A 115,343-nucleotide genomic window follows, 5' to 3' on the forward strand; every position below is an offset into this window, starting at 1 on the left:
GCAACAATATCGCCAATGTCAACACGGTAGGCTTTAAAGGCGGACGCGTCATGTTCAAAGATATTTTGAGCCAGACGGTATCCGGCGTAACGGCACCTGTGGACGGCAAGGGCGGCGTGAACGCGAAGCAAATCGGTCTAGGCGTAACGGTTGCCGCAATCGATACGATACATACGCCAGGAAGTGCAATGACGACGAATAAACCGACGGACTTGCGCATTGACGGCGACGGATTTTTCGCAGTGAAGGCCAGCGAGGACCAAGAGGTGCCGTATTTGACGAGAGCGGGCAACTTCACGCTTGATGCGGCAAGACAACTAGTGAATGCGGACGGTCTTCATGTACTGAGCACGGACGGCGAGCCGATCGTACTCGATGAGGAAGTAACGGCATTTTCGATCGCCCAGGACGGCGAAATCATCTCGGTTCGAGCGGACGGAACATCCGAAGCGACGGGCGTCAAAATTGGCGTTGTTAAAGTAACAAACCCTGACGGATTAGAGAAAATCGGCGGCAACTTGTACCGCAACACGCCAAACGCATCTGCCGATGATTTGGAAATCGTAGAAGCGAATAATGCGGAAGCAGGCACAGGAGCAATCATCTCCGGGCAGCTTGAAATGTCGAACGTCGATCTGACGAACGAATTTACGGAAATGATCGTTGCACAGCGCGGCTTCCAAGCCAACTCGCGGATCATTACGACATCCGATGAAGTGCTTCAAGAAGTTGTAAACCTGAAGCGATAAGAGGTAATTAACCGCGGGGAAGGTTGACCCTTCCCCGGGTTTTCGGGAGGTAACCTATGATTCGTGTAACGCGTTTGAACGGCGTTTCGTTTTACTTGAACGCCTTGTTGATCGAGATGATCGAAGAAACGCCAGATACGTTGATAACATTGACAACCGGCAACAAACTTCATGTGCTTGAGAAATCTTCAGATGTAGTAAGCCTAGTGCAGGACTACTTGAAAACGATTGGGGTCAATGTGGCTACGATAAAAAGTCAGGTTACAGAGGAGTCGTAACGATGAAGAAAATGCTGCCATGGCTAATTATGATTCTTACGGCGATAACTTTAATCGCAGTAGCTGCAATCATATTGTGGAATTACTTAAACAAGGACAACGACACGGCCGACGCTCACGATAAAGCGAAAGAAAGCGTCAAATCCGTTGAAGTTAAAAAGTTGACGGCCGACGAACTCGTCGAGGTCACCTCGGAATTAAAGGAATTGCGCACGAATTTATCCGATCGCGATTCAATCGTTATTTTGAATCTGGCTTTCCAGCTCGACGACAAAAAAACGAAGGAACAATTCGATAAAATTATCGATATTGAAGTGAAGCCGATCATTATCAGCGTTTTGTCGGACACGAATCCGGACCAAATATCCAGCGCCAAAGGCAAAGACGAGCTTTGCGCGAAGCTGCTCAATTTGATCAATCCGGTTTTGACAGAAGGCAAAATCAATAAAATTAAGCTTACGAACTTCATTATTGCATCGACCTAGATTGACAGATTAGACTCACTTTGCCGAGGGGGTGAATGGATTGGTTGATGTTTTGTCGCAAAATGAGATCGACGCTCTGCTTGCAGCCTTATCTTCCGGAGAAATGGATGCCGAGGAGCTAAAGAAGGAAGAGACCCAAAAGAAAGTCAGAGCTTACGACTTCAAAAGAGCGATGCGATTTTCAAAGGATCACCTTCGTAGCTTGACCCGTATCCATGAAAACTTCGCGCGGTATTTGACGACGTATTTCTCAGCTCAGCTACGCACATTCGTACAAATTAACGTCGTTGATGTCGAGCAGCTCCCGTACGACGAGTTTATTCGCTCGATCCCGAAGATGACGATTTTGAACATTTTTGAAGCGGAGCCTCTGGAAGGCAGGATGGTGCTCGAAGTACACCCGAACGTTGCCTATGCCATGCTTGACCGGCTTCTGGGAGGAAACGGTTCGGTACCTTCGAAAATTACGGCTTTGACGGAAATCGAAACGATCGTGATGGAACGCATATTCAGTCGGGCTTTCGACAGCTTGCAGGAAGCTTGGAAGACGGTCATCGACCTTTCACCTAGGCTGGAAGCTTTGGAAACGAATCCGCAATTTATGCAAATCGTTTCGCCGAACGAAACCATCGCTTTAATTTCGCTGAGTACGAAGATTGGCGACACGACCGGCATGATCAACTTGTGTATTCCTCATATCGTCATTGAGCCGATCATGTCGAAGCTGTCTGCGCATCACTGGTTTGTCTCGCAGAAAAAATCTCGGGCGCCTGAAGAAGTTGAGACATTGCAAAATCGCGTCAGCAAAGCGAAGCTGCCGATTGTCGCGGAACTTGGGAAATCGCAAATTTCGGTTCATGAATTTCTGAACCTAACCCCGGGCGATGTCATCATGCTTCATAACCCGATCAAAGAAGGCTTGAAGGTCATGGTTGGCGATCGTTTCAAATATGTCGCAACCCCAGGTATGATGAAGGACCGGCTGGCTATTCAAATTACGGAGATCGTCGACGAAGGAGTAGAGGAACATGACGAGTAAAGATTATTTGTCGCAGGAAGAGATCGATGCGCTGCTTCGTCAGTCTTCGGATGACAGTTCCGCGCATTCGGTGGAAACGATCGAAGATGTGTTGTCCGAGCTTGAGCAAGACGCGCTCGGCGAAATCGGGAACATTACGTTTGGCAGCGCAGCAACCGCACTGTCGACTTTGCTGGGCAAAAAGGTAGACATCACGACACCTAAAGTTTCGGTCATCACCCGCGATAAGCTGGAGGATGAATTCCCTAAGCCTCATGTAGCCGTACACGTCACTTATGTCGACGGTTTCCAAGGCATCAACTCGCTGGTCATCAAAACCCGGGACGCTCAAGTCATTGCGGACTTGATGCTGGGTGGAGACGGAACGAACCTGTTCAGCGAAGAGCTTAACGAAATACATATCAGCGCAGTACAAGAAGCGATGAACCAGATGATGGGTTCATCGGCGACTTCGATGTCCACCATATTCAACCGGTTTGTGAACATCTCTCCGCCGGGCATCGATATTCTGAATATGGCAAGCGGCGAAGGGGTTAACAATCTTCCGCCGGACGATGTTTTCATTAAAGTGTCCTTCCGGCTGACGATCGGAGATTTGATCGACTCCACGATCATGCAATTGCTTCCCGTATCGTTCGCTCGCGAAATGGTTTCGTCGCTGATGGGAGGCGCCTCGTCCGAACCGGCGCCCGCGCCGACACCGGCTCCAGCTCCAGCGCCCGCACCGGCACCGGCACCGGCCGCGTATCATGCACCGGCGCCAACGCCGCAGCCTGCGCCGCCACAACCGGCGTACGAACAGCACTACGCGCCGCATTCGCAGCCGATGCACCAAATGCCGCCGCAGCCTGCAGCTTATGGCGGGGTTCCTAACCGGAACATCAATGTTCAACCGGCGCAATTCTCCGGTTTTCCTACCGGAACTTACGCTCATTCGGACGAAACCAATCTCAATCTATTATTGGACATTCCTTTGAAAGTCACGGTAGAATTAGGGAGAACGCAAAAACAGATTAAAGACATCTTAGAGCTTTCCCAAGGTTCCATTATCGAGTTGGACAAACTCGCCGGCGAACCTGTCGATATTCTCGTCAACAACAAGCTTGTCGCTAAAGGCGAGGTCGTTGTTATCGACGAGAACTTCGGGGTACGCGTGACCGACATTGTCAGTCAATGGGATCGCATTCAAAAACTACAATAGAACCAATTAGGAGGACTGTTCAATCATGGCCAATCGCATTTTAATCGTAGACGACGCAGCATTTATGAGAATGATGATCCGCGACATTCTGACCAAGAACGGATACGAGGTTGTTGGAGAAGCACCAGACGGAGCGCAAGCGATCGAAAAGTATAAAGAGTTCCGCCCGGATCTGATCACGATGGATATCACAATGCCGGAAATGGACGGGATTACCGCCTTGAAGGAAATCAAAAAAATCGACGGCAACGCCAAAGTTATTATGTGTTCCGCAATGGGGCAGCAAGCGATGGTTATCGACGCAATTCAAGCGGGCGCCAAAGATTTCATCGTGAAGCCGTTCCAAGCCGATCGAGTCATCGAAGCAATCAAAAAAACGCTCGGTTAAGGGCCGATGCGATTCATCGAAAAACTGAAGGAAGGGCGATCCATCTTGTCTCGACTAGCTGCAAGGAAAGCTTCTGATCGATGCCCTTTCGATGAAGATACATACGTGTCTAAGCGGTTGCTTTTCTTGCGGGATAAGGAAGCCGGGACTCCAAAGCGCATACTTTCTTATCTCGACAAAATATCGCTGCTGACACTTCCAGTCTGGTTGGGTAGCACGTTATGGAGTCAATCCGTATTTGCCGATTTTCCAAGTACGGACGGCAAAACTTCCGATAATCCGTACGGCTCGGACGGAGCTCCCGACACGCTCGGGAACGTAGGAAATATCGTATGGGTCATCGTTGTCTTATTTATCATCGTTGTTCTGATTATTATTCTAATCAAGTTTTTAAGCCAGCGCAGCAGAGGCGGGCTCATGAACCGCTCCATTCGCACGATGGGCGGGGTCATGCTGGGACAGAACAAGTCGCTGCAAATGATCGAAGTCGGGAGTTCCATTTATTTGGTCGGGGTAGGGGATCAAGTAACCTTGGTTGATAAAATCGACGACCCCGATGAAGTGGCCCGCATCATGGTTTCCTTTCAAGCTGAGCAAACGGCGCGCAACACTTCGGTGTCTGCCTGGATTCAGAACATAGTCGGAAGCTTTCGCAAATCGAAGCAACCAACTTCCGATGATTCGGAACAATTGACCGCTTCTTTTCACGAAGTATTTCAACAGAAAATGAACCAGATGCCAAATCGGAAGCAGATGGTGGAAAATTTGCTTCGTGACGACGAAAATCATACAGATCGGTCGATGGACAAATGAACAAAAAATTGTGGGTCAGCTTTTTGGCTGTACAGTTGCTCGTCATGGTATTCGCTTCCGTTGCATTTGCCGCTGATCCGATTCCGAACATAGATATTAAAATCGGCGATTCGGACGGAGCCGGCGGCGGCTCGAGCGCATTATCCATATTATTGCTCATCACCGTATTGAGCATCGCGCCGGCCATACTCATATTGATGACAAGCTTTACGCGTATCGTGATCGTGCTCGGGTTCGTTCGCACGTCGCTCGGAACCCAGCAAATGCCGCCCAACCAAATCTTGATTGGACTCGCCTTGTTTATGACCTTGTTCGTCATGTCTCCGACACTCGGGGAGATCAACAAAGTCGCGCTGCAGCCATATCTGGCGAAGCAAATAACGCAGACTGAAGCGCTGGATAAAGCCGCCGTTCCGATCAAGAAATTTATGGCATCCCATACGCGGGAGAAAGATTTGTTGTTGTTTCTCAAATATACGAAGGCTGAAAAGCCGAAGAACTACGAGGACATACCGCTCACGGTTCTTGTGCCGGCCTTTGCGATTAGTGAACTAAAAACGGCATTCCAGATGGGCTTCATGATCTTTATTCCTTTTCTCGTCATCGACATGGTCGTGTCCAGTACATTGATGGCGATGGGGATGATGATGCTCCCGCCGGTTATGATTTCGCTGCCATTCAAAATATTGCTATTTATTTTGGTGGATGGCTGGTATTTGGTTGTCAAGTCATTGCTGCTCAGCTTCAGCACCTGAGCAAGTATGATTCAGAAGTAGGTGTGGAAGATGAATGCCGATTTTATAATCGGACTTGCCGGTCAAGCGGTATATATCGTTTTAAAAGCAAGCGCGCCGATGTTAGTGCTTGGGCTGGTCGTTGGGCTGATCGTCAGCATCTTCCAGGCGACAACGCAAATCCAAGAACAGACGCTGGCGTTTGTTCCGAAAATTGTCGCCGTGCTGCTTGCTCTGCTCCTATTCGGTCCGTGGATTTTAACGACGCTTGTTGACTTTACATACAATTTATTAAACAACTTGTACAAGTATATCGGATAGGTTGTGAGCAAGTGCAAGGTTTACTGCAATATCTCCCTATTTTTTTGCTGATTTTTTGTCGAATCACATCGTTTTTTGTTGTTGCTCCAATCTTTTCGACAAGAGGGGTACCTGCGCAGTTCAAGATCGGGATCGCGTTTTTCATATCGATCATCATTTTTCTTACATACGGCATCAAACAGCAGTCGGTCAACATCGACGGATTTTATGTTTTATCGATCCTTCGCGAAGTATTGGCTGGACTATTGATCGGGTTTCTAGCTTATTTGTTCTTTACGATTGTCCAGACGGCAGGCTCGTTCGTCGATATGCAGCTCGGTTTCGGCATCGCCAACGTCATCGATCCGATGACCGGCGCTTCAAGTCCGATCTTGAGCAATTTCAAGTTTATGGTTGCGATCCTCCTGTTCCTTGCGATGAACGGGCATCATTTTCTGATTTCAGCCATTATTCAAAGCTATGATTGGGTGCCGCTGTCCAACGAATTATTTACCCGTTTTTATGAAGGCAACATCACCGAATTTCTGGTCCGTACGTTTTCCGACACGTTTGCGCTAGCTTTCCAGATGTCTGCACCGCTAATCGTAGCGATGTTTTTAACCGATGTAGGTCTTGGATTTCTGGCTCGGACGGTGCCGCAATTCAACATTTTCGTAGTGGGCGTTCCGCTCAAAATATTAGTCGGCTTCATGATCTTGATACTGATCATTCCGGGATTTTACGCATTGTTCCAGCAGCTGTTCGCTCATATGTTTGATTCGATTCACCAGTTGCTGCAAATGATTAAGCAGTCCAAACCGAGTGCATAGCGAGACGTAAGGGAGGTTCCCCTGGTGCAACAGCTTCGCTTGCCGTTAGATTTGCAGTTGTTCTCACAGGAAAAGACGGAATCCGCAACACCGCGCAAACGGCAGGAAACGCGCAAAAAAGGCCAAGTGGCCAAAAGCATGGAGCTGCCCGGCGCTTTTATTCTATTATTCGCGTTTATCAGCTTTGCGATGTTCAGCGGTTTTTATAAAGACCGGATCATGAACTTATTCCGAGAAACGTTCTATCAGCATTTAAACACACAGATTACGATTGAAAACGTTAATTCGATGTTTGGAACGCTAGTCGTTCAAGGACTTGTTTTATTGGCGCCCATATTTCTAATTACGGTTTTCGTTGCAATTATGGGCAACTTTATGCAAATCGGCTTCCTGTTGACGGGAGAACCGTTAAAGATAAAGCTGGAGAAGCTGAATCCGATCAGCGGGGCCAAAAATATTTTATCGCTTCGCTCGCTTGTCCAGTTTGCGAAGTCGTTATTGAAGCTGATCGTAATCGGAGTTGTCGTTTACTTAACGCTCATGGGCGAGAAGGAAAAAATCATCGCTCTGGATCACGTGCCGCTTCAGCAAATTTTCTCGTTTGCGGGAAGCCTGACGTTGTCGCTTGGCCTCAAAATCGGAGCGATTCTAGTCGTATTGGCCGTATTCGATTACGCCTATCAACGGTATGAATACGAGAAGAGCATCCGCATGTCGAAGCAGGACATTAAAGACGAATATAAGAAAACCGAAGGGGACCCGCTGATCAAAAGCAAAATCCGCGAGAAGCAACGCCGCATGGCGCTGCAGCGGATGATGCAGGAAGTTCCGAAAGCGGACGTTGTCATTACGAACCCGACGCATTACGCTATCGCCGTTCAATATGTCGCTTCTGAAATGGAAGCCCCCAAAATCATTGCCAAAGGGCAAGATTACATTGCGCTCAAAATTAAAGATATCGCCAAAGAACATGGCGTCGTAACGATGGAAAACAGGCCGCTCGCCAGAGCCTTGTACGATCGCGTCGACATCGGTCAAACGATTCCGGCAGATATGTTCCAAGCCGTGGCTGAAGTGCTGGCTTACGTATATAAACTGAAAGGCAAGGCGAAAAAGTAGCCGAAGGGAGGACGACACAACATGAAGGTGAAAGACTTATTCATATTACTCGGTATTATCGGCATCGTGCTGATGATGGTCGTTCCGATTCCGACAGGTCTGCTCGACGTCCTCTTGATTATTAATATTTCGGCGGCGCTCATGGTTTTGTTGATCGCCATGAATACGCAGGATGCGCTGCAATTTTCGATATTTCCGTCACTCTTGCTTATTACGACATTGTTTCGGCTGGCCCTGAACGTATCGACGACGAGGAATATTTTGGCCAAAGCAAAAGCGGGCCATGTCGTTCAAACGTTCGGCGACTTTGTCGCCGGAGGCGAAATTGCCGTAGGCTTTGTCGTCTTCCTCATTCTGGTTGTCGTCCAGTTTATCGTCATCACGAAAGGCTCCGAACGCGTTGCCGAGGTCGCCGCAAGATTTACGCTCGATGCGATGCCGGGCAAGCAGATGAGTATCGACGCCGATTTGAACGCCGGATTAATCAACGAACAGCAAGCGAGGGAACGTCGCGCGAAGATCGAGAAGGAATCCGACTTCTACGGAGCGATGGACGGTGCGAGCAAGTTCGTGAAAGGGGATGCCATCGCCGGCATCATCATTCTGATCATCAACCTGTTAGGCGGTTTTATCATCGGGATGACGATCCACGGCATGAACTTCAAGCAATCCTTGTCAACTTATTCGGTACTTACGATCGGTGACGGATTGGTCAGCCAAATTCCGGCCTTGCTCATTTCGACCGCCGCCGGTCTCATCGTTACCCGTGCCGCGTCGGAAGGCAATTTGGCCCACGATTTGACGTCTCAATTATTCACGCATCCGAAGCTATTGTATATTGTAGCCGGAACGATCTCCGTACTCGGCATTTTTACGCCGATCGGCATGATTTCGACAATTCCGTTAGCCGGCCTTCTTTGTTTCGCAGCTTATCGGATGCAGAAAAATCTCGATAAGAAGCAAATTGAAGTCGTACAAAGAGAAGAGGAGCAGCAGATCGAGGAAGTGCGAAGCCCGGAGAGCGTCATCAGCTTGCTGCAAGTCGATCCGATCGAATTCGAATTTGGCTACGGATTGATTCCGTTAGCGGATGCTCAGCAAGGCGGGGATCTGCTTGACCGGATCATCATGATCCGCAGGCAATGCGCGCTGGAGCTCGGACTTGTCGTTCCGGTTATCCGAATTCGCGACAATATTCAACTAAAACCGAACGAATACGTCATTAAAATTAAAGGAAACACGGTAGCCCACGGTGAATTATTACTCAATCATTACTTGGCGATGAGTCCGGGCTACGACGACGATTCCGTTACGGGTATCGAAACGACGGAGCCGGCCTTCGGCCTTCCGGCATTATGGATCGACGAATCGACCAAGGAACGTGCAGAGCTTGCCGGTTACACGGTAGTGGATCCGCCGTCCGTTGTTGCAACCCACTTGACCGAGGTCATCAAGCGGCACGCGCATGAAATCGTCGGCCGGCAAGAGACGAAAGCGTTGGTCGACAACGTTAAGGAAACGTACCCTGCGCTTGTGGATGAACTCATTCCTTCCATTTTGTCGCTTGGCGACATTCAGAAGGTACTCACGAAGCTGCTCAAGGAAAAGGTTTCGATTCGCGATATGGTAACCATATTCGAGACATTGGCGGACTACGGAACTTATACGAAAGATCCGGATATATTGGCCGAATACGTCAGACAGGCGTTATCCAGGCAAATTACGCAGCAATATGCGCCGGCAGGCGACTCGCTCAAGGTTATTACAGTGGGGCCGATGCTGGAGAAGAAAATTGCCGAATCGGTCCAACAATCCGAACAAGGCAGTTATGTAGCTCTGGATCCTCCGTCAACTCAGGTGTTATACCAGAAAGTGAACGAGCAAGTAAACCGGGTCATCCAAACCGGACAACAACCGATCATCCTTACTTCGCCTACGATTCGAATGTATTTAAGACAGATATTGGAGCGCACCATGAACGAAATACCGATTTTATCGTATAGCGAGCTTGAACCGAATGTTGAAATTCAGAGCGTAGGGGTGGTGAACATATGAGAGTGAAGCGATACGTTGTCGATTCGATGCCGGATGCGCTTCAGCAAATTCGCAGCGAACTTGGCAAGGACGCCGTAATTCTAAATACGAAGGAAGTGCGTCTTGGCGGATTTCTCGGTCTGTTCAGCAAGAAGAAGATCGAAGTGATCGCCGCTACGGATGCGGCAAATGCTCCTAGTTCGAAACGGACGCCGGAAGCAACGCCGATGGCGGCAACCTACGGTTCAGCGGTTAACAAAATGACGATGACGATTCCGGCGGCTTCCTCGAAGCCGCTTGCTGCCCCGGCCGAACCTGCCGTAGCCGTTGCCGAACCGCCGGCCGCATATGCGCCTAAATCGGATCAGCACGCAGTGAACAATTTTGCGGCTGCCATTGCAGCCGCTTCATCCAGAGAAAAGTTCGTAGCGGAATCGCCGCCGGTCAAGCCAGGGCAAGCCGATGCAACGAGACGCGAAGACATCATGGAAGAAATTCGCCAGGTCAAAGAAATGATGCGGAAGCTTTCTCTACAACAATTGCCGCAATCGACGAAACCGGAATCGCTGAGGCGATATGAAGAACGATTGCTCGGGCAAGAAGTATCTCCTGAGATCGTTCAACAGCTCGTATACGGAGAAGAACAAGAATCGGCTTCGCACGACCCGGATATGTCCGTTCAAGATGCCGAAAATCTGGTCCGCGATCGACTGATGTCGTTTTTTGCTGAACGAACGTCGGCAAGCATTCGGAATGATACGCGCATTGTTCATATCGTAGGACCGACAGGTGTCGGCAAAACGACCACGATTGCCAAACTTGCTGCAGAGCAAGTATTAAAATACCAGCGTAAAGTCGGTTTTATTACATCGGATACGTACCGCATTGCCGCGGTAGAACAATTGCGAACGTACGCCAACATTTTAAATGTACCGGTGGAGGTCGTTTTTTCGCCGTTAGAGCTTACGAAAGCGTACAAGCAATTGGAGGACCGCGATATTATTTTTATGGACACGGCCGGCCGAAACTTCCGCAACGAGATGTATGTATCGGAGCTGAACAGCCTGCTGGCGTCTAGCGGTCCAAGCGAGACGTATCTTGTTCTGAGCCTGACGATGAAGTACCGCGACATGAAGGCCATCGCCGATAACTTTAACAAGTTTAAACTGGATAAAGTGTTGTTCACCAAAATGGACGAAACGGATTCGTACGGCTCCATCGTCAATCTGCTTCACGAATACCCGTTACAGCTCTCGTACGTAACAAACGGTCAGAATGTACCCGACGACATCTCACTCGCGAATACCGACAAAATCGTCGACCTGCTGATGGAGGATTCGCTCGATGACTGATCAGGCACAAGCGCTAAGAAACCTGGTGAAATCGCAGCATGAGACAAGTGCCAAATCAACGAAAATCATTACGGTTACAAGCGGCAAGGGGGGCGTCGGCAAGTCGAATTTCACTTTGAATTTCGCGTTGACGCTGCAGTCGAAAGGATATAGCGTGTTGATCTTCGATGCGGATATCGGGCTTGCCAATATCGACGTGTTGATGGGGGTTTCCTCCAAGTACAGCTTGTACCATTTGCTCAAGCGGGAAAAAACGATATGGGAAATTATCGGCACCGGCCCCCGCAACGTTAAATTTATTGCCGGCGGTTCAGGCTTCAACGATTTGCTTCGATTGACGGATGACGAGTTGGATTATTTCGCATCGCAGGTTGAAGAATTGAACGGGCATGTCGACTTTATTTTATTCGACACGGGTGCCGGGTTATCGAAGGAGACGCTCAAGTTTATCGTCGCGGCTCAGGAAACGATCGTTGTCACGACGCCGGAGCCAACGGCGATTACGGATGCTTATGCCATCATCAAAATGGTAAACTCGATGAACTACAATGTCGACTTCAAGCTCGTCGTCAATCGTGTCGCCGACATCCGAGAAGGCAGGCAAACCGCCGAAAAGATCAGTTTGGTCGCCAAGCAATTTTTGAATTTGGACATCCCGTCTTTAGGATATGTGCCTGATGACGGCAATGTAATGAAAGCCGTCAAGAAACAAGTGCCGTTTTCGCTTGCGTTTCCGAACAGCCCGGCTGTGAAGGGTATTGAAGATATCGCGTCGCGCTTTATTTCCAGGCAAGTCCCGGCCGATCATCAGCAAGGCGGGATAAAAGGATTTTTCAACAAGATGAAGAAGCTGATCCAATAATCCATTGCGTGAGGAACGTGAAGTTGAAAGGAGCGATGACCATGCCGGCGTACAAAGTGCTTGTAGTGGACGATTCCGCATTCATGCGCAAGATGATCAGCGACATGATTTCCGAGGTTCCGCAATTTCAAGTTATCGCAACCGCCAAAAACGGCAAGGACGCCGTCGAGAAAGTGAAAGAACTTAATCCGGACGTCGTCACGATGGATGTAGAAATGCCCGAAATGAACGGTCTGCAAGCCGTTAAAGCAATCATGGAGGATCATCCCGTTCCGATCATCATGTTGAGCAGTTTGACTGAAGCCGGTGCCAAAGAAACGATAATGGCATTGGAGTTCGGAGCGATCGATTTTATCAGGAAACCTTCGGGGTCCATCTCCCTTGATGTATATAAAGTAAGCTCCTTATTAGCGGAAAAGCTGAAGGTCGCCGTTGGTACGAAGGTACGCAAGATCGAAGCGGCGCCATCGCGTCCGCTGTTTAGACCGGCGCAACCTGCAATGAGACCGCCGGGACAAGTCGCTAAACCGGAAATGCCGAAAGCGCCGGATTCACCGGAACGATCATCTTCCGCTTCGCACAAGTTTACCCAGATCGTCGCGATCGGCACGTCAACGGGAGGACCCAGAGCGTTGCAGCAAGTATTAAGCGGAATACCGGAACGATTCCCGGCACCAATCCTGATCGTTCAGCACATGCCTCCGAATTTCACCAAATCGCTCGCTCATCGGCTGGATACGTTATCACCGATACACGTTGTCGAAGCGGAGGATGGTATGGTCGTCCACAGCGGCACGGCGTACATCGCGCCGGGAGGATATCATATGAGTCTGTTGCATGAGTCAACCGGCAGCTATCGGATTCGATTGTCCAAAGACGAACCGAGAAACGGACACCGCCCTTCTGTAGAAGTATTATTCGAGTCGTTGCTGCCGTTTAAGGAATTAACCCGGCACGTCGTGATCATGACCGGCATGGGCAGTGACGGAGCGCGTGCGATGCAGACACTGAAGGCGGCCGGAGTGGAATCTACCATTGCCGAGTCTGAAGAAACATGTGTCGTATACGGCATGCCCCGTGCCGCCGTTGAGTTGAACTGCGTGAAATATGTTCTGCCGTTGCCAGAAATTTCGGAAAAACTCATTCACTTAGTGGAGACCTAGGAGGTGTTCGATTTGGAAATGAATCAATATTTATCGATGTTTATTGATGAATCGAATGATCATTTGCAGTCATTAAACGAGAACTTGCTTCAGCTTGAAAGCTCGCCTGAGGATTTGTCGATCGTTCAGAACATATTTCGTTCAGCGCATACGCTGAAAGGGATGTCGGCGACGATGGGCTTCGAGGATTTGGCCAAACTGACGCACGAGATGGAGAACGTACTGGATTTGGTTCGCAATTCGAAACTGAAAATGGACAGCTTTATTTTCGATACGTTGTTCAAAGGTTTGGACGCACTCGAGCATATGGTTCAAGACATTGTCCAAGGCGGCACCGGACAGGCAGACGTATCTCATATCGTCGCGTCTCTCGTCAAAATCGTCATGCCGGAATACGTAATGGGCAATTCGGCGCCGGCTGCCGCGAAACCGGATGTTCCGTCCGCAGGCACCTCTACCGCAAACGGTACCGATTTGGATGCGTTTCAGCTATCCATTCTGCAGCAGTCGATCGAGACCGGATTCCGCCCATTTTACATCGAAGTGTCGATTGCGGAAAACTGCCTGCTGAAAGCCGCGCGAGCGTACATGGTATTCAACGCGTTGGAACAGAACGGGGAGATCGTCAAATCCAACCCGTCCGTCCAAGACATCGAGCAAGAAAAGTTCGACAGCAAATTTTCGATCTATTACATTTCCAAATCGGAACAACCCTACATACATAAAATTGTTTCGGATATTTCCGAAATCGAATCGGTACAAATCACTGCTTTTGACGAAGCGACATTAGACGAACTAACACGTTCTCGGGCCGAAACGGCGGCCGCTGCAACTGCTGCGGTGAATAGCGCTCCAGAGCAGAAAGCCGCTTCGGCGGCGCAGGCCGGGCGTCCTGCATCCGGCCAGCAAAACGCGGCGCCGGTGGCGAATCGAACAATCCGTGTCGATATCGAGCGATTGGATGCGCTTATGAACCTATTCAGCGAGATGCTGATCGACCGGGTCCGATTGGAGCAACTCGCGAGTGAAATTCGTCGCAACGAGCTCACGGAGACGGTGGAGCATATGGCGAGAGTGAGCACCGACCTGCAGAACATCGTGCTGAAGCTGCGGATGGTACCGGTAGACACCGTATTCAACCGTTTCCCGCGAATGGTTCGCGACTTGGCTAAATCGATGGACAAAAAAGTCGATCTCATCATAACCGGCGCGGAAACCGAGCTTGACCGGACAGTCATTGACGAAATCGGCGACCCGCTCGTCCACTTGCTGCGCAACTCCGCGGATCATGGCGTCGAGCCTGTCGAGGATCGTATCAAAGCCGGCAAGTCCGAGATAGGAACGATTCATCTGCGAGCGTTCCATAGCGGAAACCACGTATTTATCGAGATCGAGGACGACGGCAGAGGCATTAACCGCGACAAAGTGCTGCAAATCGCTTTGAAGAACGGAGTCATTACTCAAGAACAAAGCAAAAAAATGTCCGATGACGAGATCAATCACTTGTTGTTCGCACCGGGCTTTAGTACGGCCGACAAAATTTCCGACATTTCCGGTCGGGGCGTCGGGCTGGACGTCGTCAAAACGAAAATCGCTTCTTTGGGCGGTCATGTCAATGTCGAGTCCACATGGGGATCGGGCACGAAGTTTTCGGTTCAATTGCCGCTTACGTTATCGATCATTTCGGCGATGCTGATTAAGCTCGGCAACGAAAAATACGCGATACCGTTATCTTCGATCGTCGAGACGGCAATCATTACGAAGGATCAAGTTCGCACGATTCATGGCAATAAAATGTTCGAATACCGCAACTCGGTCATTCCGTTATTATCGTTAGCCAATGTGTTCGAATCGCCGGATTACAGCGAAAGTGAAGAATCGGAGACTGAAATCGTGGTCATTCGCAAGGGCGACAAAATGGCTGCGCTTATGGTCGAGGAATTTATCGGGCAAAGCGAAATCGTCCTGAAAACGTTGGGCAAATACTTGACGAATCTTTACGCGATTTCCGGCGCTACGATATTAGGCGACGGGCAGGTTGCATTGATTATCGATCCGAATGCACTTATTAAATAATAGAAACTAAGCGAATGCTTACGAAGCAAGTTTTGTTGCGAAGCAAAGTCCAAGAAGTATGTACTCCACAAAACTTTTAGGAGGAATCATCATGGGTCAAGAATTAAAAGTGATCGTATTTACGTTAGGGCATGAAGAATACGGGATCGAGGTCGACAAGGTCCAAACGATCGAACGGATGTCGCCGATTACCCGCGTTCCTAAAACACCGGCTTTCGTCAAGGGTGTAATCAACCTCCGCGGAGTCGTGGTGCCAATCATCGACCTGCGCGGCCGTTTCGGTCTTCCGGAAAGCGATTATACGGAAAATACACGGATCATCAATGTCGCGGTCAAAGATTTGGAGGTCGGTTTCATCGTTGATTCGGCGAACGACGTTATCGATATCGATAGCGATACGATCGAGAACCCTCCGGAAGTCGTTGGCGGCATCAAAGCGAAATATTTGCGCGGCGTAGCCAAAGTGTCCGATCAGCGCTTGCTGATCATGCTGAACTTGGATGAAGTATTGAATAAAAGCGAAATTATCCAACTGGAAAGCGTTGAGGGTTAAGGCGTGGACTTGTTCAAACATGCGCCTGAATTTAAGCTAGACGTTCTGAAGGAAGTCGGCAATATTGGCGCCGGAAATGCCGCCACCGCATTGTCGACTCTCCTGGACAAGCCTGTCGATATGGAAGTCCCCACCGTCAGCATCGTGCCGTTCGATGAAATCGCGGAACGGGTTGGAGGTTCCGAAGAGGTCGTTATCGCGATCTTTTTGCGAGTGGAGGGGGAGGCTCCGGGCAATATGTTTTTCCTGCTTACTCAAGAATCGGCCAAGCGGTTATTAAAAAACTTAGCCGGTATCGAGGTGGAGGACGAGAACGTTTACTCGGAGATGGAGTTGTCCGCACTTTCCGAGATCGGCAATATTTTAGCCGGCTCCTACTTGTCTTCTTTGGCAGATTTCACGAAATTGAACATGACGCCGACCGTTCCGTCGCTAGCCATCGATATGGCCGGAGCCATATTAGCATACGGACTGCTGCAATACGGAACGATGGGGGACGATGCGCTCTTGATCGATACGCGGTTTTTAGAGGATAAGGATGAAATGAAGGGACACTTTTTCCTCATCCCGGATCCGGACTCTTTTGCAAAAATATTCGGCGCATTGGGAGTACCACTCGAATGATCCAAGACAATGTCATCAAGATCGGCATGGCGGATTTGAACGTTGCTTCCGGCACGGGATTATTGAGGACGACGGGTCTCGGTTCCTGTGTTGGCGTAACGATTTACGATCCGAAAACGAAGGTCGGAGGGATGGCTCACATTATGCTTCCTTCCTCGGAAATTGCCAAAGAAGGCCAACTGAACGTCGCCAAATATGCCGATACCGCTGTGCCTGAACTCATCAAAAGAATGACGATGCTAGGCGCACTCGTTTCGAGGATGGAGGCGAAGTTAGCCGGAGGCGCGCAAATGTTCGCATTCTCGACGAATTCGGATACAATGCGCATCGGTCCACGCAACGTTGAGTCCAGCATCGCCATGCTGAAGCAATTTTCAATTCCGATTAAAGCAGAAGATACGGGAAGCAACTATGGAAGAACGATCGAATTTGATTGCGCCACCGGAATCCTGCACATCCGCAGCGTCCAGCAAGGCGTGAAGGAGATATAAGCAATGATAGGGACGATGCGTTGGAATTTGACCATCGGCTTAGCCGGAACGATATTTACGTTTTTGTTTTCCGTTGGCAACAATCCGCTCGAGACGACGCTGCTGCGCTCGTTTTACACGTTTTTGATCCTGTTCGTCATCGGATTCGCCATTCGTTTTTTGCTTGGAGCCGTAGGCGTCAACAGCTTGCAGTCCCGGCACGTCGCCGAGGAACAATACATCGGATCGAGGTTCGACATGACGACACCTGAAGAATCCGATTCATTGCAGCATGCGATCAAAGAAAACATACATACGAACAACGAAAAAGAACAATTCGCACCGCTGCAGCCGCCGAGACTTGTTACGAAAAAAGAGATGCCGGCGGAAGAAATGGCCCAAGCGATCCGCCAATTAAGCGAACAATAAGCGGGTTTCTTAATACGAAGTGGCTTTCTAACGAAAGCCTAGTGAATGCTTACGAAGTGGCTTTCTAACGAAAGCCTTTAGGAGGGCGTATCCATGATCGAGCAAAAAACTTCACATCTGACCAATATGGACGTCTGGAAAGAGTGGAAGGAGAACGGCCACATCGAAGCGAAAAAGACATTGATCGAAAATTATTTGCCGCTTGTCGATTATGTCTCTAATCGTCTTGCCATCGGCTTGCCGAAAAATGTCGCCAAGGAAGATTTGGCAAGCTACGGTACGATGGGATTGATCGACGCGATCGAGAAGTTCGACTATCAACGCGGCTTGCAGTTTGAAACGTACGCTTCGTGGCGCATCCGCGGTGCGATCATCGACGGTCTCCGGCAGGGGGATTGGGTTCCTCGCTCCGTGCGGGAGAAAGCCAAAAAAATCGAGGAAGCCTATCAAAAGCTGGAACAGCAGCACTTGCGCTCGGTGACCGATGCGGAAATGAGCGCTTATTTGAATGTCTCGGAACGCGAGTTTCAGCAAATGCTTCAAGACATCGCGGTGACGACGATCTGCTCGCTCGAGGACCCGATCCGCGAGGAAGAATCGGAGACCCGGCTGTCGCTGCTCATTGATGAGAAGGCGAAAAATCCGGAATATAAAGTCAACGAATTTTATTTGCGCGAATCGCTTGTGAAAGCTATTGATAAATTAACCGACAAAGAACGTACGGTCGTTTCTTTGTTTTATTTCGAAGACTTGTCGCTAAGCGAAATTGCAGAAGTGATGTCGCTATCTCCATCGCGAATCTCGCAGCTGCATTCCAAGGCGATTTTGAGATTAAGAGGCTCGCTGGTTAAATACAAAAACCAATTGATGCAGCATTAGTGCCGAATCAGCAATAAGAAAGGGGAAACGAACATGAGTGAGTCATATCCGTTAGATCATTATATTACCATCTCATGCTCGGACGACAAATTAAACGCCTACTTATCGTTTTCCGATGTGGACGAACGGTTTTCATGCACGATGCAGCAGCTAGAGGATTTGCTTCAAAGCCATGTGATCAAGTTCGGCGTTCAATATGACGTTCTATCGAAAATTGCTGCGAATCCGCAGATTTATTTTACAACCAAGACGCTTATTGCTACAGGAGAATCGCCTACAGACGGCGCTGACGGATATATCAAATTGCTCTACGATCTCGACGACCAAGACAAAAAGCCTGCCGAGCTTGAAGACGGCAAGGTCGATTATAGAGAAGTCACTCAGTTAAAAAACGTGCGTAAAGGACAGCGTATCGCCGAAAGGGTTCCGGCTAAGGAAGGCAAACCGGGACGGGCGGTTACAGGCGAACCGCTGTACGGGAAATCGGGGAAGGAAGCCCGTTTCAAAATCGGCAAAAACGTCGTTGTCGATCCGGAGCAAACGTCCATGTATGCTTCGATCGACGGGTTGATCACAAAAACCGACCGCGACAAAATCAATGTATTCCCGATCTATGAAGTAAACGGCGATGTGGATTACAATATAGGTAATATTGACTTCGTCGGTACCGTTGTCATTCGCGGCAACGTGCTGACCGGCTTCAAAATCCGGGCATCCGGAGATGTTCGGGTTATCGGCGGAATCGAGGGCGCCGACATCGAGGCGGAAGGCTCGGTCGAAGTATCCGGCGGCATAATCGCTCACAATAAAGGCTCCATCAAAGCCGGCAAAAACGTGAAATGTTCTTTCATGCAGGAGGCCAATGTAACCGCGGGTGAAGATGTGCTGGTAGCCCAAAGCATCATGCATTCGCAAGTCCGTGCAGGACGAAACGTCTTTTGCAACGGACCCAAAGGTTTGATCGTGGGAGGAACGATACAAGCCGGGGAGAAGGTAACGGCGAGAACGATCGGAAACACCATGTCGACCGTAACCGTGCTGGAGGTAGGCGTCTTGCCTGAGCTGCGTAATGAACTGACTCAACTTCGCGTTCAATTGAAGAGCAATATCGAAAGTTTGGAGAAAACGGAAAAGGCATTGGGGTTGTTAGACCAAATGGCCTCTGCGGGTCAGTTGGCACAGGATAAGATTGCGCTTCGCATGAAACTTAGCTTAACGAAAAGGCAAACGGCGGAAGAACAATCCGAGCTTCGCGACCGTATTTTTGCCATTGAAAAAACGCTTGAGGATACGTCAAAGGCTAAGATCGAGGTCATTTCCATGATTTACGGCGGTGTCAAAATCGTCATCGGACGCTATACTCGCTTCATTAAAGATAGTTCGCAGCGAGTCACCTTCCGATTCCATGACGGTGATATCGTCGTTGTTTCCAATGTATAATGTCCTGAGCGTTAGTTCGAATCGTTGTACATACGATACCGTGACGGAGGCGAGCGAATGAGCCTGAAATCAATCGAGATGCAAATTGCGATTCCGCGCACGGCCGAGGCGGGAATGGTGCAAAACCAGCTTCTGCACAAGCCGGTTGCGGATCAGACGAATTTGGCGGAGCAAGCCTCCAAAATGACGGAGGAAATGCGCCATAAAAACGGAAAAGTCGATGAAACGACAGGCTTAAACATTCGGGAAAAGCAGCAGCGGGATCAGCCCAGGAAACCGAATAAGCGTTACGGCAAAAATAACAATCAGGCGAAAGAGGAAGAAGCGGAGCGCGTGGAGCATCCGTATAAAGGGCATCATATCGACTTGTCTTTGTAACCGGATCAACTAATTTATAACGAACAGGTGATAGCTTTGGAATTGGCACCTTGGCATTACATCGTCATATTGGGCTTGTTTGTAATCGTATTTGCTTTGATCCGGACAAAATCGGAGCCGAAACAAGGACAAACACTGAATATGAAAGAAATCGAAGAAACGATCGAACATTTTATGGCCGAGCTGGAAGCGGAGAACAAAGAACTGCTGAAGCTGGTTGCCGATTCGAAACAGGATAGCGAGCATAAAACCTCGAGCCTGCTTCGGAAAATCGACGATTTGGAACGAAAGCATGCGGAGCTTCAGCGGGCTTTGGATGATCATAGTCAACTATTCAAACAAAGATTGGACCAGGAACGCAACGAACGGGAGCAATGGCAATTGCGTATGAATGGTTCTGCCGCAACGGTCGCGGCAGCGGCTGAAGTTCACGCGGAAGCCTTGACCGAAGTAGTTATGGAAGAACCTCCGATTGCGATGAATATGAAAGCTCGCTATCATGAGCTTTTTGCTTTATACGAGCAAGGCAAAGGCATCGACTACATCGCCAAAAAAATCGGGATGAACCGAGGAGAAGTCCAGCTCATTATCGAACTTGGCCGGCAGGAGGAGCAGCTTCGTGTTTAACAACAGACGTTTTCTCATCGGTCTTGGCGCCGGAATGGTCGCAGGAGCCGTGCTGCTGCAGCTGATGCTTATCGGTGAGCGTCGTGTCGGCGATCCTGCACAAGCGGTTCCGCTTTCAAAAGACAATATATCCGAAAGAGCCGAGGAACTCGGCTTCAAAGTATATGCCTCGGACGAAGTGCTGTACTCGAAGAAGGAATACGACGAGCTGGCGAAGCAGAAGGAACAGCTTGCAAGCGAGCTGGAAGCCATGAAAAAAACAAAGGCTGAATCGACTGTGCAATCGCAACAATCGCCTCCGGCGGAAGCGGAATCTACAAAGCGGCCCGCAGCGACTCAAGAAACGACAACACCCGAAAAAGCAACGCTCGTGATCAAACCCGGCATGAACGCCGGAAGTACGGCAAAAGCTTTGAAAGAGCTCGGCATTATCGATAATGCCGATACCTTCTACAATCGTATTCGAGCACTTAAGAAACAAAAATTCATTCGGACAGGTACTTATGAATTCGCATTGTCGACGCCGATCGACGATATCATTCGGACGATCACGACTCGTCCCGCTTCTTAACATCCCTCCCACGCGATCGAAGTCGCCGGAGGGTTTTTGTTTTTGCTGCAATCGCTTAAACCGCACGAAAAGTCGAAAATTCGCCGTGTCGCAGTTGCATATGCTCCTTCAGTTATGGTATAGTAATTGACGGTGTTAAAAACACACGGGGTTCAATTCGAAGGACGGTGCTTTTGGTCGCCAAAAGTTTTCTTCGGAAATGCGAACCGCGGAGGATACCAAACAAACCACATTGAGGAGGTGCGTGAAGATGGCAGTGATCTCCATGAAACAGCTTCTTGAAGCTGGGGTTCACTTCGGGCATCAAACCCGTCGTTGGAATCCAAAGATGGATCGATATATCTTCACCGAAAGAAACGGAATTTACATTATTGACTTGCAAAAAACGGTTAAAAAAGTTGAGGAAGCTTACAACTTTGTCCGTTCGGTAGCTGAAGAGGGCGGCACGATGCTGTTCGTCGGCACGAAGAAACAAGCGCAAGATTCTGTGAAAGAAGAAGCAGAACGTTGCGGCATGTACTACATCAACCAAAGATGGCTCGGCGGTACGCTGACTAACTTCCAAACGATTCAAAAACGGATCGACCGCTTGCACAAGCTGGAGCGCATGGAAGCAGACGGAACATTCGCCGTTCTTCCGAAGAAAGAAGTTATTTTGCTCCGCAAAGAGCAAGAGCGTCTTGAGAAATTCCTCGGCGGCATCAAGAACATGAAACAACTGCCTAGCGCATTGTTCATCATTGATCCTCGCAAAGAGCGCATTGCAGTTGCGGAAGCACGCAAATTGGGTATTCCAATCGTAGGTATCGTTGATACGAACTGCGATCCGGACGAAATCGATTACGTGATCCCTGGTAACGACGATGCAATCCGTGCCGTTAAATTGCTGACTTCGAAAATCGCCGACGCGGTTATCGAATCGCAACAAGGCGAGCAAACAACGGCTTAATTCGATACGAAACGGAAGAAAGGGTAGTGAAGGTGCTAAACCTTTTGCTGCCCTTTTCTTGAATCTATTTCCGTACGTCTATGCGGCGGATATTATTATGAAAATGACGGGGGTAATTGTACATGGCAGCAGTAAGTGCAGCATTGGTGAAAGAACTTCGTGAAAAAACGGGAGCAGGATTGCTCGATTGCAAAAAAGCGCTGGAAGAAGCTAACGGCGATTTGACGAAAGCTTCCGAGCTTCTGCGTGAAAAAGGTCTGGCCGCTGCGGCTAACAAAGCAGGCCGTATCGCTACGGAAGGCGTTGTTGAATCGTATATCCACGCCGGCGGACGTATCGGCGTTCTTGTTGAAATCAACTGCGAAACCGACTTCGTCGCAAAAACAGATCAATTCCGTGATTTTGCACGCGATATCGCAATGCAAATTGCGGCAGCAAATCCAAAATTCGTTCGTCGCGAAGAAGTTCCTCAAGAAGAGCTGGACAAAGAGCGCGAAATCTTGAAAGCTCAAGCGCTGAACGAAGGAAAACCTGCGCACATCGTTGAAAAAATGGTTGACGGCCGCATCGGCAAATATTATGAAGAGTTCTGCTTGATGGAGCAAGCTTTCATCAAAGACCCGGACAAAACGATTTCGACGCTGCTCAAAGAAAAAGTATCGACGATCGGCGAAAACATTTCGATCCGCCGTTTCGCGCGTTTTGAACTTGGCGAAGGCCTTGAGAAAAAACAAGACAACTTCGTAGAAGAAGTTATGTCCCAAGCGAAACTGTAAACCGATAGTTTCAAAAGCGAAATATGTATAGCAAGATCAGAGATGGAACACGAAGTGTTCCTTCTTTTGTAAACAATGGACAATGCTCGTGAATTGATATGCCGTAAACGGCATGTTCGGGAATGGAGGAAACAAAGTTGGAGCGACCGGTTTTTAAACGGATCGTCTTGAAAGTAAGCGGAGAGTCGTTATCGGGACAAAACGGTTACGGAATCGACGCGGAGACGATTTCTTCAATCGCCGAACAGGTGAAGGAAGTTGTGGAACTGAATGTGGAGGTTGCGATCGTATGCGGCGGCGGCAATATCTGGCGGGGAATCGCCGGCAGCGCCAAAGGCATCGACCGGGCAACGGCCGATTATATGGGGATGCTTGCGACTGTAATGAATTCCTTGGCGCTGCAAGATGCGCTGGAGCAGATCGGCGTACCGACGCGGGTTCAAACCTCGATTGCCATGCAGCAAATTGCCGAGCCGTACATTCGCCGGCGGGCGATTCGCCATCTGGAGAAAGGCAGAGTCGTTATTTTTGCCGCGGGAACGGGCAATCCTTTCTTCTCCACCGATACGACGGCGGCACTTCGCGCAGCGGAGATCGAAGCCGAAGTTATTTTGATGGCGAAGAACAAAGTCGACGGCGTATATTCTGCCGATCCGTTCAAAGATGCGTCTGCGGAAAAGTTCGAGCAACTGACTTATATGGAAGTGCTGAACCGCAACCTTGGCGTCATGGACTCGACAGCATCGTCACTTTGTATGGACAATAACATTCCGCTGATCGTTTTTGCGATTACGGAGCAAGGCAATATCAAGCGCGTCGTGCTGGGCGAAAAAATCGGTACGATCGTAAAAGGGAGTGTTGATTAATGCCACAATCGATCAAAAAAAATGCGGAAGAACGGATGGAAAAAGCAATCGCTGCATTAAAGCGCGATTTGGCCACTCAACGTGCCGGGCGAGCAACGCCGGCGCTGCTTGATCGGGTGCAGGTGGAATATTACGGTTCGATGACGCCGGTCAGCCAAATGGCAGGCATTACGACGCCGGATTCCCGTACTTTGATTATTCAGCCTTGGGACAAAACCGTTATGGGCGCCATCGAAAAAGCGATCCTGAAATCGGATCTTGGCATTACCCCGTCGAACGACGGAACGGTCATTCGAATCGTTATCCCACCGCTGACGGAAGAGCGCCGGGTGGAGCTCGTCAAAGCAACGAAAAAATACGGTGAAGAAGCCAAAGTGGCGATCCGCAACATTCGCCGCGATGCAAACGACGAGATCAAGAAGCTGGAGAAAAGCACGATTTCCGAAGATGAGTCCCGTCGCCATCAGGACGACATCCAAAAGACGACAGACAAGTTCACGGCAGAAGTCGACAAAGTGCTCGCCGCCAAAGAAAAGGAAATACTGGAAGTATAAGTTGTATGGCAACCCCTCCGAAGCGGTGGGGTTTATGTCATTGTTGCAATCGGTTATTGGGGGATATGGGATGATTGAACGATTCCAAAGATGGCTGGGCAACTACAACAAACCGCAACCCGAACCGGATTTAGCCGCTGACAAAATTCCGGAGCATGTCGCCATCATTATGGACGGCAACGGCCGATGGGCCAAAAGCCGCGGGTTGCCGCGGGTTGCAGGTCACCATTCCGGAATGAAAGCGGTGAAGCGCGTTACGATCGCGGCAGATCGTATCGGCGTGAAATATTTGACGTTATATGCTTTCTCCACTGAAAATTGGAAACGGCCGAAAGATGAGGTCGATTTCCTCATGAAGCTGCCGCAAGAGTTTTTAGCCATCGAACTTGATGAATTAATCGAAAAAAACGTTCAAGTCCGGATGATGGGATACCGGGAGGAGCTTCCCGACCATACGATCCGCGCTTTGGAAGAGGCTGAACGAAAAACGAAATCGAATACGGGACTCGTCCTGAATTTTGCTTTGAATTACGGCGGCCGTAAAGAATTGGTTGAAGCGGCAATCCAGATCGGCAAACTGGTGGAGTCCGGCAAGCTGCGAAGCTCGGACATCTCGCCGGAATGGGTGGAAAAGCAGTTGTTGTCGCATTCGATACCCGATCCGGACTTGCTCATCCGCACAAGCGGCGAAATGCGCATTAGCAATTTTATGCTATGGCAATTGGCGTATAGCGAGTTGTGGTTCACCGATATCTATTGGCCGGAGTTTACCGAGGAACATTTCTATGAAGCAATTCTAGAGTATCAGAGAAGAGCACGCAGGTACGGAGGATTGTAGCTTGCAACGGAGGTGGCGGACGTTTGAAGCAGCGCATCATTACTGGCGCATTGGCCGGAGCGGTGTTTTTGGCCTTTTTACTGCTTGGCGGGGCTTGGTTCAATACGCTTGTTCTGCTACTGGCGGTTATCGGATATTACGAATTTGTCCGCATGAACGGATTCAAAGCGCTACAAATATGGTCTATCGCCGGCTTTATCGGGATCGTTTATGTGGTATTCCCGCATAATCTGCTCCCGTTTAGCCTTCATTTTTCCGGAACCGAAGCGATATGGCTATTGACGCTTGTCCTTCTGGCCGCTACCGTATGGACAAAAAACAAAGAGACGATCGATCGGGTAGCCTTGCTGCTCATCGGCGTTGTATACATAGGCATTGGATTTCGTTATATGCAGCTAACGATGGACATGCAGCATGGCTTGTTTTGGACGCTGCTTGTGTTATGTTGTATCGTAGTCACCGACTCCGGCGCTTATTTCACGGGACGTGCGATTGGTAAAAGGCCGTTATGGCCTGCCATCAGTCCGAAGAAAACAGTGGAAGGCACCGTCGGCGGGCTCGTCATTTCCGTTATCGTTGCCGTCATTTTCGCGTTATCGGCGCCATCGCTGCTGTCGATCCCGAATGCGATCGGCATTGGCGTGGCAGCGGCGATATTCGGGCAGCTCGGCGATTTGATCGAATCCGCTTATAAACGGTTTCGCGGCGTGAAAGATTCGGGCACCATTCTCCCGGGACATGGCGGCGTATTGGATCGATGCGACAGCTGGCTGATCGTGTTTCCGATCGTTCATATACTCGGCATGCTGCCGCATTAAGATGCCGCTTACTTTGTCACATTGATTGAAGTTGAGGTGGAATAACGCTTGAAGAAGATCTCGATATTGGGATCGACGGGTTCCATCGGTACGCAAACGTTGGACGTCATATCTCAGCTCCCGGACATGTTCCGGGTAGAAGCATTAGCGGCAGGCAATAATGCCGCTTTAATTATAGAACAAGCCAATCGTTTTCGACCTGATCTTGTATCGGTGGGGAGCAAAGCCGTGGCGGATCAAATTCGGTCAAGCTTGCCTTCTGGCACGAAGCTGTTATACGGCGATGAAGGAATGCTCGAAGCGGCTGCGGGCAATGATGCGGATATGGTCGTTACCGCAATGGTCGGCAGCGTGGGGTTAAAACCGACTTTGGCCGCAATCGAGGCCGGGAAGCAGATTGGTCTCGCTAACAAAGAAACGTTAGTGACCGCAGGCCATCTGGTTACAGCCTTGGCGGAAAAACGCGGCGTATCGCTTCTGCCGATCGACAGCGAGCATTCGGCGATATTTCAATGCTTGCAAGGAGAGTCGTATCAGGATATACGTAAGATCACATTGACCGCTTCCGGCGGCTCCTTTCGCGATCGAACGCGAGACGAGTTGCATGGCGTGACTGTAGAGCAAGCGCTTCGTCATCCGAATTGGTCGATGGGCGCCAAAATCACGATCGACTCCGCGACGATGGTCAATAAGGGGCTTGAAGTGATCGAGGCGCATTGGCTGTTCAAGCTGCCGTATGATCAAATCGAGGTGCTTCTTCATCCGGAAAGCATCATCCATTCGTTCGTTGAGTTCAACGACTATAGCATAATCGCACAGATGGGCAATCCTGACATGCGGGTGCCGATTCAATACGCTCTAACCTATCCCGGGCGCCGTCCCACGCCTACCAAGCCGCTGCAGCTTGCGGAAATCGGCAAGCTGACTTTCCGGACCATGGATTTCGAGCGATATCCGTGTGTAAGAATGGCATTCGAATGCGGCCGCATCGGGGGTACGGCAACAACGGTGTTCAACGCGGCGAATGAAGTGGCCGTCGCTCGTTTTCTGAATGGCGAAATCGGATTTTTGCATATCGAGCAGTTGATCGAACGAGCTCTTGAAAAGCATACGGTAATCGCTAATCCCGATTTGGAAACGATACGGGAAGTAGATGCTTGGGCAAGGGCGGAAGCTAGCAAGTGAAAGTAAAGCCGACTATGGACTGATTGAAGGGAAACGGAAATCCGCAACGGATTGCGGGCCCGTTTCTTCTTAGCATTTTTTAGAAAATTTGCGTCTCTTGTGCTGCGGCAATGAATAATGTTAATCTAAGGACATACTACGGTATGCATGGCAGAACGAATAACCTTAAACCTTGCCAACGCTAACGATGAGAGGATGGGGTACGTTGACTCCACAGGTTTTGTTCTTAACGGTGCTCGTGTTTTTCGTGCTGGTGACAATCCACGAATGGGGACATTTTTATTTTGCCAAACGGGCCGGCATTTTGGTACGCGAATTCGCCATCGGCTTCGGACCGAAGCTGTTTTCGTATAAAAAAGGAGAAACTCGCTATACGCTCAGACTGCTGCCTTTAGGCGGATATGTCCGAATGGCGGGCGAAGATCCGGAAATTGTACAAATTCAGCAGGGTCAAACGATCGCCCTACAATTGAAGCAAGAGCAAGTCACTCATTTTTTTCTCGACCGTTTGGACGAACGTTCGGACATCGTCCGCGGCGAGGTTGTGAAAATCGATCTTGAAAAGGATCTCTTCGTTGAGCTCGATGTTGAAGGCGACAAAGTTTCTTACCCGATTCATCCGCAGGCGATGATGGTCTCTAAAGGGAGAGAAACGCAAATTGCGCCGATCGACCGTCAATTCGGAAGCAAGACAGTAGGACAGCGCGCGCTTGCGATTTTTGCGGGACCGCTCATGAACTTTTTTTTGGCGTTTGTGTTATTCGGACTCGTTGTCACGATGTCCGGCGTTACCGTGGATAATCCAACGTTCGTAAAAATCGGCAAAGTGTCTGAAGGAATGCCTGCCGACAAAGCGGGACTACAAACCGACGACATCATTCAGACGGTGAATGGCGTTCAAATTGGCGCCGATCGCGAGAAATTGATCGACCTGATCGCCCAATCGCCGGAGAAGAAGATGACCTGGGTCGTATTGCGCAACAATGAACCGGTCACGCTGGACATGACGCCGGAGAAAAAAGAAGGAATCGGCAAGGTCGGCATCGAAATTTTATTACCGACACGTTCCGCTTCGTTCACGGAAACGATCAAGTTCGCTTGGAACTCGATGACGGACACGACTTCAAAAATTTTAATCGGATTTAAGAAGCTCGTAACCGGAGATTTTCGTCTTGACGATTTGGGCGGTCCTGTACGTACGTTCGAAGTGACGGGGCAATTCGCCAAGGCGGGAATTACCCAGCTGACCTATTGGGCTGGCATTCTCAGTTTATACCTCGGCATATTCAACTTGCTGCCGTTCCCTGCGTTGGACGGAAGCCGGCTCGTGTTTCTCGGTTTTGAAGCGGTACGCGGCAAGCCGGTGGATCCGAACCGGGAAAGCATGGTGCATTTCATCGGATTTGCGATGCTGATGCTGCTGATGTTGGCCGTGACGTACAACGATATTTTGCGATTGTTTAAAAGTTAATGGTTTGAAGTTCATCGGCCTCCTTCGGGAGGCCTGATTTCAGGGCTTTTAGGAGGATCACATGTCAAAAGAATCAAAAGACAAACAATTCGTTACCGAAATTACGCCGCAGAGCGAAGACTTCTCGCGCTGGTACATCGATGTCATTAAAAAAGCGGAGCTGATGGATTATTCGCCGGTTCGCGGCTGCATCGTGTTCCGTCCGGAAGGCTACGAGCTGTGGGAAAATTGCCAACGGGAGCTGGATGCAAGATTCAAGGAAACCGGACACCGCAATGCTTATTTCCCGTTATTCATTCCGGAAAGCTTCTTCCAGAAGGAAAAAGAACACGTCGAAGGCTTTAATCCGGAGCTGCCATGGGTAACCGAAGCGGCCGGAGAGAAGCTGGAAGAGCGGCTTGCGATTCGTCCGACGTCCGAAACGATGATCGGCCATATGTACGCCAAATGGATTCATTCCTACCGCGATTTGCCGGTACTGATCAATCAATGGGCCAACGTCGTGCGTTGGGAGAAACGGACGCTGCCGTTCCTGCGGACAAGCGAATTCCTGTGGCAGGAAGGACACACCGCGCACGAAACAGAAGAAGAAGCTAGACAAGAAACGATGCAAATGCTTGAGATTTATCGGGACTTTGTCGAAAACTTCTTGGCCATTCCGGTTATCGTCGGACAAAAAACGCCGTCCGAAAAATTCGCAGGCGCCGTCGATACATATTCGATCGAAGCGATGATGAAAGACGGCCGCGCGGTACAAGCCGGTACGTCGCATTACTTGGGCACGAACTTTGCGGTTGCGTTCGATATTAAGTTTCTTGACCGCGAAAACCAGCAGCAATTTTGCCATACGACGTCGTGGGGCGTCAGCACCCGGCTCATCGGCGCACTCATCATGGTGCACGGCGACGACCGCGGACTTGCTTTGCCGCCGAAGGTCGCTCCGACGCAGGTCATCATGATTCCGATCGGCCCGCCAAAAACACGCGAGCAAGTCGTAGGACGAACGGATGAACTGTTTGCCGAGCTGAAAAAAGCCGGAATCCGCGTTCGCGTCGACGATCGCGCGGACGTGAGCCCGGGCTGGAAGTTCAACGAATACGAAATGCGCGGCGTGCCGCTTCGTTTCGAGCTTGGACCACGCGATATGGAGAATGGACAAGCCGTTCTTGTTTCCCGGATTTCCGGCGAAAAGCGCGTTGTCAAACAAGAAAATCTCGTTGCCGAAGTGCAGCAAATGCTAGACGAGATTCAGCAAGACATGTTTAATCGTGCGCAGCAATTCCGGGAAAGCAACTTCTCGAGCGTCGACACCCTTGACGAGATGAAGACACTTATGGAAGAGCGACGCGGCTTCACGTTAGCCGGCTGGTGCGGTTCCGCAGCCTGCGAGAAGCAGGTGAAGGAAGAAACCGGCGCGACGAGCCGCAACATTCCTTTTGCTCCGGCAGAAGAGAAGAAAACCTGTCTCGTGTGCGGTGAACAGGCGCAGCACACCGTCGTATTTGCACGAGCATACTAAAAACTAGCAAAAGGGCTGCCGATTACGAAATAGAGGCAACCCTTTTGCGCACACCAGGGGGAAAAGATGAGCAATCTTGCCGAAAAAAGAAGCCGCTTCGAGCTGCTGATGAAGCAGGCGGAGCTGCCTTACGACATGATCGATCAGTTTTTCTCGGACGGTTATATCGATAAAGTAGAGTGCAGCCGGACGAACCGAGAGTGGACCTTTCATCTTCATAAAAAACAAATCGTGCCCGCAGCCGCCTACCGGACATTTTGCAAATTAATTCAGCAAAAATTCGCGCACATCGCTTCGATCGATTTCATTCTGCATTATGACAACGAAGTGGCTCATGCCGCCATTGCGGAGCAGTACTGGGGTTTGTTCATCGAGTGGATCCAACAGCATGCGGCATCCGTCAACGGCTGGATGGCGAAAGCCAAGATGGAGCCGGACGGTCAGCTGATCAGCGTGACGCTGATGGATACGACCGGACTTGAGCTCGCCAAGAAAAAAGGGATCGATCAGGCGATCGTACGATTTTATGAGCAATATTTCAACCGGACCTTCCGGGTCAAGATGCAAGTCGGCGAATCAAACACCGAGGAATACGAGCGCTTCGTGCAGAAGATCGAGGAAGAGGAACGGAATGTCGTTCAGCAGCTGATGACCGCGATCGATAAGGAAGCGGAGTCGACCTTCGGACCGCCGGATCAGGAGCTGAAGCTGTCGATCGGCTACGATATCAAAGACCAGCCGGTGCCGTTGCAGGAAATCGTGGACGAGGAGAAAAAAGTAACCGTCCAAGGTACCGTATTCGGCCTTGAGGTCAAGGAGCTGCGTAACGGCAATACGTTGTACCAGTTTAATATTACGGACTTTTCCGATTCCTTAATGATGAAAGTGTTCGCACGTAACAAAGAAGACGTCAAAGTGTTAAACTTGCTCGCCAACGGCAAATGGATCAAAGCGCGCGGCCGCGTCGAATACGACCGGTTTATGACCATACCCGAGCTCGTCATGATTCCGTCGGACTTAAACGAAGTCGGCGCTCCGCCTGATCGAAAGGACGATGCGGAAGAGAAGCGCGTCGAGTTTCATCTGCATACTACGATGAGCACGATGGACGCCATCACTTCGGTAGACACTTATATTAAAACCGCTGCGAAGTGGGGCCATAAGGCGATCGCCATTTCGGACCACAGCAACGTGCAATGTTATCCGGAGGCGGCCAAAGCCGGGAAAAAACACGGCATTAAAGTCATTTATGGCGTCGAAGCAAACGTTGTGGACGATGCGGTGCCGATCGTGCTGAATCCGATTGAGCTCGACTTAAAAACAGCGACTTATATCGTATTTGACATCGAGACGACGGGTCTATCCGTCACGAGCAATAAAATTATCGAAATCGCCGCGGTCAAAATGACGGAAGGCAAAGAAATCGACCGCTATGCCAAGTTCGTCAATCCGCACGAGAAAATTCCGTACAATATTCAACAGCTGACGAACATTACGGACGAGATGGTCAAGGATGCGCCGGAGCTTGATGAAGTCATGCGAGGTTTCCTCGATTTTATCGGTGACGCCGTTCTGGTCGCGCACAACGCGAAGTTCGACAACGGTTTTATCCAAGCCGCATGCCGCCAGCTTGGACTGCCGCCGGTAACGAACCCGGTGCTGGATACGCTGGAATTGGCGAGATTGCTGCATCCGGCGATGAAGAACCATCGACTTAATACGCTTTGCGACAAATATAAGGTCAGTTTGGAGAATCATCACCGCGCGATCGACGACTCCATTGCGCTCGGCGGCGTTTTGTTCGGCTTATTGAACGATGCGGGCCAACGCGAGATTACGGACCTGAACCGGCTTAACGATTTTGTCGGTAAAGATTTAAGCAATACCCGTCCGTTCCACTGCAACATCTATGCTCTGAACGGAATCGGCAAGAAGAACTTATATAAACTTATAACGATGTCGCATACGGAATATTTCAAGAGGGTAGCCTGCATCCCGCGCAGCAAGCTTGTGGCAATGCGCGAAGGTCTGCTGGTCGTATCGGGTTGCGAAAAAGGCGAGCTATTCGAAACCGTACTGAACAAATCGCTCGAAGAGGCCGAGCAGGTGGCCGATTTTTACGACGTGCTGGAGATCCAGCCGATCGGATTGTACATGCATCTGGTCGACAAAGGGCTTGTCGGAAGCAAAGAGCAAATCGAGCTTGCGCTTAAACGAATATGCGATATCGGGTATAAGCAGAACAAACCGGTTATCGCAACGGGCAACGTGCATTATTTGCATCCGCGGGAGAAGCTGTTCCGCGATATTACGATTCACGGCATTACAGGCTTCAGTCCGCTGAAGGATATGAAGAAGCCGGACGTTCATTTCAGGACGACGAACGAAATGCTGGAGGAGTTCGCCTTTTTAGGCGAGGAGAAGGCGCGCGAGGTCGTCATCACGAATACGAACGAGCTGGCGGATCGGTTCGAGGAGATTGAGCTGTTCCCTTCGAAGGGCGGTCCGTCCGACAACGGCTTGTTCACGCCGATTTTCGAAGGCGCGGACGACGAAATCCGGAACAAGTGCTACGATACGGCCAAGCGGTTGTACGGCGAGCCGATTCCCGACCTTATTGTCAAAAGGCTTGAGAAGGAGCTTGTCCCGATCATCAAATACGGTTTTGCGGCGAACTATCTCATTTCCGAGCGATTGGTCAAAAAATCGAATGAAGACGGCTATCTTGTCGGTTCCCGGGGTTCCGTCGGATCCTCCATCGTCGCGACGTTCCTTGGCATCTCCGAGGTTAACCCTTTGCCGCCGCATTATATTTGCCGCAATCCGGAATGCAAGCACAGCGAATGGTTTACCGACGGCAGCGTCATGAGCGGCTTCGACCTGAAGGACAAAGATTGCCCGAACTGCGGTCAACCGCTGAAGGGCGAAGGGCAGGATATTCCGTTCGAAACGTTCCTTGGCTTTAAGGGCGACAAGGTTCCCGATATCGACTTGAACTTCTCGGGCGATTATCAGCCGATTGCCCATAACTATACGAAAGTATTGTTCGGCGATAAGGCCGTGTTCCGCGCGGGAACGATCGGTACGGTCGCCGAAAAAACCGCCTTCGGCTTCGCCAAAAAGTACGAAGAGGAGCACGGCAAAAAATGGCGAGGTGCCGAGCTGAACCGTCTGGCCAGCGGCTGTACGGGTGTCAAGCGGAGCACCGGCCAGCATCCCGGCGGCATCGTCGTCGTGCCGGACTATATCGAGGTCGAGGAGGTCACGCCGGTGCAGTTTCCGGCGGACGACGTGAATGCCGAGTGGAAAACGACCCACTTCGATTATCACGCCTTCGAGAACAATTTGCTGAAGCTCGATATTCTAGGACACGACGATCCGACGATGATGCGGATGCTGCAGGATTTGACCGGAATCGATCCGACGTCCATCCCGATGAACGACGAGAAGGTCATGAGCATTTTCAGCTCAACGGAAGCGCTTGGCGTATCTCCCGAGCAAATTCGGTCCCAGGTCGCGACGTACGGCGTCCCGGAGATGGGAACGAAGTTCGTGCGGCAGATGCTTGTCGAGTGTCAGCCGAAGTCGTTTGCGGATTTGCTGCAAATTTCGGGGCTCTCGCACGGCACCGGCGTTTGGCTCGGCAACGCGCAGGAATTGATTCGCAACAATACTTGCACGATCAAGACGGTAATCGGTTGTCGTGACGAGATTATGTTGTTTCTTATTTATAAAGCGGGAATGGAAGCGGGCCTCGCCTTTAAGATCACGGAAAGCGTGCGGAAAGGCAAAGGACTGACGCAGGAATGGATCGAAGAAATGAAAAACTGCAAGGTTCCCGCCTGGTACATCGATTCTTGCCTGAAGATCCAGTACATGTTCCCGAAGGCGCACGCCGCCGCTTACGTCATCTCTGCTGTTCGGACCGCATACTTCAAGGTATATTATCCGATCCAATACTACGCGACTTATTTTACGGTTCGCGCCGAGGATTTTGACATTGAATTATGCTGCCAAGGCTATGACGCCATTCAGAAGAAGATTATCGAAATCGAGGAGAAGGGCTTCCAGGCGACGACCAAGGAGAAGAGCATGCTGTCCATCTTGGAAATGGCGCTGGAAATGACGGCGCGCGGTCTATCGTTCAAGAACATCGATTTGTACCGTTCGGATGCGACGAAATTCATCGTGGACGGCGATTCGCTCATCCCGCCTTTTTCCGCCCTGCAGGGCATCGGCGAAAACGCCGCCCGCAACATTGCGGCATCTAGGAAAGACGGTGATTTCTTGTCGGTGGAAGATTTTCAATCGCGGTCAAAGGCGAGCAAGACGATCATCGAGCTGCTGACGGGCTTGGGAGTTTTCCGCGGATTACCGGAATCCAACCAGTTGTCGCTATTTTGATATAGAGGACTCATCGTCATATCGTATTTCAACGGGAAGCGAAACGACGGTCGGACACGAATGCGGATTATCTTTGATAAGGATTTATCACTTGTCAGGTAATATTGTGTTATGCTATAATTTTTCTGGCAATAATGATGATACATTCGCTAACGAAGAGTGGGGCAACCCACTCTTTACATTTTAATATGCGACAACTCAGGGAGGTTCAAGCATTTGAGTTCAACCAAAATCAAGGCCATCGTCGAAGAGATGGTGGAGCCGTTTTTAACGGCCAACGGGTTCGAACTGGTGGACATCGAATATGTGAAGGAAGGCAGCAATTGGTTCCTTCGCGTGTTCTTGGACAAGGAAGGCGGCATCGACATCGAGGACTGCGGCCGGGTCAGCGAGTTTCTAAGCGAGAAGCTGGACGAGAAGGATCCGATTTCCGAAGCATATTTTCTCGAAGTATCGTCTCCAGGCGCAGAGCGCCCTTTGAAGAAGCTTGACGATTTTCACAAGGCTGTCGACAAGCATGTATTCGTCACGACTTATGAGCCGGTCGACGGTTTCAAGGAATTCGAAGGCAAGCTGCTGAGCTTTGACGGAGAACAACTTGTCATCGAAGCAGGCAAGAAGAAATTCACGGTACCGTACAACAAAGTGGCTGGCGCTAGGCTCGCCATCGTATTGTAACGATAGATTGTTTCTAATTATGAAAGGGGGAACTCCTGGCAATGAGCATGGATTTTATCGAGGCGTTGTCGGAAATCGAAAGAGAAAAAGGAATTAGCAAGGACGTATTGCTGGAAGCGATCGAAGCGGCGCTCATCTCAAGCTACAAAAGAAACTTCAACACGGCGCAAAACGTACGTGTCGATATCAATCGGATGACCGGAGTCATTAAAGTATATGCCCGCAAAACGGTAGTCGAAGAGGTGCTGGACCCGCGTCTCGAAATTTCGGTGTCCGCCGCGCGTGAAATCAACCCGAACTTCCAATTGGGCGACATTTCGGAAATCGAAGTGACGCCGCGGGATTTCGGGCGGATTGCCGCTCAAACGGCGAAGCAGGTCGTCACGCAGCGCATTCGCGAAGCGGAACGCGGCCTGATCTATAACGCGTTTATCGAGAAGGAAGAAGACATTGTTACCGGCATCGTGCAGCGCCAGGATCAACGCAACGTATATATCGATCTGGGCAAAGTCGAAGCGGTGCTTCCTTTGAACGAATTGATGCCGACGGAGCGTTTCCAGCACGGGGACCGTGTCAAAGCCTACATTACGAAGGTGGAGAACACGACGAAGGGGCCGCAAATTATTTTGTCGCGTACGCATCCCGGGTTGCTGAAGCGGTTGTTCGAGCTGGAAGTTCCGGAAATTTTCGACGGCGTCGTAGAAATTCGCTCCGTTGCGCGGGAAGCGGGCTATCGCTCGAAAATCGCAGTGTATTCCCGCAACCCGGACGTCGATCCCGTCGGATCGTGCGTAGGTCCGAAAGGAACTCGCGTGCAAACGATCGTGGGCGAGCTGAAAGGCGAAAAAATCGACATCGTCCGCTGGTCCGAGAATGTGCCGGATTACGTTGCCAATGCGCTAAGTCCTTCGAAGGTGCTTGAAGTTAACGTATATGAGCAAGAGAAAGTGGCGCGAGTGATCGTGCCGGACTATCAGCTGTCGCTGGCGATCGGCATCAAAGGGCAAAACGCGCGTCTGGCCGCCAAGCTTACTAGCTGGAAAATCGATATCAAAAGCGAAACGCAAGCCGAGCAGGAATTCGGCAGACCGCGCACTTCGTCCGAAGAGATGCATCAGGATTCCATTTCGATTTGATATCGTAAAAGCAACGGTGCGGGGGGATTCCATTGAAACCAAGAAAAATACCTTTGCGCAAATGCGTCGCTTGCCAAGAAATGATGGCGAAAAAAGAGCTTATCCGCGTCGTGCGCACGCCGCAAGACGAAATTCTAATAGACCTCACGGGAAAAAAAGCGGGGCGCGGAGCCTATTTGTGCGGAAAAAGATCGTGCTTTAAGCTGGTGAAAAAAAATAAAGCGCTGGACCGCGCGTTGAAATCGCAGGTAAGCGCCGAAATTTACGACCGGCTGGAACAAGATTTTATCCGTGTCGAGGACGAATTTATTGCAAGCAAAGCTGTGGTGACGGACGATGACGAATAACACACGCGTTTTGTCGCATTTGGGCATGGCTAGACGGGCCGGCAAGCTTGTGGCCGGAGATGAAAGCGTCATGGCTTCGATTCGATCGGGCGAGGCGAAGCTAGTCATTGTCGCCGCGGATGCGGCGGATAACGCGAGAAAAAAATATCGCGACAAATGCGATTATTACAAGGTCGACGTTTACGAACAGTTTACCCGGGCGGAGCTCGGCGCGAGCATCGGACAGGAGGGACGAGTTGTTCTGTCGGTGACCGATGCCGGTTTTGCGCGCATGATTCGCGAGGCGATATGCAAACCTACGGAGGTGGAATAATATTGACCAACAAACAACTGCGCGTTTACGAATATGCCAAATCTTTAAATATGAGCAGTAAAGAAATTATTACGATCTTAAAACGGCTGAATATTCCCGTTAACAATCATATGAGCGTTATGGAAAATGATACGGTGAGTCGTGTCGAAGGTTTTTTTAGGGACATCAAAGCGAATGCGGCCGCCAAGCGCGCGGCGGAAACGGGCTCGAACCAAACTGCACGCACGTCAGGCCAGCAGGCTGTGAAGCCGCAACCGAACCCGCAACAAGGCAATCAACAATCGACCCTTAAACAATCGGATCGACCGCAACAACAAAAACAGCCAGAAAAGCAGGTGCCTATGAATCAGCAGAGAACGTCTGCTCCGAACCGACCTCAAGGACAAGGGAACAACCCGACGGGCGGCGGACAGCATAACGGAAACCAACAACGGAGAGACCAAGTACAACAAGGGAACGGCGGCACGGAGCAATCTTCACGTCCGCAGAACGAGCAAGGACAGCAATCGGAGCAACAGAACGTGTCGGCTCAGCAAGGACAGCAAGGGCAAGCGTCATACCAGCAGCGCCCGTATAATAACCAGAACCAACAGCAACGCCCTCAAAACCGCAATTATCAAGGCGGAGGCCAAGGCGGAAGACCGCAAGGTGGCCAAGGGGGAAGACCGGATCAAAGAACGGGCATGGGTCAAGGCGGAAGACCGCAAGGCGCAGGCCAAGGCGGAAGACCGCAAGGCGCAGGTCAAGGTGGAAGACCGCAAGGCGCAGGCCAAGGCGGAAGACCGCAAGGCGGGGGCCAAGGTGGAAGACCGGATCAGCGCGGCAACGACACAAGAAACCCGAATCGCCCGAGCGGCGGCGGCAATTTTGGCGGCGGGCAAGGCGCGAACCGTCCAAGTGGCGGCGGTGCTGGCGGCGGTCGTCCCGGAGGTCAGAACCGCGGTTTCGAACCGCGCGGCTCATTCGCTCCGAAACCGCCTGAAGATGCTACGAATTCAGGCGGCAATCGCTTCGCGAAGAAACCGAACCGTCCGAATCAAGGTCAGAACAAACGTTTTGAAGATAAACCAAACGGCTTCAAATCTGGACCGTCTTTCAATAAAGGCAAAAACAACAAGGGCCGTCATCAAGCGCAGCCAGAGAAAAAGGAAAAAATCGACAATACACCGAAGAAAATCATTGTACGCGGTACGATGACGGTTGGCGAATTGGCGAAGCTGCTTCATAAGGATGCGTCGGAAGTTATCAAAAAACTGATTTTCCTAGGCATTCTTGCAACAATTAACCAAGAAATAGATCTGGATGCCATCCAATTAATCGCAACGGAATTTAATGTTGAGGTTGAACTGAAAATTCCGGTTGAAGAAGATCGTTTCGAAACGTTCGAAGAGAAGGACGAGGATGAGGATCTTCTGGAACGTCCGCCTGTCGTCACCATCATGGGTCACGTCGATCATGGTAAAACGACGCTGCTTGACGCCATCCGCCATACGAACGTAACGCTTGGCGAAGCCGGCGGCATTACGCAGCATATCGGCGCATACCAAGTTGAAGTCAAAGGCAAAAAAATTACGTTCTTGGATACGCCTGGTCACGAAGCGTTCACGTCGATGCGTGCACGCGGCGCCCAAGTTACCGATATAACGATTCTTGTCGTAGCGGCGGACGACGGCGTCATGCCGCAAACGGTTGAGGCGATCAACCATGCGAAAGCAGCCGGCGTGCCGATTATCGTGGCCGTGAACAAAATCGATAAGCCGGACGCCAATCCGGAGCGCATCAAGCAAGAGTTGACCGAGTATGAGCTTGTTCCCGAAGAATGGGGCGGCGAGACGATTTTCGTCAACCTTTCCGCGAAACAACGCATGGGCCTCGAAGAACTGCTTGAAATGATTCTGCTCGTTGCCGAAGTGAACGACTTCAAAGCGAATCCGAACAAACGGGCTCGCGGTACGGTTATCGAAGCCGAGCTGGATAAAGGTAAAGGTCCTGTTGCTCGCGTACTCGTGCAGCACGGAACGCTTAAAGTCGGCGATGCGTTTGTAGCCGGCGTATGCTTCGGCCGCGTTCGGGCCATGGTAAATGATAAGGGTCGCCGCTTGAAAGAAGCCGGACCTTCGACGCCGGTCGAGATTACCGGTTTGACCGAAGTACCGCTTGCCGGCGATCCGTTCATCGTGTTCGAGGACGAGCGCAAAGCACGCGACATCGCGGAGAAACGGGCGATCACGCTCCGTCAAAGCGAAATGGGTGCCAATACGCGCGTGACGCTGGACGATCTCTATAAGCATATCAAGGACGGCGAAATCAAGGACTTGAACGTCATCATCAAAGGGGACGTGCAAGGGTCCGTCGAAGCGCTCAAAGGCTCGCTCGCGAAAATCGAAGTGGAAGGCGTTCGCGTCAAAATCCTTCACAGCGGCGCCGGTGCGATTACCGAGTCCGATATTACGCTCGCTTCCGCATCCAATGCGATCGTCATCGGCTTTAACGTACGTCCGGAGCCTATGGCCAAAGCTGCAGCCGATCAGGAGAAAGTCGACATTCGTCTGCACCGCGTCATCTACAGCGCGATCGAAGAAATCGAAGCCGCGATGAAAGGCATGCTCGATCCGGTGTACAAGGAAAATGTCATCGGCCACGCCGAAGTGCGCAATCTGTTCAAAGTGAGCAAGGTCGGCACGATTGCAGGTTGTATGGTAACTTCCGGCAAAGTGTCCCGCAATGCGGAAGCCCGCGTTATTCGCAGCGGAATCGTTGTGCACGAAGGGAAAATCGATTCCCTCAAACGATTCAAGGACGACGCGAAGGAAGTATCGCAAGGCTACGAGTGCGGGATCACGTTAGATCGCTTCAATGACCTCAAAGAAGGCGACGTTATCGAAGCGTTTGTGATGGAAACAGTAGAGAGGTGACCTAAAGCATGGCCAAAATTCGTGTGGGTAGAATGGGCGAACAAATCAAGAAAGAGATGAGCCTACTCATCCAGACCGAGCTGAAAGACCCTCGAATCGGCTTCGTTACCGTAACCGGTGTTGAAGTGACAAGCGATTTGTCGCAGGCGAAAATATATTTGAGCGTTCTGGGCACCGATCAGCAGAAGGAAGAAACGCTGCACGCATTGGCAAGAAGCAAAGGCTTCTTGCGTAGCGAGCTCGGCAAACGGATTCGGATGCGGCATACGCCGGAACTTCTGTTCAAATTCGATACGTCGATCGAATACGGCAGCCGTATCGAGAAATTGCTTGAACAAGTCAATGGCGGAGAAGCGCAAATATGAGCGCCGCCATGGATGCCGCTTATGCCGAACAGCTAAGCGCGGCAAAACGATTCATCGAACAAAACGACGATTTCCTCGTCGTGGCTCACGTTCAGCCTGACGGCGATGCGATCAGCTCGACCGCAGCCGTAGGCTGGATGCTGGAGCGATTGAATAAGAAGTATGTCATGATCAACGAGGGCAGCGTTCCGCTCAAGTTCCGCTATATGTGGGGCAGCGAGCGGATCGCGGATCTCGGAAGCGATCGGCCGAACAGGACATTCAAGCATGCCATTAGCGTTGATTGCGCCGATTTCGCCCGCATTGGCGCGGTTCGGGAGCTGTTTGAAGAAGACGTTCAACTGCTTAATATCGATCACCATCCGACGAACGACGGATTTGGCGCCGTGAACGTATTGAAGACGGACGCAGCGGCAACCGTCGAGATTTTGACCGATTTGATGGATATGCTGGATCTGCCATGGGAATCCGAGTTTGCGACGTTGATTTACAGCGGATTGTTGACCGATACGGGCGGATTTCGCTACTCCAATACGTCGCCCAAGGTGATGAATATCGCATCGCGGCTGCTGCAGTACGGAGCGGAAGGTCCGAAGCTGGCCGAGCATCTGCTCGAGAAAGTTTCCATGGCGCACATCAGACTGCTTCAGCGGGCTTTATCTCGGCTATCCTTTTCCAAGGATAATCAGATCGGTTGGCTTTATGTCGTTTCCGAGGACTACGCGGAAACCGGGGCGACCAAAGAGGAGACTGAAGGGCTGGTCAATTACGCACGGAATATTGAAGGCGTAGAAGTCGGCATATTATTCCGGGAGACGGGACCCGATACGGTGAAGGTGAGCATGCGTTCCAACAGTCGGACGAACGTGGCGGCAATCGCGCAATCGTTCGGCGGCGGAGGGCATATCCGGGCCGCGGGCTGTACCATTCGCGGTTCGATAAACGAGGCAATAGAACAAATCGTTAAGGCAGTTGAACTTGCATTATGACAAATTCCGAAACGCCGGACCTTTATAACGGCATTCTTCCGGTGCTTAAGCCGGTTCAATTTACTTCGCACGACGTAGTTGCCAAAGTACGCCGCATCCTGAGAACGAAGCGAATCGGCCATACCGGTACGCTCGATCCTCAGGTGACGGGCGTGCTGCCTTTATGTATCGGCAAAGCGACCCGATTGGTCGAGTATATTCAAGATTTGCCGAAGGAATACGAAGCGGTTGTTCGCTTCGGGGTTTCCACCGATACGGAAGACTTGACCGGCGAAGTGATCGAGTCCTTGGATCGCGTCGAATTGACAGGGCATCAAATCGAACAAGCCATTGTTTCGTTCATTGGCGAAATCGATCAAGTCCCGCCGATGTATTCGGCCGTGAAAGTCGACGGCAAACGGTTGTACGAATTGGCCCGCGAGGGACAGGTCGTCGAGCGTAAATCAAGGAAGGTTACCGTTCATCAAATCGATATCATGCAGATCGACACAAGCTTGCCTCATCCTGAAGTTCGTTTTCGCGTCCGCTGCTCCAAAGGCACCTATATCCGTACCTTATGCGTAGATATCGGCCGCAAGCTGGGGGTTCCGGCTGCTATGGCGGAGTTGACGCGTACGGCTACAGGATTTATCACGCTTGATCGCTGCTTGACCTTCGAGGAGATTGAACGGTTACATAATGAGGGGATATTATCGGACAGCATGATCGCGCCCGATGAAGCGATCGCCCACATCCCGTCTGCCGAGGTTGCGCCGGCGAAAGTAGCGGCGGCATACCAAGGGCAGAAGATCAGCAGCGGGATGCTAAGTCCGAAACCTGCTTCGGCAGGCCCTTTGCGGTTGTACGCACCGGCTCCGGATTCACGGTTTATCGGCATTTTTACCGTCGATGACGGTCTAAGATTCATTAAGCCAGCCAAAGTATTCACATAGCATGAAGAATTGCAGGTGTCATACGTAATGGAAACGATTCGTATATCGTATCCGCTTCAGCCCGAAGCGATCACCCACGTAACCGGACCGCAAGTGATGGCAATCGGCGAATTTGACGGCATTCATCTTGGCCATCAAGATGTCATTCGCCGGGCGATGGAGATTGCCCGTTCGAAGGGTCTGCCGGCTGCGCTCATGACGTTCCATCCACATCCGCGGGAAGTGCTCGGCAAGGAGCAATATTCTCAATATATAACGCCTTTATCGGAAAAATTGAGCTTATTGGAGAAGATCGGCGTCGATCGGGTATATGTCGTGACGTTTGACGAGGCTTTCTCCCAGGTTCGCCCCGATCAATTCGTTCATCAAGTGTTGAACGAGCTTCGTATCGATTCGGTCGTCGTTGGCTTTGACTTCAAGTTCGGCTACCGCGGTGAAGGCACAGCCGAAACGCTGAGAGAGCTCGGGGGACGCGAGCTTCATGTGGAAATCGTTCCTCCGTTCCATCAGGACGGCGAGAAGGTAAGCAGCACCCTTGTACGGGAGCAGCTCGAATCCGGCGGAATCGAAAAAACGAGCCAGCTGCTCGGGCGCAATTATTCGGTTTGCGGTACGGTTGTTCGCGGGGACGGCCGCGGGCGAACGATCGGTTTTCCGACGGCCAACATCGAGCTAAGCGAGCCGTTTATCGTTCCGAGAACCGGCGTTTACGCCGTGGAAGTGATGGTTCGCCAAAAGCGGTATTATGGCGTCATGAACATTGGCTTTAAGCCGACCTTCCAGACGGGGGAACATGCCGTGACTTTAGAAGTTCACATCTTTGATTTTGACGAAATGATTTATGGCGAACCGATTTCCGTCCGATTCAACGCTTATTTGCGTCCCGAGCGAAAATTCGGCTCCAAAGACGAATTGGTCGATCAAATTCATCGGGATGCGGAGCAAGCCAAGTCACTGTTATCGGCGGTTCGTCATCAAGATTAGATTGTTAAGCGCGGCATTTACTTTGCAATTCCGTTTGTGTTATACTAGTACACGTTAATCGAGATCGATATCGATGAACAACAACCTTAGCTCGGATACACGATCTCACCGACGGTTTCGGGGCTAACGGGGATAACAATCGAAGGAGGTGAATAGGATGGCATTAACTCAAGAACGCAAAAATCAGCTGATTCAGGAGCACAAGACTCACGAGTCCGACACAGGATCTCCTGAAGTGCAGATCGCTATCCTAACGGAAAACATTTCGAACTTGACCAGCCACTTGAAAGAGCACAAGAAGGATCATCATTCCCGCCGTGGTCTTTTGAAAATGGTCGGCCAACGCCGTAAACTGTTAGCGTATTTGAAAAACAAAGACGTTAACCGTTACAGCGCTTTGATCGAAAAACTCGGAATCCGCAGATAAAACTGCCAGCCTTAAGCAACCCACGTTGTTCATCGGTGACGGCTTTTGCCGCCCGGTGGACCGCCAGGTTGCTTTTTGCAATGCCAAGAGGAGGTAAATAATGGAAAAGCGTATCGAAATGAGTTTAGGCAATCGCCCCCTCGTGCTGGAAACGGGACGACTGGCGAAGCAGGCTAACGCAGCTGTAACCGTTCGTTATGGCGATACCGTCGTATTATGTACGGTAACGGCATCGAGCCAGCCGAAGGATTTAGACTTTTTCCCATTAACGGTCAACTACGAAGAACGTTTGTACGCCGTCGGCAAAATTCCCGGAGGTTTTATTAAGCGGGAAGGCCGTCCAAGCGAAAAAGCGATTCTAGCCAGCCGTTTGACGGACCGTCCGATTCGTCCGCTATTCCCGGAAGGCTTCCGCAATGACGTGCAAATCGTCAATCTTGTGATGAGCGTGGATCAGGATTGTTCCCCGGAAATCGCGGCAATGATCGGAACGTCCGCGGCGCTTAGCATTTCCGACGTTCCGTTCAACGGACCGATCGGCGGCGTTATCGTAGGCCGGATTGACGGACAATTCATCATTAACCCGACGCCGGAGCAAACGGAAAAAAGCGATATTTACCTTGTCGTAGCCGGAACGAAAGACGCGATCATGATGGTAGAGGCCGAAGCCAACGAAGTGCCTGAAGACATCATGCTTGAAGCGATCATGTTCGGCCATGAAGAAATCAAGAACATCGTCGCCGTCATCGAGCAGCTTACTCAGCTGGCCGGCAAACCGAAGATGGAAGTGAAGCTGCATGCCGTGGACGAAACGGTAAACCGCGAAGTTCGCGATTACGCGCAAGCGCGGCTCGTCGAAGCGGTGAAAATTTCCGAGAAGCATGCAAGACAAGATGCGATTGACGAAATCAATGCGGAAGCGGAGCAATATTTTGCGGAACGCTACATAGAAACTCCGGAATTGATCAAAGACGTCAAGGAAGTTTTGTACGATATCGTCAAAGAAGAAGTGCGCCGATTGATTACGCATGACAAAGTACGTCCGGATGGACGAGCTCTTACCGAGATCCGTCCGATCGAATGCGACGTCGCTTTGCTGCCTCGTACACACGGATCCGGATTGTTCACCCGCGGTCAAACGCAAGCGCTTAGCATTTGTACTTTGGGTGCGCTTGGCGATGTGCAAATCCTCGACGGCATCGACCTTGAGGAAACGAAACGATTCATGCACCATTACAACTTCCCGCCGTTCAGCGTGGGCGAGGCAAGACCGCTTCGTGCGCCGGGCCGCAGGGAGATCGGGCATGGAGCACTGGGCGAACGCGCGTTGTCGAAAGTCATTCCGCCGGAAGCGGATTTCCCTTATACGATCCGCCTTGTTTCCGAGGTATTGGAATCGAACGGATCGACTTCCCAAGCAAGCATTTGCGCAAGCACGCTGGCTATGATGGACGCAGGCGTTCCGATCAAGGCGCCGGTTGCCGGCATTGCAATGGGCTTGATCAAGGACGAGGACCATGTATCGATCCTGACCGACATTCAAGGGATGGAAGACCACCTGGGCGATATGGACTTTAAAGTAGCCGGAACAGCTGCAGGTGTTACCGCGATACAAATGGATATCAAGATCGACGGCATCGACCGGAGCATCTTGAACGATGCGTTAACGCAAGCCCGCGAAGGACGGATGTTCATTCTCGGCAAAATGATGGACCGTATGAAAGAACCGCGCAGCTCGTTGTCGCCATACGCTCCGAAAATTTTGACGATGCAGATCAATCCGGACAAAATCCGCGATGTCATCGGTGCCGGCGGTAAAATCATCAACAAGATTATTGAAGAAACCGGCGTAAAAATCGATATCGAGCAAGACGGCCGCGTGTTTATCGCTTCCTCGAACGAGAAGATGAACGAGAAAGCAAAACAAATTATCGAAGGGATCGTGCGCGAAGTCGTTGTCGGCGAAATCTACGTCGGAACGATCAAGCGGATCGAGAAATTCGGAGCGTTCACGGAAATTTTGCCGGGCAAAGAAGGGCTGATCCACATTTCGCAGCTTTCCACCGAGCGTGTCGCCAAAGTAGAAGATGTCGTCTCCATCGGCGATTCGGTTACGGTCAAAGTAACGGAGATCGATCAACAGGGCCGCATCAACTTATCCCGCAAAGCAACCTTAACCGCACCGCAAGCAGAAAAAGCGGAAAAATAATCATGCCTCACACAAAGAGCCAGAATCGTTCTGTCTCTTTTTTATTTGCTCTCCTGCATAATGCGTGCCGGCTTGTCATACATTTAGGACAAATCGATGGTGAGGGAGAGTCGGCATGAATCGGACGAAGGTTGCCTGGATTATCGTTTTTTTTGTGTTGGCGTTCGGGACGACCGCTTTATCGAACGACATCAACGCTTTTATTCGACAGGCCAAACAGATGAACGATCCATGGCATGCTTTGGCCGTTACTGCGAGTGCCGGGTTCTCAAGCGATGACGGATTGATGGACCGCATTCAGCGGGAGGCGGAGCTGAGGCGCGTGGCGCCGGTCGATGCCCGAATCGATCGGGTATGGAAGGCGATTCCCGGTTACAACGGCCTGGAGGTCGATATCGAACAAACGTATAGGCTGAACCAACTGACACCGCCCGATCAACCGCTTCATCTCGTCTATCGCGAGGTGGCCCCGAAGATTTCGCTGAACGATCTAGGCGCACAGCCGATTTATCGAGGCAATCCGAACAAACCGATGGTTTCTTTGATGATCAACGTTGCATGGGGCAATGAGTACATACAACCGATTCTTAACATTTTGAAAAAAGAACAGGTGAAGGCGACCTTCTTCCTGGATGGCAGCTGGCTGAAAAAAAACGTAGAGGTGGCGAAGCTTATCCAACAGGACGGGCATGAGATGTCCAACCATGCCTACTCCCACCCGAATATGAGCGAGCTCAACCGCAGCCAGGCAACGGATCAAATCATGAAAACCCAAACGCTGCTGACGAAGCATCTTGGCGTCGACAACCGCCTATTTGCGCCGCCTTCGGGCGATTTTAACGATCAAACGGTCAAAATTGCATATGAATATAATATGAAGACGATATTGTGGACGATCGATACGGTGGATTGGAAAAAGCCGAGTCCCGAATGGATCATTCGCAAAATCTCGCAGCGGCTTGAGCCCGGTTCCTTAATTTTGATGCACCCGACGTCTTCTTCAAGCGAAGCGTTAAGCGGCATCATCCAAGAGGTGAAACGGCGCGGCTTCGTGCTTGGTACCGTCAGTCAGCTCATTTCGCCGGACCGCGTGCCGGGCGATTTTAACCTGAAGCGGACGGTGCAATAAGGCTGTCGCGAAGTTGAGCGGCGGCGCTTTTATATGTTATAGTGAGATCATTATGCTCACGATGCCAGTTTTGCCCACAGCAAAACTTAGCCCTTAGGAGGACCCCACTTGATCAAAACAAAACTGCAAAACGGTTTGCGCGTCGTCATGGAGCAAATCCCGACCTCCCGATCCGTCGCGATCGGCATATGGGTAAAGACGGGATCGCGCAACGAAGACGAGCTCAATAACGGAATATCCCATTTTATCGAACATATGTTGTTTAAAGGGACGACAAGGTACAGCGCCAAAGAGATCGCCGAAATATTCGACGGCCTCGGCGGCAATGTCAACGCGTTTACCTCGAAGGAATACACTTGCTATTATGCAAAAGTGCTGGATCAGCATTTGCCGATCGCGATCGACGTATTGTCCGACATGTTCTTCCACTCCACGTTCCTCGCTGAGGAACTGAGCAAGGAGAAAAACGTCATCCTCGAGGAAATCTCGATGTACGAGGATACGCCGGACGACATGGTGCACGATCTCATTTCCAAGGCGGCATATAACGACCATCCGCTCGCTTATTCGATTCTCGGCACGGAAAAGCAGTTATCCCAGATGACCGCGGATCATTTGCGCCAATACATGAATGATAAGTATCATTTGAATAATACGGTGATCAGCATCGCCGGAAATGTCGACGACACGGTCGTGGAGCTCTTGGAGCGACATTTTGGGCATTTTGCCGTGCAAGGTGGAGAATCGTCCACGCAACCGCCTGCATTCGCGGGAGGAATGCTGTTCCATCAGAAGAAGACGGAGCAAAATCACATTTGCATGTCGTTTCCAGGCATCGCGATGACCGACAAACGCATTTATGCGATGGTGCTGCTCAACAATACGCTCGGCGGGGGCATGAGTTCGCGGCTGTTCCAGGAAATACGGGAGAAGCGCGGACTTGCCTATTCGGTATATTCCTATCATTCGTCGCACGCGGACAGCGGCATGTTTACGGTTTATGCAGGAACGGCGCCGAAACAAACGAAAGAAGTGCTGGAAGTCACCTTGGACGTGCTGAGTCAGATGATCGCGAACGGCATGACGGAATCGGAATTGACCAAAGGAAAAGAGCAGCTGAAGGGCAGCTTGATCTTAAGCCTGGAAAGCACGAGCAGCCGCATGAACCGTCTTGGCAAAAACGAGCTGATGCTCGGCAGGCATTACACGCTCGACGAGCTGCTGGAGCAGATCGACTCCGTATCGATGAAGGATGTCGAGTCGCTGATCGGAGAAATGTTCAGCAAGCCGTTTGCTCTGGCCATGGTTGGCGGCACGGATCAACCGATTCAAGGATTCAGGAGGGATTGGCTTGTTTCAAGTTCAAATTAAACGATTGCCCGGCAATGAAGATATTTCATTGCCGGTTCGAATGTCCGAATTAGCGAGCGGTTTCGATTTGCACGCAGCGCTTCCGGAACCGTTGACGCTTCAGCCGGGGGAGAGGGCGCTTATTCCGACCGGGTTTGCGCTCGCTATGCCTGGCGGACTGGAAGCGCAAATCCGTCCGCGAAGCGGCCTTGCCTACAAGCATGGCATTACATGCTTGAACACGCCGGGAACGATCGATGCCGATTACCGCGGCGAAGTCAAAGTATTGCTCATCAATCTTGGCCAGCAGCCGTTTACGATTGAGCGGCACGAGCGCATCGCGCAGATGGTATTCCAAACCGTGCCGCAAACGCAGCTTATCGAAGTGGACGAGCTGTCCGAAACGGTGCGCGGATCCGGCGGTTTTGGCCATACGGGCGTATAGTATATTTTTCTACTCGAACACTCTCATCCTGAGGGTGTTTTTTGTTTTCCTTTTGTTTTCCGCAACGAATCGTAGGCTCTTTACGTTCAACCTTAAGCATCATAGAAAAGCATGCACGGCAGTTGGCTAGGCGTTCGTTTCGTCACCCATCTTTGGGCTACCGCATACACTGCTGTATAGGTAGCGTCATTGAAAGGAGTGAAGTAGGCTGATGCTGACAGGAGTCCAGGTTATTTTTGTCGGCGGAGACGCCCGGCAGCTGGAAGTAATCCAAACCTTGTCCGGACTGGATGCATCCGTGACGTTGATCGGATTCGATAATCTGCAAAATCAATACAGCGGCGTAACCCGCTCCCGGATGACGCCGGAAATGCTGGAAAAGGCGAACGCCCTTATTTTGCCGGTTGTCGGAACGGACGACGCGGGGAATATCGAGGCGATTTTCGCATCGGAGGACTTGCGTTTGACCGACGAATACATGAGTCATCTTCCGAAGCATGCCAAAGTGTATACAGGCATGGCGAAGCCATACTTGAAGATGCTGTGTGCGCAGCAGGGAATTCAACTCGTCGAATTGTTCGACAGAGACGACGTGGCGATATACAATTCCATACCGACCGCTGAAGGAGCCCTCATGATGGCGATTCAGAACACGGATATAACCCTTCACGGCTCATGCTGCATGGTACTCGGCATGGGCAGGACGGGGTTCACGCTGGCTCGGGTATTGCAGGGGTTAGGTGCGAAAGTGAAGATGGGCGTCCGCCGCGAGGAGCACTTCGCACGCGCTTGGGAGATGGGTTTTGAGCCTTTCTACACCAAGGATCTATTGCATCAAGTTACCAATATTGACTTGCTTTTTAATACAATACCGACTATGATAGTCACAGCGCAGATTATTGCGAATATGCCCAATCGAGCAGTCATCATTGACCTTGCTTCGAAGCCCGGAGGAACCGATTTCCGGTTTGCCGAGAAGCGCGGAATCAAAGCGATGCTTGCCCCCGGATTGCCTGGTATTGTCGCTCCGAAGTCAGCTGGACGGATCATAGCCAAATGTATTAGCCAGTTGCTGTTGGATGACCATGACAATCGGGGGAATGTATAATGGATTGGCACGGAATAACGGTCGGATACGCACTGTCAGGCTCACACTGCACCTTGCCGGAAGTCATGCCGCAGATCAAGCGGTTCGTCGATGCCGGGGCTCGAGTGATTCCGATCGTATCGAATACGATCATGACAACGGACACACGCTTCGGGACGTCGGAGCATTGGCAGAAGGAGATCAAGGAGATTACCGGCAACGAGATCATCTCCACGATTGTCGACGCTGAGCCGCTTGGCCCGTCGAAGCTGCTCGATGTTTTGCTGATCGCCCCTTGTACGGGCAATACGACAAGCCGACTGGCGAACGCGATGACGGATAGTCCCGTATTGATGGCAGCCAAAGCGCAAATGCGCAATCAGAGGCCGCTTGTATTGGCCATTTCCACGAATGACGGCTTAGGCTTGAATGCTGCGAACATTGCCAAGCTGCTTGTCGCCAAGAACATTTATTTCGTTCCGTTCGGCCAAGACGCACCGTTGCAAAAGCCGAATTCGCTCGTCGCCCGAATGGATCTGGCGATGGAAGCCTGTGAAGCCGCGCTGCAGGGGAAACAGCTGCAGCCGATGGTCATCGAACGATTTAATTACCGTTAAACAACAATATCGGGGGAGTTGCGATGCGAATTTTGGTTCAAAAATTCGGAGGCACTTCCCTATCGACTGTACATGCCAGAGATCACGTCATCCGTCACATCGAACGCGAATTGCAGCAGGGATACAAACTTGTCGTCGTCGTATCAGCGATGGGGAGAAAAGGCGAACCGTACGCCACGGATACGCTGCTGGACTGGATTTCCTCTAATGGAAACCATTTGCCCGCACGGGAACGCGATATGTTATTATGCTGCGGAGAAATCATTTCCGCGGCAACGTTGTGCAGCTTGCTGAACGAACGATCAATACCGTCCGCCGTACTGACGGGAGCGCAAGCCGGCATTGTGACCGACGAACAATACGGCAATGCACGGATTGTTGCCGTTCACCCAAATGAGATCATTGAACGGCTTGAACAAGATCAGGTTGTTATCGTAACCGGATTTCAAGGCCAAACGCCGGACGGCGACATGACGACACTCGGCCGCGGTGGCAGCGATACGTCGGCTACCGCATTAGGCGCTGCCTTAAAAGCCGAGATGGTGGACATTTATACAGACGTAAACGGCATATTGACGGCCGATCCTCGCATTGTTGAGGACGCCAAGCCGATCCACACGATCGGTTATGCGGAAATATGCAATATGGCTCATCACGGAGCCAAAGTCATTCACCCAAGAGCTGTCGAAATCGCGATGCAGGACCATATTCCGATTCGCGTACGATCGACTTTTTCCGAAGGAGAAGGCACGCTGGTTACGAGAACGGACAGCATATCCGCTTTCGCAAGCGGCATACGCGACCGATACGTTACCGGCATCACGCATGTGGCTAACGTAACGCAGATTAAGGTTGAGTCGTTTGAGGCTCAATTCGATCTGCAGCTGAAAGTTTTCAAAGCGATGGCCCAACATGGGATCAGCGTCGATTTTATTAATGTGAAACCGTCCGGCGCCGTTTATACCGTATTCGATCATGAAGCGGAACGTGCCGTTGACATATTAAGACGTATCGGATTTGAGCCGGAAATATTGCCGAACTGCGCAAAAGTATCCGTCATCGGCGGAGGCATGAACGGGGTTCCGGGCATTATGGCCCAAATTGTTGAAGCATTGACCGAAAAGGATATTCAAATCCTGCAATCGGCCGATTCGAATACAACGATTTGGGTGCTTGTCAACAGCAGGGATGCAGCGGATGCATTACGTGCTTTGCACGCCAAATTCGAGCTTCATATGTAGAACTTACAGGATGTTAAGATTTTCGAAGGAGGATGTTTTGTGGATTTTGGAAGAGTCATTACAGCCATGGTCACCCCATTCGATCGACAAGGACAAATCGATTGGCAGCAAACGGGTAAATTGATCGATTATTTAATTGAAGAACAACGAAGCGACAGCCTCGTGATTTGCGGAACAACCGGCGAATCGCCGACGTTAACCGAGGATGAGAAGCTGAAGCTGTTTGCGTTCTCCGTCAGCCAAGCGAAAGGACGCTGCAAAATTATCGCCGGTACAGGCAGCAATGACACGTCCCACACGATACATCTGACCAAAGAAGCGGAAAAGCTTGGCGTAGACGGCATATTGCTTGTGGCGCCATACTACAATAAACCGAGTCAAGAAGGGCTGTACCAGCATTTTAAAGCGGTTGCCGAACAAACGGCGTTGCCGGTCATGCTGTATAATATCCCCGCCCGTACGGGCATCAATATTTCGGCCGAAACAACGATTCGTTTATCGCATATTCGCAATGTCGTAGCAACCAAAGATTGCTCGACGCTGGATCAAATGACCCTGATCATATCTGGAGCGGCAGAAGGCTTCAAGGTATACAGCGGGGACGACTCGATGGTGCTGCCCGTTCTTGCCATTGGCGGTTACGGTATCGTGAGCGTGGCGTCGCATGTCATCGGCAAGCCGATGCGCGAGCTGGTTGAGTCGTATTTGAACGGCAACGTTGCCGAAGCGGCGAGATTGCATTCGAAGCTATATCCGATTTTCCAAGGGCTGTTCAACTGTCCGCATCCCGTGCCCAATCCAGTAGCGGTGAAATACGCGCTCGGCTTGCACGGCATGGACGTGGGCGGTGTCAGACTTCCATTGGTAACGGCCACGGAAGCCGAAGCGGATTTCATTAAACGTTTGTTCGCCGTTTAAGATAGCCCTCCTTGTAAAACCGGTGCCGTAACTAGCATCGGTTTTATTTTTTGAGGAGAAGCTAAGGGCAGGATGGTCGACTTGTGTTTTATGTTTTGCATCATGTATAATGAAGTCAAGTGACTGGGTGCGGATTGTTATTTCCAAATATGGCGAATATTCGCAGCAATGTACGTTACACTACCATTTAGGAGGTTTATTTCTTGTCGAAAAAAAACAACAACATCGATAAGCTCATCATTTTCGCTCTCGGCGGAGTCGGCGAAATTGGTAAGAACATGTATGTCATCCAATACGGGAATGATATCGTCGTCGTCGATTCGGGTTTAAAATTCCCTGAGGAAGATATGCTCGGCATCGATATCGTCATCCCTGATATTTCGTACTTAACGGAAAACCGCGATAAAGTGAGAGCGATTTTATTAACGCATGGTCACGAAGATCACATCGGCGGTTTGCCTTATGTGTTGAAGCAGCTTAATGTTCCGGTTTACGGAACGAGACTGACGCTTGGACTCGTGGAGAGCAAGCTGAAAGAAGCCGGGTTGCTCGGCGAAACGAAGCGAATCTTGATCAATGCCGACTCGGAAATTCAACTCGGCACGATTCGCGCCACATTTTTCAAGACGAACCACAGTATTCCGGATTCCGTCGGCGTATCCCTTGAAACGCCGGAAGGCGTCGTCGTCCATACCGGCGACTTCAAATTCGATCACACCCCGGTTAACGAACAATACGCAGACTTGCAGCGCATTGCCGAAATCGGCAAAAAAGGCGTTTTGGCCTTATTATCGGATAGTACGAACGCAGAACGTCCCGGCTATACGCCTTCGGAGAAAAATGTCGGCGTTGAGCTTGAAGATATTTTCCGCCGCGCGCAGCAGCGCGTTGTCGTCGCTACGTTCGCATCGAACGTACACCGGATCCAGCAGGTCATCGACGCGGCTCAATCGACTCGCCGCAAATTAACGGTTATTGGCCGAAGCATGGTAAACGTTGTCACAATCGCCGCCGAATACGGCTACTTGAACATTCCGGACGGCATGCTCATCGAGCCGGAGGAAGTGAACAAGCTTCCTGCAGACCGCGTAGCGATCTTGTCGACAGGCAGCCAAGGCGAGCCGATGTCCGCATTGACGCGGATGGCGCGCTCCACGCACCGCAAAGTCGATATATTGCCGGGCGATACGGTCATTATCGCGGCAACGCCGATTCCGGGCAACGAGAAGTATGTCGGCCGCACGGTAGACGAGCTTTTCCGGCTTGGCGCACACGTCATATACGGACCGGGTTCCGTATCCGGCGTACACGTATCCGGTCACGGCAGCCAAGAAGAATTGAAGCTGATGCTTAACCTAATTCGTCCGAAATATTTTATTCCGATTCACGGCGAATACCGGATGCTGAGACATCACGGAAACTTGGGCGAAGCGATTGGTATCGAACGCGATAATATTTTCATTCTCGACAATGGCGACACGGTCGAGATTCAAGGCGGGGTTGCCCGCCGCGGTTCCAAAGTAACCTCCGGCAACATTCTCATCGACGGGCTTGGCGTCGGCGACGTCGGCAACATCGTCCTTCGCGACCGCAAGCTTTTGTCGCAGGACGGCATTCTGGTCGTCGTCGTAACGTTAAGCAAGCAAGAGGGTAACATTTTGTCCGGTCCGGACATCATTTCCCGCGGCTTTGTCTACGTTCGCGAATCGGAAGGACTGCTGGATGAAGCGAACAAAATCGTGACCAACACATTAACGAAGCTGATGAGCGAAAATGTGAACGAATGGGCTTCGCTAAAAACACATGTCAAAGATGCGCTCGGCCGTTTCTTATACGAACAAACGCGCCGCCGTCCGATGATTTTGCCGATTATTATGGAAGTTTAATTCATTCCGCCAGCCCAGCCTCCCGAGATATCGGGGGGCTTTTTAATTTGTTTAAGACTTTTTGCGGAGACCTACGTGCATAAAATGGTTTTGGCTAACCATACTAGGGAAAGTTGTCTTATCTCAGGAGGTAGCCAATGACAAACAATTATATCGATTTCATGCTGACGAATAAGCAAGAGCAGCCGGAAGCGCCAACAGTTCAACCGGACGACGGGAAAAAATCGAACCCGACGCTCGAGAACATTCAGCAGCTCGGCCAAACCGCAACGCCTACCGGCGAATCGAACATTTATTGCATGACGATTATCGGCCAGGTGGAAGGACATATCGTCTTGCCGCCGCAGAACAAAACGACGAAATACGAGCATATCATTCCCCAGCTGGTCGCGGCGGAACAAAGTCCTAAAATCGAAGGTATTCTCGTCATTCTGAATACGGTCGGGGGCGACGTAGAGGCGGGACTCGCCATTGCGGAAATCATTTCGTCGATGTCGAAGCCGACGGTTACGCTCGTTCTCGGTGGTGGGCACAGCATTGGCGTTCCGATTGCGGTTTCTTCCGATTTTTCGATCATTGCGGAAACGGCGACGATGACGATCCATCCGATTCGTCTGAACGGGCTCGTGATCGGCGTGCCGCAAACGTTCGAATATCTCGACAAGATGCAGGACAGGGTGCTGCGCTTCATAACGTCCCACTCCAATATCGGAGAGGAGAAGCTAAAGGAACTCATGTTCAAGACAGGCGAGCTGACGAGGGATATCGGGACGACGGTCATTGGCGCCGATGCGGTGAAATACGGTCTAATCGACGCCATAGGCGGGATCGGGCTGGCGATCCAGGAGCTGAATCGAAGAATCGATGTGTACCGTTCGACACGCAATGGAGGTATCGTGCAATGACCTTGTATACGGCAGTGCCGATCGAAGTCGTTATGGCCGGATTCGACGCCCAGCGCCCGGCCGCCGCGACGATGGAAATCGAGGTCGGAGGCGTCGTGATGGAAGTGGAGCCTGTAGATGCGCGGTCCGCAAGGATTGTTCGTTTGCTGCGCTGCGAATTAAGCGATTACTTGAATAATGACTATATGCCGGGACAATTGGTTCGGTTTGCGCCATTTCTCGACAAGGACAACCCGTAGGAACCTCGGACAGAGTATGGTATAATGTTGTACCGGGGGTGAATCGTTTGGCAAAAAAAAGAAAAAAACGCGCTTCGTTCGGAGCTTTGAAATACGAAGTGTACGGCATATTGATCATCACGCTGTCCGTGATTGCGATTTCGGGAGAAGCGGCTGTCGGACGAGCACTTTCCAAGCTGTTCGGGTTCATGCTGGGCAAGTTTTATTTTGTCATCCCGCTAATGTTCATCTATATCGGCTTGTATGTCATGGTGAAACGAATGTGGCCCAAAGCATGGTCGGTGCGAAAGAGCGGTCTTGCCGTCATCGTACTGGCATTAACGACATTAAGCGTCGTATCTTCCGTAGATGCGAAATTTGCCGCCCTGGAGACGTATTCTTCCAGCGATATATTAAGACAGGTCGGTATAGATTTGAAAGCGGAGCTGCTGACAACGAACAAAGGCGTTGCCGACGGCTCGCTGATGAAGAAGGACATTAGCGGCGGGTATGCGGGAGCGATCGGCTATTCGATCCTGTATTTCCTGTTCGGCTATACGGGCGCCAAGCTGATGGTCATTGTCATGTTCTTTATCGGATTTATGCTCATCACCGGGCTATCCTATGTTGACATGACCCGGATTGTGAAAAATCGCCTTGCCGTCACGGTAAAGCTCATCCGTGAACGACGTCGCAAATCGATGCCTCAACGCAGCGTGCCCGCCGCGCGCGGCGCTAAAGCCGGGAAGCCTGTTCTGGTTGCGGCGAACATGGCGGACGATGATGAAATGGACGAAGAAAATTACAAGCCGGAGCCGGCCAAACCGAGAAAAATGCCCATTTTTATGCAGCTTCTGCAAGGAAAGCCCGAAGCAGAGCGCGAGCTGGATGAAGCGGATGCGGTTGAAGCGNACGAAGAAAATTACAAGCCGGAGCCGGCCAAACCGAGAAAAATGCCCATTTTTATGCAGCTTCTGCAAGGAAAGCCCGAAGCAGAGCGCGAGCTGGATGAAGCGGATGCGGTTGAAGCGCTTGTCGGCATGGACGAGCCGCAACAGCCTCGCGGCAAACGCAAACAACGCGTTGTCGAAGAGGATGCGGAGCAGGTTGACGATAACGCCGGCATCCGGGTGGCCATCCGGGGCGGAGCCGACAAAAGCAATGCCGACGTGGATGCCATGCCGGCTGCAATCCCGGCGATCAGCACGAATCCTACATACGCTCAGCATGATTCGAATGAATATGAATCAGACGATGGATTTGAAGAAGGAGACGGCTTCTACGATCGAGGTCCGGAAATTCCGGTCATTCGGGATTTTCACGAGCAAATTCGTTCCGACGTGGAAGTCGACGATACGTTGCCTCCGTTTGACGTCGAAGCCGGGTCTCCGGATGCAGAAGAGACGATTCACGATCCGGCCGATACGGGGTTAGCGGAGATGGGCGAGGGCGAAGGGGAAGGCAACGTTGTCGTTGCCCCGCCGAAACCAAAGCCGAAGCCTTACCAGCTGCCTTCACTGCAGCTGCTCAACAAACCGTCCGGCAGCGGATCCGGCGGCGATCAATCGGATTTCCGCAGCATTGCCCGCAAGCTGGAAGCGACGCTGGAGAGCTTCGGCGTCCGAGCCAAAGTGCTGGAGGTCGTTCGCGGGCCTTCCGTCACCCGTTACGAAGTGCAGCCGGATATCGGCGTGAAGGTCAGCCGGATCGTCAGCTTGACGGACGATATCGCGTTGGCGCTTGCCGCCAAAGATATTCGGATGGAAGCGCCGATCCCAGGCAAGTCGGCAATCGGCATCGAGGTGCCGAACTCCGAGGTATCCATCGTGACGCTTCGCGAAGTGATGGAAACGAGCGCATTCCAAGATGCGCCATCCCGTTTGTCGATCGCTTTCGGGCGTGATATTTCCGGTCAGCCGATCGTCGGCAATTTGGCGCGCATGCCGCATATGCTCGTTGCCGGAGCGACGGGTTCCGGTAAATCCGTTTGTATTAACGGGATCATTACAAGCATTCTATACAAAGCAAAGCCGGACGAAGTGAAGTTTCTGATGATCGATCCGAAGATGGTCGAGCTTAACGTATACAACGGCATTCCGCATTTGCTGGCGCCGGTCGTTACCGATCCGAAGCGCGCATCGCTTGCGCTGAAAAAAATCGTCGTTGAGATGGAGAAGCGTTACGAATTGTTCTCGAAATCCGGCACGCGGAATATCGAGGGCTACAATACGCTCATGGCTTCGAATCCGGAAGCCGTATTGCCGTATATCGTCATCATCGTCGACGAGTTGGCCGACCTGATGATGGTCGCTGCCGGAGACGTCGAGGATGCGATTTGCCGTTTGGCCCAGATGGCCCGGGCCGCGGGCATCCATTTGATTATCGCTACGCAAAGGCCGTCCGTAGATGTCATTACCGGCGTGATCAAAGCGAACATTCCTTCCCGCGTCGCGTTCGGCGTTTCGTCTCAGGTCGACTCGCGTACGATTCTCGATATGGTCGGCGCAGAGAAGTTGCTTGGCCGCGGCGATATGCTGTTCCTGCCGATGGGCGCATCCAAGCCGGTCCGCGTGCAAGGCGCGTTTTTGTCGGACCAGGAGGTCGAGGCCGTCGTGCAATTCGCCCGCGATCAAGAGAAAGCGGAGTACAATGAGGAACTCGTTCCGGAGGTAGAAGAGACGGAATCGAGCGAAGACGAATATGTCGATGAATTGTATGATCAAGCGGTACAAATCGTACTGGAGGCGAAACAAGCTTCCGTATCGCTGCTTCAGCGCAGAATGCGGATCGGGTATACGCGCGCGGCCCGTTTGATTGATTCCATGGAGGCCAAAGGCGTTGTCGGTCCGTACGAAGGAAGCAAGCCGCGCGAAGTGCTTGTATCCGCCGATCAATATTACCAGAACCGCATCAGCTCATAATGGCCGGATAAGTCCGGTCTTAGCAAAAAGAACCCTACCTTTGACCTTTGAAGTAGGGTTCTTTTTCATGCATTGCATCAACGCATCGGCCTCTATGGCACCGAGTCATTCATCCGCTTATCGCTACTTTTTGATCGAGGGTGGTATAAAGCCGTTTCCGGTTTCTCATAATAACGGTGACAACTGGATGAAACTTAGGCAAAGAAAGGTAGAGCAGCGATGAAAAAACGACTGATTTGGGTTACGGCAAGTATCGTTTGTTTGTTGTTTGGCGCTTATCAGCTGAAGCATTCTCTGGAAAGCGAAGCCACGTTCAGCAAAGCGATCATCAAATACGGAGCATCCGGTCAAGACGTATACGAACTGCAAGGGCGGCTCAAATTTCTCGGTTATTACGACGGCGCGATCGACGGACAGTTCGGAGATGCCACTTTGGAATCCGTCAAATGGTTCCAATGGAAATTCGGCATGACAGCCGACGGAGTTGTTGGCGGCAAAACAAAGGTTATGCTGTGGGAAGCGACGAAGTCGTGGAAGCCCGGAGGGGAGACAGCTCCCTCGAAGGCGCCTGCGAAGCAGCCGGCTACGGACGGCGGCAACAAATCCAACCTAACGTCCTCGAACCATATGGGGTTGTCGGAGAACGACCTGAAGATCATGGCAAACGCCGTATACGGCGAATCGCGCGGCGAGCCTTATGAAGGGCAAGTAGCCGTGGCGGCGGTTATTTTGAACCGGGTCAAGTCGCCTAACTTTCCGAACACGGTATCCGGCGTTATTTTCCAGCCGGGGGCGTTCACGGCTGTAGCGGACGGCCAAATCTGGCTGGAGCCGAACGATACGGCGCGCCGAGCTGTGCGGGATGCGCTGAACGGCTGGGATCCAAGCGGCGGCTGCGAATATTATTTCAACCCGGAAACGGCGACATCCAAATGGATTTGGACGCGCCCGCAGGTGAAAACGATCGGCAGACATATTTTCTGCAGGTAACCGAGATCAGAAGCAACTCCAAGTTGCTTCTGATCTTTATTATGGTATAGAATGAAGGCGAATGGAATAGATTGACTAACGAAGTTCATATGGAAGGGGATCCTATCTTTGAATAAAGCCGCTTTTGAACGGAGCACCTGGAACGATATCCGCATACACGTGCTTCCGACGGACCGCTTCAAAACATTTGCCATTTCGCTATATGTCGGACTTCCTTTAGCTGAAGAAACCGTCACTCCGGTCGCTTTGACGCCGTTTGTATTGCGCCGCGGAACGGAAACCTATCCGGAGACGATCCAATTCCGCGAACGTCTTGACGATTTGTACGGAGCCGGCTTCGGCTTCGACATTTATAAGCGCGGCGATTACCAAATCGTCCAATTTCGGATGGACATAATCAACGACAAATTTGTGCAATCGAATGAATCGTTGCTCAAACAATCATTTGCTTTTCTCGGCGATGCATTGACGAAACCTGCTCTGGAGAATGGACGCTTCCGTCAAAAATATGTAGCCTCCGAAAAAGAAACGCTCAAGAAAAAGCTCGAATCGATCGTCAACGACAAGATCAAATACGCAGCCGAGCGCTGCATCGAAGAGATGTGCAAAAACGAACCGTACCGGCTTCACCCGCTCGGTAAAATCAATGACCTTGAAGCGATCGACGCCGAAACTCTATATGATACATACCAGAATTGGATTCGCTCTGCGCCGATCGATTTGTATGTCGTCGGGGCAACGACGCTCGAAGAAGTGATGAGCTTGGTTGAATCCAGCTTTGCGTTTCGCCGCAGCGGCGTGGGTGGTTATTCACAGAAATCGTCGCATCCGCAAGTATCCGAGGTCAATACCGTCATCGATCGGATGGATGTCAGCCAAGGCAAGCTGAATATGGGGCTGCGTACGTCAGCGACATATTCGACGCCATCGTACCCTGCGGCACTGATGTATAACGGCATTCTTGGCGGCTATCCGCATTCCAAGATGTTCATTAACGTGCGGGAGAAAGCGAGTCTTGCGTATTACGCCGCCTCGCGGCTCGATGGACATAAGGGCATTCTCACGATCCAATCCGGCATTGAAATCGGCAACTATGAGAAAGCGGTCAACATTATTCGCGAGCAGCTTGAAGCGATGAAAGCGGGAGAGATCAGCGAACTGGAGATGTCGCAAACACGGGCGATGATCGGCAACCAGCTGCGTGAAATCGGCGATTCCGCGTTTGAGATGATCGGCTATGACTTCAACAGCGTGCTGTCCGGCAAAACCCGCACGACGGCGGAGCTTATCACCGCGGTCGAAGCGGTGACGGTCGACGAAATCAAAGCGATCGCGGACGGCGTACAGCTTGATACGATATATTTCTTGAGAGACCGGAAAGGGGAGTAAACGATGCGGACGATCGAATACAGAGAGCTGCAAGAGACGCTATATTACGAAAAAATGCCGAACGGCTTGGACGTTTTCATTCTCCCGAAGGAAGGCTTTCAGAAAACTTATGCAACCTTCTCCACCCGATACGGGTCGGTGGACAACCACTTCCATGTCGAAGGCGAAAGCGAAGACGTTCAAGTGCCGGACGGCATCGCGCATTTTCTCGAGCACAAGATGTTCGAGGAACCAACCGGCGACATCTTCGCGACATTCGCATCGAACGGCGCGTCGGCAAACGCTTTTACGAGCTTTGACCGGACGGTATATTTGTTCTCGGCGACGGAGCACATTTCGGACAACGTGAAGACGTTGATCGATTTTGTTCAAAATCCGTACTTTACGGACGAGAACGTGGAGAAGGAAAAAGGGATCATCGGCCAAGAAATCAAGATGTATCAGGATAACGCCGACTGGCGCTCCTACTTCGGCCTGATCGAAGCGATGTATCATGTCAATCCGGTTCATATCGACATTGCCGGAACGATTGATTCGATTGCTCAAATTACGAAGGAAACGTTATATACGTGCTACCATACCTTTTATCATCCGAGCAATATGATTTTGTTCGTGGTGGGGGGCGTCAATGCCGAAGAGCTGATGGAGCTCGTCCGCAATAATCAAGCGGCCAAAACGTTCCCGTCCCAGGGCGAAATCCGGCGTATTTTCGAAGCGGAGCCGAAGGAAATAAAAACGCCGAAGAAGGTTACGGTGCTGCCGGTCTCCTTGCCCAAATGCCTGTTTGGCTTTAAGGAGGGCGCTCCTTACGCCGAACCGGATGCCATTCTTCGCCGTGAGCTGACGACCAAGCTGGTCATGGACGTATTGTTCAGCCCGAGCTCCCCGATCTATCAGAAGCTGTATGACGAGAACATCATTTCCGATTCGTTCAGCCATGAGTACAATTGCGGCCCGGACGTATCCTTCTCGGTGATCGGCGGCGATACGAAGGATCCTGATTTGCTCGTAAGCCGCATCCGCGAAGAAGTGAATCGCGTCCTCGAAACGGGACTTAGCGAAACGGCGTTCGAACGGAGCCGGAAGAAAAAAATCGGCGGTTTTCTGCGCATGATGAATTCCTCGGAAGCGATTGCCAACGAATTTACGAAATATAAGTTCGACGGAAACGATTTGTTCGACATATTGCCCGTATACGAGTCGATTACGCTAGATGAAGCGAATGCGCGGATGCGCGAGCATTTCGATTGGAATCAACTGGCAATCTCCATCGTCAAGAGCGAGCAGCCATGAAGGCGTTGTCCGAGATGACGGTGCTCGTAACCGGAGCGAGCCGCGGCATTGGTTCAGCCATTGCCGAGCGGTTCGCTTCGGTGGGCATGAACGTTGTCATTCATTATTTGCAATCGCATGAGTCGGCCAACGAAGTCGCCCGAAGATGCCTGAGGGCGGGAGCCTCCAATGTATTGACCGTAACCGCGGATCTCCGTTCGAAGGAGCAGCTTTTGCGAATGCAAGAGAAAATGGAGAAGCACGGCTTTTACCCCGATATCGTCGTAAACAATGCCGGAATCGCGCATTACGGTCTTCTATCCGACGTGACGGAAGAGGAATGGGACGATGTGATGTCCGTCAATTTGAAGGGCATGTTTTTGTGCACGCAGCAGTTCATGCCCTATATGATTGCTCAGAAATACGGCCGAATCATCAATGTCTCCTCGGTTTGGGGCATATCGGGCGCTTCGTGTGAAGTCGTGTATTCTACGGCCAAGGGCGGCATGAATGCTTTTACGAAAGCGTTGGCCAAGGAACTCGCGCCTTCCGGCGTTACTGTGAATGCCGTCGCGCCGGGGGCTGTCGATACGGTGATGCTGAATCATTTGGACGCCGCTGAAAAAAGCGCTTTAGAACAGGAAATCCCCGCAGGACGATTGGCCCAGCCCGATGAAATTGCCTCATTGGTTTATTTTATCGCATTGCCGGAGTCGGGTTATATTACGGGACAAATCATCAGTCCGAACGGCGGATGGCTGACCTGATTTTTTGTTGCCGGGACAAGCTCACTTTGCAACTTTTTGACAGACTTGCTCGTTGAATAATACAGAGAGTAAATGCAGATATTATAACTGTTGATTCCAACTCACTGAAGGAGGATTTCGATGTCAACAGTTCTTTCGTCATATGATCAGTGGAAAAAATTCCTAGCAGATCGCGTGGATCAAGCGAAAAAATTAGGAATGAGCGAAGACACCATTTCCAATCTCGCTTACGAAATCGGCGAATTTCTGGATCAGAAGGTCGATCCGAAAAACGTCGAACAGCGCGCCCTCAAAGATCTCTGGGATGCGGGCGACGAGCAAGAGAAGAAATCGCTCGCCAAGCTGATGGTCAAACATGTCGATAACATGAAATAAACATTCGCGAAGGCCTCCGCTTGGGGGCTTTTTCGGCGGCTAGACGATAAATTTTGGGAATCATAGGGCCTTGGCAGGATATTGACGAAAATTGTAGAATAGTTCATGACAAGGTTAAACGGTTTTCGCCGGTTTCATCGTCGCGATCGTTTATCCGAAAAGCTATGTTATCGCAATTGAGGTGCGCAGATGGAGTATAAGCAATGGTACATGGAGTACAGAATACATAAGAACAGGCCGGGATTGCTGGGCGATATCGCTTCGATGCTCGGGATGATGGAAGTGAACATCCTGACGATTAACGGGGTTGAGGATAAAACGCGCGGCATGCTGCTGCAAACCGACGATGACGAAAAAATCGAATTGTTGGGCAAAATGTTAAAGAAAGTCGATAACATTACCGTAACCGCGCTCCGCACGCCGAAGCTTGTCGATATTTTGGCGGTGCGGCACGGTCGCTATATCGAAAGGGACTCCGACGATCGGAAGACGTTCCGTTTCACGCGCGATGAATTGGGGCTGCTTGTCGATTTTTTGGGGGAGATTTTCAAGAAGGAAGGCAATCAAGTCATCGGCTTGCGCGGCATGCCGCGAGTCGGCAAAACGGAATCGATCATTGCCGGAAGCGTGTGCTCCAACAAACGATGGGCGTTCGTTTCGTCGACGCTGCTCCGCCAGACGGTCCGCAGCCAATTGTCCGAGGATGAGATGAACCCGAACAACATCTTTATTATCGACGGAATCGTAAGCACGATACGTTCCAATGAAAAGCATCACAGCTTATTGCAGGAAATTATGGCGATGCCTTCCACGAAGGTAATCGAGCATCCCGATATTTTCATACGCGAATCCGAATACGACTACAGCCATTTTGATTATATAATCGAGCTTCGCAATACGCCTGAAGAGGTTATTACTTATGAATCCTTTATGGCCAATTACGATAATTTCTGATCATTGAATCCATTCAAAAACTATAGGAGGTGATGGTGTGTCGGATCTTGGACAGCTGCTTAAGAAGGCGCGGACCGAGCGGGGTATTTCGTTGGACGATATCCAAGAGTCTACAAAAATTCGCAAACGGTATTTGGAAGCCATCGAAGAAGGAAATTACAAAGCGTTGCCGGGCAATTTTTACGTGCGTGCTTTCATTAAAAGCTATGCCGAGACGGTTGGACTGGACCCGGATGAAGTGTTGCGCTTGTACCGGAACTTCATTCCCGAGACTCAAGTCGAACAAACGGCGGAGCCCGTTATTCGCAAGCGGAGAAGCACCCATCAATCCGAGCGTACGAGCAGATGGGCATCTTCGGTGGTTATGTGGGCGTTTCCGATTCTGATTGTTGCGGTTGTCTACATTTATTACGTGTATTCCTCCAAGCCGGACAGCGATCCTAAATTGAGCGATCCAACCAACATTACCGATAAAGCCGGAACGGTCGATGAAACGAAAAAGCCCGAACAGCCGACGACACCCGCGAACACCGGCGGAACCGAGTCCAATAACGGCGGCGGAACCGAGACGAACGGCGGCCAAGGCGGAACATCAACGACTCCTCCGCCTACAACGGATCCTGTACAGCAACCGAATGTGCCGGCAACGATCGCTTTTGTTAAAAAAGAAGGCAGAGTGGACCATTATACCGTAACCGGCAAAACCAAAATGAAGGTCGAGATGACGATCGGCGACGCCGTTACGTGGACGGAAGTTCGGAAGAATAGCAGCAAAGGCGAAAAGCTGCAATCCGGCAGTCTGGAAGCGGGCAAAACGGAAACGTTCGAAGCGGATTACCCGTTATATTTCAATGTCGGCAAAGCAAATAAAGTGCAAATCACCGTCGACGGGCAACCGGTCGACCTCGGCGGCGGAAGCGGCTCGAAACGGATCCTTCTGGAATGGGTCCCACAACCGTAATAGAAATGTCATGAAGGCACCTCCCTTTTGCATGCCAATCGGGGCTGCCTTTTCTTCATGAATGAATCTTGTTATAATTTTGATGAAATATGTGGAAAGGGCGTGTAGAAGTGAGTTCAGAATGTTCATTTGATATTGTTTCCAAGGTAGATATGCAAGAGTTAAGCAATGCCATCAACCAAGCCGAAAAAGAAATCGACACCCGATTTGATTTCAAGAACAGCAAAAGCAGCATTAAGCTGGAAAAAGAAGAGCTGGTTCTCATTTCCGACGATGAATTCAAGCTGCAAAACGTCGTTGATATCATGCAATCGAAAATGGCCAAACGCGGTATCTCCCTCAAAAATCTCGAGTTTTCCAAAGTCGAGCCGGCTTCCACCGGTACGGTTCGGCAGAAAGTCAAGCTGAAGCAAGGAATCGACCAGGAGAACGCCAAAAAAATCAATATCCTGATTCGGGATTCCAAGCTGAAAGTGAAAAGCCAAATTCAAGGCGACACCATCCGTGTGACAGGCAAAAGCAGAGACGATCTGCAAAGCGTCATCCAATTGCTTCGCAAGGCGGATTTGCCGCTGGAGCTGCAGTTTACGAACATGAAGTCATAGTTTTGCCGAGTCGCCCTGCGCTGCTTTTCGCCGCTGCGCGGCCGGAATTTGCATTTTGACACCTATGCAGCCTTATATTATACTTGTTGAGATAGGTTTACGGATTTTAATTGGAGGATTGCATCAATGTCAGAAAAGATTAAAGTCGTAACGCTTGGCTGTGAGAAAAACCTGGTCGACTCGGAGATTATGTCCGGTCTGGTTCATGAACGCGGTTATTCGTTAGTTGACGATAAAGAAGACGCAACCGTCATCATCGTGAATACATGCGGATTCATCGATGCGGCGAAAGAAGAGTCCGTCAATACGATTTTGGAAATGGCCGAGCTCAAAACGACAGGCAACCTGAAGGCCCTCATCGTTTCCGGATGTTTAACGCAGCGCTACAAAGAAGAGCTTATGAAAGAAATGCCGGAAATCGACGGCATTGTCGGCACGGGAGATTTTCTGAAAATCAACGATATTGTCGATGAAGCGCTTCGCGGCAAAAAACCGGTGATGGTCGGCAATCCGGTGTTTAACTATGAGCAGGTGCTGCCTCGAAAACTATCAACGCCGCGCTACACGGCTTACGTGAAAATCGCGGAAGGCTGCGATAATGCTTGTACGTTCTGCAGCATTCCGATCATGCGCGGAAAATTCCGCAGCCGTTCGATCGAATCGATTGTCGGCGAAGCGGAGCTTCTGGCTGCCCAAGGCGTTAAAGAAATCAGTCTTATTGCACAGGATTCGACAAATTACGGCACGGATTTGTACGACGGGTTCAGGCTGCCTGAGCTGCTGAATCGTGTCAGCGAAGTGCCGGGCATCGCTTGGGTGCGCCTGCATTACGCTTATCCGGGATTTTTCAGCGACGAGTTGATCGACGTCATCGCGAACAATCCGAAGATTTGCAAATATATTGATATGCCATTGCAGCATAGTGAAGATTCGATTCTGAAGCGGATGCGCCGTCCGGGCAGACAGAGGGATTCTCGCGAACTGATTGCGAAGATCCGTGAACGGATTCCCGGCGTTTCGGTTCGAACCTCCATCATCGTCGGCTTCCCTGGGGAGACCGAGGAAGATTTCAACCGCTTGTGCGATTTTATCCGCGAGATGAAATTCGATAAATTAGGCGTTTTCACGTATTCGAACGAAGAGGATACGCCAGCCACTCGCTTGCCGGATCATATCCCGGATGAAGTAAAGGAGTGGCGTGCCAACACGCTAATGGAAATTCAGCGCGAAGTTTCGAACGAAATCGGCGGAAAACGGATCGGCGAAGTGCTGGACGTGCTCGTGGAGCGTTATGACGGCCGCAACGACGTATATATCGGACGTTCGCAATACGATGCACCGGAAATCGACGGCGAAGTATTCATTTCGGGTACGAAGCCGGTGATCGGAGAAATCCATAAGGTCCGGATAACCCATTCTTTAGAGTATGATTTGTCCGGGGAGGGTGTAAGATGAACCTGGCCAATCGCATCACGCTGGCGAGAATTTTTCTAGTGCCCGTTATTATGTTTTTCTTGCTCGTGAATTTAGATTTTCCACCTTTGAAAATCGGCGAGTATAGCATTACGTACAATCAGATTATCGCGACTTTGATTTTTATCGTCGCCGCCAGTACCGATGGATTGGACGGGTATATCGCCCGTAAGCGAAAAATCGTGACGAACTTAGGGAAGCTGCTCGATCCGCTCGCGGACAAGCTGCTCGTTGCCTCTGTGCTTATTTCTCTTGTGGATATGGGGAAGCTGAATCCCTTGATCGCGATCGTAATTATTAGCCGTGAATTCGCGGTGAACGGCTTGCGCCAGGTTGCGCTGCTGGAAGGTGCGGTTATTGCAGCCAGCAAGTGGGGAAAATGGAAAACAGCCATTCAGATTATTGCCATCATCGCGTTGTTGTTGAACAATTTCCCTTTTACGTTCATCGGTTTTCGCTTCGACCAGCTGGCAAGCTGGGTTGCCGCAGTGATCACCTTGTATTCCGGCATTGATTATTTCCTGAAAAACAAAAACGTCATTCCGATATCTTAAACAATAGGGCCTCCTATTGTTTTCTTTTTCTTGCCAGAATAGAAGTATAAGTTTTCCGCAGATAACGCAGTAGGTGGAGGAGTGTTTCGATATGAAAGCGGAGATCATTGCCGTAGGCACGGAGCTGCTGCTCGGGCAGATTGTCAATACGAACGCCCAATATTTATCGCAGGAGTGCGCGGCGATCGGGATAGACGTTTATTTTCAAACCGTCGTCGGCGACAACGCTTCCCGGATTCGCGAAGCGATCGAGACGGCAAGAAAACGGGCGGACCTGATTATTTTTACCGGCGGACTCGGGCCTACTCTCGATGATTTGACGAAGGACGTGCTGGCGGATTACCTTGGGCGTTTGTTGTACCTCCATGAGCCTTCGATGGCGAAGATCAATGAGATATTCCTGTCCCGAGGTGCCGCGTTGATCGAAAGCAATAAAAGACAAGCGAACATGATCGAAGGCAGCGACCCGCTTGGCAATGATACGGGGTTAGCCGTTGGCAATGCCTTGACCGCCGATGGCACGCATTACATATTGCTCCCTGGGCCGCCGAAGGAAATGAAGCCGATGTTCGACAATTACGCGAAGCGTTGGCTGCGCGGCGTCATGACCGATGAAGTGCCGCTATATTCGAAAATGCTCAAGTTTGCAGGTATCGGCGAATCCGGATTGGAGAACAATCTGATCGATTTGATCGAGCAGCAGAGCGACCCGACGATCGCCCCTTACGCCAAAGAAGGCGAAGTGGCCATTCGCCTGTCCTCGAAAGCGGACAACGAAGCGGAGGCAATGCGCAAAATCGCCGTGGTCGAAGCCGAAATCCGCAGCCGTGTCGGCGATCATTTGTATGCCGACCGCGATACGGGAATCGAAACGATAATCGTTGAGCAATTGAGCGAGCGGGGGATGATGCTGGGGGCGGCGGAAAGCTGTACGGGCGGGCTGTTGTCCGAGATGGTCACTTCCGTGCCGGGCAGCTCTCAAGCATTCGCCGGAAGCATCGTATGTTATACGAATGCCGTCAAGCATGAGCAATTGGGCGTTCCGACGGAACTGCTCGAAGGGGAAGGCGCGCCGGGGGCGGTAAGCCCGGAAACGGCAATGGTATTGGCGGAACAAGTATTGGAGCGGCTTGCCTGCGATATCGCCGTGTCGATCACAGGGGTTGCAGGACCGGCTCCTTCGGAGAACAAGCCCGTAGGACTTGTTTATATCGGCTTAGCGCAGCGCGGCAAGCAGACCCATGTCACTACTATGCAGACGTCGGGAAATCGCGGTACGGTACGTTTACGTGCGGCTAGACACGCGTTGTACCAAGTGTGGAGACAGCTTAAATAATCCGCTTGCCTATTTTCTGGATGAAGCGTATAATTAGTACCAGTTAACGGAAGAACCGTAGCAAAGGATAACTTTGTTGCGGTTTTTTGTCAAATATAAGAAAGCATTAGTTCCATCCTTTATACTTGGCTTATATCACAATGGTAAACGAAGAGCCGTCGCACGGAGCTAGCCGTTTATCCTTGGTCGGCATTAAAAAAACGAATGTATGTTCGAAAAAATGCTTGGCAAACGTTCCAAAACAAGTTATCATATAAATATAACGAGAGAAGGAAGTGAGTTTTTTGACAGATCGTCGCGCAGCACTTGAAAATGCATTACGACAAATCGAAAAACAATTCGGCAAAGGCTCCATCATGAAATTGGGCGAATCTACACATATGCAAGTCGAAATCGTTTCTAGCGGCTCGCTGGCGTTGGACATCGCGCTCGGAATCGGAGGATTGCCACGCGGCCGCGTTATCGAAGTATACGGTCCGGAATCGTCCGGTAAAACAACGGTATCTCTGCACGCGATCGCCGAAGTGCAGAAAATCGGCGGACAAGCTGCCTTTATCGACGCCGAGCACGCATTGGACCCATCCTATGCTAGCAAGCTGGGCGTTAATATTGACGAGTTGCTCTTGTCGCAGCCGGATACGGGCGAGCAAGCGCTGGAAATCGCGGAAGCACTCGTACGCAGCGGCGCTGTTGACATCATCGTCATCGACTCCGTAGCCGCGCTCGTTCCGAAAGCGGAGATCGAAGGCGAGATGGGTGACTCGCACGTCGGTTTGCAAGCACGACTTATGTCGCAGGCGCTGCGCAAGCTGTCCGGTGCGATCAGCAAGTCCAAGACGATCGCGATTTTTATCAACCAGCTCCGCGAGAAGGTCGGCGTTATGTTCGGCAATCCGGAGACAACTCCGGGCGGTCGTGCGTTGAAGTTCTACTCCAGCGTACGTCTGGACGTTCGCCGCGTAGAATCGATCAAGCAGGGCAACGATGTTGTGGGTAACCGCACTCGGATCAAAATCGTGAAGAACAAAGTAGCGCCTCCGTTCAAACAAGCGGACGTTGATATTATGTACGGCGAAGGCATTTCGAGAGAAGGCAGCATCGTCGACATCGGTACGGAGATGGATATCATCAACAAGAGCGGCGCATGGTATTCCTTCGAAGGCGAGCGCTTAGGTCAAGGCCGTGAGAATGCGAAGCAATTCTTGAAGGAAAATGCGGAAATTGCAGGCGCGATCGATCGCAAAATTCGGGAGTCCAGCAATTTGACGACGGTTATCTCTAATTCGGAGCCGGACGAGGACGAAGAAGACGAGGAATTGGCATTATCTTTGGAATAGCAAGCACGGGAGGCACCTTTCATTGAAAGGTGTCTTCGTTTGCTTATTACATAGCGAGAGGGTTCGTGCTTACGAACTGAGCGGAAAGGAAACGCGGGGGTTCTCGGTCAGAATAAGGTTCATGTGGAGCGATGGTCAAGGCCTGGGTAGATTTCGGACGCAGATGTAGGGCAACGGTGAATCCGAGATCTAGTGGAAGGGCGCAAATCCGATTAGATCCGGCACGCCGAATAGTGGAAGGGTACAAATCTGAGTAGATCCGGCACGCCGAATGTAAGTGGAAGGGTACAATTCTGAGTAGATCCATGATCTCAACAAATGTGCATTGCGGATAGGTTGATTGATGGAATAAATGCAATAATACAGTTGAATCGTTCCATATCTCATATAAATGATAAAATACCTGCGAAAATACAGTCTTTTTAACTTATCGGTTGTTAAATTGATAAAAAGTATAAAAATAGATGCACAATCGCAGGTAATTGTTCTGAGGCTGTTCGCAACTCGGAAATAGATGCACTATCGCATCTATTTCTTTATAGCAACAGGGTGAGGGAAAGCAATAACGGATTCACACAGGGAAAATAGGCTTTCTAACAAAAGCCATGCCATGCTTGCGAAGCGAGTTTTGCTCCGCAAAACTTAGCTAATGCTTACGATGCAAGTTTTGCTTCGCAAAACTTTCAGGAGGTTCTCACAATGCCCAAACAACAACCGGAGCTTCTGCGCATTACGTCTGTCGAACGTCAGCAGAAGAGGAAGGACCGGTATAACATATTTGTAAATGAGGAATATGCTTTTTCGGTACATGCGGATATTATGATCAAATTCCGTTTGGTGAAAGATACGGAAATTGAAGCGGCTGAGATCGAACGAATCGTTCATGCGGAGGAACGCCATCATGCCTATATGCAGGCCTTGCGCTATTTGCAGTTCAGGCCGCAATCGGTCAAGGAGCTTCGCCGCAAGCTGAAGGATAAGGGCTATGCTAAGCCGATTATCGATTCGGTTATTCAGCAACTGGCGGAGCTGCGATATGTCGATGACGAACTGTATGCGAAGCAGCTCAGCGAACAGCGTATCCTTTCGCAGAAGAAAGGGCGGATGTGGGTTCGCCGGGAACTTGCGCAAAAAGGGATATCCGGAGAGCACATCGAGGAGGCGATGAGCGCAATCGATGAAGAAGCGGAATACGACAGCGCCTATAGTTTGGGACTCAAAAGGTGGAACGGGATGAAGTCGAACGCCTCGGACCGCAAGCAGAAGTTATCCGCATTTTTGCTGCGCCGCGGTTTCCCGCAGGGGATTGTTCGCCGCGCTCTGCGGCAAATCGAAGCCGACGGCGACCCGTGCGAGCGGCCTGAGAACGAGTACGAAGACTATCTCGAGGAGGACTAAAGCGAGGACCGCAAATTTGGCGTAAAATGTATTCGCTTGACAACATTATTTTACAAAAGCTAAAATAATCATGTGCCAATCTATTTTCCGCAAGGAAAACGATTCGCTTTTATTCATTTCGCCGATTATTTACTCTCTTCTTCACAAGCAGTAGCGATGAGAGCGGCACACCTAGCGTGTGCAAACCTATGATAAGAAACCCGCTATGTTTCTTATCCTGAATGAACAATGTAACAAGGATTGAAAACCGAAAATATCCCAAGCTGAGCCTTGGTTAGCGAGGAGGTGAACACCCATGATGGAAATCATCATCTGGATTGCGATCGTTCTCGTTGTTGGCGCAATTTCCTTTGGGATTGGTTATTTTATTCGCAAGTCTCTTGCTGAGGCTAAAATTTCTAGCGCCGAGCAAGCCGCGGAAAATATTGTCGATAATGCAAAAAAAGAAGCGGAGGCGCTTAAGAAAGAGACGGTTCTGGAAGCGAAGGACGAAGTGCATAAGCTACGGGCCGAAGCTGAAAAAGACATTCGTGAAAGACGGAATGAAATTCAACGTCTGGAAAGACGATTGTTGCAAAAAGAGGAATCGCTGGATAAAAAATTAGACTCTTTAGAGCGGAAGGAAGAACAAGTCGCCAACAAGGAGAAACGGATCGAGGAAACGCAAGCGCAAATCGACCAGATTTACAAAAATCAGGTTACGGAGCTGGAACGTATTTCGAATTTGACGATGGAAGATGCGAGAAACATCATTCTAACCAACGTCGAACAGGAAGTACGCCACGAAACAGCGCAGATGATCAAGGAAATCGAGACGCAGGCGAAGGAAGAAGCCGACAAGAAAGCGCGCGAGGTCATTACGCTCGCGATTCAGCGTTGCGCTGCCGATCACGTTGCCGAAACGACGGTATCGGTCGTCACCTTGCCGAACGAAGAGATGAAGGGACGCATTATCGGCCGCGAAGGACGCAACATTCGCGCGCTGGAGACGCTGACCGGAATCGATTTGATCATCGACGATACGCCGGAAGCGGTTATTTTGTCCGGTTTCGATCCAATTCGCCGCGAGATCGCTCGCACATCGCTTGAGAAGCTCGTCGCCGACGGACGTATCCATCCGGCACGAATCGAGGAGATGGTCGAGAAATCCCGCAAGGAAGTGGATGAGCGAATTCGCGAATACGGCGAGCAAGCGACTTTCGAAGTTGGCGTACACGGATTGCATCCGGATCTGATCAAGATTCTCGGCCGATTGAAATTCCGGACAAGCTATGGACAAAACGTGCTGAAGCACTCGATGGAAGTAGCCTATTTGACCGGGCTGATGGCCGGAGAGCTTGGAGAAGACGTAACGCTGGCCAAACGCGCAGGACTTCTGCACGATATCGGCAAAGCGCTTGATCACGAAGTAGAAGGCTCGCACGTTGAAATCGGCGTCGAGCTGGCGAAGAAATACAAGGAGCACCCAGTCGTCATTAACAGTATCGCGTCTCACCACGGCGATTGCGAAGCGACTTCGGTCATTGCCATGCTCGTCGGTGCGGCGGACGCATTGTCGGCAGCAAGACCGGGTGCCCGTCGCGAGACGCTCGAGACGTATATTAAACGTCTGGAGAAGCTCGAAGAAATTTCCGAATCGTTTGACGGTGTCGAGAAATCGTATGCGATCCAGGCAGGACGTGAAGTCCGTGTCATGGTGCAGCCGGAGAAAATCGACGACACCGAAGCATTCCGACTCGCCCGCGATATTACGAAGAAGATCGAAGGCGAGCTCGATTACCCGGGTCACATTAAAGTTACCGTCATTCGTGAAACAAGAGCAGTTGAATATGCGAAATAATAAATGGGGAAAAGTGGCTGGATTGTCAGCCACTTTTCCACGTATTTAAGGAGGAGAACCCGATTAAAGTTTTATTTATCGGTGATATCGTCGGCAATGTAGGACGCAAGGCGCTTAAGCAAACTTTACCTTACTTGAAGCAAAAATATTCCCCGCACATCATTATCGCTAACGGTGAAAACGCCGCAGGCGGGCGCGGCATCACTTCCGCGATCGTCCGCGATTTTATTGAACTCGGCGTACACGGCATTACGATGGGAAACCATACGTGGGACAACAAAGACATCTTCGATTGGATCGACGACGAGGATCGGATCGTCCGCCCGGCCAATTTCCCGGACGGAACGCCGGGACGCGGCTCTGCCGTCATCAAGGCGAACGGCAAGGAACTCGTCATCGTCAACCTGCAAGGACGAACATTCCTTCCTTCGCTCGATTGTCCGTTTCGGATGGCGGATCAATTGATGGACCAATACAAGAAAAAGCACAAATTTATTTTCGTCGATTTCCACGCCGAAGCGACTTCGGAGAAAATCGCCATGGGATGGCACTTGGACGGTAGGGCATCGGTTGTCGTAGGAACGCATACGCACGTGCAAACGAACGATGAGACCGTGCTGCCGGGAGGTACAGCCTATATTACCGACGTAGGCATGGTGGGCTCACGAGAAGGCGTGCTCGGTATGGAGCGGGCTTCCGTTCTGCAAAAGTTCAAGACGCAGCTGCCTGTCCGATTTACGGTCGACGAAGGCAAGTGGCATCTTCACGGCGTTGTGATTGAACTGGATGATCAGACCGGGCTTGCGCAAAGCATCCAAAAAATTAGGATCTACGAAGAAGACACGATTTTTCACTGAAAATTATAAAAATTCTTGCAATTAAGAAAGTTGCCTCGAAATGATGAAGGAATTTTTTCAGTTTCCTAGAATACTATTTAATACTGGAACCAATCCATCATTCCCGAGGAGGTACTTTTCATGGAAGTATTAAAAGTTTCAGCAAAATCCAATCCAAACTCAGTTGCCGGAGCATTGGCCGGCGTGTTAAGAGAACGTGGTGGGGCGGAGCTTCAAGCCATCGGTGCGGGCGCATTGAATCAAGCGATCAAAGCGGTTGCGATTGCAAGAGGATTTGTGGCGCCAAGCGGGGTGGATTTAATTTGCATACCGGCATTTACGGATATCGTCATCGATGGGGAAGATCGGACCGCGATCAAACTAATCGTTGAACCAAGATAATGCGATTACCTTATGGGAATGAGAGTCAAAACCTGTTTATCAGTAGACAGGTTTTTTTGTTTTGGTTTGAAACGACATGACGAGGGGAATGATGTAACAATGAGAATCATTGACGGACATTGCGATGTGCTGAGCAAAATGCTGGAACAACCGCGGGTTCATTTTCAAGACGATGAGCGGCTCGATGTCACTTTAAACCGGCTTATGCAAGGCGGAATCGCGCTGCAATGTTTCGCCGTGTATTTATCCGAATCGCTGGGCGTGCCCAAATTTTCGCATATCCTGCAATGCGTCGACTTGCTGCATGAACGCATATTGTCGCACGAGCAGATGACCTTCGTCCGAACGAGCGCCGATTTGGTGAACGTAGCCGCATCCGGGGGCAAACGAATCGGGGCGATGCTGACGCTGGAAGGCGCGGACGGACTCGAAGGCGATTTGATGCATTTGCGCATATTATATCAGCTTGGACTGCGGATGATCGGGCTGACGTGGAATTACGGGAATTGGGCGGCCGACGGGGTCATGGAGCCGCGCAAAGGCGGACTCACCCGGAAGGGCGAAAAGCTCGTGAACGAATGTAACCGTCTCGGCATCATCATCGATATTTCGCATTTGGCGGAAAGAGGCTTCTGGGACGTTGCCGAAAAATCGACCAAGCCTTTTGTCGCGTCCCATTCCAACTGTTCCGCGGTATGCCCGCATCCGCGAAATTTGAACGACGAGCAAATCAAACATCTGATCGCCACCGGCGGCATTATGGGCGTTACTTTCGTCCCGTGGTTCGTCAAATCGGCCCCCTCCGTAACGATACGGGATTTGCTGGCCCATATCGATCACATTTGTGCATTGGGCGGTCAGGATCATATTGCATTCGGCTCGGATTTCGACGGCATCGACAAGTGGGTCGAGGGCTTGGAGCATCCCGGACAATACGCGCAATTCGCCGAAACGTTAAGCAAATACTATAACGACGAATTGGCCGAGAGCTTTCTGTTCGGCAATTGGTATAAATATTTAGTAAAGAATCTCCCGGGTGAGGGCCAATCTTAACAATCGATCTCGCAACGATATGGATTCCATCTCAAAGAACTATCTTTGATTTTGCTGAAATCCCTTGCATTTTGTCCGTAAGAGTCATAAAATTTGTTTGACCAGTGAAAAATTTTATTTATTGCTTTGTTAATTTTTTGTGGACTAGAATCACAACCAGTGATAATCAAAAGGAGTGGACTTTCTTGATTAGTCAATTGTCGTGGAAGATCGGGGGACAACAAGGCGAGGGTGTCGAAAGTACGGACCGTATTTTCTCCACAGCATTAAACCGTCTTGGCTACTATTTGTATGGTTACCGTCATTTCTCCTCGCGGATTAAAGGGGGCCATACGAACAATAAAATTCGGATCAGCACAAAGCCAATTCGAGCGATTTCCGACGATTTGGATATTTTGGTTGCCTTTGACCAAGAGTCGATCGATCTGAATGCTCACGAGCTGCGTGAGGGTGGCGTTATCGTCGCCGATGCGAAGTTTAGTCCGGTTGTTCCAGAAGGTGTCAAAGCAAGATTGTTCGCCGTACCGATTACGGCGATTGCCGAAGAGCTTGGTACATCCTTGATGAAGAACATGGTTGCTTCGGGCGCTTCTTGGGCGCTTCTCGGCTTGCCGATCGAAGTGTTCAACAAAGCCGTGGAAGAAGAATTCGGCCGCAAAGGACCGGCTATCGTTGAGAAAAATATCGAAGCCGTAGCCAGAGGAGCCAAGTTCGTTCTGGATGAAGCGGGCGGACCGATCAGCGCACTCGCGCTTGAACCTGCCGACGGCAAGCAGAAACTGTTCATGATCGGCAACGAAGCGATCGCGCTGGGCGCACTCGCAGCAGGATGCCGTTTCATGCCGGCGTATCCGATTACTCCGGCTTCGGAAATTATGGAATATCTCATTAAGAAATTGCCTAAGTTCGGCGGAACCGTCATCCAGACGGAAGACGAAATCGCAGCCGTAACGATGGCGATCGGCGCCAACTACGGCGGCGTTCGCGCAATGACGGCTTCTGCGGGCCCTGGTCTTTCGCTGATGATGGAAGCGATCGGACTGGCAGGCATGACTGAAACGCCTGTCGTTATCGTTAATACGATGCGCGGAGGCCCAAGCACGGGCTTGCCTACCAAGCAAGAGCAAAGCGACTTGAATGCGATGATTTACGGTACGCACGGCGAAATTCCGAAAGTCGTCATTCAACCAAGCACAATCGAAGAATGCTTCTACGATACGATCGAAGCATTTAATATATCCGAGAAATACCAAGTTCCGGTAATCGTCCTCGCCGACTTGCAGCTGGCGCTTGGCAAGCAATCTTGCGAAACGCTCGATTACAGCAAAATCGTCATCGAACGCGGCAACCTGGTCAGCGAAGCGGCTCCGGTGGAAGACGGCAAGCTGTTCAAACGTTACGAGTTCACGGGAGACGGCGTTTCGCCGCGTGTTCTGCCGGGCGTCAAAAACGGTATCCACCATGTTACCGGCGTAGAGCACGACCAAGAAGGACGTCCTTCGGAAAGCGCGACTAACCGTAAGAAAATGATGGATAAACGTTTGCACAAGCTGGACAATATTCAATTCACGAACCCGATCAAAGTCGATGCGCCTCATGAAACGCCGGATATGCTCATTATCGGGATGGGTTCGATCGGCGGTACGGTAGACGAGGCAAGAGCTCGCCTGACTGCCGACGGCATTTCGACCAACCATGCGACGGTGCGTCTCATTCATCCGTTCCCGGCGAAAGAGCTTGCTCCTTATATCGAGAAAGCGAAAAAAGTCGTTGTTATCGAGAACAACGCAACCGGCCAATTGGCTGACCAAATCAAGCTGAACATCGGATTTGCCGACAAAATCAGCACCGTATTGAAATATGACGGGACTCCGTTCCATCCTGCCGAAATTCATAACGAATGCAAGGGGTTGAACTAAGATGGCTACATTTAAAGACTTTCGTAACAACATTAAGCCAAACTGGTGTCCGGGCTGCGGAGACTTCTCCGTACAAGCGGCAATCCAAAGAGCGGCTGCCAATATCGGCCTCGAGCCGGAAGGCTTAGGCGTCGTATCCGGTATCGGCTGCTCCGGCCGGATATCGGGTTACATTAACGCATACGGCTTCCACGGGATCCATGGACGCTCGCTGCCAATCGCACAAGGCCTCAAGATGGCTAACCGCGAGCTGACGGTTATCGCTTCCGGCGGTGACGGCGACGGCTTCGCAATCGGCATGGGCCACACGGTCCACGCGATTCGCCGCAACATCGACATGACGTACATCGTCATGGACAACCAAATTTACGGCTTGACCAAAGGGCAAACTTCGCCGCGAAGCGCAGAAGGCTTCAAAACGAAAAGTACGCCGGAAGGTTCGATCGAGTCGACGCTGTCGCCGCTCGAAATCGCTTTGGCAGCTGGCGCAACGTTCGTCGCGCAATCGTTCTCGAGCGATCTGAAGCAGCTGACGTTCCTGATCGAGGAAGCGATGAAGCATAAAGGCTTCGCATTCCTGAACGTATTCAGCCCATGCGTAACGTTCAACAAAATCAATACGTACGACTGGTTCAAGGAGCACATCGTGAACTTGGATCAATTCCCTGAATATGATCCGTCGAACCGCGTCATGGCCATGACGAAGCTGATGGAAACGAACTCCATGGTAACAGGCCTGATTTATCAAGACAAATCGAAAAAAAGCTACGAAGATCTCGTGCCGGGCTTCAAGCCGGAAGCACTCGCAAAACAAGATCTGCAATTGTCCGAAGCGGACTTTGCCAAGCTCGTATCGGAATTCAAATAAGAAAAGCATAAGAACCGTATAATGCAAGGGGAGGCATATGGGGGATTACCGCCATATGCCTTTTCCTATAATATTAGAAATCAGCGAAGCTGAACTTTTCTAATATTTCATTTCTTTGTGGATAAGACTTCGAATACAAGCTTTTCTAATAATATCAACAGGCTATTTATACATAACCAATCAGTGTGTCAGAAGGGTGGATTTTATGAAAAACGTTCCTGTCGGCGTATCGGCGAGACATATTCACTTATCTCAAGAGCATATCGAAATATTATTCGGGAAAGGTTATTCGCTAACCGAGCTGAAACCGTTATCGCAGCCGGGACAATTCGCGGCGAACGAAACCGTTCGAGTGGAAGGCGCGAAGGGGTCGTTTGACAAAGTACGCATTCTGGGTCCGGCTAGAGGCAAGACGCAGCTGGAAATCTCGCGTACGGATGCTTTTCAGCTCGGTATAGCGGCGCCGGTACGAGAATCCGGCAATATAGCAGGAACGCCGGGAATTCGCATCATCGGGCCTGCGGGCGAAGTAACGACCGAGGAAGGCGTGATCGTTGCGGCAAGACATATTCATTTTCATACCTCGGATGCGGCAAAATGGGGCATCACCGACAAGCAGCTGCTTCGCGTTCGCGTAAACGGTGAAAGAGCGATCGTATTCGAAAATGTGATTGCCCGCATTTCCGATCAGTTTGCGCTGGACATGCATATTGACACGGACGAAGCCAACGCGGCCGGGGTAAAAACCGGAGATACTGCCGAAATTATCGATTGAAGGCAGCATATATTTTTTGAAAATCACCGTGCAAAGATGCTATAATGGTGTGATGATAGATTCCACCGATGTACGAACAGAAAGGAAGGGGTACGGTGAAGAAAGAACTAAACGTCATCACATCGAATAAACAATCTCAAAAAGATTACTCCATATATTTTCAGCCGCCTTCGTTAAAAGAGGCAAAAGCTCGGGGCAAGGAGGATATCCTTGTCGATTACAGCTTCTCCATACCGGAGGAAATGCAGCAATTCGGCCAAGGCAAACATTATTTGATCCGCACGTACGGCTGCCAGATGAACGAACACGATTCGGAAACGATGAAGGGCATGCTGGAGCAAATGGGCTATACGGCAACCGAAGACAAGCAGCAAGCCGATATTATTCTGCTGAATACATGCGCGATTCGGGAAAATGCCGAGGATAAAGTATTCGGCGAATTGGGCCATCTGAAGCATTTAAAGATCGAGAAGCCCGGTCTGCTTCTTGGCGTTTGCGGATGCATGTCGCAAGAAGAGTCGGTCGTTAACCGGATTTTGAATAAGCACGGCTTTGTCGATTTGATATTTGGCACGCACAACATTCATCGCCTGCCGAATCTGATCAAAGAAGCTCATTTCAGCAAAGAAATGGTTGTTGAAGTTTGGTCCAAGGAAGGCGACATTATCGAGAACCTGCCGAAGAAGCGCGAAGGATTGAAGGCATGGGTCAACATTATGTACGGCTGCGACAAATTCTGCACGTATTGCATCGTGCCTTACACGCGCGGCAAGGAACGCAGCCGCCGACCGGAAGATGTCATTGCCGAAGTACGCGAGCTCGCACGTCAAGGCTTCAAGGAAATAACGCTGCTTGGGCAAAACGTCAATGCGTACGGCAAAGATTTCGAGGATTTGAACTATACGTTCGGCGACCTTATGGACGATATCCACAAAATCGATATTCCGCGGGTTCGCTTTACGACTTCCCATCCACGCGATTTTGACGACCGGTTAATCGAGGTGCTTGCCAAGGGCGGCAACTTGGTCGAACATATCCATTTGCCCGTCCAATCGGGGAACACCGACATTTTGAAGCTGATGAGCCGCAAATATTCGCGTGAACATTACTTGGAATTGGTTCGCAAGATCAAAGCGGCGATCCCGGATGTCGTGCTCACGACCGATATAATCGTTGGATTCCCGGGCGAGACGGATGAACAGTTCGAGGACACACTTTCGCTCGTTCGCGAAGTCGGCTACGATTCGGCATACACGTTCATCTATTCGCCGCGCGAAGGTACACCGGCCGCTTCGATGGCCGACAATGTGCCGGCCGAAGTCAAGCGTGCACGGCTGCAGCGGCTCAACGATGTCGTCAACGAATACAGCCGGTCGAGCAATGAGAAGCTCCACGGCCAGATCATCGAAGTGCTCGTCGAAGGCGAGAGCAAGAACAACCCGGATGTGCTGGCAGGACGTTCTCGGACAAACAAACTGGTGCATTTTACAGGCTCCAAAGATTTGATCGGCCAAATCATTCAAGTGAAGGTTGTCGAGGCTCTAACATGGCATATTCGCGGCGAGGTAGTAGCCGAACGCGCGATTGTATAACAAGCAAGGTTTACACTTTAGACGACGGAAGGGACGTGTTGTTCTTGTCACACCATCATCATGACCACGATCACGAGCATGAGACGATCTATAGATCCCAAGATTTGATCGTGAGCAAAGATATTATGGCCAAAGCGAAAGAGCTGGCCGAGCTGATTTCCAATTCGGAGGAAGTTCAGCAATATAAGCAAGCCGAAGTCAAAATCAAAAACCACGATCACGTACAAGAGATGATTCGCTCGATCAAGAAGAAGCAAAAAGAAATCGTCGCCTTCAAATCGTTCCAAAATCCGAACATGGTGGAAAAGATCGAAAACGAAATCGATCAGCTGCAGGATGAGCTGGACGGCATTCCGGTCGTTGCGGAATTCCAGCAAACACAAGCCGATATCAATCAGCTGCTTCAGTTGATCGTTTCGGTCATTCGTGAAACCGTTTCGGAGAAAATCAACGTGGAATCCGGAACGGTAGCGTCACCTTCCAATTGCAGCGAGTAAATACGCTGAACCTACTAGGATAGGGCACCTTATTGTCAAATCGACAAGAAGGTGCTCTTTTTGCTAATCATTTGCTTTTCTTTTTCGAGACCGGATCGGGTGCGTTACGGCGATTGATCAATTCGGACACCGTTAGGAAAGTAAAGCCGCGCCGCTTCAGCTCCGGCAAAATTTGCTTGAGCGCATCGATCGTTTGCGAGCCGCCCATCACATGATCGTGGAACAAAACAATTTCACCGCCGCCCGCATTGTTCAAAACTTTATTGACGATTTTTTTAACGCCGGGCCTGCGCCAATCTTGCGTATCTTGATCCCAGGACCACATGATGATCAGATAGCCTTGCTTCTTCGCGAGCTCCACCATTTTCTCATTATAATATCCTCCCGGGGGCCGGAAGTAATGGGTATCCAAACCGGTAGCTTTGAATATTTCGTCATGTGCCCGTGACAATTCGGAGGAAAAAGTACGCATGGTCATTTTGCGGTTGAAATAAGGGTGGTTATAAGTGTGGTTGGCGACTTCATGACCTTCGCTGACTTCGCGTTTGACGATATCCGGATAAGCGGCCGCCCGTTTGCCGATTACAAAAAACGTCGCGTGAACTCCGTATTGCTTGAGTAAATCAAGTAGCTGAGGCGTCTCGATTTTGTCCGGTCCGTCGTCGAACGTTAAGGCAATCACTTTTTCCTTTGTAGGAACTTCCCATACAATATCTCCTCGTTTTTCGTAATACGCTCGTCCTTTGGCAGGGATCCCGAGGGAAGAACCTAACATCGTGATGGCAATGCCCAGATGGACGGGCCAGAGTAATTTAAACATGGGGTCACCTCGTAATTGGATAAATCACCAGAGTACATTCGTTTATTTTTGTAGTCCATCGATAGAAGTTTTTCTTAATATGAAAAAAAATGTGGCAGGATATACAAAACTGTTGTGGAATTCCATTGGTGAAAACAAATCTCTTCCAATTGGGTGAACAGTTAATGAAGCAGAGAGCATTGATGAGGAAATGGATGGTTAGCCTTTCAGCCCTTCGGAGGCGGATGAAATCTCATAACATGAGACTGGAACAAAAGCTTCGCTCTTCCCAAGAAATATTGGATTCCTTCATGAAGTTTTCATCGGACGGCATTGTGATCGTGGATTTGGAGGGCAAAGTGATAAAGGCCAATCCGGCTTTTGAGCAATTGCACGGATGGTCGCTTGAAGAATTGAAGGAGTTAACGCTGCCATGGATTCCCGAACATCGGATGGATCAGATGCTGGAGATTTTCCAAACGGTCATCTCGGGCGACCCGGTCAAAGGAATCGAAACCGTTCGATTGCACAAGAGCGGAGAAATGTTCATTACAAGCGTGTCGGTATCACCTGTTAAAGATCAAGATGGACGCGTCATTGCAATCGTGTCCGTAGAACGCGATATAACAAATTTAAAAAGCGTGGAAGACCAGCTTCGGCTTGCCCAGCAGGAAATGGAACAGCTGCTTCGCGAGCAGCAAGGCATGACATTCAAGTTTAAGAAAGTAAAGGATAAATACATCCATACGATGGCGGACGGCGAGCTTCTTTACCGGATGGGCAACGTTCCGGAAGAAATTGTCGGCAAGGAATTATACGATTTTTTTTCGTGCCAAACGATGATACGGAAAAAACTATCTTATTACGAACGAGCTTGGAACGGCGAAGAGCATGTAACCTACGAAGGGTCGAGAAACGGCATCACTTACCTGGCATCGCTGCGCCCAGTAAAAAGATGCGGTAAAGTCGTCGAGGTCATCGCTTCTTGTGTCGATATAACGGAAAGAAAACGAACGGAGGAGCTTCTGCGCAAATCGGAAAAGCTATCCGTCGTCGGCCAGCTCGCGGCCGGCGTTGCACACGAAATTCGCAATCCGTTGACCTCGCTGCGCGGGTTTACGCAGCTGCTGAGAGCAAAAAACGAAGAGCATGGAACTTTTTTTGACATCATGCTGACAGAGCTGGATCGGATCAATTATATCGTCAACGAATTTATGGTTGTGGCTAAACCGCAAATGATTTATTTCGAGGACAAGGATATCGGACTCATTCTGCGAAGCGTCATGATGCTGCTGGATACGCAAGCGATTATGCATAATGTACAGATTGTGTTCGAGGTGGAAGCGGATTTGCCGCTTGTACGTTGTGACGAGAATCAGTTGAAGCAAGTATTTATCAATGTGCTGAAAAACGCGATCGAAGCAATGCCAAACGGCGGTGAAATCAAGCTGGAAGCATGCATGGATGTGTCAGGGGCGATACGCATATGTTTTATCGATCAGGGGAAAGGTATTGCGGAGGAGCACATCCCTAAACTGGGAGAGCCGTTTTATACGACGAAGGAAACCGGGACGGGATTAGGTTTAATGGTCAGCTATAAGATTATTGAAGCCCACCGGGGCGTCATGAATATTACAAGCGAATTAAATCGAGGGACAACGGTCGTAATTTTGCTCCCTGTAGAGCCGAGTTACAGCATATAAAATATGTTTGTTATTTTTTGATAACTATATTATTCTAATAATGATTCTAAATACAATGCGGGAGGTATCAGGGTATGTATGATATTGCAATTATCGGTGCGGGGCCGGCCGGAGCAAGCGCTGCATTATTTGCTGCGAAAGCAGGGAAAAAAACGTTGATCGTCGACAGTGACCAAAGCATGACGAAACGGGCATGGATCGAAAATTTCTACGGCGTGAATGAAATTACAGGACCTGATATGATAAACATCGGGAAGGAGCAAGCCGTTAAATTCGGTGCGAAAATCGCTACGGGCAAAGCGTTGAATGTCGTGTCCAACGAAGGCGGCGCAACCCGATTCCGTATTGAATTGGAAAATGAATATTTTGAAGCGGAGCACGTCATTTTGGCGACGGGCGCATTGGTCGATCTTGCTGACAAAATCGGCGTGAAAACCAAACCGGGCACCGAACCGCGGATCAAAACGGTCGTAGATGCCGATGCGAGCGGCAAAACAAACATCGAAGGCATTTGGGCTGCGGGAACCGTGGCGGGAGTGAGCGTTCATGCCATCATAACGGCCGGGGACGGCGCGAAAGTAGCGATTAACGTCTTGAGTGAAATTAACGGCGAACGTTATGTGGATCATGACGTATTGAAGTCCTAGTTCTTTTTGTAAAAATCATTACAGTCAGAACCTTAATTCCATGGTTTCGTGGATTTAAGGTTTTTTGTTATGATATCAGAAAGTATAAATTTTCAGCGGAGCTGAACCTTTCTGATATTATAAGAAAAGCTTCATATAAGACACGAATGTATCTTCATCGAAAGACTTCGATCAGAAGCTTTTCTTAACGATAAAGAAAGTTTAAGTTCGCTAAAGCATTAAGCGAAGAGAACTTTCTTTACCAAGAATAAACTTCCGCTAAAACGCGGTCGCTCATCCTTGAATGACTTCGATAGAAGTTTTTCTTATGATGCGAACGAAGCGGGACGAACGATAATAGACGATATCTTCCCGGCAGTAAAAGAGATGACGGAATAGCTTGTCCGCGATATAATGATACGGAGTTGAACAAGATCTGATATCGCAGAGAGGAGTTACAGCATGAATTCAGAAAACCGATGGTTAAGAAACGTTCGCTTGGAATGTGGATATGCGTATGATGACGAAGGCGTTATTGCTTCAACGGTATCCGAGCTGTATCATATTCGAATCGAAAACGGAGCGATAGCGGAGCTTGTTGCTGCGAACACGGAGTCCGCCGATTCCGTTCCGGTTGGAGAACATACTTACGATGCGGCAGGGGCGCTTCTGCTTCCGCCTTTTCAAGAAATGCATATTCATATTGACAAGACGTATTACAGCGATCGATGGAGAGCGGTAAAACAGGCGAAGTCGATATTTGACCGATTCAAAGAAGAAGAGCGTCTGCTGCCCGAGCTTCTGCCGAAGGCGCAGGAACGGGCGGAGAACATGCTGGCTACGCTGCTAGCAGCGGGTACGACACATGTTCGGACTCATTGCAATATCGATCAGGTTGTCAAATTGAACAACCTGGAGGCAATACTGCGCGCATTCGAAACGTTCGCAGGTAAAATCACGTATGAAATCGTCGCTTTCCCGCAGCACGGCTTGCTTCGTTCGAACGCGGCCGGTTTGGTTCGGGAGGCATTGCAGCATGGAGCGGCTCTCGTTGGAGGCGTAGATCCGCAGACGGTGGACGGTGATATCGAAACATCGCTGCAGACGATGATGGAGCTTGCCGTGGAAGCCAATGCGAACATCGACCTCCATTTGCATGAAGGAGGGGCAACAGGCCTTGCGACCATCCGCAGATTGGCGGAGCTGGCCGAGGAAGCGGGCTGGCAAGGCCGCGTGACGCTGAGCCATGCATTCGCATTGGGGCAAATCGCGGGAACCGAAGCGGACGAAATGGCGGCACGCCTTGCGTCATTAGGCATTTCGATAGCGACGACGGTACCCTTCCATTCGGCGCCGCCCGTTCCGATGCTGCGTCAGCACGGCGTGCACGTCATGCTCGGCACGGACAGCATCAACGATCACTGGTCGCCGTTCGGCAACGGCGATCAGCTGGAGAAGGCGGGCCGCTTAGCGGAACGGTTCGGTTGGGTGGACGAGCGCTCGCTAGGGCAGGCGCTTCGCCACATCACCGGCGGCGTAACGGCGTTGTCCGAAAACGGCGACCGGCTGTGGCCGAACGTCGGCGACGATGCGAGCGGCGTGCTCGTGGAAGCAAGCTGCTCCGCCGAAGCGGTGGCACGCCGGGCGAAACGCAAAGCGGTTGTTGTGCGCGGCAGCGTGGTGTAGCTCAAGGACAGGCTCCAGGCGAAGGGAGCCTGGAGTTTGAGTGCATCGCATGCCTCGTGTGTTCTAAGGTTTGCATAGATAGAGAATGTTTCACTTTAATACGCGTTGTCAGAATAGGCTTGCATGTGCACGCAGTTTGCTGCATGCAAGCCTTTTTGCGATTCGATCATAAAATTAGACAGGGAAGGGAAAGTTCATTAACTGGAAAATATGCAGTTAATTTCTGGGGATAGATTGATTTTCGTAATAATAACTGGATTTTATGATGTTAATTTTTGCTGGGAAGTGGAAAACTGATATTTTTGCTGGAATTATATACATGAAATACAGTTGTTTCTCTCGACTTCATCGATCGACGAAAATTAAGTGCATCTTTTCCCGTTATTTATGTGATGCCCGGACCTCACACCGGACACGAACGTGACGTGTACCTGCACCTTCTCCCCGTATCCGAACCGAACCCCGAACCCCGAACCCCGAACCCCGAACCTCGAACTCCGAACCCCGAACCCCGAATCCCGAACCCCGAACCTCGAACTCCGAACCCCGAACCCCGAATCCCGAACCCCGAACCTCGAACTCCGAACCCCGAACCCCGAATCCCGAACCCCGAACCTCGAACTCCGAACCCCGAACCCCGAATCCCGAACCCCGAACCTCGAACTCCGAACCCCGAACCCCGAATCCCGAACCCCGAACCTCGAACTCCGAACCCCGAACCCCGAATCCCGAACCCCGAACCTCGAACCCCGAACCCCGAACCCCAAACCCGAACCCCGAACCCCGAACCCTAACCCGAATCGGCCCCACGAACCTTGTACCTGAATTCAAAACCACGAAAGGTAATTTTCAGTACCACAACCGAGCCATTCATCTTATTTGTCAAAATTTTTCAAGTGCTATTCTGCACTCAGCCTCAACATCATCGGTTCGAACAGCATACGGCATGACAAGCGGCCCGTATATCAAGTAAAATGATAATCACGATGTTGAAACAGAGGAGTTGCGATGATTTGCTGCCGATTGATCATATATTGCCACAACTGAAAGAAACGCTCCGCGGCCATGTAAATGCAGTGCTTGTTGCGGCACCGGGCGCGGGGAAAACGACGCGCGTGCCCCTTGCGCTGCTCAGCGAGCCATGGCTGGCCGGTCGGCGCATTTTGATGCTGGAGCCGCGGCGGCTTGCGGCGCGTTCAGCCGCCAAATTTATGGCGGCACAGCTTGGCGAGACGGTAGGCGAGACCGTCGGGTATCGCGTTCGGATGGAAACGAAGGTCGGACCCAAAACACGGATCGAGGTCATCACCGAAGGGGTATTGACCCGGATGCTGCAAGCCGACCCTGCGTTGGAAGGCGTAGGCGCGGTTTTGTTCGACGAATTCCACGAGAGGAGCTTGCATGCCGACCTCGGATTGGCACTGGCGCTGCAATCGCAGGCACTGCTGCGTGAAGATCTGCGCTTGCTGGTCATGTCGGCGACGCTGGAGGCCGAGCCGGTCGCGGCATTGCTCGGAAGCGCGCCGGTTCTCGCGAGTGAAGGACGGGCCTATCCCGTCGAAACGCGATATGCGGATCGCCGAATCGAGGGCAGGATCGATGGGGCAGTCGCCGCTGCGGTAATGGAGGCGCTCGCGAACGACGAAGGCGACCTGCTCGTTTTCCTGCCGGGCGCCGGCGAAATACGAGCCGTGGAAGCGCGGCTGGCTGCGCAGGTGCCGACCCGGTTCCGGCAAGTGCGGATTGCTCCGCTATACGGCGCGATGCCGCAAGAAGCGCAAGACAGGGCGATTGCGCCGTGTGAAGCGGGAGAGCGCAAAGTTGTGCTGGCGACATCCATCGCCGAAACAAGCTTAACCGTTGAGGGCGTGTGCGTCGTCATCGACAGCGGCTTGTCGCGTGTTCCGCGGTTTTCGCCGCGGACCGGGATGACCCGGCTGGAGACGACGACCGTATCGCGGGCATCGGCGGACCAGCGGCGTGGCCGAGCGGGACGGCTTGGCCCAGGCGTATGCTATCGGCTATGGTCGGAACAAGATGACCGTAACCTGCCTGCACGCAGCGTACCGGAAATCCTGGAAGCGGACCTCGCGCCGCTTGCCCTGGAGCTTGCCGAATGGGGCGTTACGGAGCCGGGCGAGCTGATGTGGCTCGACCCGCCTCCGGCAGCCGCCTACGAGCAAGCGCGCGAGCTGCTGAGCCGGCTCGGCGCGCTTGGGCCGAAGGGCGGGCTGAGCCCGCACGGCCGGCAACTCGCCGAGCTCGGGCTGCATCCGCGGCTCGCGCATATGATCGTCGCGGCTTCCCGGCATGGCCTCGGCGCAACGGCCTGCGAGCTCGCGGCGCTGCTCTCCGAGCGCGATCTGTTCCGCGGCAGCGGGGCGCGCGACGCCGATTTGCGCTCGCGGCTCGATGCGCTCCGCCGCGCATCCGACGATGCGCCCGCCGGCGCTACGGTTGACGCAGTGGCGCTCCGCCGCATCCGGGCCGAGTCCGCGCAATGGAAGCGCGCCGCGAAGGTGCCGCCCGGCGAGCCGGTCGACTCCGACGCGTGCGGGCTGCTGCTGGCGCTGGCGTACCCCGACCGGATCGGCCAGCGCCGCAGCGACGGGCGCTACCTGCTGAGCAACGGGCGCGGGGCGGCTTATCCTGCGGCGCAAGCGACGGCGGGGACGCCGTATATCGTCGCCGCGGAGCTGGACGATACCGGCACCGACAGCCGGATCGACTTGTCCGCTCCGGTGACGGTGGCCGAGCTGGAGCGCTTCGGCGCGGAGCTGATTACGGACGAAGCGATCGTCGAGTGGGATGCGGATGCGCAAGCGGTACGGGCAAGACAGCGCAAACGGCTTGGCGCGCTCATTCTGAAAGAAACGCCGCTCGCAAATCCCGATCCGTCCCAGTGCCTGGCTGCGCTGATGCAAGGTGTCAGCCAACAAGGCGTCGGCATGCTGCCCTGGAACAAAGCCTCGCGTCAATTGCAGCAGCGCATCCAGTTTATGAACCGGCATACGACGGATTGGCCGGAAGTTTCAGACGATGCGCTTGCGGCTTCGCCTGCGGAATGGCTCGGGCCCCATGCTTATGGGATGCGCAGCAAGGCGGATTTGCAGCGTCTTAACATGATCTCCGTGCTGGAGGGCATGCTCTCTTGGGAACAGCGCCGGGAGCTGGACGAGCAGGCGCCAACGCATATCACGGTTCCGAGCGGCTCACGGATTGCGGTGGATTACAGCGATCCCGATGCACCGGTGCTCGCCGTTCGTCTTCAAGAGATGTTCGGCCAACACGATACGCCCCGAATCGCCAGAGGAAAGGTGCCGATCGTCATGCATCTGTTGTCGCCGGCCCAACGCCCCGTTCAGGTGACGCAGGATTTGGCGAACTTTTGGCGAACTACCTATTTTGAAGTGAAAAAAGATTTGAAAGGACGTTACCCGAAACACTATTGGCCGGACGACCCGCTCTGCGCGATGCCGACTCATCGCACGCGTCCTCGGCAATAATTTGCCCTGGGCGGCGTGTGAACGACCGGAGGGATACGATGAAACTGTTAGTGCTTGGCGGTACCGTATTTTTAGGCGTGCATTTGGTTGAAGCAGCGAAGCGAGCCGGACATGAAGTAACGATATTTACGAGAGGCGAATCGAACCCGGACGTATTCCCCGATGTCGAGAAACTGCAAGGCAACCGGGACGGAAACCTGAATGCGCTGAGGGGCAGACGTTGGGACGCGGTGATCGATACATCAGGTTACGTACCGCGTATCGTTCGCCAGTCGGCGGAGCTTCTTGCCGATGCGGTCGATACGTATGTGTTCGTGTCGAGCATATCCGCATATGCGGATCTTAGCACCCCAGACACAGATGAGACGTCGCCCGTCGGCGTGCTGGAAAATCCGAACACGGAAGAGGTCGGAAAACATTACGGCGAACTGAAGGCAGCTTGCGAGAGTACGATCGAAGAAATCTTTCCTGAGCGAGCGCTCCATATTCGCCCAGGCTTGATTGTTGGTCCGCATGACCCAAGCGATCGATTTACGTACTGGCCGGTCCGCTTGGCTCGCGGCGGGAGGGTGCTGGCGCCGGGCAATCCCGACGCGCAGGTGCAATTTATTGATGCAAGAGATTTGGCGGAATGGATGATTCGAATGGCGGAAGCGAAGCTGCGCGGCATTTATAATGCGACAGGTCCGGAATTCCCGCTATCGATGCAATCGTTTCTTCAACATGCGAAGGCTGCAATTGCAAGCGATGCAGAATACGTTTGGCTTGATCATGCTTTTCTGCTGGAAAATCAAGTTCAACCTTGGATCGAAATGCCGCTGTGGATCCCGCCTTTCGGCGATACGATGTCGGTTGCCCATCTGATGGGGGTTAACATCCGGAAAGCGCTCGACGCTGGCCTCGCGTTTCGGCCGATCGCGGATACCGTTCGCGAAACACTCGAATGGAACGCGGCGCGCCCAGCCGATCAGAGAAGAAGGGCTGGACTTGATGCTGATAAGGAGCGGGCGTTGCTGGCCGCATTTGAACAAACGAGAAACTGAAATGGATTTCTCCAATACATAAACATCGGCACAAGCTGCCGGTGTTTTTTTAAACTCGGAATGCAGCGGCTAACAAATTTTCTTAAAAAACCATTCCGAGATTTTCATCATACCGTTCATGCTATGTTCACATTTAACTGTTACAATGGTGATCAATGGAGAGAAGGGACAGGGGCCTGCAAGAAAGGCGGTTGAACCGTGAACGTAAAAACGATGAACGTACATACGATGGACGGGCAGAACTTGCACGTACAAACGCTGGACGAACAACCAACAAAGGGACAACCTGCAAATGGACAACCTACAAAAGGGCAAACTTTGGATTGCAGAGATAGGACCGGAACAGAGGTCTCGGCCGCATTCACGGAGTCCGTATCGCCGTATTTGGACGAAATTCGCCATTATTGCGCATACCTTACGGCATCCAAATGGGATGGCGAGGATTTGTTTCAGGACGTGCTGCTGAAACTGTATTTGTTTTTTACCAAAAAAGGGACCTTTACGTATCCGAGGCCGCTGCTCTATAAGGCTGCCCGCAACTTGTGGATCGATCAAAACCGCAAAGGGCGGCTTCATACGGTGCCCATCGAGGACATGGCTCACTTGTCGTGCGATCGTACCGACTATACCGGAGTGCGGGACTGGGTGGATTGGCTGGCAGACCGGCTAACCAAGCGCGAGTTAAAAATGTTCGTGCTGGCGGAGCTATTCGACTACTCCTACGAACATATTTCCGAGGAATGCAAGTGTACGTTGTCGGTTGTGAAAAATACGCTGCATCGCACCAAAAGACAACTCCGTACCTATTCTATCGGTGCGGTGGATGCCAAAGAGACCGCACACGCCGCAGCGGCAAAGAGCAGCAAGCATCATTGGGCGCGCCAAGAGCTGGAGTATTGGGTAAACGCGATAGTGGTTAACGATATTCGTTAATCGGGATGCGAAGGGGACAACCCCTTCTTTTTTGGGGATTGACAAATAGGATAGGGGGCTATACTATAATATTTGTAAAACAAATCCAATCAAGGAGGAATAGATATGTCAATCGAAGCGAGTGCGGTCGGGGCTCCGGATCCCAAAAGATGGAGAGCGTTGTTCTTGTTATGCTTCGCGCAATTTATTGTCATCATGGATACGTCCATCATCGGGGTAGCGCTGCCCGCGATCAAGGAGGCGCTTGGATACTCGCAAAGCGGTCTGCAGTGGGTGTTCAACGCATACGTGATTTGTTTCGGCGGGTTTATGCTGCTGGGCGGCAGACTTTCGGATTTATTCGGTCAACGCAAAATATTCATGCTCGGATTTACGATTTTATCCGCCGCATCGCTGCTGGCCGGGGTCGCATGGTCGGAGGCCTCGATGAATGCGGGGCGGGCGCTTCAAGGCTTCGGCTCGGCGTTGATATTGCCGGCGGCGCTTACGATACTCATGATGCTGTTCGCCCACAATCCGAAGGAATTGACGAAGGCACTAGGTTTTTGGGGGGCTTCGGCAGCGGCGGGCGGAACGGCGGGCGTATTTCTCGGCGGCGTCATCACGGAATGGCTGAGCTGGAACTGGACGTTTCTGATCAATATTCCGGTTGGGCTGTTTGCATTGTTCTACAGCGGAATCGTATTGCCTGCGGGTGCGCGCCGCAAGGGCAGCGTTGATTTTATCGGAGGGGCGACGATCACGGTTGCGCTTGTGCTTGCCGTTTATGCGATCGTCACAGCGGAGCAAGCAGGCTGGACATCGGTTCAAACCATCGCGCTGCTCGTCGCTTCGATCGTGCTGATCGCAATATTTTTCATCATCCAGAAGGTGAAGAAAGAGCCGCTTGTTCCGCTACGTATTTTTAAAGCGCCGAACTTGCTTGCAGGCAATCTCGTGTTTGCGCTACTAGCCGGTGCCTGGATTCCATTATGGTTTTTCTTGAATTTATATTTGCAGCAAGTGCTGCATTTCACCGCGTTCGCAAGCGGGGTGGCTCTTGTGCCGATGACCGTGCTGGTCATGATCGTCATGGTGACCGTTACGGGACGTTTGGTCGGCAGATTTGGATATAAAAGCATCCTTGTGCTCGGCATGTTATTGCTTTGCGGTTCGTTAGCATTATTCGCAGGCAATACGCCGGAGGATGGAAGCTTCCTCATCCACGTGCTGCCTGCTTCCCTGCTCGGCGCCCTCGGCATGGCTTTTGCCTTCATTCCGGCAACGATCGCATCGATGTCCGGCGCGAAACCGGAGGATACGGGACTTGCGTCAGGCATATCCAATACGGGGTACCAGATCGGCTCGGCCATCGGCCTTGCCGTCATGACAGCCGTTGCGTCCTCGTGGACGAAAGGGGTTATGGACGGAGGGCTGCAGCAAGCGGCATCGTTGAATGCGGGATTCCATGCGGCGTTTGTCGGTGCGTCTATCATTGCCGGTGTCGGCCTCGTTATGGCTGTTCTATTGTTGAAATCGAAGTTTGAATAAACTTTTTTGCATAGGGTAGGGGGGTCATGCTACAATATGCTAAAACAACAAGGGAGTGAAGTCTCGTGGATCACGTGTCACAAGCGTCCAAACATGACGAATCGTGTGCTTCTTGCTCGGACGAGCGAAAAAGCCATCATTCCGAAAAAACGAAGAACAACCTGATCAGCAGATTAAATCGTATTGAAGGTCAAATCCGCGGCGTCAAAGGGCTGATCGAAAAAGACACGTATTGCGACGACGTATTAAACCAAATCTCATCGATCCAGTCGGCGCTGAACGGCGTGGGCAAGCTGCTGCTGGAGCATCATATGAAGAGCTGCGTCATCGAACGGATTCAGGAAGGCGACCATGACGTCATTGAAGAATTGCTTGTAACGATGAATAAGCTGATGAAATAAGGGTTCGGAAGAACCTTTTTTAACGCTCGTCATTATAGGGAGGGGGAGTAGCCTAAATGATGGAAGGTGAAAAAATTACGTTTGCCGTCACCCCTGGCTTTGAGGTTGGAGGGACCTTGTTTAAACCGGAGCAATTGGCCGTTCTTGGCTCGATTGTAGGGGAAGACGCGATTATTGAAATGACCACGTTTAAGCAATTGTATGTCACGATGCATGCAAGCCGTCTGGAGGAGGTCCAGCCACAGCTTCGGGGCGTTGGACTTCAACTTCACCCGGCGGGATTTTATACGAAAAGCCTGATTACGTGTAATTTTTGCAAAGGAGCCGAGGAGGCGGGTCTCGAAATCGCCTACGCATTGGATCATGCCGTCGCCGGCAAGGAAACGCCAAGTCCGCTCAAAATCGGTTATGCCGGCTGTGCGCTTGGGACTAGCGAACCGCTCCTTAAAGATATTGCTGTCGTCAAGATGCGCAATACGTTCGATATTTACGTTGGCGGCGAAACGAAAGGATTAAAGGCCGCGCTCGGACAACTCTTTATGAGCGGAGTTACGGCCGAAAGGGTAATACCGATCGTGTCGCGATTGATCGAATGTTACCGGCTGCAAGGAAAGCGGAAAGAGAAGTTTTCCAGGTTTATTGCGCGTATGACTTTAGAACGACTGCATGAAATAACTGGGACTTTAGACTGACCCCCACAAAAAATGATTTTCTCCCGAATGCTATGTAGGTTATCTAAAAAACACCAAGACATACAACGAGAGGGAGCGTGTTAAAGTGGGACGATTGCAGCGGCGTTTCGGCGTAGATCTGGGAACTTGTAACACTATTATATATAAACATGGCAAAGGAATCGTCCTTCAAGAGCCGTCGGTCGTGGCGGTTAATAGAGATACGGGCGAAATCGCGGCTTTCGGCGAGGAAGCAAAAGCGATGATCGGCAGAACGCCGGCGAATCTGGAAGTGGTATATCCTCTACAGGACGGCGTTATCGCGAATTTTGATATGACGACGGCGATGCTGAAGCATTTTATCGGCAAAATCCAGAAAAAAAGCTGGTTCGGCAGCACGCAAGTATTCATATCCGTCCCATGCGGGGTGACGAACGTTCAACGCAGGGCGGTTGAGGAAACCGCCCTGCAGAAGGGCTCGGGCAAGACGGTTGCGATCGAAGAACCGCTTGCTGCGGCCATCGGCGCGGGTTTACCCGTCACCGAACCGACCGGGTGTATGGTGCTCGACATCGGCGGCGGTACGAGCCAGGTGGCCGTCATTTCGCTTGGGGGCATCGTGGTCAGCAGATATGTACGCAGAGGCGGCATGTCGATCGACCGGGATATCATCGATTATGTGAAACGAACGCATAACGTTCTGATCGGCGAGCGTACGGCCGAAGAGATCAAGAAGAATGTAGCGACCGTCATACGGCCTGCCGAGGACGTTAGCATGGATATACGCGGAAGGGACCTCGTCAACGGGCTTCCGAAGACGATCACGATCAAAGCAAGCGAAATTTATGACCTACTGAACGAATTTATCCTCGTGATCGTAGATCATATTCGCCAAGCCATAGAGGAATGTCCGCCGGAGCTTGCAGGGGACGTGATGGAGCGGGGCATTTTGTTATGCGGCGGAGGCGCGCTGCTGCAGGGGATGGATCAAAGGCTTCAGGCGGAAACCGGTGTTCCCGTTAATTTAGCCGATCAGCCTTTGGAATGCGTCGCGCTCGGGGCTGGCCAAATGCTGACGTCCGATCGCAGTTGATACGAACTCCAGGGGAATTAGGATATCGAGATGCGATGTTCTGTTAATACGTAACGTGGGATCGATATAGTAAATATCATAGAACGCAAAAAAGGCCGCAAGTGTGAACTGCACCCCAATAGTTAGTGTGTCTAATAATTGGGATGCAGTTCAGGTGCGGCCTTATTTTGTTGACCTGACTGCTGCCCGGTTCAGAATACGAGGCAGAGCCCGAATAGCCTTGCGTTTCACTTCCTCCGGCATAATTTCAGGTTCCAGCTATCCGATCGGCTTAAAGACTCGGTTTTTTTACCGGCATTTCGCGCGCTGATCACTAGAAAAATAATAACCGTCGACCCCGTCGTGTTGTTGAATAACACTTTGTTCGGCTTCAGGTCGCCGGATCCTCCTCGTGCCCGGAACACGCCCGGAGAAGGCAATGCTTCGACGATGAACACGAATTTGTCGCTGCTTAACAGAAAATTCAACTCTTTCAGCCGCAGTTTTTGGCCATTTTGGACATCAATGACGATTTGCTGCAGCTCGATTTTTTTCCCCGGCCCGACGGGAATATCTGCTTTGCCGCCCACGATTCCTCCAATTTGTAACATCGGATCACCTCCACGATACGTTGTATGTTATCGTATTCGGACGAGTCGCCGATGTTTATGCGAATGTGATGCGGCAAACCGCATATTTTCATAGATTCGAGCAAGGATTGAAAGTTTTATAGAACCTTTCGATACGCGAATCCCGGAATGCTAGCGGATACGGAACCGATCCAGCTGATCCCATAGCCGTTCTTTTTCCAAGATTTCGCGCTGTTTTGTTCCGATTAAGTCAAAATGCGGGAATGACTCCCGGTTGTGGATGTATTTCGGATTTAATCCATTGGCGATACACCAATCGGACAATCGTTTTCGATCGGAGCAGCCAACCTTCGTAACGGTCCGTGAACCCGGGAACCGCGGGTCCAGCCAATAATGCGTCAAAAAAGCGATTTCGCCCCGTTCGACGGCTTCTTTCCATTGTTTCAATTCCGCTCTTGTAATGCCGAAAGCCATGATTTACCCTCGTTTCTTCTCTTTTGTATGTCACGTAAGCCGATATTACAATGGTTGCCCGGAAGGCTCCACTTCTAGATATTTCCTTAGGAATACGTTGGATGAAGCTGCTAAACGGCGGTTTTTTACATATACGATACCAATCTTGCGGGCAGGTATCGTCTCGGCAATGTTCAATTCCGCCAATTCGCCGCGTGCAAGTTCCGTTTCGACGAATTGCTTCGTTACGAAGGAGATGCCGAGCCCGGCTTTGGCGAATTCAATGAGCAAGTCGACGCTGGCGACTTCGATTTCCGGTTCGATCGCAACGCCATGCTGCAAGGCGAAATGTTGGATGAACTGCCTCGAGGTGCTAGCCTTCGCGAATAAGATAAGTGGAAGAGCGGCAAGCTCCCGGATGGGGAATCGTCGCTCGAGCAAATGGAAGTACCTCGGCCCGGCGACGAAAATATCTTGTACGGTTATCGTTTCCGTAATGACGAGCGATTCGTCCTGCAAAGGCAGGCGAACGATGCCGAAATCGATGCGACCTTCCTTGACATAACGGACGATTTCTGGCGTCGTCCCATGCTGCAGGTTCAACCGAATGTGCGGGTGATCATTGCAAAATCGTCCGAGCGAGGGCAGCAAATAATATTTGCACAACGAATCGCTGCTTCCAAGGCGCAATTCGCCGCGAACGAGCCGGTTCATCTCGGCAATTTGGCGCTCTCCCGTTTCCAGCGAGAGGAAGGCATGTTCCACTTGAGCGTAGAGCAGTTGTCCTTCTTCAGTTAACGTGACGCCTTTTGGCCCGCGGTTGAACAAGGCTACAGCGAGCTCGTTTTCAAGCTGCTTGATCGCATGACTGACGGTCGGTTGGGTGATGAATAACCGCTCGGCTGCCCGGGATAAATTTTGTTCTCTTGCCGTCCAATAAAAGACGCGGTACAGCTCCAGATTGGCGATCATCCATAGACTCCTTCTATAGCTCATATGCAAAGCATCGATTTTATATATAGAGATACGATCATTATAATCAGTTTTAACACAAATGGAAATGGATGTGATGAATATGGGGAAATCAAGCCAATGTGATGTTGAACAATTGGCGGTTACGACGATCCGGACGCTCGCGATCGATGCGATTGACAAGGCGAATTCAGGGCATCCGGGTATGCCGATGGGGGCTGCGCCGATGGCCTATCAGCTGTGGGCTCATAGAATGAAGCATCACGGGGGAAATCCTTCGTGGATTGACAGGGATCGGTTCGTATTATCGGCGGGTCACGGGTCCATGCTGCTATACGGCTTGCTGCACTTGTTCGGCTACGGACTCTCGATAGAGGAGCTGCGCAGCTTCCGGCAATGGGGAAGCTTAACGCCGGGACATCCCGAATACGGCCATACGCCCGGCGTCGATGCGACGACCGGCCCGCTCGGCCAAGGGTTCGGCATGGCGGTTGGCATGGCCATAGCCGAGGCGCATTTGGCCGCCGTCTATAACCGCCCAGGCTTTCAAGTGATCGACCATCGTACTTACGCCATATGCGGCGATGGCGACATGATGGAAGGCGTCACGGGCGAAGCCGCTTCATTGGCGGGTCATCTGAGGCTCGGGAAGCTGATCGTATTCTACGATTCCAATGATATCTCGTTAGACGGCGATTTGAGCATGTCGTTTTCGGAGAACGTGCAGCAGCGTTACAGCGCGTATGGCTGGCATGTTCAAAAGGTTGAGGACGGCAACGATTTGAAGGCGATCGATGCGGCGATTGCCGCAGCGCAAGCGGATCCGCGTCCATCCCTCATTGAGGTGAAGACGGTCATCGGGTATGGCAGTCCGAACAAAAGCGGAAAAGCCGGGGAACACGGCTCGCACGGCGTTCCGCTCGGCGTGGAAGAGACGAAACGGACAAAACGATTTTATGGATGGCCCGAGGATCGGGAATTTTACGTTCCGGAAGAAGCAGCCGAACATTTTGACGAATGTAAGAGGAAAGGGCAAGAGGCGGAAGAGGAGTGGAACAAGCGGTTTCAGGCATATCGGTTGGCTTATCCGGAGCTTGCGGCGCAATTGGAGCTGGCGATGAGCGGGGAGCTTCCGGCAGGATGGGAGGACGAGGTGCCGATGTATTCGCCGGAGGATGGCCCCATTGCTACGCGATCGGCTTCCGAACATGCGCTCAATGCGATCGCTTGCCACGTGCCGTATCTGCTCGGCGGTTCGGCCGATTTGGAAACATCGACGAAGGCCGCGATTCGGTATGCAGGCCGGTTCACGCCGGACGACTACGGACAGCGAAACGTAATGTTCGGCGTTCGCGAATTCGCGATGGGGACGGCAGTGAACGGGATGCTGCTGCACCGGGGTGTGCGTGCTTTTGCAGCTACGTTTTTCGTCTTCTCGGATTATGTTCGTCCCGCCGTCCGCTTGGCTGCGATCATGAAGCTGCCCGTTATCTTCGTATTCACGCATGACAGCATCGCAGTCGGCGAGGATGGGCCTACGCATGAGCCGATCGAGCAATTGGCTTCGCTTCGCTGCATGCCGGGAATTACCGTGCTGCGGCCGGCGGATGCCAATGAAACAAGCTGCGCCTGGCGATTCGCGATGCGCAACGACTCCGGGCCAACCGTGCTCGTTCTGACCCGACAGGCGCTGCCGATACTGCCTGGCACGAGGGAGAAAGCACCGGACGGCATCAACCGCGGAGCTTATGTGTTGTCCGACGTTTCATCCGGCAGACCTCATGCGCAAATCATCGCAACCGGTTCTGAGGTGCGGTTGGCCATAGACGCGCAGCAGCTATTATTGAAGGAAGGGATTTTAGTTCGAGTCATTAGCATGCCGAGCTGGGAACTGTTCGAGAAGCAAACCCAGTCTTATCGGGATGCCGTGATCGACCCGGAGGTTGAAGCGAATCTCGCAGTGGAGATGGGATCTCCGCAAGGCTGGCATTATTATACAGGGAGGAAAGGCGACGTGCTTGGCATCAGCCGTTTCGGAACATCGGCTCCGGCTGCCAGGATTATTCAGGAATTCGGATTTACCGTCGATCATATAGTGGAGCGGGTCAGAGCGCTGTTGGTGCGATAATGGTTGCATGACAAGAAGGAAGTTCCCTCGCGGAAACTTCTTTCTTGTATTATTTGTTCACATAAGACATCTCTGCAATCGTCTCGTACAAAATCCGTTCCGGGATTTCCGTTGAATACGATCCTTCGTCGAATGGTTTGATTTTGCCGATTCCGTCCATGAGGACAAAACGTATTTTGCCGCTGCGAACTTTTTTGTCGGTGTACATTTTGTCTACGAGTTGGGAAGGGGTAAACTGCGCCGGAATTTCCAGATTGAACCCTGCACTTTGAAGTAAAAGGCAAACCCGATCCCGTTCCTGTTCGGTCAAATATCCGAGCTTACAGGCAAGCCACGCTTGAAAAGCCAGACCTATCGCCACCGCTTCGCCATGCAGCAGCTCGTACCCGCTTAACGCCTCAAGCGCTCTTCCCGCCGTGTGCCCCAAATTCAGCACCTGCCGTAGATTGGTTTCTTTTTCATCCTGCTCGACGACCCGATATTTCAACTCGCAATTTTTGAGCGCAATATGGTTGCATACATCCGGATCCAGAACGAGATTGCTGCCGGACAAGATTCGTCCCATGTTCGACTCTAAATATTCGAAAAACGTATAATCTTCCATGCAGGCATGCTTGATCGTTTCCGCCAGCCCGCTGCGGAATTCGCGAATCGGAAGCGATTTCCACGTATTCAGGTCGATGTAGACTTTGCGAGGCTGATAGAAGGTGCCGATCAAATTGGTCGCAACCGGCGTGTTTACGGCGGTTTTGCCGCCGACCGAAGCATCCGCCGCAGAGAGCAGCGTAGTCGAATAGTTGATATAAGGTACGCCGCGGCAAAAAGTGCTGGCCACGAAGCCCGACAAATCGGAAACCATGCCTCCTCCAAGCGCGATGATGCAGCAGTCTCTGCCGTAACCGAGCTCCAGCAGCCGATCCTCGATCCGGGCTTTTGTTTCGCGCGTTTTGGACGCTTCGCCGCTCGGCACTTCGAGCAAATCACATGCATAACCGCCGGCTTGAAGCTTTAGGATGAGTTCATTCCCATAGACGGCGCCAACCTTCGAGTCCGTAATGACGGCAATTTTGGAAGGCTGGCCGGCAAGGCCCTGTTGTAAGTCGGCGATCAGACGATCGAATAAGTCTCGTCCGATTTCGATTTCGTAAGAATCATCGATGATGCGTCGAAGCTGTACTTGGAATTTCGTCATGGAAATCCTCCTTCGTCCAAGATGGTAGACGGATTTATCGGTAAAGAATACCACTTCGCATCGCGGAATTCAATACAAAAAAAGCTGCTGCCTGCATCGAGGAGCAACTTGATCTTCCAGAATATTCATATTATAGCTAAACAAAACTATTGCAACGTTAACGTGACTATGTTACAATTACGGACAGCGAAAAGCTATGATTTCATAAATCATATCATACACAACTTGAATTGTCAATTGTGAATTTCCAGACGCAGGAATGAAGGAAAATGCATGGCGCGTCTTGAATATTATGTTGTATAGGTTTATTTTTTTGTGGGGGGAGCTGGCGTATGACACACGATCAAAACGCGGAAACAGAACTTACGCTTGAACAGGCAAAAGAACAGCTGATAGAACAAGGAAAACAAAGCTCTTCTCTTGCGTACGAACACATTATGGAAAAGCTGTCTGCGTTCGATCTTGATCCGGAACAAATCGACGGTTTCATTGAGCAGCTCTCTGAGCAAGGCATTCAAATTGACGATGAGTCAGATAACGAAAGGAATTTCGGAGGGTCGGATCAAGAGCACGAAGACCATCCGTTTGACGACGATTTGTCATTGCCGCCAGGTATGAAAATCAATGATCCGGTTCGGATGTACTTAAAGGAAATCGGGCGCGTTCAGTTGTTGTCAGCCAAAGAAGAAGTAGACTTGGCCAAAAAAATCGAGCAAGGCGACGAATATTCGAAGCAGCGATTGGCCGAGGCGAACCTGCGGCTTGTCGTCAGCATCGCGAGACGTTATGTCGGACGAGGCATGTTGTTCCTTGACCTGATTCAAGAAGGCAACATGGGTCTGATGAAGGCTGTCGAGAAGTTCGACCATTCCAAGGGCTACAAGTTCAGCACCTATGCGACTTGGTGGATTCGTCAAGCGATTACGCGTGCGATTGCGGACCAAGCAAGAACGATTCGTATTCCGGTCCACATGGTGGAGACGATCAACAAGCTCATTCGCGTTCAAAGACAATTGCTGCAAGATTTCGGGCGTGAACCTACGCCGGAAGAAATCGGCGCTGAGATGGATATATCGACGGACAAAGTACGCGACATTATGAAAATCGCTCAAGAACCGGTATCGCTCGAAACGCCGATCGGCGAAGAGAACGATTCCAACCTGGGCGACTTCATCGAGGATCACGATGCGCTCGCTCCTGCCGATGCCGCGGCTTTCGAACTGCTGAAGGAGCAGCTGGAAGGCGTGCTCGATACGCTCACGGAGCGGGAAGAAAACGTGCTTCGCCTGCGGTTTGGGCTTGACGACGGACGTACGCGAACGCTCGAGGAAGTCGGGCAAGTGTTCGGCGTCACGCGCGAGCGTATTCGCCAAATCGAAGCGAAAGCGCTGCGTAAATTGCGGCACCCAAGCCGTAGCAAGCGGTTGAAGGACTTTTTGGAATAATAATCGATTATCGGATGAACAAGTCAGTCTGCTTCGTAAGCGGCTGGCTTGTTTTATTTTATGTCGAAAGAGGGAATTCCAGTTTTTTCTCGAATATGTAGAACGTATGTACGATCAGATGCATTGGGGAGAGTTTAGATGACAAAAATCCATCTCGTTGGCGGCTGTGCCAGCGGGAAAACGTTTGTTGCCGGAATGATGTCGGCTGAGCTTGGCGTTCCTTCTTTCGCTTTGGATGATTTGGTGTGGACGCAGCAAGGAGGCGTGAAAAATCCCGATCACTTGCGTGATCAAAGTCTCCTTGCGATAGTTGCTCAGGATCATTGGATCGTCGAGGGCGTTTATCATAAGTGGGTGCATCCGAGCTTTGAGCAAGCGGATGTTATTTTTGTCATCCAGCCGCCGTTGATTGTTCGTCAGGCCAGGACGATAAAGCGTTTTATCAAGGCTAGACTCGGTTTGGCGCCAATGGGGTATAAGCAAAGCTTCAAGGACTTATCCCGCATGCTTAGGTGGAATATCAAATACGAAAAAGTGAATCTGCCGGAGATTATCGCGGCAACCGAACGATATGCGTGCAAGCGATTTATCGTGCGGGATAACCCGCAAGTGCTGGAGATTTTGAAATCCGACAAGTATAAGAGCACATTCTAATTTTGAGGTACATTTTGACAGAAGCGAGGATTTACTCGGCAAGCGAGAATATTGCAGCTTTTATATGAGGGGGTATTGTAATGAACCGCCTGCGTTTAAACCATCTGAACGCCGATAATTTGAGTCATCTGAAGGAATGGCACGAAGACCCGGAGACCAAAAAGCGCATTTCGATCGAGGATTTGGATCAATTTTATCAGTATGTTCAAGGGAAACTTGATTATTGGGTATGGCTCGTTTCCGAAGGAGACGAGTTGGTCGGGGAATTGTCCGTGGAGATCATTGCTTACAAAAAAGCGTCCATTTCTTATCAGATAAAACCATCAAAGCGCTACCAGGGCTACGGAAAAAGACTTTTGAAGCTGTTGATCGAGATGAAAGAGTCTTTACATATCGATACCATTGAAGCTTGGGTAGATGACGATAACAGGAGCAGTATGCGCTGTTTGGAAAGCGTCGGATTTATCCGGGTTAATGAAGAGCCTAACGAATACAGCTGTTATATATATCGCCATGAGATCGTTGAGCGGAACGGAAGGAAGGATATCCATGCTGGAGCAACAGAGTGAAGCCGAACTGGAGCGGCAGTTCATCGAATATTTGACGGAGCAGCCGTCGATTATGGAGGATTTGCAGCGGGTTCGGAAGTTGAAGCTGCCTGAGTGCTATATCGGTGCGGGGTATATTCGAAGCTGCGTTTGGGACAAGCTGCATGGGTACGACTACCGGGGCAGGCACGACGACATCGACGTCGTTTATTTTGATCCGGAACATATGGACGAACAACGCGACGAACAGCTGGAATATGAACTTATTGAGCAAACGGGCAATCCGAAATGGTCGGTGAAAAATCAAGCGAGAATGCACCTTCGTAACGGCGTTCCGCCTTATCGGTCTACGTGGGACGCACTCAGCAGATGGCCTGAGACAGTCACTGCGATTGGAGCAAAGCTCGACGAAGATAACAATATCCAGCTATGCGCCCCTTACGGGCTGAATGATCTGTTTCGGATGACGGTGAGACAAAGTCCATTGTTCGAGGACAAAAATAAATTTTTGAGCCGAATCGAACAAAAGCGGTGGAAGAAGCTTTGGCCGCAAGTCATTATCGTAACTGACTAATTTTTGTTATCTATCCGATCGAAATGTTTGTTTTTATTTTATACGGACATCGTTGTAACCTGTAGTTGAGGTGATGAAACGATGTCTGTTCAGTTTGGAAATGTGTCGGAGGATTACGCGAAGTATCGGGATGCACTCCCCGATGTGTTGTTCGAGCAGCTAGCGGAGCGAGGAATTCGGTTCAAGGATGCGAATGTGCTGGATTTGGGAGCGGGGAGCGGCATATTTTGCAGGCAGCTTGTGGAGCAAGGGGCGAAGGTTACAGGAATAGAACCGTCTCGTTCCATGATCGAAACCGCCAAGGCATTGGATCAAGAGGCGGGATTTGCCGGATCGATACGTTACGTGGAAGAGGCGGCCGAAGCGATCGAGCTGCCGGACCGCTACGATGCCGTTACGGCTGTTCGTGCGTGGCATTGGTTCGAGCGCGACAAAGTACTGGAACAAATCAAGAAGCATCTCGTGTCAAGCGGGCTGTTGGTCATCATCAACTCCGTATTTCTGGGGAGCTCTGACGTTGCCCAAATTACGTTTGATGTCGTCCGCAATCTCGGAATCCCCATGAACCCGCCAGGTTCTTATGCGGAAGCGAAGGAACGGCGGAACGGCTTCTCGGCCGGGTGGTTCGAGGAATGGGAACGCAGCTCCTTCCGTTTGCTTGCCGAATGGCAGCACGAATATACCGTACCTTATTCGCATGAGCAATGGTGCGGCAAAATCAGATCCGTCTCTTGGATGACGGGATGTTCGGATGAAGTCCGGAACAAAATGACGGAAGAGCTGCTCCGAAGGCTGTCTGGGCAGGAGGCGACCATGCATGTTCCGCATCAATATTCGGTTGTCGTATTACACTCGATCTGATCATTCAATAGTCCCCGGTCTAAGTCAGATCGGGTTTTTTGTTCTGTAATCCCTGAACAAAAATACGCTGGATTATCGCAATAAATTGTTCCTTGCTGTAGCCGAGCTCCTTGCACTGATACCTATAGTGACCCGGGCTAATGGCGGAAAGCATGCAATTCGCGGCTAATTTCGAATCGATGTCCTCGATTTCCCCTTGCTCGACGGCAAGAGAGATCAATGAAGCAAGCAGATTGAGCAGCCGCTGAATGAGCGGACGTTTGTGTACTTTAAATGTTTTATCGTTAGCGAACGTTGAATTGATCATCGATAACAAATCTGCTCGTTCATCCATGAAGTCAATAATTCGAATGACGATGTCGTTCAATTGAACGCAGGCGGATTGTTCCCGGTTAAAGCGGGTTTCGAGATCGTCGAAAAAAGCGGTCGTTGTCGTTTTGAGCAAATCCGCGTAGATTTCGCCGACATTCGTATATCGTCGGTACAGCGTACCTTGGCCGACACCGGCCGCTTGCGCGATTTGATACATGGAAATCGAATCGATTCCATGCGTTTCGATCAGCTCTCGGGTTGTGGACAGGATCAACTGCCGGTATTCATAATCTCGTTGTTCCCTCCGGCTGGATCCGGTATTGGACGGGTTGTCCTCGTGATCCGGAGGAGGTTCTGATGAACGGCAATTCCAAGGAAATTCCAAGCGGATACGCTCCTTCACAATAAAATTAAAAAGAAAAGATTGACATTGCGGACAATTGTCCGTAATATTGAATCGCGGACAATTGTCCGCTACTAGTATAACATGTTCAGCGGCTCATGTGCTCCCTAAAATATCGAAAAGCTTCGGCTCGAACCCGAAGGCTTTTCTTCAGAGCGGGAAGTATCCGGCTATGCCGGCTCAAGCTTTCTTGACTCTTGAATCAATCGTTTATCGAGCCCCATGCAGTAGTTGATCGAAGGAGGATGGAACGATGAATCAAGCAGCCGCGCCGGGTCAAGCGAACCCCGAATTTCGAGTGCTCAGCATCATTGCACCGCTGCTGGCTATTATTACCGGCATCTTTATGGTCATTCTCGACAGTACGGCGATGAATGTGGCGTTATCCAAGCTTGTCGAGGATTTCCATACGCAGCTACCGACGCTGCAATGGACCGTTACAGGTTATATGCTAGCACAAGCGGCGGTCATTCCGCTAGCAGGTTGGTTGTCCGATCGCTTCGGCGCCAAAAATGTTTTTCTGACTTCGGTTTTTTTGTTTACGTTAGGTTCCGTATTGTGCGCTTTGCCTGACAGCGCCGAATGGCTTATTATTTTCCGCGTCATTCAAGGGCTTGGCGGCGGATTTGTCATGCCGGTGGCGATGGCATACGTGTATCGGTTAAGCCCGCCGAACAAGGTCGGGCAGGTGATGGGGATGATGGGCGTTCCGATTCTGCTTGCTCCGGCGATCGGTCCGATTTTATCCGGCTGGCTGGTCGAATACCATTCGTGGCGATGGATTTTTCTCATTAACTTGCCGGTTGGCATCATCAGCATCATTCTCGGCATCACCCGGCTGCCGAAGGTCGGGAAGCAGAAGGTCGCCGGCTTCGATCTTCCGGGGATGATTCTCGGACCTCTTGCGTTTGCTTCCTTGTCTTATGGCGTAACGCAAGGCGCCGAGAGCTGGACGTCGGATAAAACGCTGATCGGCCTTATTGTGGGTGGCGTTGCGCTGATTTCCTTCATCATCGTGGAACTGCGCGCAAAAATGCCTTTGCTGGATTTGAGAGTATTTCGTTCGATCGATTTTTCGTTTGGCATCGTCGCACAGTGGGTCGTTCAATTCTGTTTGTTCGGCGCCATCTTCCTGCTGCCGCAATTTTTGCAGCAAGCCAGAGGACTTGGGGCGTTCGATACCGGGCTTACGTTATTCCCGCAAGCGATCGCTTCCGGCCTCATGATGCCGATCGGCGGTTATTTGTTCGATAAAATCGGCGTCCGCTGGCTTGTTGTCATCGGTTTGAGCCTCGTGTCCGGTGCGATATTCCAATATTCGTACGTCGACATTACGACCGAGGGCAAAGATTTACTTCTGCCTCTGATTATGGCTGGAGCAGGCATGGGCCTCATGATGATGCCGCTCAACTCGCATCTGATCAACAAAGCGCCAAGGGAACTGGTCAGCCGCGTGACTTCGCTGACAAGCGCCATGCAGCAGGTCGTCAATTCGCTGGCGATTGCGATTCTCGTTACGGTACTTACATCCAAGATCACGAACCTGGTTACAGCGGCTCAACAGGCTGCAGGAACCGCAGGCCAGACGCAAAATGCATCTCAGGCCGGGGACGCTGCGAAGCAGGCGATGCTGAAGTTTGCCGCGGAAGGGTTCGATTATACGTTCAGCATTATGTTTGTCATCGCCTTGTGCGGCATCGCGCTTGGACTTCTGCTCCGGCGCGGGGCGGCAAACGCAGGCGGCAGCAAAAAGGCGGAATCGGCGTCCTCCGACGTGGCGGCGATGGAAGGTCTCCATATGGGTTAATTCATGGATGAAGCATGCGATAAGCATGCTTCATTTTTCTGTCAAACGAAGTCGAACGGCTTGGCCAAACCGATGCCGATCTATAACTGGACAAAGCCCGAATATGGGCTTTTTTCTTTTTATTAGGGCATTTGCCGTTTGCGCATTTTTTATTTTGAAAGTAGTGAACTTCTGTGGCGGAAGCCGCGTCTACAATACATACAATGAAACAGAAAGCGAGGGATAGGGATAAAAGAAGGGCTTGGATGATGCTGCCGAACAGCTGGCAGCAAACAATAGGATTCGCTTGCGTTTTGTCGAAATTTGTCGAATTAGTCATGATGTGAAAGGGCAGAAGGAACATGGAGTACAACTTGGGAAACAATCGGCGCGTGAATGGAAAGAACCGTAAGATCAGGAAGGAAAATCGGAATACCGCAAGCGTAATCCGCCGCAAAGGAGAATGCAGCCATGCTTAAGCCGTTACAGCAGAACGGACGCTACATGCCTGGATTAGACGGGCTTAGAGCTTTGGCTGTTTTTGCGGTCATCGCATACCATTTGAACTTTTCGTGGGCACAAGGAGGATTGCTTGGCGTCGGCGTATTTTTTGTCTTGTCCGGCTACCTCATTACCGATCAGATCATTGCCCAGTGGAAGCGCAACGGGCACCTTGCGCTTAAAGATTTCTGGATTCGGCGGGCCAGAAGGCTGCTGCCGGCAATGTTAGTCATGCTGCTTGTCGTCACCGCTTGGATCGCGCTGTTCGATCGATCCAGATTAAACGCGCTTGGCGGCGATATTTTATCATCGATCACATATGTCAACAATTGGTGGCTTATATTTCATAAAGTATCGTATTTCGAAAGCTTCGGTCCCGCATCGCCTCTTGGCCATTTATGGTCGCTCGCCGTTGAGGAGCAGTTTTATCTGTTATGGCCATTAATCATTGTCGTCGGATTGCGGTTTGCCCCGCAGCGCGGCAAGCTGGCCTTGCTGACGATGGCGGGTGCAGCTGTATCCGCGTTCGCGATGATCCTTTTATACGACCCGGAATTGGACCCAAGCCGTGTCTACTACGGAACCGACACTCGAGCATTTGGGCTGTTGATCGGCGCCGCGCTCGCCATCGTCTGGCCGAGTTCTAAACTGAAGGAGCAGGTGTCGTTCAAATCAAGGATTACTCTTGATCTCGTCGGATTGCTTGGATTAGGCACGATCCTGCTCATGATCTATCAGACCAATGAATATGACAGTTCATTGTATTATGGCGGCCTCGTGCTGCTGTCGATCGTCACCGCCGTAGTTGTTGCCGTTCTGGCGCATCCGGCAAGCGGGATCGGCAAGGCGATGGGTTCCGGCATCTTACGATGGTTCGGGATTCGTTCCTACGGAATTTATTTATGGCATTATCCTATCATTGTGTTAACGAGTCCCGAAGTGGATACCGGCGAAATCAATGTGCTGCGCATCCTGCTGCAATTGAGCGCAACGATTCTGCTCGCGGCATTGTCTTACAAATATATTGAAGATCCGATTCGCCGCGGCAATTGGCGCGGGTTCTGGAACCGTGAGACGGGCAGCCGGATACAGAGGGGACGCGACCGCGTCCGGTCGAGAAGAAGGGCATGGATGCTCGGTATTGCCGGTTCCGTGCTGCTGCTAGGCGTGTTCGTATCCATGCTGAATTCGGACCAGACGTCCGTCGTATCTGCAGGAGCTGACGGAACGGTTGTACAGAACAAGCATGAGGACCCTGCGTCGCAGCCAGGCACAACGGTTATACCGAACGTACCGAATCCGGATGGTCCTGATTCCGATACGCAGAAGCCGGAGGACAAGGTTCAAGACGACAAGAAGCCGGACACGAAGCCGGACAACCAGCCGGATAAGGATTCAGGCAAAGGGTCGGGCAAAGAGTCCGGCAAGCAGTCGAACGGCAGTACACAACCTAAACCGGATACAAGCAAGCCGAATTCATCCCAAACCGAGAAGCCTGCAAAGGATAACGGAAATGGCTCGAACGATGTGGTCGTATCGAAGCCCGATACAGAGACGAAGCCGCAGCAGCCCGATGGCATTGGCAAAGGCATCGTCGCCATTGGAGATTCCGTCATCCTGGATGCCCAGCCTTACTTAGAGAAGCAGCTGCCAGGCATTCTCGTGAACGGCAAGGTAGGCCGGCAATTCGCGGAAGCGCAAAGCATCGTGGATGGGCTGGTCGCAAGCGGGAAAATCGGCAATCAGGTGATTATCGAGCTGGGGACGAACGGTCCGTTCACGAAGAAGCAGCTCTCCAAACTGATTACATCGATTGGAGATAAGAGGCATGTCATTCTCGTTAACGTTCGCGTGCCGCGCAAATGGCAGGACACGGTCAATACGACGATTGCGGAAGTCGCCGCCGATTACCCGAACGTGACGGTCGTGGACTGGTATTCGGCCAGCAAAGATCATGACGACTTCTTCTATAAGGACGGCGTCCATCTGAAGCCGAAAGGCTCTCAGTACTACGCATCGTTGTTGATTCAGGAACTGCAATCCAAAGCGGCAAAATTCAACTCGGACGAGAAACCGGAAGATGCGCCGCAATTGGATGAGGAAGGTCAAATCGTACAGCAAGAAAAACCGCTCGGTTGAGCGGTTTTTTTGTTGCCGGCCATGGGGAATGAGTGTTCTATTCTCCAATTCGGCACATCTTTTTCACACAAGTGTAACAGGACTAGCCCATTAGAGCCATAGGATGAATGGAATTGTAAGGGTATCATAATAAAAAGCTTCAGATTATTTATTCATTCTATTGTGGAAAAACTAGCTTTAAGTTAAGCAACAAGAAAGGAGGTTAGCGATGGTTAAGAAGAAGCTTGTCGTATGGATGTGCATCAGCCTAACCTTATGCCTGCTCGCCGCCTGTTCCGATGCCGCGCCGCAAGGCCAAGACCCCGCGGCCGTCAAGATCGAGCTGGTGTCCGATCCGTCCCCGGCTGTCGCCAAACAGAAGGTGAAGATCATCGCCAAAATAACGGGGTTGATCAAGCAGGAGGGGGCGAAGGTTGCTTTTGACATTCGCAAGGAAAAAGACAGTTTGCCGGATTTGATCGACGCCGTGTCGGACGGCAAAGGTAATTTCACCGCGGAAAAAACATTTGATCTGACGGGCACGTACACCGTGTATGTCCATCTCTATCAAGAAGAGCTGCACATCACCAAGAAGAAGCAGCTGGATGTGTCATGATGCAAACAAGGAAACGAACGACCCTATGGATCGGCTTGTTGTCGCTTATCGCCGTCACGCTGATCGGCAGCCATGGCGCTTCGGCGGATCAAGCCAATTCTGTAAAGCTGCAGCAGCTCGTAGATGATGCAAAATCGGGCGATCTGGTAAAGCTGCCTCCCGGACAATATGAAGGACCGGTCGTGATCAAGAAGAAGATACGACTGGTCGCCGAGGCCGAAGCGCTGTTGATCAATCGGAGCACCAAGCCGGCGCTCCGCATTCAAGCCGACGACGTGCAGGTCACAGGACTGCACATCGTGCAAGAATCGTCGGCCGAGCAGTCGGCCGCCGTCTTGGTTTCGGCGAGTGGAGCCAAGCTTGACGGCCTGCGGATTCAGACACGCGCGTACGGCATCATGCTGCGTGACGCCAATCGGAATGACATTCAGCGTACGCGCATCGATTGGGTCGACGAACCGGGACGGCCGCCTGCCAAAATGTCGGAGAAGCGGAACGGCATCGATTTGTTCAATTCACACGACAATAGGATCCGAAGCAATGAAGTGTCCGGCATGAACGACGGCATTTATTTGGAAAGCAGCCACCGGTCGACGGTAGAGAACAATCGGATCGAACATTCCCGGTACGGCGTCCATTGCATGTACACCGAAGGCACGATGGTCCGGGGGAATATCGGCGCCTATAACGTTACCGGCGCGATGGTCATGGGCGTGAAGGATGCCGAGGTTTCCGGCAACACGTTTTTCAAGCAAAGCGAAAACGTCAACTCGCAAGGACTGCTGCTGTTCGATGTGCAAACCTCGCGAATTCACGGCAACCTGGTCGAAGGGAACCGGGTTGGCTTATATATCGAGCAGTCGCAGAATAACGAGCTGTACGACAATAATGTCCTGCGCAACTTCGTTGGCATTCAGCTGCTGGAGTCGGACGGCAACCGGTTTACGAACAACAATTTTATCGGCAACGTGATCGAAGCCGAGGCGACGGACAGCGTCAATAATACGCTAAAAGGGAACTTCTGGGATTCCCTTCGCGGCATCGATTTGGAGGGAGACGGCTTAAGCGATATCCAGTATGGATTAAATCCGTTTTTCCAACGCCTGACTGCCTCGGTACCGGCCTTTCAGCTCTTTTTTCAATCGCCCGGCATGTCTTTCCTGGAAAATATGTTTACTTCGGATCGGACGAAGTGGGCCTCCGATCAGGCGCCGCTCATGCATCCGGCGTCAAATAGCCAAGCGGCAAGCGGAAATGCCGGCTCGGGCGCGACTTTGGCGGTTAGCCTAATGTTATTTTTGATCTCTATTTTTATCATCTATTATGCGGGGGTTAGACGAACATGAAACAAAAAACGATCTATTGGACCATGATGGTTGTATTCGTCATCGTGTTGGCCGGCTGCGGCAAAACGAATTACGAACCGGTTGTGATCAACGAGGAAACCGATAAATGCGATGTATGCAATATGCAGGTGAAGGACGATGCCTTTGCTGTTCAATTAACGACCAAGGACGGGAAAACGTACAAGTTCGACGATATCGGATGCATGAATGAATGGAAAACGAAGCACGGAACGGACAATATCGGCGCCGAATACGTACGGGATTATAACAGCAAAGACTGGGTGAAATCCGAGGAAGCCGCCTATGTATACGACGCTTCGTTCAAATCGCCGATGGCGTACGGCGTATATTCGTTCAAAAACAAGGAGTCCGCGCAAACGTTTATCGATGAGCAGCATAAAGGAAAGCTAATGACCGCGGATGAATTGAAAACACACAGCTGGGAAAGAAACAAGGAAATGATGCAGCAAATGATGGACATGGGCGCAGACCATGACAGCAGCTCGCACACCGAGTCCGACGGCATGGATATGGGCGGCGAGAAAGGTACGGAGCATGAATGAACGCCGTACATGTAGCGATTCGTGAAGTTAAAATCGGTTTCCGCAATCCTTGGGCTTATTCCTTCATGGCGTTGTTTGCCGTGTTCAGTCTTTCGCTGTTGCTGATCAATTCGCAAAATGTGGTGGAAGGCTATTCCGGAGCCACCGGAACGATGTTGAATTTGATCCTGTATTTGCTGCCGCTTATGACGCTGCTGCTCGGTTCCTTCTCGTTGACGACGGAGAAGGAAGAAGGCAGCTGGCAGCTGCTGTCGACCTATCCGCTCAGCACGCTGGACTTTATAATGGGCAAATACGCCGGACTTACCGCCGTATTGCTGACGATTATCGCAATCGGCTACGGCATCACGGGCATCGTCGGCGTACTGGTGGGGAAAAGCTTTGATTTTACCGCTTTCATATTATTTATCGCGTTTTCGGTTGGCTTGGTACTATTGTTTCTCGCCATTGCGCTGGGTGTCGGTACGTTAGCCAAAAATCGCTGGCAAGCGCTCACGCTCGGCGTGGCAATTTGGTTTTTTGCGGTTATCGGTTGGCCTACTCTGCTGATCGCGATCCTTGGCGCCGTTCCTTATATGATGATAAAGCCGGCGCTCATTGCGCTGACCTTCCTAAACCCTGCCGAGCTGGTGCGGTTGTTCGTCGTCGTGAAGCTGGGCGGAGGTTCCGTATTAGGACCCGAATATTACGAGTGGGTCAAATGGATTCAGCAGCCGAGCGGCACCTGGTTGTTCCTGGCCGTCTGCGCGGGCTGGATCGCCATCGCGGCAGCATTCGCGCATTTGTGGTGGGAAAGGGGGCGTTCGCGTGGCTGAACCGGTATTACAACTGACCGACGTCGGCAAGACGATCAAAGGTCATCCGATCATCGCGCAGGTTTCATTGAAGCTGTACGCAGGCGAAGTTCTCGCGCTTTGCGGCGGCAACGGAGCAGGCAAAAGCACGATCCTGCGCATGATTACAGGCGTCATGCAGCCGTCCTCGGGAACGATACGTGTGGGCGGCCTGCACTGGAAGGCCGATCGGAAGCGTTACGCGGAGCAAATCGGCTACATGCCCGACGACTATTTGTTCAGCCAAGGGCTGTCGGCGGAAGAAACGTTAACATTCTGGGCGTCGCTGCGCAAAGTGGCCAAATCGCGCGTCCAGGAGACGTTAAGGACGGTCGGATTGTCGGAAGTGAAGGGCAAACCGGTGACTTCGTTCTCCAAGGGCATGCGCCAGCGCCTTCTGTTCGCGCAAGCGCTTCTTGCCAAGCCTCCGCTGCTTGTCATGGACGAGCCGACCAATGGACTCGACCCGTACTGGATGGAGTCGTTTGTCGAGCTTGTCCGTCTGGCCAAACAGGAAGGCCATGCCGTCATCTTCTCGACGCATCAGCTCTCGGTTGCCGAAGAGGTTGCGGACAGCGTCGTTTTTCTGAAAAACGGACGCATCGAGCGCGAAGGCGTCATCGGCGATTTTGTACGAGAGGACGGAAGGTCGGGTTTGCATACCACATTCTCTGATTTGTTCCAATATAAGGCGGAATAGGGTTCGCTCGATTTCATGACTCCATGGAAGGAGGGGGTTCACGGATGATCATCAACTCGAACTTTCGCTGGCGCAGCGCCTTGAACATCGCTATTGGAATTGTTCTTCTCGCCGCACTCGTGTATGCCGTCGTTCAATCTTTGCCGCGGGGCGATAACCGGGCGGCTGTCGGTGAACCGGCACCGGACTTTCAATTGACGGATTTGGATGGCAAGGCGCAACGATTGTCCGAATATCGCGGACGGGGCGTTCTGATCAACTTCTGGGGCTCGTGGTGCGAGCCTTGCGTGAACGAAATGCCGCTGCTGAAGGAAGCCTACGCGAAAGCCGGCGGCGGGGTGGAGGTGCTTGCGGTAAATGTCGGGCAAACACGCGGCACCGTCAAGCAATTCGCCGAAGAACAGGGGCTGACGTTTCCTTTGCTGCTGGATGTGAGCGGGGAAACGGCGAAGACATACCGCGTCAACGGACTGCCTGTCTCTGTATTGATCGATGCCGAAGGCGTTATCGCGGAAGTGCATACGGGGGAGATGAAAAGCGTCGGCCAGATCGAGGGGTTATTGAAGAAAATTCAAGTTCCATAGGCAATAAGAACCTAAGCTCTACTGGTCGACCCAGTTGAACTTAGGTTCTTTTTTGCATAAGCGCAAGTTAGGTTACTTATGCTTGGCGAGCCATAATGCGAGGTTGGCGATATCCTCGTCCTTTAGCGTGCCTTTGAAAGAGGGCATGACGCCGGCTCCCTTCAAAATCCGATTATAAATTTGCTGCTCGTTCATTTCGGTACCGACCTTCTGCA

The 115,343-nt window shown here is 51.2% G+C and carries 109 protein-coding genes and 1 pseudogene (2 of these 110 cut by a window edge); 103 read left to right on the forward strand and 7 right to left on the reverse strand.

Annotated features, from left to right (window positions below; translation table 11 throughout):
• The 79 genes and pseudogenes from flgG to AC0LWM_RS21950 form a co-directional block, all read left to right on the forward strand.
• A protein-coding gene (gene flgG / locus AC0LWM_RS21560) for a flagellar basal body rod protein FlgG (RefSeq protein WP_474677057.1) crosses the window boundary here: on the forward strand, positions 1–749 show its 3' portion. 67 nt of this gene lie to the left of the window's left edge; the window shows 749 of its 816 coding nt (coding positions 68–816); the start codon falls outside the window, past its left edge; its stop codon occupies positions 747–749.
• Positions 750–805: 56 nt separating this feature from the next.
• A complete protein-coding gene (locus AC0LWM_RS21565; RefSeq protein ID WP_474677058.1) occupies positions 806–1,027 on the forward strand; it encodes a flagellar FlbD family protein in 222 nt (73 codons plus the stop codon).
• 2 nt (positions 1,028–1,029) lie between these two features.
• On the forward strand, positions 1,030–1,512 hold the full coding sequence (locus AC0LWM_RS21570; protein ID WP_474677059.1) for a flagellar basal body-associated FliL family protein: 483 nt from the start codon (positions 1,030–1,032) through the stop codon (positions 1,510–1,512).
• 40 nt (positions 1,513–1,552) lie between these two features.
• Positions 1,553–2,551 (forward strand): flagellar motor switch protein FliM, encoded by a 999-nt coding sequence (gene fliM / locus AC0LWM_RS21575; protein ID WP_474677060.1) that lies wholly within the window; start codon positions 1,553–1,555, stop codon positions 2,549–2,551.
• On the forward strand, positions 2,541–3,752 hold the full coding sequence (gene fliY, locus AC0LWM_RS21580) for a flagellar motor switch phosphatase FliY (RefSeq protein WP_474677061.1): 1,212 nt from the start codon (positions 2,541–2,543) through the stop codon (positions 3,750–3,752). The genes fliM and fliY overlap by 11 nt, the downstream gene beginning before the upstream one ends.
• Before the next feature lie 25 nt (positions 3,753–3,777).
• A complete protein-coding gene (locus tag AC0LWM_RS21585; protein WP_474677062.1) occupies positions 3,778–4,140 on the forward strand; it encodes a response regulator in 363 nt (120 codons plus the stop codon).
• 105 nt (positions 4,141–4,245) lie between these two features.
• Positions 4,246–4,953, forward strand: coding sequence for a flagellar biosynthetic protein FliO (locus tag AC0LWM_RS21590; RefSeq protein WP_474677063.1), 708 nt, complete (start codon positions 4,246–4,248; stop codon positions 4,951–4,953).
• A complete protein-coding gene (fliP, locus tag AC0LWM_RS21595) occupies positions 4,950–5,708 on the forward strand; it encodes a flagellar type III secretion system pore protein FliP (RefSeq protein ID WP_474677064.1) in 759 nt (252 codons plus the stop codon). Before AC0LWM_RS21590 ends, fliP begins: the two co-directional genes overlap by 4 nt.
• A gap of 30 nt (positions 5,709–5,738) precedes the next feature.
• Positions 5,739–6,008, forward strand: coding sequence for a flagellar biosynthesis protein FliQ (fliQ, locus tag AC0LWM_RS21600; protein ID WP_474677065.1), 270 nt, complete (start codon positions 5,739–5,741; stop codon positions 6,006–6,008).
• Positions 6,009–6,019: 11 nt separating this feature from the next.
• The gene (gene fliR / locus AC0LWM_RS21605; RefSeq protein ID WP_474677066.1) at positions 6,020–6,817 is read left to right on the forward strand and encodes a flagellar biosynthetic protein FliR; all 798 of its coding nucleotides are present in this window, start codon (positions 6,020–6,022) and stop codon (positions 6,815–6,817) included.
• Positions 6,818–6,841: 24 nt separating this feature from the next.
• Positions 6,842–7,936 (forward strand): flagellar biosynthesis protein FlhB, encoded by a 1,095-nt coding sequence (flhB, locus tag AC0LWM_RS21610; RefSeq protein ID WP_474677067.1) that lies wholly within the window; start codon positions 6,842–6,844, stop codon positions 7,934–7,936.
• Positions 7,937–7,957: 21 nt separating this feature from the next.
• Entirely contained in the window at positions 7,958–9,991 is a 2,034-nt protein-coding gene (gene flhA / locus AC0LWM_RS21615) for a flagellar biosynthesis protein FlhA (RefSeq protein WP_474677068.1), read from the forward strand.
• Positions 9,988–11,322, forward strand: coding sequence for a flagellar biosynthesis GTPase FlhF (flhF, locus tag AC0LWM_RS21620; protein WP_474677069.1), 1,335 nt, complete (start codon positions 9,988–9,990; stop codon positions 11,320–11,322). Before flhA ends, flhF begins: the two co-directional genes overlap by 4 nt.
• Positions 11,315–12,184 carry a MinD/ParA family protein gene (locus AC0LWM_RS21625; protein ID WP_474677070.1) on the forward strand — a complete coding sequence of 290 codons (870 nt, stop codon included), beginning with the start codon at positions 11,315–11,317 and terminating at the stop codon, positions 12,182–12,184. The genes flhF and AC0LWM_RS21625 overlap by 8 nt, the downstream gene beginning before the upstream one ends.
• A gap of 41 nt (positions 12,185–12,225) precedes the next feature.
• A complete protein-coding gene (locus AC0LWM_RS21630; protein WP_474677071.1) occupies positions 12,226–13,347 on the forward strand; it encodes a protein-glutamate methylesterase/protein-glutamine glutaminase in 1,122 nt (373 codons plus the stop codon).
• A 12-nt stretch (positions 13,348–13,359) separates the two neighbouring features.
• On the forward strand, positions 13,360–15,423 hold the full coding sequence (locus tag AC0LWM_RS21635) for a chemotaxis protein CheW (protein WP_474677072.1): 2,064 nt from the start codon (positions 13,360–13,362) through the stop codon (positions 15,421–15,423).
• Between the two features lie 91 nt (positions 15,424–15,514).
• Positions 15,515–15,976 (forward strand): chemotaxis protein CheW, encoded by a 462-nt coding sequence (locus AC0LWM_RS21640; protein WP_474677073.1) that lies wholly within the window; start codon positions 15,515–15,517, stop codon positions 15,974–15,976.
• A gap of 3 nt (positions 15,977–15,979) precedes the next feature.
• Positions 15,980–16,600: a chemotaxis protein CheC gene (locus tag AC0LWM_RS21645; RefSeq protein ID WP_474677074.1), complete on the forward strand. Its 621-nt coding sequence runs from the start codon at positions 15,980–15,982 to the stop codon at positions 16,598–16,600.
• A complete protein-coding gene (locus AC0LWM_RS21650; protein WP_474677075.1) occupies positions 16,597–17,091 on the forward strand; it encodes a chemotaxis protein CheD in 495 nt (164 codons plus the stop codon). The genes AC0LWM_RS21645 and AC0LWM_RS21650 overlap by 4 nt, the downstream gene beginning before the upstream one ends.
• Before the next feature lie 3 nt (positions 17,092–17,094).
• Complete coding sequence (locus tag AC0LWM_RS21655) at positions 17,095–17,499, forward strand: hypothetical protein (protein ID WP_474677076.1); 405 nt, start codon at positions 17,095–17,097, stop codon at positions 17,497–17,499.
• A gap of 93 nt (positions 17,500–17,592) precedes the next feature.
• A complete protein-coding gene (locus AC0LWM_RS21660; RefSeq protein WP_474677077.1) occupies positions 17,593–18,378 on the forward strand; it encodes a FliA/WhiG family RNA polymerase sigma factor in 786 nt (261 codons plus the stop codon).
• Positions 18,379–18,411: 33 nt separating this feature from the next.
• A complete protein-coding gene (locus AC0LWM_RS21665) occupies positions 18,412–19,818 on the forward strand; it encodes a flagellar assembly protein A (protein WP_474677078.1) in 1,407 nt (468 codons plus the stop codon).
• A 57-nt stretch (positions 19,819–19,875) separates the two neighbouring features.
• Entirely contained in the window at positions 19,876–20,196 is a 321-nt protein-coding gene (locus AC0LWM_RS21670) for a hypothetical protein (protein WP_474677079.1), read from the forward strand.
• 36 nt (positions 20,197–20,232) lie between these two features.
• The gene (locus AC0LWM_RS21675) at positions 20,233–20,823 is read left to right on the forward strand and encodes a DUF6115 domain-containing protein (protein WP_474677080.1); all 591 of its coding nucleotides are present in this window, start codon (positions 20,233–20,235) and stop codon (positions 20,821–20,823) included.
• Positions 20,816–21,394 (forward strand): hypothetical protein, encoded by a 579-nt coding sequence (locus AC0LWM_RS21680; protein ID WP_474677081.1) that lies wholly within the window; start codon positions 20,816–20,818, stop codon positions 21,392–21,394. The genes AC0LWM_RS21675 and AC0LWM_RS21680 overlap by 8 nt, the downstream gene beginning before the upstream one ends.
• 250 nt (positions 21,395–21,644) lie before the next feature.
• Positions 21,645–22,343 (forward strand): 30S ribosomal protein S2, encoded by a 699-nt coding sequence (rpsB, locus tag AC0LWM_RS21685; protein ID WP_474677082.1) that lies wholly within the window; start codon positions 21,645–21,647, stop codon positions 22,341–22,343.
• A 122-nt stretch (positions 22,344–22,465) separates the two neighbouring features.
• Positions 22,466–23,119, forward strand: a complete 654-nt coding sequence (gene tsf / locus AC0LWM_RS21690) for a translation elongation factor Ts (RefSeq protein WP_474677083.1) — start codon at positions 22,466–22,468, stop codon at positions 23,117–23,119.
• Positions 23,120–23,256: 137 nt separating this feature from the next.
• Complete coding sequence (gene pyrH / locus AC0LWM_RS21695) at positions 23,257–23,985, forward strand: UMP kinase (protein ID WP_474677084.1); 729 nt, start codon at positions 23,257–23,259, stop codon at positions 23,983–23,985.
• Entirely contained in the window at positions 23,985–24,539 is a 555-nt protein-coding gene (gene frr, locus AC0LWM_RS21700) for a ribosome recycling factor (RefSeq protein ID WP_474677085.1), read from the forward strand. The genes pyrH and frr overlap by 1 nt, the downstream gene beginning before the upstream one ends.
• A gap of 70 nt (positions 24,540–24,609) precedes the next feature.
• Entirely contained in the window at positions 24,610–25,377 is a 768-nt protein-coding gene (gene uppS, locus AC0LWM_RS21705) for an undecaprenyl pyrophosphate synthase (RefSeq protein ID WP_474677086.1), read from the forward strand.
• Between the two features lie 23 nt (positions 25,378–25,400).
• Entirely contained in the window at positions 25,401–26,195 is a 795-nt protein-coding gene (locus AC0LWM_RS21710) for a phosphatidate cytidylyltransferase (protein ID WP_474677087.1), read from the forward strand.
• 48 nt (positions 26,196–26,243) lie between these two features.
• Positions 26,244–27,380 carry a 1-deoxy-D-xylulose-5-phosphate reductoisomerase gene (locus AC0LWM_RS21715; RefSeq protein WP_474677088.1) on the forward strand — a complete coding sequence of 379 codons (1,137 nt, stop codon included), beginning with the start codon at positions 26,244–26,246 and terminating at the stop codon, positions 27,378–27,380.
• A gap of 205 nt (positions 27,381–27,585) precedes the next feature.
• Positions 27,586–28,851 (forward strand): RIP metalloprotease RseP, encoded by a 1,266-nt coding sequence (rseP, locus tag AC0LWM_RS21720; protein ID WP_474677089.1) that lies wholly within the window; start codon positions 27,586–27,588, stop codon positions 28,849–28,851.
• Between the two features lie 61 nt (positions 28,852–28,912).
• On the forward strand, positions 28,913–30,370 hold the full coding sequence (gene proS, locus AC0LWM_RS21725) for a proline--tRNA ligase (protein ID WP_474677090.1): 1,458 nt from the start codon (positions 28,913–28,915) through the stop codon (positions 30,368–30,370).
• Between the two features lie 66 nt (positions 30,371–30,436).
• A complete protein-coding gene (locus AC0LWM_RS21730; protein ID WP_474677091.1) occupies positions 30,437–34,774 on the forward strand; it encodes a PolC-type DNA polymerase III in 4,338 nt (1,445 codons plus the stop codon).
• Between the two features lie 216 nt (positions 34,775–34,990).
• Positions 34,991–35,452 carry a ribosome maturation factor RimP gene (rimP, locus tag AC0LWM_RS21735; protein ID WP_474677092.1) on the forward strand — a complete coding sequence of 154 codons (462 nt, stop codon included), beginning with the start codon at positions 34,991–34,993 and terminating at the stop codon, positions 35,450–35,452.
• A gap of 41 nt (positions 35,453–35,493) precedes the next feature.
• Positions 35,494–36,588: a transcription termination factor NusA gene (gene nusA / locus AC0LWM_RS21740; protein WP_474677093.1), complete on the forward strand. Its 1,095-nt coding sequence runs from the start codon at positions 35,494–35,496 to the stop codon at positions 36,586–36,588.
• Between the two features lie 32 nt (positions 36,589–36,620).
• On the forward strand, positions 36,621–36,935 hold the full coding sequence (gene rnpM / locus AC0LWM_RS21745; RefSeq protein WP_474677094.1) for an RNase P modulator RnpM: 315 nt from the start codon (positions 36,621–36,623) through the stop codon (positions 36,933–36,935).
• On the forward strand, positions 36,925–37,248 hold the full coding sequence (locus tag AC0LWM_RS21750; protein WP_474677095.1) for a L7Ae/L30e/S12e/Gadd45 family ribosomal protein: 324 nt from the start codon (positions 36,925–36,927) through the stop codon (positions 37,246–37,248). The genes rnpM and AC0LWM_RS21750 overlap by 11 nt, the downstream gene beginning before the upstream one ends.
• Positions 37,249–37,298: 50 nt before the next feature.
• Positions 37,299–40,163 carry a translation initiation factor IF-2 gene (gene infB / locus AC0LWM_RS21755; protein WP_474677175.1) on the forward strand — a complete coding sequence of 955 codons (2,865 nt, stop codon included), beginning with the start codon at positions 37,299–37,301 and terminating at the stop codon, positions 40,161–40,163.
• A gap of 8 nt (positions 40,164–40,171) precedes the next feature.
• Entirely contained in the window at positions 40,172–40,528 is a 357-nt protein-coding gene (gene rbfA, locus AC0LWM_RS21760; RefSeq protein WP_474677096.1) for a 30S ribosome-binding factor RbfA, read from the forward strand.
• Positions 40,525–41,517 (forward strand): DHH family phosphoesterase, encoded by a 993-nt coding sequence (locus AC0LWM_RS21765; protein ID WP_474677097.1) that lies wholly within the window; start codon positions 40,525–40,527, stop codon positions 41,515–41,517. Before rbfA ends, AC0LWM_RS21765 begins: the two co-directional genes overlap by 4 nt.
• Positions 41,514–42,449 carry a tRNA pseudouridine(55) synthase TruB gene (gene truB, locus AC0LWM_RS21770; protein ID WP_474677098.1) on the forward strand — a complete coding sequence of 312 codons (936 nt, stop codon included), beginning with the start codon at positions 41,514–41,516 and terminating at the stop codon, positions 42,447–42,449. The genes AC0LWM_RS21765 and truB overlap by 4 nt, the downstream gene beginning before the upstream one ends.
• 27 nt (positions 42,450–42,476) lie before the next feature.
• The gene (locus AC0LWM_RS21775; RefSeq protein ID WP_474677099.1) at positions 42,477–43,433 is read left to right on the forward strand and encodes a bifunctional riboflavin kinase/FAD synthetase; all 957 of its coding nucleotides are present in this window, start codon (positions 42,477–42,479) and stop codon (positions 43,431–43,433) included.
• Positions 43,434–43,590: 157 nt separating this feature from the next.
• Complete coding sequence (gene rpsO / locus AC0LWM_RS21780) at positions 43,591–43,860, forward strand: 30S ribosomal protein S15 (RefSeq protein ID WP_474677100.1); 270 nt, start codon at positions 43,591–43,593, stop codon at positions 43,858–43,860.
• A gap of 100 nt (positions 43,861–43,960) precedes the next feature.
• Positions 43,961–46,069 carry a polyribonucleotide nucleotidyltransferase gene (pnp, locus tag AC0LWM_RS21785; RefSeq protein WP_474677101.1) on the forward strand — a complete coding sequence of 703 codons (2,109 nt, stop codon included), beginning with the start codon at positions 43,961–43,963 and terminating at the stop codon, positions 46,067–46,069.
• A gap of 115 nt (positions 46,070–46,184) precedes the next feature.
• A complete protein-coding gene (locus tag AC0LWM_RS21790) occupies positions 46,185–47,198 on the forward strand; it encodes a polysaccharide deacetylase family protein (RefSeq protein WP_474677102.1) in 1,014 nt (337 codons plus the stop codon).
• Positions 47,199–47,345: 147 nt separating this feature from the next.
• Positions 47,346–48,569, forward strand: coding sequence for a M16 family metallopeptidase (locus tag AC0LWM_RS21795; RefSeq protein WP_474677176.1), 1,224 nt, complete (start codon positions 47,346–47,348; stop codon positions 48,567–48,569).
• Positions 48,550–48,993 carry a dUTP diphosphatase gene (gene dut, locus AC0LWM_RS21800; RefSeq protein ID WP_474677103.1) on the forward strand — a complete coding sequence of 148 codons (444 nt, stop codon included), beginning with the start codon at positions 48,550–48,552 and terminating at the stop codon, positions 48,991–48,993. The genes AC0LWM_RS21795 and dut overlap by 20 nt, the downstream gene beginning before the upstream one ends.
• A gap of 211 nt (positions 48,994–49,204) precedes the next feature.
• Positions 49,205–50,101 (forward strand): dipicolinate synthase subunit DpsA, encoded by an 897-nt coding sequence (gene dpsA / locus AC0LWM_RS21805; protein ID WP_474677104.1) that lies wholly within the window; start codon positions 49,205–49,207, stop codon positions 50,099–50,101.
• Positions 50,101–50,697 (forward strand): dipicolinate synthase subunit B, encoded by a 597-nt coding sequence (locus AC0LWM_RS21810; RefSeq protein WP_474677105.1) that lies wholly within the window; start codon positions 50,101–50,103, stop codon positions 50,695–50,697. Before dpsA ends, AC0LWM_RS21810 begins: the two co-directional genes overlap by 1 nt.
• A 23-nt stretch (positions 50,698–50,720) precedes the next feature.
• Positions 50,721–51,938 carry an aspartate kinase gene (gene dapG / locus AC0LWM_RS21815; protein ID WP_474677106.1) on the forward strand — a complete coding sequence of 406 codons (1,218 nt, stop codon included), beginning with the start codon at positions 50,721–50,723 and terminating at the stop codon, positions 51,936–51,938.
• Between the two features lie 39 nt (positions 51,939–51,977).
• Positions 51,978–52,856, forward strand: a complete 879-nt coding sequence (gene dapA / locus AC0LWM_RS21820) for a 4-hydroxy-tetrahydrodipicolinate synthase (protein ID WP_474677107.1) — start codon at positions 51,978–51,980, stop codon at positions 52,854–52,856.
• A 203-nt stretch (positions 52,857–53,059) separates the two neighbouring features.
• Positions 53,060–54,742: a ribonuclease J gene (locus AC0LWM_RS21825; protein ID WP_474677108.1), complete on the forward strand. Its 1,683-nt coding sequence runs from the start codon at positions 53,060–53,062 to the stop codon at positions 54,740–54,742.
• Between the two features lie 161 nt (positions 54,743–54,903).
• Complete coding sequence (locus AC0LWM_RS21830; RefSeq protein ID WP_474677178.1) at positions 54,904–55,647, forward strand: ClpP family protease; 744 nt, start codon at positions 54,904–54,906, stop codon at positions 55,645–55,647.
• Positions 55,644–55,886, forward strand: coding sequence for a YlzJ-like family protein (locus AC0LWM_RS21835; protein WP_474677109.1), 243 nt, complete (start codon positions 55,644–55,646; stop codon positions 55,884–55,886). The genes AC0LWM_RS21830 and AC0LWM_RS21835 overlap by 4 nt, the downstream gene beginning before the upstream one ends.
• Positions 55,887–57,166: 1,280 nt before the next feature.
• Positions 57,167–58,786, forward strand: a pseudogene (locus AC0LWM_RS21840) (DNA translocase FtsK); the annotation flags it as partial.
• 219 nt (positions 58,787–59,005) lie between these two features.
• Entirely contained in the window at positions 59,006–59,776 is a 771-nt protein-coding gene (gene sleB / locus AC0LWM_RS21845) for a spore cortex-lytic enzyme (RefSeq protein WP_474677110.1), read from the forward strand.
• A gap of 108 nt (positions 59,777–59,884) precedes the next feature.
• The gene (gene yfmF, locus AC0LWM_RS21850; RefSeq protein WP_474677111.1) at positions 59,885–61,165 is read left to right on the forward strand and encodes an EF-P 5-aminopentanol modification-associated protein YfmF; all 1,281 of its coding nucleotides are present in this window, start codon (positions 59,885–59,887) and stop codon (positions 61,163–61,165) included.
• A 3-nt stretch (positions 61,166–61,168) separates the two neighbouring features.
• Positions 61,169–62,458, forward strand: a complete 1,290-nt coding sequence (gene yfmH / locus AC0LWM_RS21855; protein WP_474677112.1) for an EF-P 5-aminopentanol modification-associated protein YfmH — start codon at positions 61,169–61,171, stop codon at positions 62,456–62,458.
• Positions 62,455–63,204, forward strand: coding sequence for an elongation factor P 5-aminopentanone reductase (gene ymfI, locus AC0LWM_RS21860; protein WP_474677113.1), 750 nt, complete (start codon positions 62,455–62,457; stop codon positions 63,202–63,204). The genes yfmH and ymfI overlap by 4 nt, the downstream gene beginning before the upstream one ends.
• 120 nt (positions 63,205–63,324) lie before the next feature.
• Positions 63,325–63,579 carry a DUF3243 domain-containing protein gene (locus AC0LWM_RS21865; protein ID WP_474677114.1) on the forward strand — a complete coding sequence of 85 codons (255 nt, stop codon included), beginning with the start codon at positions 63,325–63,327 and terminating at the stop codon, positions 63,577–63,579.
• Positions 63,580–63,768: 189 nt separating this feature from the next.
• On the forward strand, positions 63,769–64,533 hold the full coding sequence (locus AC0LWM_RS21870; protein ID WP_474677115.1) for a DUF3388 domain-containing protein: 765 nt from the start codon (positions 63,769–63,771) through the stop codon (positions 64,531–64,533).
• Positions 64,534–64,570: 37 nt separating this feature from the next.
• Positions 64,571–65,494 (forward strand): helix-turn-helix domain-containing protein, encoded by a 924-nt coding sequence (locus AC0LWM_RS21875; RefSeq protein WP_474677116.1) that lies wholly within the window; start codon positions 64,571–64,573, stop codon positions 65,492–65,494.
• 110 nt (positions 65,495–65,604) lie between these two features.
• Positions 65,605–66,099, forward strand: coding sequence for a YajQ family cyclic di-GMP-binding protein (locus tag AC0LWM_RS21880; RefSeq protein ID WP_474677117.1), 495 nt, complete (start codon positions 65,605–65,607; stop codon positions 66,097–66,099).
• Between the two features lie 126 nt (positions 66,100–66,225).
• The gene (gene rimO / locus AC0LWM_RS21885) at positions 66,226–67,554 is read left to right on the forward strand and encodes a 30S ribosomal protein S12 methylthiotransferase RimO (RefSeq protein ID WP_474677118.1); all 1,329 of its coding nucleotides are present in this window, start codon (positions 66,226–66,228) and stop codon (positions 67,552–67,554) included.
• Positions 67,551–68,126, forward strand: a complete 576-nt coding sequence (gene pgsA, locus AC0LWM_RS21890) for a CDP-diacylglycerol--glycerol-3-phosphate 3-phosphatidyltransferase (RefSeq protein WP_474677119.1) — start codon at positions 67,551–67,553, stop codon at positions 68,124–68,126. The genes rimO and pgsA overlap by 4 nt, the downstream gene beginning before the upstream one ends.
• Positions 68,127–68,217: 91 nt before the next feature.
• Positions 68,218–69,462, forward strand: a complete 1,245-nt coding sequence (locus AC0LWM_RS21895; protein ID WP_474677120.1) for a competence/damage-inducible protein A — start codon at positions 68,218–68,220, stop codon at positions 69,460–69,462.
• Between the two features lie 284 nt (positions 69,463–69,746).
• Complete coding sequence (gene recA, locus AC0LWM_RS21900) at positions 69,747–70,799, forward strand: recombinase RecA (RefSeq protein WP_474677121.1); 1,053 nt, start codon at positions 69,747–69,749, stop codon at positions 70,797–70,799.
• A gap of 699 nt (positions 70,800–71,498) precedes the next feature.
• Positions 71,499–72,197, forward strand: coding sequence for a RecX family transcriptional regulator (locus AC0LWM_RS21905; RefSeq protein ID WP_474677122.1), 699 nt, complete (start codon positions 71,499–71,501; stop codon positions 72,195–72,197).
• Between the two features lie 298 nt (positions 72,198–72,495).
• Entirely contained in the window at positions 72,496–74,037 is a 1,542-nt protein-coding gene (rny, locus tag AC0LWM_RS21910) for a ribonuclease Y (protein ID WP_474677179.1), read from the forward strand.
• Between the two features lie 62 nt (positions 74,038–74,099).
• Positions 74,100–74,894 carry a TIGR00282 family metallophosphoesterase gene (locus tag AC0LWM_RS21915; RefSeq protein WP_474677180.1) on the forward strand — a complete coding sequence of 265 codons (795 nt, stop codon included), beginning with the start codon at positions 74,100–74,102 and terminating at the stop codon, positions 74,892–74,894.
• A gap of 120 nt (positions 74,895–75,014) precedes the next feature.
• Complete coding sequence (locus AC0LWM_RS21920; RefSeq protein ID WP_006211249.1) at positions 75,015–75,275, forward strand: stage V sporulation protein S; 261 nt, start codon at positions 75,015–75,017, stop codon at positions 75,273–75,275.
• A 99-nt stretch (positions 75,276–75,374) separates the two neighbouring features.
• On the forward strand, positions 75,375–76,328 hold the full coding sequence (locus tag AC0LWM_RS21925; RefSeq protein ID WP_474677123.1) for a dipeptidase: 954 nt from the start codon (positions 75,375–75,377) through the stop codon (positions 76,326–76,328).
• A gap of 185 nt (positions 76,329–76,513) precedes the next feature.
• On the forward strand, positions 76,514–78,247 hold the full coding sequence (locus AC0LWM_RS21930) for a 2-oxoacid:acceptor oxidoreductase subunit alpha (RefSeq protein ID WP_474677124.1): 1,734 nt from the start codon (positions 76,514–76,516) through the stop codon (positions 78,245–78,247).
• Position 78,248: 1 nt separating this feature from the next.
• Complete coding sequence (locus AC0LWM_RS21935; protein WP_474677125.1) at positions 78,249–79,115, forward strand: 2-oxoacid:ferredoxin oxidoreductase subunit beta; 867 nt, start codon at positions 78,249–78,251, stop codon at positions 79,113–79,115.
• Between the two features lie 205 nt (positions 79,116–79,320).
• Positions 79,321–79,890, forward strand: coding sequence for a phosphate propanoyltransferase (gene pduL / locus AC0LWM_RS21940; protein ID WP_474677126.1), 570 nt, complete (start codon positions 79,321–79,323; stop codon positions 79,888–79,890).
• A gap of 68 nt (positions 79,891–79,958) precedes the next feature.
• Positions 79,959–81,482: a tRNA (N6-isopentenyl adenosine(37)-C2)-methylthiotransferase MiaB gene (gene miaB / locus AC0LWM_RS21945; RefSeq protein ID WP_474677127.1), complete on the forward strand. Its 1,524-nt coding sequence runs from the start codon at positions 79,959–79,961 to the stop codon at positions 81,480–81,482.
• Between the two features lie 44 nt (positions 81,483–81,526).
• Complete coding sequence (locus AC0LWM_RS21950) at positions 81,527–81,979, forward strand: YlbF/YmcA family competence regulator (RefSeq protein ID WP_474677128.1); 453 nt, start codon at positions 81,527–81,529, stop codon at positions 81,977–81,979.
• A gap of 67 nt (positions 81,980–82,046) precedes the next feature.
• On the opposite strand, the gene AC0LWM_RS21955 is transcribed toward AC0LWM_RS21950, so the two are convergent.
• A complete protein-coding gene (locus tag AC0LWM_RS21955) occupies positions 82,047–82,754 on the reverse strand; it encodes a polysaccharide deacetylase family protein (RefSeq protein WP_474677181.1) in 708 nt (235 codons plus the stop codon).
• Between the two features lie 284 nt (positions 82,755–83,038).
• Between AC0LWM_RS21955 and AC0LWM_RS21960 the strand changes: the two genes are divergently transcribed.
• The 10 genes from AC0LWM_RS21960 to mreB all read left to right on the forward strand — a co-directional run bounded on the left by AC0LWM_RS21960 (position 83,039) and on the right by mreB (position 95,970).
• A complete protein-coding gene (locus AC0LWM_RS21960; RefSeq protein ID WP_474677129.1) occupies positions 83,039–84,481 on the forward strand; it encodes a PAS domain-containing sensor histidine kinase in 1,443 nt (480 codons plus the stop codon).
• Positions 84,482–84,555: 74 nt separating this feature from the next.
• Positions 84,556–85,128 (forward strand): FAD-dependent oxidoreductase, encoded by a 573-nt coding sequence (locus AC0LWM_RS21965; RefSeq protein WP_474677130.1) that lies wholly within the window; start codon positions 84,556–84,558, stop codon positions 85,126–85,128.
• A gap of 441 nt (positions 85,129–85,569) precedes the next feature.
• Positions 85,570–86,793, forward strand: coding sequence for an amidohydrolase (locus AC0LWM_RS21970; protein ID WP_474677131.1), 1,224 nt, complete (start codon positions 85,570–85,572; stop codon positions 86,791–86,793).
• Positions 86,794–87,779: 986 nt separating this feature from the next.
• The gene (gene hrpB / locus AC0LWM_RS21975) at positions 87,780–90,299 is read left to right on the forward strand and encodes an ATP-dependent helicase HrpB (protein ID WP_474677132.1); all 2,520 of its coding nucleotides are present in this window, start codon (positions 87,780–87,782) and stop codon (positions 90,297–90,299) included.
• Positions 90,300–90,337: 38 nt separating this feature from the next.
• Positions 90,338–91,342 carry an NAD-dependent epimerase/dehydratase family protein gene (locus AC0LWM_RS21980; protein ID WP_474677133.1) on the forward strand — a complete coding sequence of 335 codons (1,005 nt, stop codon included), beginning with the start codon at positions 90,338–90,340 and terminating at the stop codon, positions 91,340–91,342.
• Positions 91,343–91,540: 198 nt separating this feature from the next.
• The gene (locus AC0LWM_RS21985; protein WP_474677134.1) at positions 91,541–92,275 is read left to right on the forward strand and encodes an RNA polymerase sigma factor; all 735 of its coding nucleotides are present in this window, start codon (positions 91,541–91,543) and stop codon (positions 92,273–92,275) included.
• Between the two features lie 105 nt (positions 92,276–92,380).
• Complete coding sequence (locus AC0LWM_RS21990; protein WP_474677135.1) at positions 92,381–93,805, forward strand: MFS transporter; 1,425 nt, start codon at positions 92,381–92,383, stop codon at positions 93,803–93,805.
• A gap of 65 nt (positions 93,806–93,870) precedes the next feature.
• Positions 93,871–94,206, forward strand: a complete 336-nt coding sequence (locus AC0LWM_RS21995) for a metal-sensitive transcriptional regulator (protein ID WP_474677136.1) — start codon at positions 93,871–93,873, stop codon at positions 94,204–94,206.
• A 56-nt stretch (positions 94,207–94,262) separates the two neighbouring features.
• Positions 94,263–94,898, forward strand: a complete 636-nt coding sequence (locus AC0LWM_RS22000; RefSeq protein ID WP_474677137.1) for a nitrite/sulfite reductase domain-containing protein — start codon at positions 94,263–94,265, stop codon at positions 94,896–94,898.
• A gap of 85 nt (positions 94,899–94,983) precedes the next feature.
• On the forward strand, positions 94,984–95,970 hold the full coding sequence (gene mreB, locus AC0LWM_RS22005; protein WP_474677138.1) for a rod shape-determining protein: 987 nt from the start codon (positions 94,984–94,986) through the stop codon (positions 95,968–95,970).
• 227 nt (positions 95,971–96,197) lie between these two features.
• Here the strand turns inward: mreB and AC0LWM_RS22010 are convergent, their stop codons facing one another.
• From AC0LWM_RS22010 to AC0LWM_RS22020, 3 genes are all read right to left on the reverse strand, one after another.
• Complete coding sequence (locus AC0LWM_RS22010; protein WP_474677139.1) at positions 96,198–96,560, reverse strand: hypothetical protein; 363 nt, start codon at positions 96,558–96,560, stop codon at positions 96,198–96,200.
• Between the two features lie 150 nt (positions 96,561–96,710).
• A complete protein-coding gene (locus AC0LWM_RS22015) occupies positions 96,711–97,013 on the reverse strand; it encodes a hypothetical protein (protein WP_474677140.1) in 303 nt (100 codons plus the stop codon).
• 45 nt (positions 97,014–97,058) lie between these two features.
• Positions 97,059–97,964: a LysR family transcriptional regulator gene (locus AC0LWM_RS22020; protein WP_474677141.1), complete on the reverse strand. Its 906-nt coding sequence runs from the start codon at positions 97,962–97,964 to the stop codon at positions 97,059–97,061.
• Positions 97,965–98,067: 103 nt separating this feature from the next.
• Between AC0LWM_RS22020 and tkt the strand changes: the two genes are divergently transcribed.
• Positions 98,068–100,092: a transketolase gene (gene tkt, locus AC0LWM_RS22025; RefSeq protein WP_474677142.1), complete on the forward strand. Its 2,025-nt coding sequence runs from the start codon at positions 98,068–98,070 to the stop codon at positions 100,090–100,092.
• Between the two features lie 49 nt (positions 100,093–100,141).
• Here tkt and aroB read toward each other — a convergent pair whose 3' ends face one another.
• Entirely contained in the window at positions 100,142–101,284 is a 1,143-nt protein-coding gene (gene aroB / locus AC0LWM_RS22030) for a 3-dehydroquinate synthase (RefSeq protein ID WP_474677143.1), read from the reverse strand.
• 332 nt (positions 101,285–101,616) lie between these two features.
• Here aroB and rpoD point away from each other — a divergent pair, with 332 nt between their 5' ends.
• From rpoD to AC0LWM_RS22055, 5 genes are all read left to right on the forward strand, one after another.
• On the forward strand, positions 101,617–102,729 hold the full coding sequence (gene rpoD / locus AC0LWM_RS22035; protein ID WP_474677144.1) for an RNA polymerase sigma factor RpoD: 1,113 nt from the start codon (positions 101,617–101,619) through the stop codon (positions 102,727–102,729).
• Positions 102,730–102,867: 138 nt separating this feature from the next.
• On the forward strand, positions 102,868–103,383 hold the full coding sequence (locus AC0LWM_RS22040) for a P-loop NTPase family protein (RefSeq protein ID WP_474677145.1): 516 nt from the start codon (positions 102,868–102,870) through the stop codon (positions 103,381–103,383).
• Between the two features lie 80 nt (positions 103,384–103,463).
• Positions 103,464–103,952: a GNAT family N-acetyltransferase gene (locus AC0LWM_RS22045; RefSeq protein WP_474677146.1), complete on the forward strand. Its 489-nt coding sequence runs from the start codon at positions 103,464–103,466 to the stop codon at positions 103,950–103,952.
• Entirely contained in the window at positions 103,933–104,505 is a 573-nt protein-coding gene (locus tag AC0LWM_RS22050) for a nucleotidyltransferase family protein (protein ID WP_474677147.1), read from the forward strand. The genes AC0LWM_RS22045 and AC0LWM_RS22050 overlap by 20 nt, the downstream gene beginning before the upstream one ends.
• 81 nt (positions 104,506–104,586) lie before the next feature.
• Positions 104,587–105,366: a class I SAM-dependent methyltransferase gene (locus AC0LWM_RS22055; protein ID WP_474677148.1), complete on the forward strand. Its 780-nt coding sequence runs from the start codon at positions 104,587–104,589 to the stop codon at positions 105,364–105,366.
• A gap of 19 nt (positions 105,367–105,385) precedes the next feature.
• On the opposite strand, the gene AC0LWM_RS22060 is transcribed toward AC0LWM_RS22055, so the two are convergent.
• Complete coding sequence (locus tag AC0LWM_RS22060) at positions 105,386–106,063, reverse strand: TetR/AcrR family transcriptional regulator (RefSeq protein WP_474677149.1); 678 nt, start codon at positions 106,061–106,063, stop codon at positions 105,386–105,388.
• Positions 106,064–106,334: 271 nt separating this feature from the next.
• On the opposite strand from AC0LWM_RS22060, the gene AC0LWM_RS22065 reads away from it, so the two are divergent.
• From AC0LWM_RS22065 to AC0LWM_RS22100, 8 genes are all read left to right on the forward strand, one after another.
• The gene (locus AC0LWM_RS22065; protein WP_474677150.1) at positions 106,335–107,888 is read left to right on the forward strand and encodes a DHA2 family efflux MFS transporter permease subunit; all 1,554 of its coding nucleotides are present in this window, start codon (positions 106,335–106,337) and stop codon (positions 107,886–107,888) included.
• 450 nt (positions 107,889–108,338) lie between these two features.
• The gene (locus AC0LWM_RS22070; protein ID WP_474677151.1) at positions 108,339–110,507 is read left to right on the forward strand and encodes an acyltransferase family protein; all 2,169 of its coding nucleotides are present in this window, start codon (positions 108,339–108,341) and stop codon (positions 110,505–110,507) included.
• Between the two features lie 208 nt (positions 110,508–110,715).
• A complete protein-coding gene (locus tag AC0LWM_RS22075; RefSeq protein ID WP_474677152.1) occupies positions 110,716–111,102 on the forward strand; it encodes a FixH family protein in 387 nt (128 codons plus the stop codon).
• A complete protein-coding gene (locus tag AC0LWM_RS22080) occupies positions 111,099–112,448 on the forward strand; it encodes a right-handed parallel beta-helix repeat-containing protein (RefSeq protein ID WP_474677153.1) in 1,350 nt (449 codons plus the stop codon). The genes AC0LWM_RS22075 and AC0LWM_RS22080 overlap by 4 nt, the downstream gene beginning before the upstream one ends.
• Positions 112,445–113,011 (forward strand): nitrous oxide reductase accessory protein NosL, encoded by a 567-nt coding sequence (locus AC0LWM_RS22085; RefSeq protein ID WP_474677154.1) that lies wholly within the window; start codon positions 112,445–112,447, stop codon positions 113,009–113,011. Before AC0LWM_RS22080 ends, AC0LWM_RS22085 begins: the two co-directional genes overlap by 4 nt.
• Positions 113,008–113,826 carry an ABC transporter permease gene (locus AC0LWM_RS22090; protein WP_474677155.1) on the forward strand — a complete coding sequence of 273 codons (819 nt, stop codon included), beginning with the start codon at positions 113,008–113,010 and terminating at the stop codon, positions 113,824–113,826. The genes AC0LWM_RS22085 and AC0LWM_RS22090 overlap by 4 nt, the downstream gene beginning before the upstream one ends.
• Positions 113,819–114,544 (forward strand): ABC transporter ATP-binding protein, encoded by a 726-nt coding sequence (locus AC0LWM_RS22095; RefSeq protein WP_474677156.1) that lies wholly within the window; start codon positions 113,819–113,821, stop codon positions 114,542–114,544. The genes AC0LWM_RS22090 and AC0LWM_RS22095 overlap by 8 nt, the downstream gene beginning before the upstream one ends.
• A 44-nt stretch (positions 114,545–114,588) precedes the next feature.
• The gene (locus AC0LWM_RS22100; protein WP_474677157.1) at positions 114,589–115,128 is read left to right on the forward strand and encodes a redoxin domain-containing protein; all 540 of its coding nucleotides are present in this window, start codon (positions 114,589–114,591) and stop codon (positions 115,126–115,128) included.
• 72 nt (positions 115,129–115,200) lie between these two features.
• Here the strand turns inward: AC0LWM_RS22100 and AC0LWM_RS22105 are convergent, their stop codons facing one another.
• Positions 115,201–115,343, reverse strand: the end of a protein-coding gene (locus AC0LWM_RS22105) for a c-type cytochrome (protein ID WP_474677158.1). The gene runs 220 nt beyond the window's last position; 143 of the gene's 363 nt are visible here — the last part of the coding sequence; its start codon lies off the right edge, out of view; it ends in the stop codon at positions 115,201–115,203.

The sequence above is a fragment of the Paenibacillus sp. sgz302148 genome (genome assembly GCF_056120465.1).

Bases quoted from the DNA above. Each gene is read 5' to 3' on its own strand.
- AC0LWM_RS21565 (WP_474677058.1), top strand. From the start codon at position 806: ATGATTCGTGTAACGCGTTTGAACGGCGTTTCGTTTTACTTGAACGCC.
- AC0LWM_RS21570 (WP_474677059.1), top strand. From the start codon at position 1,030: ATGAAGAAAATGCTGCCATGGCTAATTATGATTCTTACGGCGATAACT.
- fliY (WP_474677061.1), top strand. From the start codon at position 2,541: ATGACGAGTAAAGATTATTTGTCGCAGGAAGAGATCGATGCGCTGCTT.
- AC0LWM_RS21585 (WP_474677062.1), top strand. From the start codon at position 3,778: ATGGCCAATCGCATTTTAATCGTAGACGACGCAGCATTTATGAGAATG.
- fliP (WP_474677064.1), top strand. From the start codon at position 4,950: ATGAACAAAAAATTGTGGGTCAGCTTTTTGGCTGTACAGTTGCTCGTC.
- fliQ (WP_474677065.1), top strand. From the start codon at position 5,739: ATGAATGCCGATTTTATAATCGGACTTGCCGGTCAAGCGGTATATATC.
- flhA (WP_474677068.1), top strand. From the start codon at position 7,958: ATGAAGGTGAAAGACTTATTCATATTACTCGGTATTATCGGCATCGTG.
- flhF (WP_474677069.1), top strand. From the start codon at position 9,988: ATGAGAGTGAAGCGATACGTTGTCGATTCGATGCCGGATGCGCTTCAG.
- AC0LWM_RS21625 (WP_474677070.1), top strand. From the start codon at position 11,315: ATGACTGATCAGGCACAAGCGCTAAGAAACCTGGTGAAATCGCAGCAT.
- AC0LWM_RS21630 (WP_474677071.1), top strand. From the start codon at position 12,226: ATGCCGGCGTACAAAGTGCTTGTAGTGGACGATTCCGCATTCATGCGC.
- AC0LWM_RS21640 (WP_474677073.1), top strand. From the start codon at position 15,515: ATGGGTCAAGAATTAAAAGTGATCGTATTTACGTTAGGGCATGAAGAA.
- AC0LWM_RS21650 (WP_474677075.1), top strand. From the start codon at position 16,597: ATGATCCAAGACAATGTCATCAAGATCGGCATGGCGGATTTGAACGTT.
- AC0LWM_RS21655 (WP_474677076.1), top strand. From the start codon at position 17,095: ATGATAGGGACGATGCGTTGGAATTTGACCATCGGCTTAGCCGGAACG.
- AC0LWM_RS21660 (WP_474677077.1), top strand. From the start codon at position 17,593: ATGATCGAGCAAAAAACTTCACATCTGACCAATATGGACGTCTGGAAA.
- AC0LWM_RS21665 (WP_474677078.1), top strand. From the start codon at position 18,412: ATGAGTGAGTCATATCCGTTAGATCATTATATTACCATCTCATGCTCG.
- AC0LWM_RS21670 (WP_474677079.1), top strand. From the start codon at position 19,876: ATGAGCCTGAAATCAATCGAGATGCAAATTGCGATTCCGCGCACGGCC.
- rpsB (WP_474677082.1), top strand. From the start codon at position 21,645: ATGGCAGTGATCTCCATGAAACAGCTTCTTGAAGCTGGGGTTCACTTC.
- tsf (WP_474677083.1), top strand. From the start codon at position 22,466: ATGGCAGCAGTAAGTGCAGCATTGGTGAAAGAACTTCGTGAAAAAACG.
- frr (WP_474677085.1), top strand. From the start codon at position 23,985: ATGCCACAATCGATCAAAAAAAATGCGGAAGAACGGATGGAAAAAGCA.
- uppS (WP_474677086.1), top strand. From the start codon at position 24,610: ATGATTGAACGATTCCAAAGATGGCTGGGCAACTACAACAAACCGCAA.
- proS (WP_474677090.1), top strand. From the start codon at position 28,913: ATGTCAAAAGAATCAAAAGACAAACAATTCGTTACCGAAATTACGCCG.
- AC0LWM_RS21730 (WP_474677091.1), top strand. From the start codon at position 30,437: ATGAGCAATCTTGCCGAAAAAAGAAGCCGCTTCGAGCTGCTGATGAAG.
- nusA (WP_474677093.1), top strand. From the start codon at position 35,494: ATGAGCATGGATTTTATCGAGGCGTTGTCGGAAATCGAAAGAGAAAAA.
- AC0LWM_RS21750 (WP_474677095.1), top strand. From the start codon at position 36,925: ATGACGAATAACACACGCGTTTTGTCGCATTTGGGCATGGCTAGACGG.
- infB (WP_474677175.1), top strand. From the start codon at position 37,299: ATGAGCAGTAAAGAAATTATTACGATCTTAAAACGGCTGAATATTCCC.
- rbfA (WP_474677096.1), top strand. From the start codon at position 40,172: ATGGCCAAAATTCGTGTGGGTAGAATGGGCGAACAAATCAAGAAAGAG.
- AC0LWM_RS21765 (WP_474677097.1), top strand. From the start codon at position 40,525: ATGAGCGCCGCCATGGATGCCGCTTATGCCGAACAGCTAAGCGCGGCA.
- truB (WP_474677098.1), top strand. From the start codon at position 41,514: ATGACAAATTCCGAAACGCCGGACCTTTATAACGGCATTCTTCCGGTG.
- AC0LWM_RS21775 (WP_474677099.1), top strand. From the start codon at position 42,477: ATGGAAACGATTCGTATATCGTATCCGCTTCAGCCCGAAGCGATCACC.
- rpsO (WP_474677100.1), top strand. From the start codon at position 43,591: ATGGCATTAACTCAAGAACGCAAAAATCAGCTGATTCAGGAGCACAAG.
- pnp (WP_474677101.1), top strand. From the start codon at position 43,961: ATGGAAAAGCGTATCGAAATGAGTTTAGGCAATCGCCCCCTCGTGCTG.
- AC0LWM_RS21790 (WP_474677102.1), top strand. From the start codon at position 46,185: ATGAATCGGACGAAGGTTGCCTGGATTATCGTTTTTTTTGTGTTGGCG.
- AC0LWM_RS21795 (WP_474677176.1), top strand. From the start codon at position 47,346: ATGGAGCAAATCCCGACCTCCCGATCCGTCGCGATCGGCATATGGGTA.
- dpsA (WP_474677104.1), top strand. From the start codon at position 49,205: ATGCTGACAGGAGTCCAGGTTATTTTTGTCGGCGGAGACGCCCGGCAG.
- AC0LWM_RS21810 (WP_474677105.1), top strand. From the start codon at position 50,101: ATGGATTGGCACGGAATAACGGTCGGATACGCACTGTCAGGCTCACAC.
- dapG (WP_474677106.1), top strand. From the start codon at position 50,721: ATGCGAATTTTGGTTCAAAAATTCGGAGGCACTTCCCTATCGACTGTA.
- AC0LWM_RS21830 (WP_474677178.1), top strand. From the start codon at position 54,904: ATGCTGACGAATAAGCAAGAGCAGCCGGAAGCGCCAACAGTTCAACCG.
- AC0LWM_RS21835 (WP_474677109.1), top strand. From the start codon at position 55,644: ATGACCTTGTATACGGCAGTGCCGATCGAAGTCGTTATGGCCGGATTC.
- sleB (WP_474677110.1), top strand. From the start codon at position 59,006: ATGAAAAAACGACTGATTTGGGTTACGGCAAGTATCGTTTGTTTGTTG.
- yfmH (WP_474677112.1), top strand. From the start codon at position 61,169: ATGCGGACGATCGAATACAGAGAGCTGCAAGAGACGCTATATTACGAA.
- ymfI (WP_474677113.1), top strand. From the start codon at position 62,455: ATGAAGGCGTTGTCCGAGATGACGGTGCTCGTAACCGGAGCGAGCCGC.
- AC0LWM_RS21865 (WP_474677114.1), top strand. From the start codon at position 63,325: ATGTCAACAGTTCTTTCGTCATATGATCAGTGGAAAAAATTCCTAGCA.
- AC0LWM_RS21870 (WP_474677115.1), top strand. From the start codon at position 63,769: ATGGAGTATAAGCAATGGTACATGGAGTACAGAATACATAAGAACAGG.
- rimO (WP_474677118.1), top strand. From the start codon at position 66,226: ATGTCAGAAAAGATTAAAGTCGTAACGCTTGGCTGTGAGAAAAACCTG.
- pgsA (WP_474677119.1), top strand. From the start codon at position 67,551: ATGAACCTGGCCAATCGCATCACGCTGGCGAGAATTTTTCTAGTGCCC.
- AC0LWM_RS21895 (WP_474677120.1), top strand. From the start codon at position 68,218: ATGAAAGCGGAGATCATTGCCGTAGGCACGGAGCTGCTGCTCGGGCAG.
- AC0LWM_RS21905 (WP_474677122.1), top strand. From the start codon at position 71,499: ATGCCCAAACAACAACCGGAGCTTCTGCGCATTACGTCTGTCGAACGT.
- rny (WP_474677179.1), top strand. From the start codon at position 72,496: ATGGAAATCATCATCTGGATTGCGATCGTTCTCGTTGTTGGCGCAATT.
- AC0LWM_RS21920 (WP_006211249.1), top strand. From the start codon at position 75,015: ATGGAAGTATTAAAAGTTTCAGCAAAATCCAATCCAAACTCAGTTGCC.
- AC0LWM_RS21925 (WP_474677123.1), top strand. From the start codon at position 75,375: ATGAGAATCATTGACGGACATTGCGATGTGCTGAGCAAAATGCTGGAA.
- AC0LWM_RS21935 (WP_474677125.1), top strand. From the start codon at position 78,249: ATGGCTACATTTAAAGACTTTCGTAACAACATTAAGCCAAACTGGTGT.
- pduL (WP_474677126.1), top strand. From the start codon at position 79,321: ATGAAAAACGTTCCTGTCGGCGTATCGGCGAGACATATTCACTTATCT.
- miaB (WP_474677127.1), top strand. From the start codon at position 79,959: ATGTACGAACAGAAAGGAAGGGGTACGGTGAAGAAAGAACTAAACGTC.
- AC0LWM_RS21955 (WP_474677181.1), bottom strand. From the start codon at position 82,754: ATGTTAGGTTCTTCCCTCGGGATCCCTGCCAAAGGACGAGCGTATTAC.
- AC0LWM_RS21960 (WP_474677129.1), top strand. From the start codon at position 83,039: ATGAGACTGGAACAAAAGCTTCGCTCTTCCCAAGAAATATTGGATTCC.
- AC0LWM_RS21965 (WP_474677130.1), top strand. From the start codon at position 84,556: ATGTATGATATTGCAATTATCGGTGCGGGGCCGGCCGGAGCAAGCGCT.
- AC0LWM_RS21970 (WP_474677131.1), top strand. From the start codon at position 85,570: ATGAATTCAGAAAACCGATGGTTAAGAAACGTTCGCTTGGAATGTGGA.
- hrpB (WP_474677132.1), top strand. From the start codon at position 87,780: ATGTTGAAACAGAGGAGTTGCGATGATTTGCTGCCGATTGATCATATA.
- AC0LWM_RS21980 (WP_474677133.1), top strand. From the start codon at position 90,338: ATGAAACTGTTAGTGCTTGGCGGTACCGTATTTTTAGGCGTGCATTTG.
- AC0LWM_RS21990 (WP_474677135.1), top strand. From the start codon at position 92,381: ATGTCAATCGAAGCGAGTGCGGTCGGGGCTCCGGATCCCAAAAGATGG.
- AC0LWM_RS22000 (WP_474677137.1), top strand. From the start codon at position 94,263: ATGATGGAAGGTGAAAAAATTACGTTTGCCGTCACCCCTGGCTTTGAG.
- AC0LWM_RS22010 (WP_474677139.1), bottom strand. From the start codon at position 96,560: ATGTTACAAATTGGAGGAATCGTGGGCGGCAAAGCAGATATTCCCGTC.
- AC0LWM_RS22015 (WP_474677140.1), bottom strand. From the start codon at position 97,013: ATGGCTTTCGGCATTACAAGAGCGGAATTGAAACAATGGAAAGAAGCC.
- AC0LWM_RS22020 (WP_474677141.1), bottom strand. From the start codon at position 97,964: ATGATCGCCAATCTGGAGCTGTACCGCGTCTTTTATTGGACGGCAAGA.
- tkt (WP_474677142.1), top strand. From the start codon at position 98,068: ATGGGGAAATCAAGCCAATGTGATGTTGAACAATTGGCGGTTACGACG.
- aroB (WP_474677143.1), bottom strand. From the start codon at position 101,284: ATGACGAAATTCCAAGTACAGCTTCGACGCATCATCGATGATTCTTAC.
- rpoD (WP_474677144.1), top strand. From the start codon at position 101,617: ATGACACACGATCAAAACGCGGAAACAGAACTTACGCTTGAACAGGCA.
- AC0LWM_RS22040 (WP_474677145.1), top strand. From the start codon at position 102,868: ATGACAAAAATCCATCTCGTTGGCGGCTGTGCCAGCGGGAAAACGTTT.
- AC0LWM_RS22045 (WP_474677146.1), top strand. From the start codon at position 103,464: ATGAACCGCCTGCGTTTAAACCATCTGAACGCCGATAATTTGAGTCAT.
- AC0LWM_RS22050 (WP_474677147.1), top strand. From the start codon at position 103,933: ATGCTGGAGCAACAGAGTGAAGCCGAACTGGAGCGGCAGTTCATCGAA.
- AC0LWM_RS22055 (WP_474677148.1), top strand. From the start codon at position 104,587: ATGTCTGTTCAGTTTGGAAATGTGTCGGAGGATTACGCGAAGTATCGG.
- AC0LWM_RS22065 (WP_474677150.1), top strand. From the start codon at position 106,335: ATGAATCAAGCAGCCGCGCCGGGTCAAGCGAACCCCGAATTTCGAGTG.
- AC0LWM_RS22070 (WP_474677151.1), top strand. From the start codon at position 108,339: ATGCTTAAGCCGTTACAGCAGAACGGACGCTACATGCCTGGATTAGAC.
- AC0LWM_RS22075 (WP_474677152.1), top strand. From the start codon at position 110,716: ATGGTTAAGAAGAAGCTTGTCGTATGGATGTGCATCAGCCTAACCTTA.
- AC0LWM_RS22080 (WP_474677153.1), top strand. From the start codon at position 111,099: ATGATGCAAACAAGGAAACGAACGACCCTATGGATCGGCTTGTTGTCG.
- AC0LWM_RS22085 (WP_474677154.1), top strand. From the start codon at position 112,445: ATGAAACAAAAAACGATCTATTGGACCATGATGGTTGTATTCGTCATC.
- AC0LWM_RS22090 (WP_474677155.1), top strand. From the start codon at position 113,008: ATGAACGCCGTACATGTAGCGATTCGTGAAGTTAAAATCGGTTTCCGC.
- AC0LWM_RS22100 (WP_474677157.1), top strand. From the start codon at position 114,589: ATGATCATCAACTCGAACTTTCGCTGGCGCAGCGCCTTGAACATCGCT.